A 115,343-nucleotide genomic window follows, 5' to 3' on the forward strand; every position below is an offset into this window, starting at 1 on the left:
TCAACCAAAACAATCAAATCAAACATAAAAAATAATTTATTTTTTTCTAAATAAATAGTATTTAACTTATACTTCCGCAAGGATTATGATTCAGAATATAAGGGCAAAGTTACCACTACCGTTGTGCCGGCGCCGACTGCGCTTGTTATTTTGATACTACCCTGGTGTAATTCGACGCATCTTTTCACGATTGCCAGTCCTAAACCAGTACCTTGAATCCCACGCACATTACTCGCACGGTAAAAATTTTCAAATAAATGATTTTGATCACTTTCAGGAATCCCAATTCCTTGGTCTTGTATCTGAAAGACTACGGTATCATTTTGACCATTTAGAGTAAAATAAATATTGCTATTTTTAGGTGAGTACTTAACCGCATTCGAGAGTAAGTTTGTCACAATACAGCTAAGTAGTTCTTCATCCATTTCAGCTTGAGAATAGTCTCCAGAGGCAGTAAAAACGATGTGATGTTCTTGGCTAACGCTTAATTGCATAACATCTATAATTTCTTGGCAAAATACATCTAAATTTATAGGTTGAGGACGAAACTTGACGCGACCAACTTCATTGCGCTGGATAAATAGTATTTCATCTAAAAGTTTTAGCATTTGCTCGATTGCATTTTCTATGCGCTTTAAATATCTACTATTTTGTTCTGAGGTAATTTCGTCAGAGTAAAGCTGTATTAGATCAACAGACGCACGAATTGTACTCATTGGAGTCCTAAATTCATGGGAAATCATTGAAATAAATTGTGATTTGACCTGATTCAATTCCTGTTCTTTAACCAGCGCTTCGCGCGTGTTTAACTCGCTTTGCTGTATTTGGTTTAGAATTAAACCTCGTTCTATTGCATAACGAACTGCACGCAATAGCTGTTTAGTAGAAATTTCATTTTTCACTAAATAATCTTGCGCTCCTTCAACCATTGCTTGCAGTCCTAATTGCTCATCGTTTGTTCCTGTTAAAACAATAATCGGAATGTTTGGAACCTTAAAGCGGAAGCCTTTAACAGTGTCAAGTCCTGTTGAATCTGGAAGACGCAGGTCTAGTATGACTATATCAAACTTATGTTGCGACTGTGACAACTTTAAAGTACAAAGCTCTATTGCCTCACTAAGTCGCTCGACATGACTTACATGCCATTTTGCTTGATGGGTGTACTCCAGAACTTCCTGTATCAATTCTGCATCGGTAGGGCTGTCTTCTACTAGTAAAACATGAATCATAGCAAATCTAAGTTTGAGTTAAACTTTGATTTTTTAGTTTTAAGTTATAAAACGAATTATAACCCTGGTATACCAGTTACATATTTACCATGAATTTTCAACTCTTAACTTTAAGATTTATGATGATTCTCTTCTTTTGAGTAGCAACTGGCGCCTCTTAAAGGTTACTTCAGATTGTTGTACGACTCGTAATAATATGCTTTTTACAACTAATGAAAAATATGAGTTAAATATAAAAATATCTAAAATTGTAGATAGCTATTTAGCGATTAATGGATGAATCTTGAATACTTTAGGCGAAAAATTATTTTCCTATGACTAAAAAATATCTTGATTTTTTACCTCCGTACACGAGTTAAATAAGTGATATAGAAACGCTTTTACGAAGTGTCTTACTCTTAATTTTTGCCTCTTTACAAAGATTTTAACAGTAATTAGATCTGTTGAAGACCCTTTTCTAGCTCAACGAGTAATTTTTTGCTTCCTTCTAATTCCAATTTTTGAGATGATCTTTCTAGTTTGTCCGCAGCAATGTACATTTTTATAGCTCCAACATTTGCGCTCGCTCCTTTAAGATTAGCTCACATCTTGCACCGTTCTCAACAAGCTCAAAGAAACCGGGCTTCTTTACGAAAAACTAGGGGTTTCTAGCAAAATCTTTCTCAAGAAGCCCGGTTTCTCGGACTGGTGCAAGATATAAGTTAGGAAATTTTCTTTAACATCTGTAATACTTCTTGCCCGTTAGCAGCAACATCAGCATTGTAAGCTAAGTTTTGCAACTGTTTTATAGCATTATTTTGGTTTACGATGTTATCTTCTCTAACTAAGATTCGGAATTTAGATTTATTGATTGAACAAGTATTAATAATGTATTCTCACGAAGACAAAGTTTTTGCTTTAGTTTTGTTTATGAAAACAAACAATTAGAGTTTAAAATAAACATAATAAACATTTTTGTATACACTGATTAAAAAGTGTATGTGATAGCATTAAAACACAAGGTTATCAAATAGCCAATCTTACACATTTGATATAAAATTTTCTCACCTTCTGCTTGCTGCCTCCCCTTTTCCTTACCAATAAGGAAAATGCTTATAGCAAAGGTGAGGTTTTTTATCTAAATCATTTATATTTATTAAGTAATTAGCTTAAAAATATGAGAGAGTCAACTTTTTATGTTCAAGATATTAGTTATTGATGATGACCCAATTGTTAGAACCGTACTGAAACGAACCTTAGACAATCAAGGTTATGATATAACGATAACTAACAATGGTGAAGAGGGGATTTATTACGCAAAGCAAATTCGCCCAACCTGGAGAAGCAGAAAATAGAGTTCGAGGTTTAGATGCTGGGGCGGATGAGTTTATTTATAAACCAATTGAAATGAATAAACTAAAAGCGCGCGTGCAGGATTAAGATTATATCAACTACCTGAAGATTTAAAGTGCCAGAAGCAGACACTTGACACACTCAAGCAAAATTTGCAAACTCCTGAAAGCTGCTGAATATGTACAGTCACTTTTGCCGTCTCCATTATTTGGGAAAGTAACAACAGAGTCGTTATTTCTTCCTTCCACACACTTAGAGGGTGATAGCTTTGACTATTATTGGATTGATGATGATAATTTAGCCATTTACCTTTTGGATGTATCAGGTCATGTTTCTTGATTCTTTACTTATACTTTGAAATATTGAAGTTTTTAGCTGGTATATTTAATTTTTTTAAATGAAAGGGGACGTGGCTTAAAAATTATGTATTCCATTGCAGATGAATTAAATTACAAAGTCCAACCAGATAATTGTTGCTGCTTGTTCATGAGTAAAAAGTTTTAATTATAAAAGGATATGTTTACACATACATCTGTTCTTACACAAGCTGAAGTGCAATCTGTAATCATCAATGATGCGTTGGTAGTTGTACCAAATGCAACGGTGATGGACGCAATCTCGCAAATGAGTGGTGTCCGTACCAGCTGTTTAGCAACCACAATAGCTGATAGCCCATTGGATGTATATATAGAGGCTCGATCTAGCTGTGTGTTAGTTGTTGAAGATAATCATGTATTAGGTATTTTCACAGAGCGGGATGTAGTGCGTCTCATGGCGCAGAAGCTACCACTTCAAGACTTGAAGATAAGTGAGGTGATGACTTATCCCGTAATTACCTTGCGCTCGTCAGCTTTCACGGATATATTTTTTGCACTTAATCTGCTCCAACAGTATCGTATTCGTCATTTACCCATTGTTGATGAGGACGATCTCCTTGTGGGATTGGTGACTCATGAGAGTTTGCGGCAAAACTTGGGACCTGCGGATGTATTGCGGTTGCGCCTTGTGGCAGAGGTGATGAGTTCTCTTGTAATTTGTGCTAATCCTGAAACTTCCATGATCGCAATTGCCCATTTAATGGCGAAGCATCGTGTCGGTTCTGTGGTTATTATTCAAAACCAGAAGCAAATGGAGACACAGCTAGAACCATTGCCTATTCCTGTAGGTATTATCACAGAACGTGATCTTGTGCAGTTTCAAGCATTGAATTTGGATTTAGAAACTTGTCCAGTAGACGCAGTGATGAGTACGCCAATTTTTACGGTAAAAGCAGAGGATTCCTTGTTGATGGCGCAGCAAATTATAGAGCAGCGCCGCATTCGCAGGGTAGTAGTGACGGGTTCTCAAGGGCAATTATTGGGCATTGTAACCCAAAGCAGTCTTTTACAAACACTTAACCCCTTAGAGTTATACAAGTTTACTGATATTTTAGAAAAGAAGATATTGCAATTAGAGGCAGAAAAAATTGAGCTTCTACAAAATCGTACAATTCAACTAGAGCAACAAGTAAATGATCGTAAGCAAGCAGAAGCCCGTCTGACCGAAACCAATCAGCAACTTGCTATTTCTAACGAGCAACTTGCCAGTGCCACTCGCCACAAAGACGAGTTTCTCGCCAACATGAGCCACGAACTCCGCACACCCCTAAATGCCATTTTAGGGATGACGGAAGGTTTACAAGAGGAAGTATTTGGCAACACCAACGAACAACAAAAAAAAGCATTGCAAACTATCGAACACAGTGCTACTCACCTACTCAAGTTGATCAACGACATCCTAGATTTGGCAAAAATTGAAGCCGGACAGGTTGAACTTGAATACGCCCCCACCTCTATTAGCACGCTTTGCCAAGCGAGTATATTATTTATCAAACAACAAGCCTATAAAAAACGCCTCAAACTTAACCTTGAATTGGCGCCTAATCTACCCGATTTGCTGATCGACGAACGTCGCATTCGACAGGTGTTGATTAATTTGCTTAATAATGCTGTAAAATTTACCCCAGAAGGCGGCAGCGTTACCTTAGAAGTAACCCTTGAATTATCCACTAGCACTACCACCCCCAACAATGCAATGCGTTTTGCCGTAATTGATACAGGCATTGGCATTGCCTCAGAGGAATTGAAAAAACTATTTCAGCCTTTTGTTCAAATTGATAGTGCCCTTAACCGTCAATATCAAGGAACGGGTTTAGGGTTATCCCTGGTTAAGCGGATTGTGGAACTACATGGAGGTAGCATTGGGGTAAGCAGTCAAGTTGGTATGGGCAGTCGATTTATGGTGTATCTTCCCTGTCCAGATGTGCCGCTTTCATTCCCGGAACCTTTGCCAAGATTGGTTCCTCAGTTAACTAGCACTACCTCCGAAGCGGTTACAACTTCGCCCTTAATTTTGATTACAGAAGATAATGAAGCCAATATTATCACCATTTTTAGTTACCTCAAAGCCAAAGGTTATCGCCTTATCTTGGCAAACAACGGTCAAGAAGCGATTGCATTAGCACATTCCCAGCAGCCTGATTTAATCTTAATGGATATTCAAATGCCAGGAATGGATGGATTAGAAGCGATGAAACACATCCGCAGTCATCCTAACCTGGTTAATATCCCAATTGTCGCCTTGACCGCTCTTGCGATGCCAGGTGATCGGGAAAAATGTCTAGAAGCTGGAGCCAATGACTATCTCACCAAGCCAGTCAAGCTCAAGCAACTAGCTGCCACAATTCAACATTTTTTAAGCTAAACCGTTGGCGCCATTTGTTACTTGTGAGAAATCCAGGTTGGGATGGTCTGTTTATTTCTGCCGTTGTATACTAGGTAGGTGAGGCTAATTTAGTACAAAAATATATATTTTCATCTGCGATCAAGCCGTATTTTTTAGATTTCTCAACTCCCAATTCTTGTGCGTAATTGTCAATTTTTACAGCAAACCCAGCTTTTTCTAATTTCTCTTTATAGTCAAGACCATACATTCTCACATGGTCATGATGCCCAAAGAGACGCTCTCTTTCCTCAGATGACAAGTCACTAGAGCCTTCAAGCGTTTGAGCCAAATTATTGTCAAGGGGTACATGCAAAATCGCCCATCCACCTGGTTTTAAGACTCGGCATAATTCTGACATTGCTTGCCAATCATTTGGAATATGTTCTAGAACATGACTGCACAGGATTACATCAAATACATTATCTGGATATTGAATATTTGTAACATCCATTTGTACCATTGCTTGTTTAAGTTGCAAGTCAGCACTCAAATAATCAATATTAGCCAGATTTGCAATAGCTTTCTCAAGTAAGTATTCTGGCGCCACATGAAGAACTTTTAAATTTTCTCTAAGTAAATTGGTTTTATTTTTTATATAAAGCCATAACAAACGATGTCTCTCTAAAGATAAACATCTTGGACATATAGCATTATCTCGCTTTTGCGCGCCAAATGGTAAAAACGTTTGGAAATCTTTTCCACAACAAGGACAAAAAACTTTATCACCTGCATACCATAGCGCCCGCAGTATAAGAAAAGGTGTTCCCATTTTAAATAATAAAGAACGTCTTTCTAAAAGATACTGATAGATTTTGAGAAAAAGAGACCGTTTCATAAAGAACTCTGGTGAAATGATATAATTTTTATTTGCTAGAATTATCTGCTTGTTTAATATGCTGTAATCCAGAAGAATCTAAGAGCAATATGATTCCGCCAGGTAGAGATAAAAACCAACTTAGCATTGTTATAGTTACAGATAACAATAATGCTTGCTCTACAGCTAAATCAATTCGGCTGAACAGGTAAACCCATAATCCTTCTTTTAGTCCAAGTCCACCTAAAGAAATCGGCAGTAAAGTAATAACTGAAATTATAGGAATAAAAACTAAAAGTTCCAAGTAAGAAATAGGGATTTTTAACTGAGTAGCTACCAAATAATGGTAGTAGACGACAGCGAGCATTAATAGGAATGATAGCAAAACTGATATAATTAAAGCTCTACGATCTTTTGCAAAATGCCTTAAAATAATTTGAATTTTACTGAAGCGCACGGCTACACTTCTCAAACCAAATTTATTTAGCGATGGCTCTACTATGATTAATAACTGAGGGCTAACAATTAAAATCACTCCTCCAACTAAGGCGCCGACACAACCGAAAAATATCAGAATTACATCCCAACGCCCCACTACTCTAATTGCAGCAGGTAAACCCAATACAGCTAAAGCAGACAAAGCAAAAAGTCCTGTCAATCTCTCTAAAAATACAGATACAAGTGCTGCTTCTGAGTCATGAGTTTCTTTGGTAATTCGATAAATACGATATATATCTCCACCAAAAGAACCAGGAAGAAATATATTTAAAAACATTCCAGCAAAATAACTACTGAGTAGACTGTTTATTGATATATACTTACCAGTAGAACGAATAATTACTTGCCAGCGTAAGCAACTTAACCATTGACAAATCGTATAGTAAATTAGGGCAAAAGTAACAAAGGGTAAAGAAAGAGACTGAAATTGTTGCCAAGTTTTAGAAATATCTATATTAGTGAAAAGAATGGCTAAAATTCCTATACTAATAAATATTTTTAAAACTACAATCGGCTTAATTTTCATCATTTAATAAGCTCCTAAATCTTTCCCATTATTGGGTATGCGATTTGGTAATCCATTTTCTGGTTGCCATAGTCGTAGACGAGTACCAAAACTGTCTATTACTGGCTGACCTAAGCTTTCCATATATTGCCAAGTATCAGGACTAAATCTACCTTCTCTAGTATCTTCTAAATGAATCCATACACGTTTTGATTTTTCAAATATACGATTAACTTGGTCTATATTAGTAACTACTACTGCCCCAGCCCAACGGTCAATCAACTTCCCTTGATGCCAATAAATTGCATCAAAATAACCAGTACCCATCAAAAAGTAGTCTAATTTACCTAAGCTAACTACTGCTAAAGACGGTAAAGGTGAAATAACTACATCCTCTGTTTGTTTATGATTAATAAGATATTCAAAAACCTGTATATTGCGCCTATTAATAGACTCCTGATAGGCAGCTAATACTCTGGATGGTTCTAAGTTTATAACTATTATTATAATAGCAAAACTCAAGGCTATGGCTCGTATATTTATCAAATTGTCAAGCAATTGTTGTATTTTATTGCCTTGGCTTTCTGCTATATCTATCGCACTATAAATCGCAATTAAAACAAACAATGGATAAACAGAGTAAACATAACGTTCTGCTAAATTATAACATAAAATAGTTACAATCATGACTTGAATAATTACAGTAATAGACCAAAACAATAATTTAGTATTTCTAGTTTTTAGAAAATAAATACAACCAATGAAAAAGAACAATGTATAAATTATTTGCATTCGGTCAGAACCAGATAAAAAATTTGCAAAAAGGTCGGTTATATCAGAAAAATGCAGTTTAAGGTAAGCAGATGTACTGTCAGATATTGCTGCTAAAGGAGTTAAAAGTCGGATATAAGAAAAGGCAAGGCAATATATAAAGACTGATAGAGTTATTACAGTACCGACTACAATTTGCCATTCTTTGAATAATTGAAATGGACGATAGAAGTATAAAAAGCCAATAATAAATGCTGGTAGTATAGTTAAACTAATTTCTTGAGTTAGTAAAGTTAAAGTGAGAGAAACAAAAAATATGTATTGATAAAGCTTGCCCGATTTTTCAATAAAACTTTTAAAGAATGACCACAAAGATAGAATAGTCAAGCATTGCAGAACTTGGTAAAAGCGAATATTACGCGAATACCAAAGCTCCCAAGGATTTATAGCTAAAATTAATGTTACAAATAGAGCAATCCATACTTTTCCGGTGAGTTTACGAGCAAAGATATAAACTACAATTAAGGTTGCTGTACCCCAGAGTACAGACAGAAACCTCGCATTTACCGCCGAATCTCCAACTAAACGTAACCATAAAGCTAACAGATATTGATAAAAAGGACCTCTTGTATACCAAATACCTGAAGTCGATATTGGGGCGCCTGTGCGAAGAATACCCCTAGCTGCATCTAGGGAAGTATTTTCATCAGCATCTAAGTCAACAGTGTCGAGATTATAAGCCCTTAGTGCGAAACCAATGCTAACAATAAAGGCTAATAAAACCCATTGCCCAGATGATTGTAATACCGTTGGAAGTACAGTAAATGTATCTTTAATTTGTTGCTGCCCTTTCACGCATAACCTAGTAGAACCGATAATTACAGTGGCAACAAGCAAAGTTAAAATAACATTTCCTCCTGCAACTAAAGCATTGCCAGTAACGACAACTACTCCAAAGAAAAACCATAAACTCCTACGAGGTAGTTTTCCTAATATGTTCCTAATTTGACTCAATAACAGAGTTAGCAGAAAAATAGTTGTAAACCCAATCAAGATTAGATAATTGCTTTGTGGTTGAGCAAATAGCAATCCGGATTCTGCTTCTGCATAGCGATGTTTGAGCAGAGCAATACCAATTAAAAATAAAGTTCCAGGTGTAAGTATTGCCGCCCCTACACTTAAAGTATCACACCAACTTGTTTCACGACCGAACCACAAGCCTAAATAGAAAGCATAAAGTAAAGCACAGACAACTCCTGCTAATTGCCAAAGACTGAGATGCCATAAGTACTTTGGGTAATTGAGTAAATAGGCATTGCCCTCAAAGTTACGACGAAACTGTTCTGTATCAGGTAGACCCATGAGAGTTACAGTTTGCCCTTCACCCACTCCTTTTTCCCAATTAGAAGTTAAGTGGTTAAAGCTTCTCCAAGTACTATCGCTTGCAATGCTAGTAACAATCTCTGCTTTATCCGTTTCTGCCCATCCATCTAACAGCCAATCAACCGAACCGTTTGAGTAAACTTGGTTGTTACCTGCTCTTGCCGCTTCTAAAGGACTAGCCAAACTTACGGCTAGTATATTATTGCCAGGTCGTAAAAGCTTTGTTACTTCTAATAAATGTAACTGCTGACCGCTTTCTGTCCTGTAATCATTTACTAAAGTACCATTTAGTAAAACTGAATACTGCCCTCTACCAGCAAATCGAATGTAAGCATGAGAAATTGGGGTTTGTGGGAGAAACCATATTCCTCTCAGCCATACTTGACCTTTTTGACTTGGAGTCCCTGTAATCCAGTTTCCTGCTAAAGGGCGGTCAAATAGATTCTTACTCAATCGGCTATAAGTAGCTTCTTGAATAGGACTAAGTATTTTAGCTTGTGCCCAACCAGCATCAGGAAAACCCACGTCATTCCATTGTACTGCTCGACGGGTTTCTGACAAATTTGAGACTCGCCAATCTGTTACTCCCGTTGTTAAATTAATCGGAGCTACATCAGCGACAGGGTAAACAACACCCTCAGCGACTACGCGCGGATTTTGCTTTCCCTTTTGAATTTCTAGCGCGATAACATTTTTACCTGGACGTAAGAACGAAGTCAGGTCTACATAAGCTGTTAATTTCCAATCGTTGGAACTAGCTAGTAAATAATTTACTGAAGTTTTGACACGATAACGATTACTATCATTAAAATCTTGAAATGGTATTCTAACACCACCAGCTAAACCAAGAGAATTATTCAGCACGCTATTTTCCCGCGCGATCTGGCGCCCATTTACATATAAAGTAAAATCATTATCAGCACTTATTCGCAGCCAACCTGCCGAGGCTTTATCAGGTAAATAAAACGTGTGACGCGCGTAAAAACGGTAAGTTGGTGATTGTGGAGCAATCCATTGAGCTTCAGGTGCCCAAGCAACACGTTCAACAGGGCTAGGTGTTTTTTCCCAAATCGAAAACCCCAACATTCCAAGTAAAAGTCCGAGAGTAACAATTAGCCCGAATGGCAACCAACTAGACCGTTTCATCTTTAATTAGTCCACTGAAGATTTTTTCCAAGTACTGCTATCTACCGATTGGCGGTATCTTTCCCAAGTTTTATCTGCATCGCCATTATCATATTCAGCCCAAGCGATATGTAAATAAGCTTGTCCAAGTAAACCAATTCTTGGTTCTTGAAAATATTTCTGTCCTTCGATGATTTTTTTAGCAATATCAGCTGATTTTTTAAATTCACCATTTATAACTCTAGCCAGCATCAAATCATAAAGCCCTTCGATATGTCCGGGAAAAACTATTAATGCCTTTTCAAACAAATCTACTGCGGCTCCAGGCTTTCTATTACCAGGGCTATTTAAATACTCTACACCTTGATTCAAAATTGAGGATGCTAAATACCCTCGAACTAAAAATCTACTTTTATCAATATCCAAAGCTTTTTTAAAGTAATTTTCTGCTTCTTGAAAACTACTATTTTTATAATTTTCTAAACCCTGAACAAAATTAATCAAAGCTGGTTCTACTTTATCGGCATAATACTCGGCTCTAGCCAAACGCTCTAGAAATGCTTCATCACCTTGTAAAGAAGGGTACAACGATGCCAAAATTTTACTATTGGCAACGACTTTTGAATACTTGCCTATACTATATTGAACGTCTATTTGATAGTTAAAGATATTTACGTAAATTAGAAAAAATATTATGAGACTAACTAAAAAGCCAGCGCACATTAAGAATATTTTTAAATCTGTAGTTGAACTATTAATGTTTTTATTATTGTTTGCTAAAAATATTCCAATTAAACTAATAGATATACCAATTAAAGTGTACATCCAGCCTTTACCAATGAAGGCAAAAAACCTATTATTATAGCCAAAACCGTCAAGTACAATTTTATCCCAAGATGGCAATTGAAAAAAACGGCTGTCTAAGATTGATATTTCAAAAGTTGATGGTGGTACTTCTGGTTTATCTAAATATATATTCTGTTTCCAACGCGCTTGTACCTCTGAAAAGTTATTATCCACGTGAGCCGATACATTTTCTACTTGTTTGTAGTAAGCAGATGCAATAAATTTAACTTGTGGATTCCAAGTATTAACAAAAAAAGGAAACAACATTACTATTATTAAAGACGCTAAAAATCTTTTTCTTGGAAGTGCACGTTCAACAGTCCAGAAAGTTAAACTAAAAACTTGAATTGCTAAGATTCCTGCAAGTAATTCTCCAATTTTATAAAAATTAATATTGGTTCCAAAAGTTTCTAAAGCCTTGTTTGGCAATTGATACCAAGCATTAGTCGCTCCTAATGTTAAAACTAAGGCGCCAATAAAAAGGACTATTCTCTCTCGAATGAACCAATCTTGCCAAGAGCGAAAGTTTTTTCCATTAAATAAAGCGTTAATTAAAAACATTATTTATCCTCAGCAATCGGTACTTGTACAGATTCAGGAGTAATACTATCGCCGGGATTCAAAGCTCTAGCATTAAGAACGACCCGTTCTCCTGGTTTTAAACCAACTAATACCTCACGTTTATTACCAAATGTTCTACCAAACTTAACTTTCCTGATAACTGCTTTACCATCAAGAGCAACCATTACCATACCTTCACCTGCAGACAAATGTGTAACGGCACTTTCTGGAATTGTTAAAGCAGTCTTACCTTTCTGAAACTGCACGTAACCTTGTAATCCTGGAGGCATTTTCAAATCATTAACAGCAATCCAAACTGAGTATGTGTATTGCCTATCAATTCCTGCTTTTCCTTTAATAGTCTGATTTTCGACAGTAGGATTAAGTTGGATAACCTGCCCTCTAAAACTCTGTCCTGGGTATGCTACTAAGCGAACTGTAGCCATATCGCCTATTTTCACGGCGCCAAGTCGTGCTTGGTCGATGTAAGCTTTAAATACTGTATTCTGAGTCAGAGTTAATAGAGGGTCACGACTGCGCGCGTCTGCAACTTCTCCACTGTGGATATTGACTCGACTTACTAAGCCATCTGTACTAGCATATACAACCGTGCGAGTCAAATCTCTTAACGCTTGTTGCAATTCTATTCTTCTATTTTCAAGCGTAAGGCGAGCATTCGCCAAATCTCGATCTAAATTGGCCTGAGCAAGTTCGAGTTGCTGTTGAGCGGAAATCAATTCGTTGCGGCGCTGAATATAGAAATCTTGGTTGCCAAATTGCTGACTCTGAGTGCCAATTATTCCTTGTTGAGCAGCCAGAAGCTCTCGTTTGCGAGTCGCATAAATATCTTCCATGTCATAGCGCTGAAATTTGGAAATAGCTCCTTGCTGTTCTAAAAACTGAATTTGTTTGAGCTTTTGCTGTGCTGTCTGTAACCTGACTTCTGCCGCTACAACATTGTTTTGAATTTCTTTTTCGGCTAAAGAGTCAATTTTTGCCAGTCTAGTTTCAGCAAAATTTAGCCTAGCCAGTGATGCGGTAAGGTTATTTCTTAAGTTCTTCAATCTATCTGGTACTGTACTTTGCAACGCTTTCAAATTTTTTTCAGCAGCAGCAAGGTTATTGCTAGCAGTATTAACTTGGTCTTGAAAAGGCGCCCGCTGCAACTCAAGCAAAGGTTGACCCCGACGCACAAGTTGCCCTTCTGCTGCATAAACTTTTTGTACAAGACCCGATACCAAAGAACGAACATCAACCTGTTGCATTGCAACAGATTCACCTGGCGCTCCAACATTACTTTCTAAACTTGTTGCTGCCACTGTCACAGTATCAACTTGAATTGCTTTACCTGCCATACGTTGCAAAGCAGGATAGCCAAACCCAGAAGAGTAAAACCTAGATTGGGGGTCGCTGAGAGTTGGTAAAAGTACCTTTACCGAAAGAATTCCTATTAAACCAATGGGAGCTATCACCAAACTAAGTAAAATACTGCGCGAGAGAAGTTTACGGGATTGAATCATAAAATTCCTGTAAAAGAAGTATTAAGAAGAATTCAAAAGGCTCTGTAGAGAACTCAGTAGATTCGCCACTCCCAAGGGCTACATTTATATATAGCATTCCTAAATAATTCCTAGAAATTTATAATAAAATCATAACAAGCGAAAAAGAATGCAACAAGTTTTTCAAATTATATAAGAGCGCTAGAAAAATTGATTCAAATACAAATTTAAATGTTCATCACTCAAAGTCCATCTGTGTAAATACTTAAATTTATTACAATTATATTAAGAAAATGTTTGATTTGTTTGACTTTAAATAAAAACATATAAAACAAACAATTGTTAAATTAAATTTTTAGATAAAAAAATAATTTACCTTAAATGCTTATTAAATAGCTCTTTCTGACCCTTTACCAGCCAAACCAGTATTCAAAGCTGTTGTAAAAACTTGCTGCCACAGGGGTACAATTCGTGCCCAGCTAAATCTAACTTGAACATCTGCCAAACCTGCTCGCCCAATTTCAAGAGCTTGATTTGGATTGACGAGCAAAGTCAAAATCGCTTCTGCCAAAGCTAATGGGTTCTTTTCTTGTACTAGCAAACCCGTCTTTCCTGATTGAATCACATCTACAATTCCGCCCACCGCACTAGCAATTACTGGCTTTTGATGAGCTAAAGCTTCTATCATCACAATTCCCAATCCTTCGGTATCACCCTTGCTATCAACAATCGCAGGTAATACAAAAATATTGCAAGATGCATATTCCGATGCTAATTCTTCCTTGCTGACAAAACCTAAGAATTTAACTACATTATTCAAATTCAATGCATCACACTGCGAGCGAATTTCTTGTTCAAGAAGTCCTTTACCAACAATCCGCAAATTTACTGTTTGTTTTGCTAAAACTAATGGTAGAGCCTCTAACAAATATCGTAGTCCTTTACGTTCATCGAGCCTTCCTACAAACAAAAGTACAGGTTCATGACCGAATGGTCTACTTAGTGGTGGTTTAGCTTCAATTGTCAAACCATATGGAATAATACTAACTTCACCATTATAAAGCTTGCTTAAGAGCGCACGAGTAAACGAAGAATTAGCTGTTACAACCTTAGCCATTGGCAACATCCACCGCAGAATATGCGCGACAAAACCGAATTTGTTTGCTAGCATCAACTCGGCGCCGTGGAAACTAAATATCATCGGAATACCGAGTAAAATACTTGCGGGTAAAGCCATCAACCCATGTGGAAAGGGCCAGTGAATCTGGAGTACATCAGGCTTTTGTTTACAGCACACCCAAAATAATTGAATTGTGCCTAGCAAAATATATAAAGCAGCAACTACTATATATAGAGGTTGCCTTTGCAATTTAGTCGGGGCACCATCGCGCGCTAGATTTTCAAATTTTTTTAAACAATAGCGAAAGCGATGAACTTGAACGCCATCTAATACATGACTTTTAGAAGCTTCATAAGCAGGAGCAAAGACTGTAAACTTAGTGATTGTTGGCTGTAAGCGCACAATTGCCTCACGTATAAAGGCGCCATGATTAGCGTCAGTCGTCTCTGGGTAGACTGATGTCACAACTAGAATATGTTTTCTTTCCAGATTCATAATTTTTTATCGAAACGTAAAGTTTGGCTACTTTGAAGGATATATGGTGTAAAAGTTGTCTTTACAAGGTAGAGATAGTAAAGCAATATTGGGGACTTACAAAGAAACCAGGTTTCTAGGTTTTCATGCGTAAGTCCTGGAAAAATGACAGATTACTTTTGTATTTCTACTCAATTACAGCTATGTTAACGTTTGTAAATTTACCTGTTGCATATTACGTTTATAAATTTTACGCTTTTCAGTCTGGAGCCACCACCATAACTTGACAAAATCGATAGCAGAAGAAAGGAGACGACGTTTACCAAATTTACTCTTTCCAGAATGCCGAGGATGCCAAGGAGTCGCAACCTCTGTCACATTATGTCCTTGAGATGCAAGTACAGCTAAAAGATAGCGATGGGTAATCTTTTCTATCGGTAAAGTAGATAACAAATCATGACGAACTAGTTTAATCCAGTTCATATCGTGGATTTTTAAACCAAAGAGTAAACGACAAGCTGAATTGGCAATCGTTGAAGCTATAATTTTGCCATCGCCACGCTTTTGGCGCCAGCCTGCAACTGCGTCTACACCTGGCTTACAAGCTTCTAATAGCAATGGTATATCAGTACGAGGGTCAGACTCTAAATCAGCTTGCCCCCAAAGTATCCAGTCAGTTTTAACGTGAACTAAAGCTGTTTTCCATACTTCTGTTACTCCGCGCTTTTGTGAATGATGTATCACCTTTAAAAAGTTATATTGTTGTGTCAGGCGATTCAGAATTTCAGGGCTATTGTCTGTACTACCATCATTAACTATTAGGACTGGTAAAGTCGAACCAAGATTTTGGAATACTTCTTTTATATACAACAGAAGTTTCTCTAAATTTCCTTCTTCATTTAAAGCAGGAATTACAATTGTAACCGAGATTTTTTTCTGTTGACTTGCCAAAGTAGTATATTTTTCTATTGTATTATTGTTATCAAGCATTTTCTTTCTCCCATCAAAATGTTGTTTTTTAGCAATTAGCTGTTCAAACTAATTCAACATATATTTGTTGAGTTAGATTTAAAATTATGCAAAGGTGATGTCAAAAATATTTTGCAAAGCAGAATTTTAGCTTTTTGACAATCAACAATAATTTTGTATCAATAGGAGCTTTTGATCAATCAATGCAGAGGTAAAGTAGTTTTTACAAATGCCCTCAGCCTCCTACCCTTTGCTTTCCTTTGGTAAAGGGAACTCATCTTAAAATCTAATATAGATACTAATGACTAAAAACATATCAGTGCTTATCGGTATTTTTGAAATTTTAAAAATTCAATTTAATAAGTAGATATATTTAAAACTAAATATATTTTATTAGTCTAAATAAAATAAATGTAAACTTTGTCATTTAAATGTAGATTTTATTAATAAAAATGTAGATTTTGTTTATTAAAAAGATACTGTTTTATATGGAATTTATATTTTATTAAGTCGATACTGAATTATTGCTAAAATTTAAAACAGTTTATTTTTTCAATTAAAACCTAAAAATTTAGGCACCTAGTGTGTTTACTATATAGGTGCCTAAATCCTTATACACAATTATTTATAGTCTGTTCCCAACCTGCACTAGCTATGTGGAGGCGCCTTTCAAAAAAGCATATTATGTTCTGAATCCCAACATTTTTCACCTTGCCATTCTCGACCTCGGTGTTCGCACTCAGATTTGTTGTTTATCCAAGGTAAGGAAGTAGGATAGCTATTTCCTGTTTGGTTATAATAATTAATCAAATAACCTATAAATTGAATGGTTAAGCAACCTGCTACTAATAGTTTTACTATGAGAAAGGTGCTTATTAAAATAATATTTATTTTTTTAAGTTTTAAGCTTGGATTTACAATTATTTGATTATGCTGTCTCTTGTAATATTGTAATTTCATGTTCTTTTTTTTGGCTCATCTATACTTTTCATAATAAAACCATGATGATATTTATGTAATTGTTAATATTACCGTTTTTTCAAATGTATATTATGTTTGATTATTTGTTTGATATCAACTAGTTTTTTGTTATATAATGATTAATTTATATGTTTTATTATTTTTTATTAAGATGAGATAAGTTAAGAAGCGCTACTACACAGTTAATATCATTTTTTATGAAGATCTGCTAAATTTTCAATCTACGTAAAATACACTTTATTGGAATACTTGCTGAAGAAGTAATTTCTTGGATTTTAAGCTGCAATACATATCAATTATATCTTCGGCTGTATGGGTATCTAGACAACAGCTACTCATTTGTCAAAATCGCGCGAGAGACGCATCAACCACAAGTTTTCCCGCAGGGTAGTTATTATATTCCTACCCTACGCGAAAACTACGTTTATATTCCTCAACCCAACCTAAGAATTTTCGGTTTAGATATTGATTTTGTATTTTCCGAATTTAAACTTTAATTTTTATGATGATTATCTTCTTTTGATTGCTTGTTAACATTTCATTTAGATTGTTTTATAAACTATAATTAATTATTTTAAATATTATCTTCTAAAAATAATAAATTGTCTAGCATCAGCACCATATGCTGTACTGAAGATTGAATGCGATTTAAATGAAACATAGCTTTTTCTTCAGTCCAATCTTTACCGTATTTTTCAAGTAGTTCGGTTGAACTTAAAATAGTAGTTAAAGGAGTTCTAAATTCGTGAGAAGTAATATTAATAAAATTGGATATCATTTCTCGAAGCTTTGCTTGTTCTTTACTACTTGAGTCATGTTTTTCTTCAAGTAACTTATCATCTGTCATATCAACACAGACGCATAAAGTATAATTTTTAAAATTTTTAAATTCTATTATATACCTAGTAATTTCAAAAGAACGTGTTCCTTTTGTAGGCAACACTAAAAATTCTTGCGTAATTAATACCGATTCTTTTTTGAGTTGTGATAAACTTGACATATCAAGCTCATTAAATCCTAAAATATCATTTTTTTGACCAAGAATTTTTTCAATAGATGTATTATAAATTTGAACAACAGCTTGATTGACTAAGACAAATCTATTGTCTGAATCGTGAATAAAAATTAGGTTAGGGCTAGTATCTATGATTTGACGTAATAATTTTTTTTCTTGCATTAACTGCTCTTTCAACGTTTTATATTTAATCTCTAATTTATTAAACTTATCTTTTTCTTCCATAAATCTATCATGCATTTGGTGTAATTCAGTTTGTAATTGCCTTATTAGTGTTTCTAATTGTTCTTGGTATAACATAATCTCATTTTTTAATTGTAAAGTATGAAATATGATGGTTATATTCGAGGAAGTTTGACAAAAAAAGTTGTACCCTTATTAATATGAGTAACAAAGTCAATTGTACCTTTGTGTAAATCTACACATTGTTTCACAATTGTAAGTCCCAAGCCAGTACCAGATATTTGACTGACATTAGTCCCACGTTGAAATGGCTCAAACAAGTGGTTATGCAATTCTTCTGGAATTCCCAGACCTTGGTCTTGAACTTGGAAACAAATAAAATCAGTTTCCCAAATTAGTACCAACGAAACCAAAGAAGAAGCACCCGAATATTTAATAGCATTAGATAGTAAATTATCAAGTAGATGCCATAGTAAGTGTTTATCTAGGTTAGCAAGGCGCCCTTCACCGTGAACAGTAAATTCTATAGTGTACTGTTGATTAATAGTCATTTGCAGTGATTCAAGGATTTCTTCACAAAAAGCGATTACATCAATCAAACAAGGGTTATATGTAAGTTTTCCAGATTGAGTTCTACCTAAAATTAAGATGTCTTCTAATAATCCAATTAAACTGTCAGTAGCTGTTTCAATGCGTTGAAGATGCTTGTGCTTTTTATCCTCATAACCATTATATGCTTTGAGGATTTCCGCACCAAGTTTAATTGTAGTTAAAGGATTGCGGAGCTCGTGTGCTGCCATACAAATATATTGAGATTGTTCCTGGATTCGCAATTCAGCAACCTTTTTATCGGCTTTAGCTAAAAATAATGCATTCTTGATATCTATTTCTGCTTGATGACGAGAAAGAGCAATGTCAATTGTGGTTGAAAGTGTTTTTTCGTCAAAAGGTTTTGATATATAACCAAAAGGTTGTGACGTTTTCACACGCTCAAGCGTCGCTTGGTCTGCGTTGGCAGTAAGGTAAACTACAGGAATGTCAAATAGCGATTTAATCTGCATCGATGCTTCAATCCCATCCATTTTGCCTTCGAGACGAATGTCCATTAGTACTAAATTTGGCTTTTTGACTTCAGCTTGGAGGATTGCTTCTTCTCCCGACGCAACTAAATTAGAGACTGAGTAACCTAAAAACTCTAGCGTTTCACGTAAGTCATCAGCAACTAGCTGTTCATCCTCTACTATTAATATATAGATAGAATTCATAGGTTTACTTAAATTTTTCTAGTGTAGGAAAGTTTATATGGAATACTGCACCGCAATCACGTTTGAGCGAGATTTTGCCCTTCAGTTGCCTCGTCAAGTTATGCACTATTCTCAACCCAAGCGAGTTTGTACTTTGCCAATCAAAATTTTCATCGATCCCAATGCCATTATCACCAACTGTAAGCTTAAAACCATTTTTGCTATCTTGCTGAAGATAAATAATAATTTTTCCGTGAATTTTATCGTACTGCTGATTTGAAAAAGCATACTTTAGGGAGTTAGAAACAAGCTCATTAATTATCAACCCACAAGGGATTGCTGTATCAAGGCAAAGCTTAAGAGCATTTGTTTCAATATCTAGTTGAATAAATCGCTGACTAACTCCGTAGCTGCGGAACAGATTATCTGTGAGACTGCGAATATAATCACCAAAATTGATTTGAGATAAATCTGAAGCTTGGTACAAATGTTCATGAATTAACGCCATAGACTGTACGCGGTTTTGAGATTCTTGAAATAAAATAAGAGTTGTTTCATCAAGAGGGCGCCGCGACTGCATACGCAGAAGACTAGAAATGATTTGCAGATTGTTTTTAACACGATGATGAATTTCTTTGAGTAAAGTTTCTTTTTCTTCGAGTGAACGCCGAATTTTAGCTTCGCTTTGCCGCAGTTCGTTTTCAACTCGCATTCTTTCTGTAATTTCACTCCGTAATAGGGCGTTTGCCTGTTCTAGGTCAATAGTTCGCTGTTGTACATTGTGTTGCTGTTGCTCAATTTGTCGCATTAACCGTACTCGTTCCATTACAGTATTGCAAGCTCGGTTTAATGCTTCGCAAGTTAATCGATTTTTAACCAAATAATCTTGCGCTCCATTCTTCATCACCTGAACTGCAATTGTCTCGTCTCCCAGCGCAGATAATACGACTACTGGCATGTAAGTTATACAACTTTTATGCTTGAGTTCTTCTAAAAAACTAATTACAGTCGCATCTGGTAATATAAAATCCACTAATATCAAATCTGGTGTTTGTGTTTGGCAGTAAATAAGTGTTTGAGTTGCTGTTTCCAATTCAATAATATTGTTAGTATATAAAGAATTTCTTTCAAGGTAATGACGATATAAGTTTCGTTCTTCTGCTGATTTATTTACTATCAGAATAGTGTATTGTGTTTGCATAAAACTTGCGATATCTTTAAGTATTTACAAGCTTTGAAAAAGTGCCAATGTTAGTTAGCTGCAAATAGGCTCTCTTATATTATTGCCTGTACTACTACTAAAATGAGTAGGGTATTATTACTAAAAGTAAAATAAATAATATGAGCGTAACAACGTAAATTTACGGGAATATAGATGGGTATATATAAATTGCCATGTTAATTCCCAAACACTCGTAGAGACGTTACATGTAACGTCTCTACATATCATGTGTTCTGAAATATTTAGATTTTATTGACATTAAAATTTTATAGTTCTATAGTAAATATTGTTCCTTGAGGTTGGTTATCTTGTATAAAAATTTGACCTTGATGAGCATTAATAGCAAGTTTACAAAATGCTAAACCCAAACCTGTTTGAGAAATTCCTTTAACAACTTGACCAATTTCAAATTTATCAAATATACGCTGTTTCAAGTTATCACTAACACCTTTCCCTTGGTCAATAACTTTTATTCTAGCTTGAATATTCTCAGGATACTCAACACAAAGCTTTACTAAGCTGTTTGCAGGAGAAAATTTAATTGCGTTTGAGACTAAATTGTCAAGTACTCTACGTATAACTTGTTTATCTATGTATACTTTTTTCGTTAAAGGTGCAACGTCATTAATTATTTGAATTTTTCTAGATTCAGCTAAAAAGTTAAAATCTTCTAACACAGATTCAATAATTTCTCCAAGTATTACCTCTTCAGGTTCAATAACCATTTTATCAGATTCTAACTTTGCCATTATTAATAAACTATCTGTTAACAATTGCAGTTGTTTAGCTGAATTTTCCATTAATTGTAAATGCTTCTCTTTTCGAGATTCATTCTTGCCAAAACGTAAAATTTCACAACCTAAAAGAATTGATACAAGATGATTAGAAAAATCATGGAAAATCATATTCCCCATATCTTCTCGCAATTGCAAGCTATTTTGCAGCGCATCATACTGATGTTTAATTCTTAACATGGAATTAACTCTAGCTCTAAGTTCAACACCACTGACAGGTTTGCTAATAAAATCATCTGCTCCTGCTTCTAAGCACTGAGCTAAATCTTCTTTTGTATTGAGTGCTGTCACCATCACAATTGGTATATAGCCCAGTTGCCGATTTGCTCGAATTCGACGGCAAACCTCAATTCCATTAACTTCTGGCATCATGACATCAAGCAGAACTGCATCAACTTTATTTTTTTCTATAAAATCAAGCGCAATATCACAATTTTGAGCAAAATGTAAAGTATAACCTTCTTTAAAAAGTAAAATTTCAATAACATCAAAATTTTGTTCCTCGTCATCAACAACCAAAATTATCGTATTACTTTTCATGGTTTTTGATTCCTAGTTAATAACTTTTGGATTACCGAGTTTAGGTATTTCAGGCTAACTGGTTTCAGAATAAACTCATCGGCGCCAGCTTCAATACATTTGTTTTTACCCTCAGACAATGCAGTTAAAGCAATTATTGGGGTTTGTGAAAGATCAGGTACTTCACGCATACGTCCAATTGCAGCCAAACCATCAAGTTTTGGCATTTGCACATCTATAACAATTAGCTGAGGATTCTGCTCTATGGCAAATTCAACAGCTTCTAATCCATCACGTGCAATAGTAAATTGATAACCACATACTGTTAAAAATTCGCAAATTAACTCAGCATTAGTAATATTATCATCTGCTACTAAAATTAAGGGTTTATTTATACTATTATAATTACTATTCTCTTCTGTTAATATAAATGATTTTATAGATTGGTAAGTAGATTGATGTGTAAAATCAGAATAATTTAACTGTGGAGCAGTAATCAGTGGTAGTGTACAAGTAAAGCAACTTCCCTTACCAACTTCACTAGAAACTGTAACATTACCTCCATGCATATCTATAATTTTTTTAACTAGAGCCAATCCCAACCCAGTACCTGAATAGCTGCGGGACAATGAAGCATCAATCTGTACAAATGGTTGAAACAATTTATTAAAATTTTTAGCATCAATCCCAATACCAGTATCAAAAACTCGAAAGTAAATTTTCTTTGCTTCTTTATCAACATTGACGACAAGTTCAACAGTTCCGCCATTTGCCGTAAATTTAATACCATTACTCAATAGGTTTATTAAAACCTGACGTATACGAAGTGCATCAATCCATACTTTATCTATAGTAGGAGCAATTGTAAACGTTAGTGTTATATTTTTTTTACATGCAAGTTGTTTAACAAAAGGACAAATAGAATTACACAGAGTATTGATATCTACTAAACTTTTATCTAGTTTCAAATCACCAGACTCAATTTTTGTCAAATCGAGAATATCGTTAATTAAATCTAAAAGGTTTTGTCCGCAATTTTGAATATTTGATATTGCTTTTTTTTGTTTTTCAACTAATGGTGCATAAACTTCATCAATTAAACCTTCTGATAAACCTAAAATGGCATTTAAAGGTGTGCGTAACTCGTGACCCATATTCGCCAAAAATTCATCTTTCATACGAGTCGCACAAGCTAGCTCCGAATTTATTTTGCCTAGTTTACTCAAAGCTGTCTCTAAACGTCTACGGTTACTTATGTCTCGTACAGCAATTATAGCAAATTTTCTATAGTTATAATTAACTACTGTCCCCCTAACTTCACCATCAAAAGCGCTACCATCTTTATGTAAACCAGTAGCTTCGATGAAAGATTCACAGCCAAGTTCCAGTGTCTTAAAAAAATTTTCGAGAACATAATGTGAGTTTTGATGTATGTACTTACTTATACAAGCTTTTAACAACTCTTCATATGTGAAACCGTGCATTTTGCAAGCAGAAGAATTTGCTTCAACTAAAAGTCCTGCCTCTAAATCATATATAAATACGCCATCGCTGACAGTTTCAATAATTCTTCGCATCATGCCAATGCTACTTTCTTGTTCGAGAAGAGTATTTTTCAAAGCTGGAATAATATTTGCCTTAGTTATTATCCCCTCTACATCACCATTCTGGGATAGTACGATTAAACTATCTAACTGGTTATCAAACTTATCTAATATATAGTCAATACTTTTAATTTGTGAGCGCATTAGCGTTACCAACGGTTGAGTTAACGCATCTGCAACTCTAACAAATTCTATCTTTTTCCCTGCTGCTATCTGTCTGACTATATCTCCACTTGTTAATACTCCTATGGGAATCGAATTTTCTACGACTACAGCATTTAAAATGTGGCTTTGTTCTGTCTTACCTTGACATACTAGGGTAATTGCTTCTGCAACAGATACATTAGGGGCTACTAGAGGGCAAACTTCAATTACCTCATCCAAAACTGACGACAGGTAATTAAATGATTTTGCCGACAAAAATTGAGAGCGCATTACAGTAAGGATAATTTTATGTAATTTGGTAATTATTGTAATCGCAATTTTATAGGATTTTCTGCCCCGCCAAACATATTTTTGTAACATTTCTCTTAATTATGCAAAAATTGCATTGATAACTTTCAAGTTTGTAATAATATAAATTAAATGTAGCAATTTTGAATAAATATTTACTTTCTTCAATTAATTTGATTGTTTTGTACACTTTGTTTAATATGTAAAATATACAAATTAATAATTTATCTTTTACTGAAAATATTTTAACCTTGCTACGGCGCCCTATTAACAAGTAAGCTTTCAGAAGGCGCCGTTAATGTAAAGTAAAAAGTAGTTCCGACTTCTGGCTCTGATTCTGCCCAAATATTACCATTGTGACGCTCAACAATTTTCTTACAAATCGCCAGACCAATACCAGTACCAGAAAATTCATTACGTGTATGCAAGCGACGGAAAATCTCAAAAATGCACTCGATGTATTGCGGTTTAATGCCAATTCCGTTGTCTTGTATCCAAAAAAGGTATTTATGAGTATACAAAGAACTCTCTATTTCTTTAACTCCAATATGAATCTGAGGTTGTTGCCGACAAAACTTAATGGCATTGGCAATTATATTTTGGAATACTTGTACTAGCTGAGTTCTGTCTGCAAGTACTCTCGGTAAAGTATCGTGGGTAATATTCGCTTGACTTTCGGTAATACTTACTTGTAAATTAATCATGGCTTGGTTAAGAACTGAGTTAGAGTCAATAACAGTAAATTCTTCGTCACGAATACTAACGCGAGAGTACTTTAACAAGTCATGTACTAATTGATGCATTCTTTTACCAGCATCAATAATAATTTTTATATATCTTTGCGCCGATTCATCTAGATGTTCTTGATATTTTGCTTCTAGAATTTGGGTAAAACCGATTATTGCTCGTAATGGTTCCTGTAAATCATGGGAAGCTATATAAGCGAATTGTTCTAAATCTTGATTAGAACGTAATAATTCTTGATTTAATTTTTGTAACTCTGCTTCGCTGATTTGTAAAGCTGCTGTACGCTGTTGAACTCTTGTTTCGAGTTCTTGGTTAAGTTGAAAAATCGCTGCTTCCGCTTGTTTACGTTCTGTAATGTCAGTAATTGAACCTACAGCTCTAATTGGAATTCCTGCTTCGTTCCACAGAGCTTGTCCGCGCGCTAAAAGCCATTTATAAGAACCATCTTTACAGTGCATACGATACTCACTACTATAATATGGAGTCTGGCGAGTAAGATGAGCTTCAAATGATTTTTTTAATATTTCTTGATCTGTTGGATAGATTAAATCAAACCATTCACTGAAAGTTGTAATCTCATTATCTTCATATCCTAGCATCTTGCGACAGCGTGGAGATAAAAAGTGGCGCCCGCTAATTAAGTCATGGTCCCAAATTCCATCTTTGTTACCTTTGATTGCCAATTGCCAGCGCTGTTCTTGTTGTAGTAGTTCTAATTCTGCTTGCTGACGTTGTAAAGCATTAGTAAATATTTCGCCAACAATTTTTAATAATCTCACGCTATTCTCTGACCATGCTTTTTCTTGCTCAAACGTTGCAAACCCTAATACCCCAAAACAGCTACCTTGATAGTTTAAAGGTATAGAAATCAGCGACTTAATATTATTTTGATGCCAGTTTTCACGGTCAATTGCCGCTTCTTCTGGTAGTTCTAACAAACTTGTAAAGTATACAACATCACCTTGCATTGCTCGCGTGTTTGCCCAAGAAAAAGAATTATACGGAAGATTCTGAATATTTTCAATGTGAGGTGTAAACCCTGGTGCCACCCACTCATAAATCATCTTAATAAAAGTTTTATCATCTGAAAATTCTATAATAAAACTAGTATCAACCTGGCTAAACTCACTAATTTCTTGTAGAGCTGAATTAATACTATCTGGAATTTCTGAACAAGACAAATTAATAAAACGTGTAGAAATTCTAGCAACAAGCTGGTCAAACTCAATTTGATACTGTAAAGCAATCTCTAACTGCTTACGTTGTGTAGTATCTTGAAAGAAAATAAATAAGCCATCTTGTGTAGGATAAATTCGATTTTCATACCAGCAATTCCAGGGTGGGTAATATTCCTCGATTTGCATCATCCGCTGTTCTGCAATAGCTTGATAATAAGTATGGTAAAATTTTTGTCCTATTCCATCAGGAAATTCTGTCCAAATATGCTTGCCAATTAACTCTTCTGGTGTGCGATTAAAAATTTTTCCTGCTCTTTGGTTAACATAAGTATAATTCCAGTTATTATCTAAAGCTACAAAAGCATCTGTTGTACTTTCTAAGAAACTCGCCAATTGCGATTTTGCAGCTTTTTTTTCTAAGCTAACAGCTTCTTGAGATAACACTGTGTTAACAAATATTTGCTTCCGCAGTAATAAATACACACTTATAAGTAAGATTAAACCAAAGCCATATCCCAAGCCTACTAATATATTAGTTCTACTAATACTCCTGCTTGTTTGTTGCATTCGCAATTTCAATAAGCTTTTTTCTTCATCTTCTATCTCTTGAAATATAGTCTCAATCGGTTCGTGCAACAGACTATTTTCTTCTGTAATGGCAGTTTGAGATGATAAATCTTTAGGATTTTGCCTGAATCGCTTGATTGACTTATCAAAAAAAATAAATCTTTTGTCAATTAATGGCTTGAGTTTATCTAGTCTACGTTGTTGCTTAGAGTTATCTTTTGTTAAGTCATATAACTTATTTAAAGATTTGTAAACTTTGTCTTGATCTTGTTGATAGTTCTTAATATAAGATGGCTTACCTATTAAAACAAAACCCCTGCGTTTACTTTCAGCACTGATAAGTCCAACATTTATATCCTTGATGGTTACCATTACACTGTAGGTATGAATGACCCATTGTTTATCTTGGTTTGACTGTCTTACACTCAAGTAAGAAGCAATTATCACACCAGACAGTAATGCTAATGCACAACTGAAGGCGCCTGAAATTACTTTACTTGAGACTTGGTTCATACTGATTATTTGACTTGATATCTAAATATAAATTAACTAATATAGGCGCTTATTTGGAGTATAGTAACAAAATTATTGTTACAGCTGTATCGGCGCCAATCTCGTTTAAATCATAACTCTATTTCACCCTACCTCGGAAACGGATAAAACCGTATGAACTAGCAGGTATACCGGGAGCAGTCGCATTTGGTAAATTTCCTAACTTAACGACTATAGCACCGTTGGTATTAGAACCATCGCACTTGATACCTGGATACTTAATCATGGGGTCAATACCTGGGGATAAATATTCTGCTGTATCCCCATCGCTGATATTAGTTAAGGATTCTGTGGCGCCGTTGTATTGCCAAATGATACCGCGATCACCACTAGGAAGACCACTTGTGTTTTTAGTTGGAAAATTATTGAATGCAGTCGGGATAAAGGTAGCATTATCGGGAACGCGATCACATATCAAAACATTATTTGCGGTTGTGTCACCTGTGGACAAGTAGTAGATAGTGTATTCGATTTCATCATTTGGTCGAACATTACCACCATTTGTACCACCAACTAGGAAAGTGTTTATGCTAGGCCATTTGTTAGTATCTTCGGAGGTTGTGGGCGTAGGGTTAATAATGCTAACATTGTTGTCATCGTATGGATTAGTATTTTCGTCTTTGTATTTAGCCAAGTCGTCACCGTCTTTAGTGGAAGTTAAACCGTTGACCGCAGTAATACGCTTGATTAGTAAGACATTTGGGTTGCTTGGAGCATCAAAACCAAAGTTTTGGTTAGTAACAGAACTGGCGGAAACATTAACTGATAGGCTGTTTGCTGTACCCAAAGTCAAGCCAGCAGGAATATCACTATCGTTTGTGTCTACTTGAATGATGTAATTACCGCTAGTCATTCCAGTAAAGCTGTATTGGCCGCTAGTATTAGTGTTCGTGATGGCAATAATTGTCCCAGTACCATCTAACAATTTCACAGTGATATTGGCAGGTAAGGTTGGTTCACCACCATCGAAATCATCACCGCGATCACTATCTTCGTAAACTGTTCCGGAAACAGTATAGGTTGGGTAAAAGCCAAAGTTCTGATTATTAACAGCACTACCAGAGACAGTTACCGGAAGATTATTGTTTGTACCCAATATTAATCTAGCAGCGATATCAGTATCTGTGGTATCGACTTGGATTTTGTAACTACCGTTAGTGATATTAGTGAAGGTGTAAGTTCCATTGCTCTGTGTCAGAGTTGTTGTGATGACATTATTGTTGATATCAAGTAGTTTTACTGTAATATTTGCTGGTAGTTTGGGTTCACCTGCATCTAAATCATCACCCATATCAGTATCTTCGTAGAGTGTACCGGAGATAGTAGTAGTGGCAGGAGTTATTGTTGTAATAGTAGGGTCTCCAGGTGTGAGCGTATTAGGGTCGTCAGTAGGCATACCACCCGTTGGATTTCCTAAGTAAAAAGTCGTTCCTTGGTTGTTAACGTTAGTTGGGGGGTTGACGGTATTCACCCTAATTCGATATTTGATTGTCACTTTATAGCTGCTACCCGTACCAATTACCCCTGGTTTCAGACCTGGTGATTGAATTGTCGCACCATTCGCAAATGGAAATGTTCCCCCAGTCGCATCTGTAACAGCTACACCATTCATTGTAGTACTTGCTGCTATGTAGGTAGTACCTACAGGAACTGGGTCTTTAAAAGAAGCTTTAGTAGCAGGTACACTACCTATATTTGTAGTTGTTATCGTGTACTCCATCACATCTCCAGGTAGAATATCACTTCCTGTGCTACCACTAACTTTGGTGTACGTTTTAGTCGATTGAAGATTAGGAGTTGGTGCAGCACAACTTGCGTAGTCTGTACCTACAACACCAGCAGTTGTTGCTGGGTTAAAAGTAATCGTTCCTATTGCAGTAGGGGTTCCTGTATTGGTATTGACTTCATACATAATACTGTTGCTTCCAGCAAAAGCATAAAGCTTACCATCTGGTTTGAATGCCAAACTATTAAATTGTGTGCCAGCTGGGGCTGTAGCAAGAAGATTGGCTGGAGAAGATACAGAGAGATTATCAATATCGATAGTGTACAAATTGGCATCCGCAGCAAGGAAGAGAACATTATTCCCATCAAATGCCATATCTCCATTTGCCCCAGAAACGCCAGATAGAGTTTTACTACTGATTTGGGCGCCAGTTATGGGGTTGATTTCAAATAATGTTGTGGAGGTTGCCACAAATAGTCGTCCGCTAGGAGAAAAAGCTGCGCGGACAGTTGTTGAATTAGCGTTAAATGTTATTGCTAGCTGCGTGTGAGTATTAGTTACAGGATCCCAGTAAGCAACTTTGGTGCTAGATATGTCACGGGATACATAAAATAATCTACCTGTGCTAGGTTCTAGAGCAGCAGCTGCGCTCAAGAATAAAGTATTGGTTGCTACTGTTCCAGTATTAGCAGTGGCAGCATTATAAGCAGCGTTAGCGACATTAACATTGTAGATTTTGCTGAAATTAGTACCCGTATTATCAATTCCATATAGTATTGAACAGTAAGGTGCTGTTTGTGCCTTAACTTTGGGCATGAGCGCAACCTGGCTAATTGCAAGCAACCCCATGATTCCTGTTGTCCCAAGTATTCCAATATGAATTTGAGATGCTTTTTGTGTATTTGAATAAGCAATAGCTTTTAAAGTTTTAAATAAACTTTTCATCGGTTCTACTCTATAACTAATTTTTTTGACTATCAAAAATTCGTATATTTTATGGTTTCACTGACGGTAAAATTTGCAAGACATGGCGCATATTATAAAAACAAGCACATGAATAAATAATGTATAAATCAAACTAATTGTTGTTCTTCCTTTTCATTTCCAAAATCTACTTTTTTATAGCTTCATAGGTTGTGTGGAGACGTAGCACTGCTACGTCTTTGTCAAATCGTGGTGTATTTACCTTTCTTCTCAAAATTTATTTGGTAAAGTTCTGCGTTGATTTTTGTATTTTAGTAGAGTTTGCACTACTGATTCTTGTTGCTGGCTAGCTGGACGTTTTTGCAGTCCAAATCCGTCAAATAGTTCATTTAGTTTGACTGTTAGTCCTAAATAAACGCCTCCAGCAGAGCGTGTACCTGAGAAGTCACGGTCATCAACTTTACCAAAGACGTAACCAGCAGAAAGTCGTAGGTCTGGGGTGAGGTAGTAACCTGTTTCAACGACGAACCCGGTTTCAGTATTGTCAGATTGACCAATCCACCTTGCCTCACCAACTAAATCTATGCTGTATCCTAAACGGTACGTAGCTCTAAATTGTGCCAAATTTACGCTAGCGCTACCGATTAAGTCGCTTGCTAAGTATGAGGCACTGTTGCGAAGAGCGTATTTACCATAAAATTCCCATTGCCAGTTGGGTGCGTAAATAGCTTCGGCGGCAAATGTATGGTCTTCAGAACCCGTGCCACTACCGAGAAGAATTGTATCTGGAATTACTGATGGATTTTTGCGATATTCATAGCGTAATAAGGCGTTAAATTTGTCGTTACTGGGGTCGCGGTATGCTACACCAAGTCGGAGGTTGGCAATATCGCCTATACCTGTTAATTTCTGGTTTGATGCATTTGCTTGTTGGTATCGAGCTAAGGCAGTGATAGAGGGCGAAATTTTACCTGTAATTCCTGCGGTAATTACGGTGTTTGCACCTACAGAAGAAGCGCGATGTTCAAATTTGGCGCCTGCTTGGAAATTGGGATTATCCGAATATTCTAAGCCAACGCTGTAACTATCACCACCATTAAATCCGATAGAAGACGCTGCTTGTCCAACGGTGAAGGGTTGGGCAAATTGCTGTCCGGTTGCGTTACGCGCTTGGAAGTCACCGAAAATATGTTCGTAAGCAAGGTTGAGACGTAAACCAGGTGCTATTGTCCATTTGTTGTTTAAGCCTACTGCACCTTGAGTAGTAATTTCATTGGCGCCTCCTAAAATTGAATAACGTCCAGTGATGGTAGTATCACTTCCTAGTTTATGTTCGCCATTAACGCTCAAAGAAGTGATAGAATTACCTTCAAACTGTCCACCATTATAAAACTGTTGTGCCAAGCTAACATTTACACCCGGAAGTACAGCCCAATTTAAACCGAAGATGGTTCTGTCAGGGTAAACAGTATCTTTTTCGGAAGATAATGTCAGTTCGTTTTGCGCTTGAAAGGTAAGATTCTTTGTGATGGGAACACTTAATCTAGAACGCAGTTGGTCAGATTTACTGGAAAGGGAATTTGTGGAAATTCTGTCTTCGCGATTACGATGAATCCAATCAAAATCTAAAATAGCATTACCAAAGCGTTGTTGAATCCCTGCCAGAACAGTTGTTAATGAATTATCGACTTTACTACCAGGAACTGCTTCAACACGAGGTGTAAATAAATCTTCAAAAGTATTTAGCGGTTGCGGTGCAATACCAAAGTTATCTTCGTGGTCGTATTGCAAGCGTAAATTCGTACTCTCCGACAGTTTACCCGTTAGTTGGGCGCCGTAACGAGTTTGTCCGGGAACAAAACTTATTGTGGCATTATTCGCAAACCCAGTATCGGCAAAGCGATAATATGCGCGTCCTTGAAGACCTTTGAATATTTGCCCTTCAGCTTCCAAACGGTACGCATCACCCTTAACATCCGTCATTAATTCCGAATTATTACGTGAGCGTGCAAATTCAGCGATAAATTTACCTTGAGAACCAAACGAAATTAAAGCATCTGCACCAAATAACTCAAAATCGCGTACACCTTGGTCTTCTTTTAAATAGGTTCCAGCTATCCAGCTTTCTTGGTTCAAACCGCGCGCAAGGTTATATTGCAGGCGCCCTGCAAAAATATTACTATTAGAATCCTGACTATCATATTGATAAGTAGTGACAATTCGGCGTACTAAAACTTCACCATCCTTACCAATATCAGTTCGCAGAATCGGTTCCCGAAATAAAATTGTCCCTCTGTCATAATCAATATCGTAGTCAGCACCGCGATTTAATTGTTTGCGTTCCAATACAGTCCCCGGACGGTTGAGTTCTTCCAACTCCAAGAAAATATTTTCACTTCCAGGAACTAAAATTCGTCGCGAAAGGAAGTAAAAACCACTCGTTCCATCAGGTGGAATGGTGTCGCGTTGAAATCCTTGAACATTATTACCATAAAAACCCGTAACTTGGAAGTTACCAATATTGTAATTTGCTTTAAAACCGTGCAACTGACGAGTCACAGCAGTAAACTGTTGCGATGAACGAGCAAATTCTTCAGTGTTGTAGTCACCCCACATCGCATAGTCAGGTGTAGCACCCGGAATACCTGTAGAACGTTCAAACCGCAAAAAGAGACTATCTGTTGAAGGTGCAACAACATCTGTTTTAGAACTATCTCCATAAACCGGATAATTCTGTTCGCTAAATTGATAAGTTCTAAATAAACGATTATCGCAGTTACAATCCTCATTCAAAGAACGTGAAGTATTTAAAGCACCAGTGAATAACCATTCACCAATCGCACCAGTGGCAAAAATTGATGAATTGAAATCTAACTGAGTGTTCTTATCTTTATCGGGACGGAGAAAATCGCGGAAACTACCAAAATAATCAGTTCCTCTGGCGCCCAAACGCAAATCAACAACACCTGTTACCAAACTAGGACGCAAAGCAGTTTCAAATTGCAATTGCGTATAAGCTTCCAAATCATTCGCAGTTCCCCGAATCCGAACAGTTTGCGCTTTCAAATCAGATTTTAACCTCGCAGTAAACTGTCCATTTTTGGCTTCAACCTGAAAACCAGGTTCATTACTGTTATAGTCAACCCCAACAAACTCCCCAGAAGTCGTATATAAAGTAACAATTGCATCTCGATTTGAACGATTACCATTAGCATCAACCAATTGACCTTTAACAGTTGCAACCGAACGACCATCCGCAGGTATACGAGCCTCAACCGTATCTAAAGTTAAGCTTGTTGGTGCCCCCCGAACTTCTACCTTCACAGTAGATACAGCTTCCGTCGTACCAATGAGTTGTGCTGTAATAGTATTTTCGCCTTCTAAAAGCGAAACACCATACCAAGTTTGTGTTATCAAATTGGAATTAGCGTCAGTTTCCGTTCGTCCAATTAAATCTCGGTTAACTAACTTACCATTGACACGCAACTCAATATTGGCGCCAATAGAAAATTGTAAAACAACTGTGGCAGCGGGAATATCAGCAATTGAGTCAGAGCTGGGAGAAAGGATTTTGACTGTAGGAGAAGTTGAGAGCGTGGAAGAAGACGAGGGGGAGGGGGGGCTTGTTTGTTTTTCTACTTCCAATTTCCTATTTTCGATTTGCCCTGACTGTGCTAACTTTTGCAAGCTTGTAGGTAACTTTATATCTTCTGCTGGTTGAAAAGGTTGAATTGCTTGTTTTGGTTCTTTTTGATTGAGTGCGTTTTGAAGTCTTTCTGCGGTTGATTCACTCCTATGATTATTATCAACAATGGGGGTAAACTCAGCTTCTAAAGGTAAATCAGGAGCTAGCAATTCGATATTTTGAATTTTTATTGGCTCATTTGTATTTGAGTTTGGTATTGATTGTAGATTAAATTGAGAATTAACTGGATTATCGAATTTTTGGGATGATTGTGCTTTCACAATGCTGGGAGCCAAAACTAAACTAAAAGCACCAGCTAACGCGCTCATAAATACCAAATGAGATCGCGTTACTTTTTGCTTAATCACAGGTTCCGGAACAACGCTAATAACCTGATAACGGAACAATGGTAAGCTAAAACTCTCGTCTTTTGTAGGTTTTTGCGACTCTTGAACTTTGCCAGAAAGAATACCTTCTTGGCAAGTTGCCTCTGTGTGAAAATTTTCTTTGTAAAGATTTTCTTTTGACTCTAAACCTGTTTGCAATAAAATATGCAGTCTATGTATCATTGCTTAACCTCCTCTTGAAAAGTGGGGGTGACTGCAAAATTCATGCGTACCGTTCCACCTGGTTCTAAGCGCACGAAACGCGATTGGCTATTACGTTCTTTAAATTTGGTATTAGGCGCCAGGGTATAACCTGGGAGACTACTCAAATCCAAAACCCCTGTATGACTTCCCGGTTTAACATTCGCGACAGAATATAAACCATTTGGGTCAGTAGTAACACGGTTGCCATCATGCATAAAAATTACTGCATTCGGTACACCTGGTTCCCCCGCTTGCTGCTCTCCATCAAAGTTCTTATCAACAAATACGCGACCGATAATAGTACCGCAATCCGATGTAATACCCGGTCTAATTTTTAATTGATGTGTCGCTGGTCCATCCTTGGCAGCAAAACCATTATCCGCGCGTCGCACATTTACAATTGCCGTATTCCGACCGTTACCGCGTACAGCATCACTGGTAAGCTGTGCAGCGTAGGCAATATTTAATACCAAACCGCGTGGAATTATAGCATCAGTACGGAATGTTACTATTGAACCTTGACGTTCAGCTATAACATTTACAGCTTGACCATTAATTTCACCCCGTACCGATTTCGGGACAAAATTGAATCCCAAGGGTAAATTATCAGTAGCAACAACACCATTTAAACCAACATCTGAGAGATTTTTGACAGAAAGACGATAAATTGCAGTATCACCAGGTTCTGCTGTTGCCCTGTCCCCAGATTTGATAATTTGTACTTGGTTAGGTTGACACATTCCTGTTGTAAATTGGAATGCCAATAAATCGAGTCCAACAGTTTCAGCATTGGGAACAAAAGCCACAGTATCGGTGAAATTAATACCACCCGTAGTCGTAATTGGTTGCCCATCAAGCGAAGTTGCTGTATAGCGAACGACATTATTTCCAATCCCACCGGTACTATCAATAATTTGCAGCTTGATACGTCGCTGAGTATAAATCGAATTTCGGGGTGGATTAACTACTAAAATATAAGTCCTACCAGTTGCAAGTTGATTTTTATTGGGGTCAAACAAAAAGTTATAAGTACCGCGTGGTTCTTGGTTTGTTAAAAAATACGGATTACTATTTTCGCCATTTGGTTTGAGTCCACCAGGAACACCATTATTTTGAATGTCGGGTACCTCAGTTCGCGTCAAACTAAGCAAATTACCTAACTCAGTTCCCGTTGGGTCACTTGGGTTTGGTTCGTATACTCCGACCGAAAACCCAGTGTAATCAGGTAAAAGTTCACCTCCACAACCTAAAATTCTCCCTAACGGGTCAACTAATGGTTTAGTAACAGCATTTAACTGGCTTGATATACCTCGAAAATTTAATTTACTGGCAGGGTCAGTGTAAGAGTAACTTGCTTGGTTATTAATTGCAGGGCGAGCATTACTTTGGCTTTCTTGGGCATTTGTTGTGCCTGTAGAGTTGTGCAAAACACATCCAATTAATACTATTACAGTTACTTTTTGCAGCCATTTTCTTTCGATATATCTTTCTAAATATCTTTGCTTTTGATGTCGCGGACGCTTCACTTTAATGTTCTCCTGTAAAATAGTACCTTTATGATTAGCAAATGCACTTCATAAATAAACTATTTTTGTTAAATAGCTTCTAATTTTGTTTGTTAGGATTTGAATTTTTCATTTTCAAAATATATTTTCGTAAAAACAGCCATTGCCATCAATCTACGACAATGGCTGATATAAGGTGAGGAGAGAGCAGCAACCCCTACTTGACTTTTACCTGATAGCTACCTTTAACAACACTCTTCGCTTCCACTGATGGAATTTGCATCCTAATGTGTGTGTAAGTACTTGCAGGCGCCGCTTTTGTTTCAACTTTACCGTTGGGGAGTGTGACTTTAACAGTTGGATTTTCTACAAAGCTACGTCCACCGTCAATGCTATAAGTAATTTTGGTATCACTTCTGATATCTCCAATTGCAGATTTCAACACAAATTCCATACGTTGAGGAATAGGTTGATTGATAGTTAAATTCTTAACTGGTTTGTTGCTCAGATTTTCACCACTAACTGTATAACGTAATACATCTCCGGGCTGTACGCTTGCTTGACCTTTCAATGCTTGCCAAGATTTCATTTGCTTACCTTGCTGGTTTTGAAAAATCACTTGTTTTTCCGCATCAAGTTGCAACTTAACTTTTTGTTGTTTTTGAACATTTTGCGCGTTTGCACTAGATTGAAAGAAATTCTTAGCTGCGGGGATTTGAGCAACTACAGGAACACTAGCGATTAATGTAACGGCTGCTAATCCTAATAAATAACTGTGTTTCATAGAAAAAACCTTTTGAAGTTGGAAAAGACTTAATTGATTAAAAATTTGATTTTTCGGGCGGCTGAGGACAGCCACCCCACAAGATGGTTAATTCACTTTGCGTTGGAACATAAATTCGCGCTTCTCACCAGGTTGAACAATACCTGTCACAGTATTTATGTACTTGGAGACATCAGTATCTGCTGTTGTACCAGTTTGGTCGATTGCAGAGTTTGTACCAGTTGCACCGCTGTAGAATTGGATTGTTGAGGCGCCTGTATCTTTTGCTGTACCAACTATGTTGCTAGTATCGATTTGACCATTAACATCGTTGTCTTTAGCCCAGTTATTCTTACCATCACCAGGGACAGTGCTTAGAGTTCCATCTTCCACAATTACAACTTTGTCAGCTTTCAATATGACATTACCAGTACCGGATTGAGCTTCGGAAATATTTGTGTAGGTAATGCGATACTCAATAATATTTCCAGGTGCAGGTTTCTTAGGATCAGAACTGAATGTACCTTCATTCCCTTGAACAGCAGGCCCAGTTCCTGGAAGTACACGAGATTCTTTCAGCAACTTCAAGAAGCCAGTGTATACACGATCAATTGTGGTGTTCTTTGCAGTTTCACTACCCAGACCAGGTGTTGCATCATCTACAAATGCCGTCACGGGTACAGGGAAGCCTTTTCCTGTATCGGTAGATAATGGGGTATCTGGAGGTAAATTAATTTCCACACCGTAGTTCACGCTGGCGCCTGGTGTAACATTCGGAATCGTGATGTATTCAGTAGTTTGGTCGATTGGGGATTGGTCGTTAGTTGTTGCTGGGTTCTTATCAGTATCAAATTTGAAAGCTGTACCATCCCAAACATAAGACCTAGATTCGGAACCGTTGGTAATTGTGACTACACTATTGACGGGTAAATCGGCAGCATTTGCTGGAAGTGTGGGAATTAATGAAATACTACTAGGGTCAGTACCACTATTTTTAACTGTGTTGGTAAATGCTACAGGTGATGGGTCAATTGTATCCCCTGGTTTTTTATCAGTAGGTACAAACGAAGATTTGTTCGTGAAGTCGTCGTTGTTGCTTGTAGGACCAATTGCATCGGGCGCCCGATCTGGACCATTCAATACCGCAGATGGAACGGGTACTGTGGGTTCAAAGCTGTTAGCTTCACCTCCAAGTCCTGTACCACTGTTATTATTACCTGTATCTGTACCCGTATTTGTTAGCTCGGCAGGGGTGTCAACAAAGCCATCGGTAATTGTCGAAGGTGTGTCGGGAATACCATCGTTGTTTGTATCAGTTGAACCGGGTGGAATTGTCTTACCATCGTAGTTACTAGGGTTTTGGTCACCGGATTCATCGTAAATCAGGTTATCAGGGATACCATCAGTATTCGTATCGATGGGTGGTACTCCGGAAGTTTGACCAAATAACTGAGCGATGTTGTTCACTGTTAATGGCGCCGCAGTTCCAGCCTTGACTTTGACTTGAATGTTAAAGCCATTCACAGTTTGTCCAGGTGAAACTGAGGTGATAACATTCGGGTCGTTCACAAAACCAATACGTGTAACGCTGCTAAGGTTAGCTGGTGGTGTCAAACTCCAAGTTGCAGCATTAGCGTTCATTGTAACTGGGTCAGTTGTATATACAGCTTGCCAGCCAGGAGGAGGGGTAGGAGCTACGGCAAGTTCTGTACCTGCAGGAATCGCATCGGATACTAAGATACGCGAACCTGTTAATCCTCTGATTGTTGTACCTGCTAGTGGTGCCGGAGTAATACCGTTTCCAGTTGGGTCATTTAATTCAACTCGCATTCCCAAGCTATAGGTTAATTTATCATCGTCAATAGCAGGGGTTCCAGCATTGTTGTAGTCACTACGGGTTTTAAGAACTGTTGCTAATGCATAGGTTTTCAGCGACTGGTTAACTGTTGCCTTCTGGGTTGCACTTGCTTCGCGAACTCCATTTACAGGGGCGCCTACAACATCACCTGGAGTTCCATCGGGGTTATCAACAGTGTAAACATCACCACCATCAGGACTGCGGAGTTGGTTTTGGGCATCACCAGGCGTGTCACCTAGTGTAACGTTGATAATATCGTTAGCTTGGGCGCCAGGTTGAACAGTGACAGGAACACGAACTTGAATCGAACCACCAGCAGGAATTGAATTAGTGATTAATTCACTTCCTGAAATTGGTATCCAGTTTGCACCACCATCTATGCTGTATTCCAAATTACCCGCAGTACCTGGACCAGTGACTCGTGCCAAGTTGGGAACACGCAATTTGGTAGCATCATTACCGACGTTTGTAATTGTGTAGGTATAATTAACTGTATCGCCAACTGAAACTGGAGTTGCTGGAGTGAAATCTGTAACGCCCGATGCAGTAACGGTGATACCTGCTACCTCTGCCACCGTCACCACAACAGTGTTAGAGGTAGTATTTATTTTTGTACCTGGGTCTAGGGGGTCTTCGTAGGTTGCAGTCGCAGTGTTACTAATAGATTCTCCCGCTTTTGTACCTTCGGCTAACGCAGGTAAAACAAACTGAAATATTCCATTCGCAATTAATACTGTTGTTACCAACGAACGATAAAACTTCGATGGCTGTTTGAAAAAGTTTTTTGTTTGTGACATGAAGGAAACTGAAATCAATAAAACAATTTACATCCTGCGGTAAAAGCACAGGATTACTATTAAATCTTGATAATTCAAAAACAATATCCAACAAATATTATGGATAATATTTTTGATTTATGCATCCCAATTATTTACCTGAATAAATTAAAAAAGCTTGAGTTTTACCGTCAAACTTTATATCTCTTATTCTTTTGGAACTTGAGTCAAATACAAATGTAAGTTCCTAATAACTCAAACTCCATCTGTGTAAATACTTAAAATTTAGTATGATTTATATTTTTTTGTTTGACTTGTTTGATTTAAAATCAAAACATCAAAAGCAAACAATTTAAACATTCAATAAATATTAATAAATAATAAATCAACAATATCACAAATATTAAAAAATCTTTAAAAATTTCTTGTGGGATGGGCATCCTTGCCCGTCCCAATACCGCAAGGGAAATCTCTTAGACCATTAAACTAACTTGAGTGACACCAACGCGCATCTCATGTTGACGTTTGACCCACTTATGACGAATTCTTTGACGTAATAAGCGGGCGCCAAAAAACATAATTGGACGAAAAAGATTGTATCTACGCAAAATTTCTGCTTGCTCTGCTTCTTCAGATTGAAGTTGCTGTGCGCGGATAATTTCTGGTTCACGTTCAGCTTGAATTTTTGCCAGCGCTATATCAAGTTCGGCGCCTGTAGCTTTGGCTTGTAATAATGGTACAAGATAATTAGCTGTCACAATTACATCGCGTAATGCAACATTAATACCCTGTGCGCGAATAGGTGACATTGGGTGTGCAGCATCACCAAGAAGTATTACACCAGGTGCATACCAAGAAGGACAACGACCGACTACCACCGATAATTTAATTGGTCTCTCGATAGTTTCTGCGTGGTTTATAATATGTCCTGCCATCCAAGCTGGCGCCACTGAAGCGATTAGAGGCGCCCATTGTGCAGGTTTTTGATCGATTTCATCTTGCGGAAACAATATCCAAGACAAATGTAACTTACCTTCTTCTGCTCCATGAAAAAGACCAAAGCTTCTATCTCCGTTAGAAACAGCGTAAAATATATTTTCGGATATAAACTTGGGACTATCGGCAAGTTTAAACCAAAGAATATCTATATCTTTGGGTTGCTTTTCTAAATGTAAACCCGCACGTTGACGTATAACCGAGTTACGACCATCTGCTCCAATTGTAATCGAGGCAAAAATCTCTCTACCATCTGCAAGTTTGACACCTGCTACCCGGTCATCAACTCGTAATAAATCTTTAACTGGAACTCCTTGAATAAACTCAAACTCAGGATATGCTTGAGCTTGTTCAATTAAAGCTGTTAGTAAAGGTGGTTGTGATACTAATGTACATGGTGGAAAGTTCGGCTCCATCGGTTCAGCAACACGAAAGAGTGTTTTTTTGCCTAAAATAACTTCCCAAGCGCTAAATTCTCGGTGCGGTATTTGCTGTAGTATCTCAGATAAACCCATCTGTTTGAGGGCATCTAGTCCACTAGGCATTAACCCCTCACCACGAAACACTCGATGAAAATCTGTAGTGGCTTCGACTAATGATACAGTAATGCCACGTTTGGCTAAAAGTAAAGCCAGTGAGGTGCCAGTTGGACCTGCCCCTACAATTACGACTTGCGGCATTACTGCATCTCCTTATAGAAACCTAGAAACCTGGTTTCTTTATTTAATCATACTAAGAGTCACGCCTTTGGTGAATATTTATCCCTAGTATTTCAAGTGCCAAGTAAAAAAGGAACTGTGAATTGGTGACTAAATAGCGTTTCCACAATCTACCAGGTTCTTGGAGTAATCGATAAAACCATTCCAATCCAACTTGCTGCATCCACAAAGGCGCCCTTCTTTTCGTACCAGCAATCACTTGAAAAGTCCCACCAACACCAATTGCTAGATTGACTCCCAATTGTGAAAAATTCTCTTGAATGAAATTTTCTTGTCGAGGAACACCCATTCCAACAATTAGAATTTGGGCTTGACTCTGCTTGATAGCTTCGACAATTTTTGGTGTTTCGCTATTAGAAAAATATCCATGATGAAAGCCACAAATATTTAATCTGTTGTACTTTTGCTGTAGTTTTTTGACTACAGTCTCAATAACTTCTGGCTCTGCTCCAAGCAAGAAGACATGAAAATCCTCTTTACTGGCAACTACTGCTAATCCCTCTACCAAATCGACTCCTGTGACTCGTTCGGGTATGGGCAGAGCAAACAATCTTGATGCCCAGACTATTGGTTGACCGTCAGCCACCACTAATGATGCATTATTAATAAAATTTCGCAAGTAATGATTTGAACGCATCATGATTGATATAGCCACATTGACAGTGGCAATATATCCTTGCTTCTCGTTCTTAATCCATTCACTTGCCCAGTCCAAAGTTTCATCAAAAGTAACAGTATCGTAAAAACAGTTCAATAACTTAATTCGATTCATACATTTGTTTTTATTAACATTAGTAAACCATCAATAAAAAACTTGGTTGCCCAATTTGGATAAGATAAACGTGTGTATTTACCCCAAATTGGTTGCGAACCCTTGATTCCACCCCGAATATTTAAATCTGATGTTTGAATGTCTTGACAAGACATAACATATTGCAAACTGGTCAAAGCTGCTTGGTAATAACGTCTATCTCCTTTAAGCTCAAATAGTTTTAGCCACAAAACTGCCATCTGACAGTTGCCTGTTAAGCAGCAATAGCTTTCGTCTGATTTACCACTACTGTCAATTTGACCTGGAATGAAACCATTCGAGTGCATTTTTGCCAACATCGCTTCTGAACCAAGAATTGCCGCGTCAATATATTTCTGTTCTTTCTGAATTATTCCTGATTCAAATAAACCTCTAAGAGCGTAAACAATATTATGAGTAAATGGAGCTGCATCTGCGGTAAAAGCACATTGGTCAAACCATCCATTTTTTTGTTGGCTAAGTCCCCAGTCTAAATTTGCATAAGCGACTTGCAAATATTCTGGCTTTGATTTTAAAGCATTTAACTCCAAAAGCGCCCATGCTACGCGCGTATTATAAACATGGGGTATACCTAAATGAGTATTACGAGTCCAGCGTCCACTACTGTCTGCAACCCTAACCAGCCAGTCAGAAGCGCGTTCTGCTGCTTGTAAAAAGCATAGTTCTTGCGTTTCTTGATAAGCTCGTACATATCCTAATAAAACTTGACCTGTATCAAAGACTATTCCTTCAGAACTATACCGTGTATTAGATACAGAACCGTCGGAATTTTGTATGTCACACAACCACCTAGCTATTTTGACTGCTCTGTCCCATGAGTCATTATCGTTTAACTGCTGTGCAAGATTAAAAAACGTCACAGCTATATAACCAGATGTTTCACGATAAGATGTTCGCCAACCACCTTTAAGCGAATAACCCCAACTAACTCCATCATCAAGCGATATGTCGTGCGCGCGTTTTAGCCAACTGACCGCAGCACTCAAATGTTTTTGCGGTTCGTCAATAACTGGCAAAGTCGCAAACATATCTTGCGTTGCCTTAGTTGCAAAACATTGTATAAGAGCTAATTGTTGATTAATTGCGGGTTCAGACTTTTTTAAAACCATAAACGTTACCAAATTAATGAATGTAAATCTTAGAAACCAGGTTTCTTTGTTGAAATCTTGTAAAAAAATAACTATTTCGCGTAGAAACCTGGTTTCTTAGCGTAAGTCCTGTTTAATTTAAAAAATCATGTTTTTATTCATCTATAATTATTTATACTTATGATTATTGACAACAATAGTCTTAATAGAATATATGTCGGATAAAACGATTTAGGTAAGTATTTTATAATAGTTATCCACTAAATCAGCTTTTTGTCTCCGCATTTAAGACCTGTAACTATATATATATTTAATCTTTGACAAATTTCATAAAGATACTATGAACTTATGTATAAATCTTTACATAGTTTTCTCTAGACAGATTTAATTTTTGGTGTAGTGTTTTGTGTTATATTTGTTACACATTCAACAATTCCGTAAATTGGATAAAACGAAATAGAATTGAAACTCAACTTACTTTTTGGTAAGCACAGAATTGCGAAGCACGGTAAACTTGATTTCTTAAGGTGTTTTAGCTATTTAACATGGCAACGATTAACGATAATTATCTCAAGCTCAAAGCTGGCTACCTGTTTCCAGAGATTGCACGTCGGGTGAATGCATTTGCAGAAACCAATGCTAATGCTAAAGTTATTCGATTAGGAATAGGTGACGTTACCGAACCATTGCCCGAAGCTTGTCGAACTGCGATGATTAAAGCAGTTGAGGACATGGGAAATCGAGACGATTTTAAAGGATACGGGCCTGAACAAGGTTATGCTTGGTTACGCGAGAAAATTGCCAAGCACGATTTTCAATCTCGTGGGTGTGATGTTGATGCTTCGGAGATTTTTATTTCGGATGGTTCTAAATGTGACTGCGGTAATATCTTAGATATTTTTGGCAATAATAATACCATTGCAGTTACAGACCCAGTATATCCTGTATACGTAGATACTAATGTAATGGCGGGTCATACGGGGGATGTGAACGAAAAAGGTGAGTATGGCGGTTTAGTTTATCTACCTATTTCTGCCGACAATAACTTTACTGCTGAAATTCCCTCACAGAAAGTTGATTTGATTTATCTTTGCTTCCCTAATAATCCGACAGGCGCCACAGCAAGTAAAGAGCATCTCAAAGCTTGGGTTGACTACGCACGTAGTAACGGTTCGATAATATTCTTCGATGCAGCTTACGAAGCATTTATTAGTGATCCAGATATTCCTCATTCTATTTATGAAATAGAAGGCGCCCGTGATTGTGCGATAGAATTTCGGTCATTCTCCAAAAATGCAGGTTTCACAGGAACGCGATGTGCCTTAACCGTTGTACCCAAAACATTAACAGGTTCTTCTGCCGACGGTTCCAGTGTAGAAATATGGAAACTTTGGAACAGGCGCCAGTCTACCAAATTTAATGGCGTATCTTATATAGTACAGCGAGGCGCCGAAGCAGTATATTCAGAAGAAGGCAAAGCCCAAACCAAAGCATTGATAGATTTCTACATGGAGAACGCAAAAATCATCCGTGAGAAACTCACAGAAGCTGGTATTTCTGTATACGGAGGTGTAAATGCACCTTACGTTTGGGTAAAAACACCCAATAGCCTATCAAGCTGGGACTTTTTCGACAAATTGCTGCACACGTGCAACGTTGTAGGAACACCAGGTTCCGGTTTTGGCGCCGCAGGTGAAGGATACTTCCGCATTTCTGCATTCAACAGCCGTGCTAACGTTGAAGAAGCAATGAAACGCATCACCGAAAAATTCCCAATCACATAATAAAAAATGTAGAGACGCGATTTATCGCGTCTCTACATTAAGATATATGACAAAATTCTTCCCATACGAAGATTACAATAAAAACTAATTCAAACAAAATATTACTACACCAACAATAGACATCAACCAGTATCATGTCTACACATCACACACAAGTAGTCAGTACCACTCCTGGTAGAACAAGATTAAGGGTATCAAATAAACGTCGTAACCAGGAAGAAATGGAACGCATTAGTACAAGTTTACAAGCGCCACGCTTTATTAACAGCGTCGAATACAACCATAAAACGGGCAGCATCCTTGTTCATCACGATACCCACGAACATGCCCTTGAGGCTATTAAGGATATTATGAAAAACCTGGGCATTGTTTTTGCTGATGTTACAGGCGCTAGTGAGTTAGTACAAGTGAACGATGAGAAAGAAGGTTCAGATTTACCCAGCGCTATTTATAATTTGAATCAAGAAATTCGCCAATTAACCAACGGTCTTGTGGACTTACGATTCGTATTACCGCTTGGATTATTTGCACTAGGCCTTATGCAACTGCAAGTTTACGGACTCCAATTAGAGTTAATGCCTTGGTACCTTTTGATTTACTTCGCATTTGAAACTTTCGTTAAACTTAATTTTAACCAGCAAGTTATATAAATGCTTGTCATGCTGAGTTCAGCATGACAATAATTCAAATGTCCTATACATACTAGAAACAGGCGCCATATTTAAATAAATTTATATTATTTAATAGTTGGATATTAGGTACATGTTGTTTGGTAGAGTAATGCTAACCTTTAAAGCGTGATAATCCTGAGCGTTAGCTATGAAAGTTATTCACGGCACTTGGATACCTGATGCTTCTACGGAATTTATTCAAGCAGGTTCGTTTTACCTGTGGGTTGAAACTCCTATTAAAACCCAAGCTAAAACGAATAAGAATATCCATCCAGGTCATTTATCAAAAGATGAATTAGTAAATTTTTTGATACAAGATGTAGGTATAAAAGAGACAGTCACAACTCTTAGTCAACGTATCTCTCCTAAATATTTTGCGTTACCAACTGCTCAAAATACGCCGCTTCCTTCTCCAGAAATGACAAGATATTTGGAAGAAGCTGATATTTTAGAATATGATAGTTTTAAATATTGGCAGGTTGATTGTTATAAGACTGTAGTTTCTGTTAAAGTCGGCGCCAAGTACTCGGATACTGTTAACATTGGTCAACTTCTTAATGAGATTCACTTTTTAGCACTATATAATACAAGTGATATTCAGCTTGGTTCAGATTTACTATTTTGGTACCACTATACCCAAGCTTTTAAGCAGGTTATTTTAAAAGACCATTATATTCCTGCTTTGAAATATCGACAGCGAGCGAAAAGCACTTTTGAAATTTACGCTACTTGGGAGATTATTTCTGAGGAGTATGAGAGTAATTTGAAAAGGTATGTTGAGTACATGCCATTGATTTGTGTTAGTGGTACTGAGGTACCACATTACGAGGATGTGCATTTTTTTGAGAGAGAAAGCTTATTGCGGCACTTTAGTGAGTATTTGCTTCATGATATCGTTACTCACACCCCTTCTACGGTTGCATTTGATAAGCAAATTGATGATTCTTTCGTTAATTACTGTTTTTATGCTCATAAATATAACCCGTTAAAAAGCGATGCGAGTTTGGAGGAGTTTAAGCAGTGGTCGGTATGGAGGCAAAAAATAACTCGTACTTCTCATGATGCTTCGTTCAATATAAGCTTCCAGTTACATTCTGCCCATCCTGATACAATTGATGATTGGTATATTCAGTTTTTAGTCGCTGATAAAAAAGACCCTTCGTTAAAATTAGCGCTTTCTGAATATTGGTCGATGAGTCCGAAAGACAAAACAAACGTTAGTAAAAAGTTTGGCGAAAATTTTGAAACTAATGTACTGCTGAACTTAGGATATGCTGCACGTATGTATCCTAAATTATGGCAGGGTATGGAAACAGAATATCCATGTCAACTACGAGTAAGTTTAGAAGAAGCGTTTGATTTTCTCAAAGAAAGTGCGTGGGTGTTGGAAGATGCTGGTTTTAAGGTGATTGTACCTGCTTGGTATACTCCCGCTGGGCGCCGACGTGCTAAAATTCGCCTTAAAGCATCAAATAAAGGAAAGTCTGCGAGTAAAGTTGATAATAAAGGATATTTTAGCTTTGACTCACTAGTGCAATATGAGTATCAACTGGCAATAGGGGAGCAGCAAGTTACACCCCAAGAATGGGAGCAATTAGTTAACGCTAAAACACCTTTGGTGCATTTCCGTGGTCAGTGGATGGAACTCGATAGAGATAAAATGCAGCAATTTTTGGAGTTTTGGCAATCTCATGGTGATGAGAAACCAGAAATGACGATGCTGGAGTTTTTACAGCGTACAGCACAAGAAGATGATTGGGAAGTTGAACACGACGAGTTTTTATCGTCGATGATGTCTAAATTACATGATAAAAGTAAGTTTGAACCAATTTCTGATTTAGCGCAACTCCAAGGAACTTTACGCGAATATCAAAAGCGGGGTGTATCGTGGTTAAGTTATTTAGAAAATTTAGGATTAAATGGTTGTCTTGCCGATGATATGGGACTTGGCAAGTCTTTGCAAGTAATTGCACGACTTATTCAAGAACGGGAAAATAGTAATGGTAGTAAGAGCTTGTTACCCACATTATTAATTGCTCCAACTTCAGTTGTAGGAAATTGGCAGCGAGAAATTGCAAAGTTTGCTCCACATCTTAAAGTTATGGTACATCACGGCGCCAGTCGTAATCAACATGAGGTATTCAAAACTCTGTGTTTACAGTACGATGTTGTAATTACTTCGTTTACCCTCGCGCGTAAAGATGAAAAGTTATTAAGTGGGTTTGAATGGCAGCGAGTTGTACTGGATGAAGCACAAAATATCAAAAATCCCAAAGCTGCACAAACTAAAGCCATTTTAAAACTTCATGCCAAACATCGTTTAGCTTTAACAGGAACACCTGTAGAAAATAGATTATTAGACTTATGGTCAATTTTTAACTTTTTGAACCCAGGATATTTAGGTAAAGAAGCACAGTTTCGGAAATCGTTCGAGATTCCAATTCAAAAAGACAATAGCAAAGTAAAATCTACTACTTTAAAAAAGCTAGTAGAACCCTTAATATTACGGAGAGTGAAGACAGATACATCAATTATCAACGATTTACCCGATAAAGTCGAACAAAAGCTTTATACGAATTTAACCAAAGAACAAGCTTCATTATATGAGGCAGTTGTTAAAGATGTAGAAGATAAAATCGAGAATATAGAAGGTATTGAACGTAAAGGTTTGATACTAGCAACATTAATGAAGTTGAAGCAAATTTGTAATCACCCAGCACAATTTTTACAAGATGGCAGTGAATTTTTACCAGAACGTTCGCATAAACTAAGTCGTTTAGCAGAAATGGTAGAAGAAGCTATCGCAGAAGGTGAAAGCTTGCTAATATTCAGCCAATTTACAGATATATGTGAAGCCTTAGAAAAACGCATTAAACAGGCAATTCATTGTAACACGTACTATTTACATGGGGGAACAGGGCGCCAGCGTCGAGAAAAAATGATAGCAGAATTTCAAGACCCAGAGACAGAACCATCAGTATTTATACTTTCGCTCAAAGCAGGAGGAGTTGGAATTACACTAACCAAAGCAAACCATGTTTTTCATTATGACCGTTGGTGGAACCCAGCAGTAGAAGACCAAGCAACCGACAGAGCATTTCGGATAGGTCAAAAAAAGAATGTTTTTGTGCATAAGTTTGTAGCAATAGGCACATTAGAAGAAAAAATAGATTCGATGATAGAAGATAAAAAGAAACTATCTTCTGCGGTAGTGGGTAGTGATGAGTCTTGGTTGACTGAATTAGATAACGAAGCATTTAAACAACTAATTGCATTAAATAAAAGCGCGCTATTGGAGTAGAATATGAGTAAATTTTCGCGAACTTGGTGGGGTACACGTTTTATTGATGCGCTAGAATCATTTACCGATTCAGGTAGATTGCAACGTGGTCGCTCTTATGCGAGTGGAGGCAAGGTTAAGAGCTTCGAGATAGATAGTAATAAAATCACAGCAAAAGTGAGAGGTTCAGTAAATCCTTATTTTGGTGTTTATAAAGAACCAACGTACAACATTACTATCGAAATTACACCCATTGCAAAAGCTCGTTGGAACGAAGTTATCAAACAAATATCATCCAAAGCAAGCATTGTTTCTAGATTGATGCTAAATGAAGTCCCAGAAAACATCGAAGATACTTTTTCTAATTTAGGGTTGCATTTATTGCCATATAGCGATAGAGACTTTAAAACCAGATGTTCCTGTCCAGATTCTGCTAATCCCTGTAAACACATAGCTGGAGTATATTATTTAGTTGCTTCTCAACTAGACGAAAACCCATTTCTCTTATTTGAACTGCGAGGATTGTCAAAAACTGAACTGCAAGAAAAGCTAGCGAAAACACCTTTAGGAAAAGTCTTGTCCGAAGAATTAAATGTGAAAGAGTTCGTAATCGAAGCTTCAGCTTCGCTCTACACCAAACTAGAAAAGCAAGTAATTAATGAAAAACCAAGCATTCGGGAATTTTGGCTAGGTACTAAGCGATTACCGCAAACTATTGACATTAAAGCAAGCAGCAGTGTTTCTGCAATTGTCATTAAAAAGCAAGGTGATTTTCCTCCTTTTTGGCACAAAGATAACTCATTTATCGAAACGATGGAGGAATTATATAAACGGGTAAAGAATAAACAAAATTTGATTTAAAACCACCTGGCAACGGATTATAAACGGATGTAACGGATAGGTTATTTTATTAATTGTCATGCTGAGGAACGTTAACGCAGTTTTCCCGCAGGGTAGCATCTTCAACTGTCATGCTGATAAACGTTAACGCAGTTTTCCCGCAGGGTAACATCTTCAACTGTCATGCTGATAAACGTTAACGCAGTTTTCCCGCAGGGTAGCATCTTCAACTATCATGCTGATAAACGTTAACGCAGTTTTCCCGCAGGGTAACATCTTCAACTGTCATGCTGAGGAACGTTAACGCAGTTTTCCCGCAGGGTAGCATCTTCAACTGTCATGCTGAGGAACGAAGCATCTTAAAGATTTTTACTCTATTTTGCATTGAATTATCATTTGATACTTAAAGCGATTGACCCAATGATGGTTTAGGTAGCGTAGTTGCCTGTTCCTAGGTTTATTAATACTCATAATCATTAAAATAGCCTCAAATATTAAGCTATTCAAATCAAAAACCTCTTAACCATTTTGGTATTGAAGTATCAAACCTAGAGCATTCGGTTGAGTTCTACCGCACCGTAACTGGTGAAAATCCAGTAGATAGCGGCACTTGGGAAAGCTTGGGACTAGGTATGGCTACTGGCGCCGGACAATCTGCTAAAATTACATTGGGCTGCTGCTCGTCTTACCAACGTTAATATCGATTAGTGCTTTTCTAAGCGGGCTTCCAAAAATTAAATTTTCTCAAAATCAAAGGACGTGCATTCTCTTCCCGTTTTATATCAACGGGTGAAGATGCTTCCTTCGTCAGCATGACATAGAAGTTAAATAAAAGTGGAGCCAAGCGGGATCGAACCGCTGACCTCTACAATGCCATTGTAGCGCTCTACCAACTGAGCTATGACCCCGTAATTTTTTCATTATACCTTAAATATTTGCTCTGATGTCAATAAAATGCGACTTAAAATCTCAGTTATGTTGATGCCTTATGTGTTGGATGAGAATAATTAATCGCACTGACAATAAATATTTATATAAGAATATTTAGATATGATTACGCATTTACAGTTGTAGCAGATAGGTCATGCAGTGACCCATTAAGAAGTAAACAACGAGCATTCCTGCGGCAGCCATTGCTACCAGCCCTCCAGCTAGCATTAGGGAAAATTCCTTGTGTTCTACTGCTTTTTCCATAAGGTGTAGCGACCAGGCAACCAGCGCTACATCAAAAATTAATATAGGTATTAACATTTTTCTTAATAAAAGTTATTTCTTCTTCATCAAGCTTAACACTAATTTCGATAAGTGTGTCTAACCACGCTGTGGTGGTTAGATTTTAAGCAAGATACCAGGACTACATTCGGATGGGAACTTTATTGTCGTTGAGATAATTTTTGATTTGGCTTACAGTTAGTTGTCCGTAATGTAAAAGTGATGCTAGTAAGGCAGCTTCGGCTTTACCCTCGGTTAGTGCTTGGTGGATGTGTTCGCAAGTTCCGGCGCCACCAGAGGCAACAACAGGAATTTGGACTCTAGTCGCGATAGCACGGGTAAGCTCTAAGTCGTAACCTGCTTGGGTGCCATCAGCGTCCATACTTGTAATTAATAATTCCCCGGCGCCACGTTTTTCAAGTTCTTGTGCCCAAGTGAGAGCATCAATACCTGTATTTTCTCTGCCACCCCTCACATAAACATCCCAACCTGGGTTTTCTGAGCTTTGCCTCCTTCGGGCATCGATTGCAACTACTATGCACTGATTACCGAAACGGTCACTAGCACGATTGATAAAATCAGGGTCGCGTACTGCCGCAGAATTAATACTAACCTTATCCGCCCCCGCTCGTAACAAATTTTTAACATTTTCTAAGGATTGAATACCACCACCTACAGTTAGAGGAATAAATACCTGCTCTGCGGTTCGGTAAACAACATCAATAATTGTGCCTCTATCTTCATGAGTCGCTGTAATATCAAGAAACACTAACTCATCGGCGCCTGCCTCGTTGTAGACCTTCGCTAGTTCCACGGGGTCACCCGCATCTTTGAGGTTGACAAAGTTAACTCCTTTCACAACTCGTCCCGCTTTGACATCCAGACACGGTAGAATCCTTTTAGCTAGCATGAGAATTTTTTACACTCCGAACGTATTTGCCCGACTTAAAATTGTAAATAAATTTTAAAGTGACGAGCTACCACAAAAAAAAATTATTTTAAATTCTCATTCCCAACCATCAAGTTACTGACCACCAACCGTACTATGGCTATCATCTCCTCAAGACAACAGTCACAGAACCCTGACGAGCCACAACCAAAACGCCAAAAACGTCCAAGGGAGTCCAAAAAAGCATCAGAGCAAACACCATCGTTGGCGCCATCCGAGGTGTCAACAGAAAATGCTCTATTGCAACCCGAAGCAAAAGTAGACGAACAAGGCAAACAAGAAGATAGTATTCGTCCACATCGCTTTAGTGACTATATCGGTCAAAAAGATTTAAAAGATGTATTAGAAATAGCAATTAAAGCAGCAAAATCACGTAACGAAGTTCTCGACCATTTATTACTATATGGGCCACCTGGACTTGGTAAAACTACGATGGCGATGATACTGGCATCAGAAATGGGCGTTGGCTGTAAAATTACCAGCGCACCTGCTTTAGAGCGTCCCCGTGATATTGCAGGATTGCTAATTGGCTTAAAACCTGGCGATGTATTATTTATCGATGAAATTCACCGTTTATCGCGAATGGCTGAAGAAATTTTATACCCAGCGATGGAAGATTATCGCCTTGATATCACTGTTGGTAAAGGTACAACCGCTAAAACTCGCAGTATACCCCTAGTAAAATTTACTTTAGTCGGCGCCACAACAAGAGTCGGAGCATTAACCTCACCACTTCGCGATAGATTTGGTTTAGTGCAAAAACTGCGCTTCTATGAACCAGAAGAACTTAGCAAAATAGTTATCCGTAGCGCTCAACTACTTAACACTCCCATAAACTCTGAAGGCGCACAAGAAGTCGCTCGTCGTGCGCGTGGAACACCACGTATAGCCAATAGATTACTAAGACGTGTACGTGATTATGCGGAAGTAAAAGAATGTGGTGAAATAACAAAAGTTGTCGCAGCCGAAGCACTCGAACTATTTCAAGTAGACCCATGTGGCTTAGACTGGACAGACCGTAAAATGTTGAGTGTAATAATTGAACAATTTAACGGAGGCCCAGTTGGAATAGAAACAATAGCAGCTGCAACAGGCGAAGATACACAAACAATAGAAGAAGTATACGAACCATACCTCATGCAAATAGGTTACTTAAGCCGAACACCACGCGGCAGAACAGCCACACAAGCAGCATACAAACACATGGGCTTTAAACAAGGTTCATCCTCAGAACAGCTATCCCTTCTGTAGGTTGGGTGGAGGAACGGAACCCAACACCTATTACAAGCTCGGATGTTGGGTTACGCAAAGCCTCCACCCAACCTACAATCGCGTCTCTACTGCATAATAATTAAAGTTGAAAGATAATTAAAACAAATGGTCAAGTTAATCGCTGTTATCTTAAGCATATTTTTATTATTCGGATGGAGTACACCTGCTATAGCGCAATCCCAAGCAAACCTAACCCCCGAACAAATACAACTGCGCGATGAACTCGGAAACAAAGCTTTTGCCGCAACAGACAAAGGAGACTTCGCGACCGCAGAAAACTACTGGACGCAGATGCTCGAACAAGACCCCACAAATGCAGCAGTTTGGAGTAATCGCGGAAACTCGCGCGTCAGTCAAAATAAATTACAAGAAGCTCTTGTAGATTATAATAATGCAGTTAAACTGGCGCCGAACGTAACAGACCCATATTTAAATCGTGGTACAGCATTAGAAGGCTTAGGACGTTGGGAAGAAGCCATCGCTGACTATAATCATTTACTAGAAATCGATCCCAACGATGCAATGGGATACAACAACCGAGGTAATGCTGAAGCAGGTTTAGGAAAATGGCAAGAAGCTATCGCTGACTACAAAAAATCAGCAGATATTGCACCTAACTTCGCTTTCGCCCGTGCCAACTATGCTCTAGCATTATACGAATCAGGCCAAAAAGACGAAGCAATCCACCAAATGAAAAATATTCTTCGTAAATATCCCAAATTCGCCGACGTGCGTGCTTCAATTACAGCAGCACTATGGGAAAAAGGTCAACAAGGAGAAGCAGAAAGTAACTGGGTTGCCGCAGTCGGTCTTGATCCCCGTTACAGAGATATAAACTGGGTTAAAAACGTCCGTCGTTGGTCTCCCAGCATGGTCAGCGCATTAGAAAAATTTCTAAAATTACAATAGTACATATTTACCAGCAAGCAAAAATCTTGTGAGAATCTTGTGGGGTGGGCATCCTTGCCCGCCCTTTATATTGCTCAGTGTTTATCCCGTAAATTTTTGACCATAATTTAAGATTATTATCTCTAGCATTGCATAAATTTCTTAATGCTACTCCTATTAATAAGAACGTAGACAATTATCTTAGCTAGGAAAATAGTGTTTATGCTTAATTTGGAATAAAAGAGCAAATAGGAAGCGGTAATAACTTAACACTGCTTATTGTTTAGCTTTCTTTTAAGATTCCCGAATTTTTTAAGAAGTCGGGAATCTACTTACCCCCAAAATGACAGTTTATACATTGCAGTTAATAGGTTAATTATCTTCCAGCTGCTTTAATATTGGGTTTAAGATGGCTAGGTGAAGTTGGTTTCGTGTGTCTAACTGCGTATACCGTCTTTGGATAGGCGCCCATTGCTGCCATAATTGATGACGTTTGTCAACTAGCAAACTTGTGAAAGTTGGGAGTTTTTCTGTAAAGTTTTCACCGAACACATCGACTAACCAGTCTTCTAAGACATCACTATCATGAATTTCTCCTAATATATCTTGGATATTTTTAACTTCGATAAGATGCTCTGCGTAGGTTTCACCGTAAAATTCGGTGAATAATTCCATTTGATAACGTAGACGTTTAGCTTGTTTGCGTAGACTATGCAAAACCTCGTGGTTAGAATTCAAACTTTGCTCTACGTCTGTACTCGTCATTCCCTTCGGATAACTTCTCAATAAAGAGGTTGACGTGGAAACACCATTATTACTTCCTAATGGTGTTCCAAATTGCCAACCTGGATGTAAAAAGAAGTAACTTACCTCTGGTAGAAGCAAGTCGGGTAACACTAAATCTATTGATAGCGGCGCCGATTCTTGGTATCTTGGTTCTTCGAGCCAATGGTCAAGTGAAGTTTTGAGCGATTTGTAGCGTCCATCTTTAAGTGTTGCTTTTACATCAGTCAATGCTTGCTCACGTTGCTTGTCGATAGCATTGAATGCTTTTTCTAAATGCTTGAGTTCTTCAGGTGGTAAATGAGGCTGGAAATTCTTGACTACAGATTCTTTTAGTACATCTAAGTCTCTTAGATTACCCAGGCGGCGTGCTATTTTACCAATGTTACGGTCTGTAACAGCTTTTGGTAAATTCACGACGAATCCAAACCGACTAACTACAGTGCGTAGGCGCCGCATTCCTACCCGCATTTGATGCAACGCTTCTGGGTCTTCATCCTTTTTGACTGTTTTTTCCCACTTTAAGGTTTTTTTGAAGTGCTTTTGAATTGCCTGGTAAGCATAGTCTCCAAGGGTTTTGACAACAGTTTGAGTTGCTAGTGTCATAAAATCACGCCTGATTAGGTTTTCGTAGAAGTTCTAAAATGAAATAAGCCCAAATAAAACCTTCTATTCTCTTTGGATAAGTTATTTGTGCTTATTAATACAAATAATTTATTCCATAACAAATAATACTATTTAATTTACAGAATATTTTAAATCTACCTTAAGTCGTATATTTACTTTACTATATTTATTAGTGGTACAAATTTGTTTAAATATAATTTATGTCTCTTAATATTCATTGTTTATAAAATAAAGTAAAATAAATTACACGCTTTTTATTCTTATAATTTTAAATTCATGCGCGATGCTTAAGAACCAATCAATCCAGACAATTCTACTGAGCTTTAACGAGAGTTTTAAAGAACACCGAGAAGACACTTCGGCAGTTTTACTACAAGCCGGAAAACATTTGTGGCTAGGTTCTGATGAAACATCTACTATTGAGCGTTTAAGCAAAATTGATACCAGTAATTTTGGTGAACACAAGCAGTATCAAGTTACAGATTTTATCGATTTACCAGCAGCATCTGATAAAGAAATTGACATCGAAGGGCTAGCATATAGTGATTATTATCTGTGGTTCGTTGGTTCTCATAGCTACAAGCGCAAAAAACCAAAACCCGACAAATCTGATATTAAAAATGTAGACAGATTAGCAACTATCGAAACAGAACCAAACCGTTACATCCTTGGACGTATACCTCTCGTAAATGGAGAGTTATTTGCTTCATGCTCACATCCTGAAGATTCAACTCAACAATTAAGTGCAGCTAAATTAGAATTAACACCAACAGGCAATGTGTTAATTGATGCTTTAACTCAAGACTCTCATCTCGGCGCCTTTATCAAAGCACAAATTCCGGGCAAAGACAACGGTTTTGATATTGAAGGTATCGAAGTTGAACGTAATCGAGTTTTTCTTGGTTTGCGTGGGCCAGTTTTACGCGGTTGGGCAGTCATGTTAGAACTAGAATTAGAAGTATTGAGTACAGAAGTATTCAAATTAGTACAAGTAGGAGATAGTTTCTATAAGAAGCATTTTTTATATTTAAACGGTTTAGGAATTCGTGATATATGTCGTGATGGCAGCGATTTATTAATTTTAGCTGGGCCGACAATGGATTTAGATGGGCCAGTACAAGTTTATAGATTGTGCGATGGTTTTAATTTACAACAAAATGTTTTACACCGTCCTGAAGTTGTACTTGATATTCCTTATGGAAAGCGAGATGACCATGCGGAAGGAATGACATTATTTCAACAAGTACTAGGAAAGCCTTCATTATTAGTCGTATATGACTCACCATCGAAAACGAAGAGAGTTGTTGGAGATGCAGGTATGTTAGCAGATGTGTTTGAATTATGAGGGGCGGGTTTAGGATATTTTTAATTATAACTAGGATATCGGTTAACCCGCCCGTACAGGAGTTATAATTAAGTCTTTAATAGCTTTTAGTAGATTTATGGGTTCGATTGGTTTGGCGATATGTCCTTGGAATCCTGCTAAAGAAGCTTGCTGTTTATTATAATCTCCTGCGTATGCTGTTAAAGCTATTGCTGGTATTTGTCCTCCTTGTTGCGGCGCCAATGTTCTGACTTGTTGTAGTAACATATAACCATTCATTTCTGGCATTCCAATATCACTAATTAGTATATTTGGCAACCACTGCGTTAATGTTGCTAATGCTTGTTTTGCTCCATCTGCTGCAATGACTTCGGCACCTGCTTGTTCTACTATAAATTTTACTAGTTCTCGTGAATCGGTTTCATCATCGACTACTAAAATTTTAATACCGTTTAAATTGAGCGATGACTCGGATGTTTTTGATACTACTTCTTCAGTTGACTCTGTTTTTACTAACGGTAATTTAATCGCAAAAGTTGCACCCATTCCTTCACCTGGACTATCTGCACAAACCGTACCACCGTGTAATTCCACAAGGTGACGCACAATAGCAAGTCCTAATCCTAATCCCCCAAACATGCGTGTTGTTGAACTATCTGCTTGCCGAAAGTAGTGTTGTTTTCAATATTTAATTCAGTACTCAGCACTTTATACTCAGTACTTTCTACTCTTTGAGGTATCCAACTTGATGCTTCTTCTATGTATGCTGTTGCTTTTGTTGCAGTGGAACTAAACGCGCGTTTGGTACCTATATGTTCTGGTGCCAAATGTTTACATCCGAGTGGAATTGATATAGTAAAACTTGTGCCTTGGTCAACAACGCTAGTTACATTAATTGTTCCACCATGTAAAAGTACTAACTCATTAACTAATGATAGACCAATTCCTGAACCTTCAAACGAACGACCTCTGGCGGCACTGACTCGATGAAACCGTTCAAATATATGTGTTAACTCCGATTTTTGTATACCTGTTCCTGTATCTCGTACTTCTAACTCAATGTGGTCATTTAATTGACGTAATACAACAGCTATTTCTCCTTCAAAAGTGAATTTAAAGGCATTGGAAAGCAGGTTAAGGACAATTTTTTCCCACATTTCCCGGTCTACATACACGGGTTCTGTTAATTTTTGACAATCTATAATTAAACGCATACCAACCCGTTCAACCGTAGACCGAAACATGCTTGCTAAATCTGCGGTGAAGGTTGCCAGGTCGGTTGGTTCGTATACTACCTGAATACGTCCTGCTTCTATACGAGAAAAATCAAGTAAAGTGTTTACTAATTTCAACAAGCGTAAACTATTACGCTGCACCACTTCAATTCGTTCTTGTTGTCGTGGTGGTAAAGGTACATCAGTATCTGTTAATGCATCTTCCACAGGACTCAACATTAAAGTGAGTGGAGTTCTAAATTCATGACTAACGTTGCTAAAGAAAACGGTTTTAGCACGGTCAATTTCTGCTAACGCTTCTGCACGCTTACGTTCTTCTTCATATGCTTGTGCGCTAGCAATACTGGCAGCAATAGTATTTGAAACAAGCTCGAAAAATCTTTTATAATTACTATCTAAGAGTCTAAATGGATTTAAGCCAGCAATTAATATTCCGGCTTTACCTGTTTTTCCAGATGGTAATATTGGTACAACAACGGCTTGTGATGGTTCTTTATTCCAGGCGCCGTGCGGTAAATTATTATAATGTGCTTCTAAATTAGAGATTAAACTGATTTGCTGCGATTCGATTACTTCAGCAAACGACCATATAGAGTTTTCATCGATATCTATTGTCTGTAAAGCTATTGGATGTGCATTAATATTACTAGTAGTTCCAGCTAAAATCAGGCGCCTGGTATCTGCGTCAATAAGATAAATTAGCGCGAAGGGAATATCATAAGGATTGCTATCTAAAGATTTTATACTCAGCGTACAGGCTGTATCGAACGTGCGCGCATTTGCTGTACTAGCCGCTAACGAACGCAATAATGCTAACTGACGCTCACCAATCATGCTCTGCGTATTGTCTGTGTTAGCACAAAAAATACCACCCGTGCCACCTTGGTCATTAGGAACAGGACTATAAGAAAATGTATAATAAGTTTCCTCTGGATAACCGTTGCGCTCCATAATCAGCAGCAACGATTCATCATAAGTCCCCTCATTATTAAGCATCGCTGATGCTGCTCTTGGAGCAATTTGTTCCCAAATTTCGCGCCACACATGCGAGGCAGGTTGTCCGAGTGCTTCTAGGTGTTTTCCACCTACAATGCTTTTGTAGGCATCATTATAAAGATTGATAAGTTCATCACCCCACCAAATAAACATTGGTTGACGCGAAGTCAACACTATCCGTACCGAGGTTTTAAGACTTTGCGGCCAACTCTCAACGGCGCCTAACGGTGTTTGTGACCAATCATACGCGCGCATGAGTTGACACATCTCACCATTGCCAGCAAATAAGCTTTCAGAATCACTCGGTGCGGACATTTCAACTCTTTACTGATAAAGTCAATTATATGTATAACATAAAATTATATAATTCAAATCCTTCCAACCCACATCTATCGTTGGATATGTGACACTTCCAAATCAAAAAGTCTCCACTCACTTCTTGTGGAATGGGCTTCTTGTGGAATGGTCTTTTTGTGGAATGGGCGTCCTCGCCCGTTCCAATATAAAGTACTTGATATAGAGGCGGGCAAGCAGCCTTGATACAAGGGCAAGGATGCCCACCCCACAAGATAGTTAATTTAATTTTTAAAAATTTCTTGCAAATTGTTAATAGCTTTCTCCGCAACTTCTGTAACATAAGTACAGTTATCTTCTAAAGCTTGTTTCCAAACTGATTGTAATCCAGAACGATTCAGTACAAAAAGAGAGTCTGCTGCAAAAATACGTACATATACATCTTCGTCTTCCAGCAATAAAAAAGTTAATGTATCTAATGATTTACTATTATTGTAGTTTTGAAGCTGTTTTGCAACAATTTGTCTAGGTCCACGTGATTTCTTTTCTCGATATACTTCATTTAATAAACATCTTAAAACTTCATCACTTTTATAGTTTCCTAAAGCAGATAACGCTCCTGAGCGCACTTTTTCTTCAGAATCTGTTTCTGCTAATTTAATTAAATATGGTATACTTTTACTATCGTTGATATATCCTAAGTTACAAGCTGCTGTACCACGGACTTCTGGGTCTACATCATTAAGGAAAGGTAATATTATATCAAAAGCATTATCTGGTTTAAGAGTTCCTATTTTGTCCAGAGCTAACTCTTTAATCTCTGTATTGGGGTTTTGTAAATCTGTTAATGCTATTTGTAGCTCATCCATATAAATTTGAACACTTGGTTTATCAACTTGGTTTTGGGCACCCACGCATTTAAAGCTATGCTTCTACTAGTATTAATTTATTGGCACTAATCCAAATTAATCAAATTATACACTAAAATGATGCATGATAAAATCAATTATGATTAAATTTTGCAATAATGCAGTTTCCTGTTGTAAGTCTGGGAAAATTTCCTACTAAATCATTTAGACTATATACGTGTATGGCTTACAAAAAAGAACAGTATGAGCAGTAACCTTTTACAACGCATTACCTATAATCCTGACATTTGCCACGGCAAACCTTGTATCAGGGGACTTCGTTATCCTGTAGAATTAATACTTGAATTACTTAGCGCTGGCATGACAGCTGATGAAATTTTAGCAGATTATGACGATTTAGAGCGGGAAGATATTTTTGCTGCTCTGCAATTTGCTGTACGCCTTAGCCAAGTTAAAAGTATACATAAAATTGCCTCATGAAATTTCTGGTTGATGCTCAATTGCCTGTTCAACTCGCTCGATTCCTTGAATCTACAGGTTATGATACAATCCACACAAAAGATTTACCTAATAAAAATGCTACATCAGATATAGAAATCAATGCGGTATCAATACGGCATGAACGTATAGTAATTACAAAGGATTCTGATTTTTTAAATTCTTTTTTAACAATTAAAGAACCATTTAAATTACTACTTGTGACAACAGGAAATATTAATAACTTAGAATTACAAGCATTATTTGCAGCTAACTTACAATCCTTAGTGGAATTATTTAACAGTCACTCCTATATTGAAATGAGTAGCGATTCAATTATTGTTCACTTGTAATTAAAGATTGATGGTTATTGGATGGTGCGTCACTGTACTTTATTTTCGTGCTTAGTAAGCGATTGCTAATGCAGTGACGCACCCTACCTTTGATTAATAACCCTAAATCAATCTTCTTCCTTTGTGCCCTTTGTGCATCACTTTTAAAAAAATTAACCAAAAGCAAAATTGTAGAGGATGACAAAGTTGACAATAGGTATAAGCATCAACAAAAGCATCCAAGGATTTTTTCCTAGCTTCTTAAGAATATTGACAAATGCAATAATTAAGAATATGAGAGCGACAAAATTTACAATTGGAATAAAAAGACCAATAATCCACCAGGGGGACTGGTCTCCTGCTTTGTACATTATCCAATTATTTAAGATTGGTACCCAGGCAAACCAAGCATTCGGCTCTCCCAATTTCTGGTATATATTATAGAAACAGTAACTACCGAATACATACCCAGCTATACCAATAATAAATCCTATGAAACTGCCTGCTGTACTCTCGCTGCCTGAACTGCTTTGAGCTAACAAGCTAATTGAACTCGCATCAAATATCTGTAGTAGCATTCTTATTTATCCTTCAATAAAGAGATGTCATTATTTTTTACGTGTATTACAATACACTTGTTTTATCTAATAAGTTTAGATACTGTTGAATATATGACATATTTTTTGCGACAACCTCAGTATTAATACTGCTAAAGCAAAATTTGGATTGGTGTTTTATTGATAAGGAATATAGAAGATGCTTGCAGCTTTATATTTGTTACATTTTATTTAGATACATTAAGTAGCTGCAATCAGTTGAATCGTAGATAAACGTGCTTTTAAAACTGACATATTAGTTTCATCAATGTTAAAATTAAAAATCATTATCTTATCCGGTTGAGGGGTATGCTGATATACATAATCTTTAACTTTTTTAGAAACGCAAATTAGACTAGCTTGTTCTAAAAGTTGGGGATTTTTCTTTATGTCCTTTAATCCTAGAGTTTGATATTTTACATGAGAAACACTAGCTTGCTGTAGCATCTTTTTCATTTTATCGCTTTCAGCTACTTCATAAAGATGTGTGTACACGGTAGCCTTAATACGAGAAATTTTTACTAATACCAGGCGCCGCCAACCTTATATAAACATATTTAGATGCTTCGTACCTCAGCATGACATAAGATGCGTGCGAAAGCGGGAAAACTGTGTTAACTTTCACGACTCATGACATAAGATGCTACCCTGCGGGAAAACTGCGCCCTTCGTACCTCAGCATGACAATAATATGGGCAGGCAAGGATGCCCACCCCACACTCATAACTCATCCGTTACATCCGTTATATCCGTTGCCAGTTAGCTCCCCAACATTTGTAAGTTGTGCAGAGTCGCATATAACCCTCCTTGCTCTATTAGTTGTTCATGACTTCCTTGCTCTATAAGCTCACCTCGTTTTAATACAAATATCCTATCTACATTACGTATGGTAGATAAACGGTGGGCGATAATTATGGCAGTACGGTCAATTAGTAGTTCGTCTAACGCTTTCTGAACTAATGCTTCTGTACCTACATCTAAACTTGCTGTAGCTTCGTCTAATACTAAAACTTGGGGGTCACGTATAGCAGCACGTGCAAATGCTAAAAGTTGTTTCTGTCCACTTGAAAGGTTTGTTCCTCTTTCTCGTAGTTGTGTATGATAATTTTGCGGTAGTTGTTCGATAAATTCTGCGACGTTGGTTTTTTCTGCTGCTCGTTGCACTTCTTCTATTGTGTACCCATCTCCCAAAGATATATTTCCTTTTACGTCTCCTGCAAATATAAACCCGTCTTGCAATATTACTGCCATGTATCGCCGCAGTTCGGCTTGCGGTACGTCACGGATGTCGATACCATCTATTAATATTTGCCCTTGTGTTGGTTCGTAAAGACGACACAATAATCTTATTATCGTACTTTTCCCGGCGCCTGTGGGTCCAACTAATGCTATTTTTTCACCTGGCTGAATCACAAAGTCCAGGTCTTTAATTACATAATCATTATCTTTGTATGCAAACCATACATGCTCAAATCTTATTTCTCCACGCTTGGCTGTAACCTCATGTTCATCCAGATTATTAACAATTTCGTCAATATAGCCAAATTCAAACCCTGATAAGTGCCGTGACGCTTGATCACGTATTTCTATTGGTTCGTCTAAAATATCACTGACTCGCTCTATTGCTGTAAACCCTGCCTGAATAACTGTAAACTTTTCGGCAAATTGCTGCAATGGGTCAAATAGTCTTTGTGCGTACAAAATAAACGTCGAGAGAATAGCAAACGTTAACTGCTGTTTGAGTAGTAACCATCCTCCTAGCCATAGTACACCAGAAATAGCTATCAATGAAATCCATTCGAGCGTCGCTGATACTGATGAATCAAAAAATATTGTTCGGTCTACTTCTTTTACATAACTATTATTTGACTGTCTATATAGTTTCGCATTAAATTTCTCACGTCTAAATAGCTGGACAACATTTATACCTGTGATATTTTCTTGTAGCTGCGAGTTTAGTACCGAAAGTTCTTCCCTTGCTTTATAATTGGCTTTCCGGTACTGCTGCTGAAAGTAAATGATTAATGCTCCTATTGGTATTAGTGTCAAAATTAACATCAATGCTAGCTGCCACTGAACCGTAAACATAAAGCTAGCTATTACTAGCATTGATAGTACATCTGCTAGTATACCTATGGCGCCTGTTGAAAATACATCTCCTAATGCTTCAACATCGCTTGTCAACCGAGTAATCAATTTCCCTACAGGTGTACGGTCAAAGTACCTTACAGCTAAAGATGTGACGTGATGAAATAAGTCTTGACGTATTTCTGCTGTAATATTCTGTCCAACTTTCTGAACCAGATATCCCTGAAACCCTCTTAATAACAACTGAATAAGTACTGTTACTAAAAATGCACCTTCGATGATTTGTAACCCTTCCATTAACGTACCCCGTTTAAAAAACGCATACGTACTCGGTTCGTTACGAATTAATGAAATTGCTTGCCCTATTAATAAGGGTTGTGCTGCATTGCCTATTGCTATTGGCACTAGCAATAACATCGATACTGTTAATAACTTGTAATGCCGACGCGCGTATGGCGCCAACCGTAAAAACAGTCGCCAGTCTGTTTCACTACGGCGACGTTGAGTAGATTTGGGTAGTGTATTGGTGATGCTCATATGAGCATTATATTAATTTTACTTGACAAAAATACTGGCGCCTTAAAGTTTTACCTAAAATTACTTAAAAAGTAATATCGGTCAAAAATGCCCAAATTTCTAGGTTTCTTTACATTCTCTTACATTAAATTTATATAAGACATATTATTTTCCCCCTAATATGTAAATTACACATACTGTTTTTTATAAATACACGGAATTTACTGAGAAAAGCTATGGTAAGAAAAAGTATTGCATGGCTAATTCCTACAGTCGCTATAGCGGTTTTTGGCACCAATTTACGCGCGCAAGCACAAACAACTAAAAATTTTGAGATTCAATATAACACCTTAACTCAAATTGTTCCTTTTCAACCAGGATTTGTTAGAGCAACTATTAGAGGTACAAGTTCGGATGGTGCCTTTGGGTTAAATTCTTTCCTTAGCGAGACTTATGGTCGGCTTGACAATCCAGACGAATTTCCCGTAGTTAGTCCCATAGCTAGGTATACTTTTAACTCCGAACCTACTGCAATCGGCCTACCAAGTACTCTTCCAGCTTTCTTTGATACATACTCTGGTGGTGCCAATCAATTGTTTGGCAAAGCTGACGATAGGGCTGAAGTTAATTTCGCCACAGGCAATATTCAAGGTGGTGGTACTATTACCATCTTCGGTGGAACTGGTGTATTTGAAAATGCTACTGGTAAAATCACTTTTACTCAGCAAGACGCATTTGACCCATCTAATATTCCTCCTGAAGGTGTGCCAGGTGTGGCTATACTCAAATTTGACATACAGACACCCACACGGCAAGTTCCAGAATATACGCCTACTTACACTTTAGTTTCCGCCGGCTTGGTAGGCGCTGTTTTATTAAAAAGGGGAAAAAGACAGAAGGAAAATAACTTCCTTTAACTTTTCCCTGCCAAAACTTTTTACACTAATCTTCGTGGTCGTCGAATGGGTCAGCGAGCTGCTTCGATGGAGGACCGAAAGAAGTGTAAATTGAGGCTCCGGTAATGACAACGACTATAGCGCTGACCGCTATTATCATTACCGTTGCCGGTTCTAAATTGCTAAGAGATGTTGCAAAATCCATATATTTGGGGTGAATTATGAGTGCCATTATTATAAAATATTACAAAAAGATAAGCTAAAAGCATACCCGCTTTGGACTTATCTTGCAAAAAAATGCTTAGTATGGTTTTTCTACCGTCAAAACATAACCTAATTATTTTGGTTAAAGTATTTGCGATTTGTGGCATACTAAGCATTTGAAGTTCCTCCAAAACTTAAAGTAGAAGCAATGTAATATTTGTTTGTATTTTATGGAACAATAAAACTAAGTCTGAAAAGGCGAGTTTAACCCAGATTATTCTGCGGGGTTTTCCGTAGGAGTCTCAAAAAAAGATAAATATTGGGTTTAGCAAATAATATTAACGGTGAATTATGGCACAACGGACACGATTAGGAGATATCCTCAGACCTTTAAATTCTGAATACGGTAAAGTTGCTCCTGGTTGGGGAACCACTCCCCTTATGGCTGTTTTTATGGGACTCTTTTTCGTTTTCTTGCTGATTATCCTGCAACTTTACAACAGATCCATCGTTATTCAAGATGTGATGGTTGATTGGCGTACTGTCGGCAAGTAATTCTTTTGTATTACTTTAATTAATTGAAGCCCGGTATTTGCCGGGTTTTTTTATGCTATCGTAACTTTGCTTGCAAGGCGCCTACGTTTAAGTCAAATTATCCTATATATATAATGCTCAGGTAGACGGGAGAAGGAATATGAATTTTTTTGGTATTGGTTTGCCGGAAATGGCTGTAATTATGGTAGTAGCGCTTTTAGTGTTTGGTCCTAAGAAGTTGCCTGAAATTGGACGCAGCATGGGTAAAGCTATTCGTGGTTTTCAAGATGCGTCACGTGATTTCCAAGACGAGTTCCAAAAGGAAGCATCACAGCTACAAGAAGCTGTACAGACTAAAGCGGAAATTGAACCCAAGCAACTTGAAGCAACACAGAAAGAAGAAGTTTAAATTATTCTGGGGAAGAATTTACAATGTAGTACAGGTAATATAACTTCCCCTTATTTGATTCTTCGATTATTTTGACTTTTTATGGACAAAACTATAGTAATTCCTCAATTAATTGTTGGTTTGGGTAATCCAGAACCAAAGTATGAACAGACGCGGCATAATATAGGCTTTGCTGCGATTGATGCGCTGACGCGAACTCTCAAAATATCTGTATCAGAAAATAAAAAATTTCAGGGAGAATACGGTGAAGGCTCAATTGGTGGCGATAAAATTCGTTTACTAAAGCCGCTTACGTACATGAATCGTTCAGGTCAGTCTATCCAAGCTGTTTTGAACTGGTATAAACTGAGTCCAGAATCTGTACTGATTATTTATGATGATATGGATTTGCCATTGGGCAAAACTCGATTACGGTTATCAGGGTCTGCTGGTGGGCATAATGGCATGAAAAGTGCTATCGCGCATTTGGGTACAGATAATTTTCCTCGCTTGCGTATTGGTATTGGTAGACCAAAAAATGAACAAGTTGAGGATACTAAAACGATTTCTCATGTTTTAGGTAAGTTTAACGCTTCTGAAAACCAGTTAATGACAGATGTTCTTGATTTTGTTGTTGAAATTGTAGAACTTTCTGTAAAACAAGGTGTGGAGAAAGCAATGAACCGATGTAATAGTAAAACTTTTGCGGCGCCTTCTTTGGATAAACCTGATTGAATGTAGGGGCGGGCAAGGATGCCCGCTCCACAAGAGAACCCACCCAGAATATATTTATTCCCAAGCTCCGCTATCTATCAACGCGCGAAACTCTTTACTATACATAGCTTTATTCCAATTCTTTGCTGCTCGCACTTGAATTGGGGTCATATATTTGGCATCTCGCATATCAGTTCCTTGGAGGTCTGCACCCGAAAGGTCTGCACCACTTAAATTGGCGCCACTGAGGTTTGCAAACTGAAGTTTTGTTCCAACAAGATTGGCGCCTTGGAGGTCAGCATTCTGTAAATTGGCACTTTGAAAATTTGCACGTTGGAGATTTGCATTTTGTAAATTGGCTCCCTTCAAATTCGCAAATTGTAATTTGGTTTGATAAAGGTCAGCACTCTGTAAATCTGCTCCTCTTAAATCAGCACTTACTAATGTCGCTTGCTGTAAGTTCGCCATTTGTAGGTTAGCTTCTACAAGTTTGCTACTTTGCAGGTCTGCTTGTAAAAGATTCACCTGCTGTAAGTTAGCTTTCTCGAAATTAGCTTGCTGTAAATTAGCTTGCTGTAAATTAGCTTGCTGCAAGTTGGCTTTGTAGAACAATGCTTCTTGAAGACTCGCTTGTTGTAAATTAGCTTGCTGAAGATTTGCTTCAATAAGCTTGGCTTTTTGAAGATTGGCTTGACTTAAGTCCGCACGCTGTAATTTTGCCTCTTGAAGATTTACTTGCTGTAAGTCCGCACGTTGAAGTGATGCTTCTTGAAGTGTTGCGTAACTCATGTTAGAAAACGAAAGCTTTGCTCTGTAGAGGTCTGCTTTTTGTAGGTCTGCTTTTTGCAGGTCTGCACTTTGAAGCAAAGCTTCCCGAAGTACTGCCTCTTGGAGATTCGCTTGCTGAAAATTAGCAAACTGGAGTTTTGCTTGTTCTAAGTTTGCCATTTGCAGGTCAGCAAACTGAAGGTCTGCTTGTTCTAGTGTCGCTCCTTGAAAATTAGCATCTTTTAATACAGCGCTGCGAAAGTCAGCCATCCGAATCACAGCGTTGCTAAAGTCAGCGTTCCGAAGGTTTTGACCGCGAAATAGTTGACCGAGAACATTTTGACCGGAGAAGTCCTGTGCAGCCATAACAACATAAAAAAATTACATACCTTGAGATTGTCTGGTATATTCCAGATAAAGTCTTGCAAGCACTATACATTTCATATTCATTTTGGAGATACTAGTGATTGGAAAGATACAGAAAATCAAGAAAAAAGCGAACTTCCGCAAAAGAAGCTCGCCTATACGCTGAGGGAAAACTGTAATTTCATGCTCTATAGCAGAAGTTAAACTTTAACAAAATAGCCTATGTATATTTTTTTATTAAAGTTTTAAAATATACGTTATTTGCCTTGACTGAGACGAAAATTACGCTCGGACTTTTAACCTTTTTCTTTTTTCCACTTAATTAAAATATCAAACGCCCTAATACTTACATCTCGGTTTAGACTATGCAAGCTTTTATACTTAAGCTTCATTAAAAAAATACAATTTTACAATCTTTATACTTTCGTCAAAAAAAAATTTGTGTTACAAATAATACAAGTACGTAGATTTTGAGAAAGTGCTAATGAAGCTCAAATCGTAAATATTTACGTGCAAACCATTATTTCTCATTAATGGTTCATGATTTCTTTATAAAACTTCTAGGCATATTTATGTATAACTTCGTTTAAGGAATTGTAAAGCTTGCTTTAATCAGTATTGTAAAATGTAACTATATAGGTTTTTATTGAAATGATTACAATTGTAGTAACCATAAATATTCTGATTTCCGTAATATTGCTGTATGTAGCTTGGAGAGTTTGGTTGTTAAAGCGGTCGTTTATGAATTTGAAGAATGCTTTCAATACAGCTTCACGTAATTCTCACGCAGTTCTTTCGACTCTTCCTAACTTTCTCTACGCTCGACAGAAAGTCATTAAAAATTTACGTCAACGGAACCAAGGTTTAGAATCACAGTTTCAAAAATCTACTCAGGCATTGAGTATACTGCTTATAGTCTCAAGACTTTGGCGCCGTCGTGGTCAATAATTTAACTTTTAGTTAAATTTTTTGATGATTATTTGTTTTTAATGCCAGATGAGGTTCTTTGGCGCATAGAATGGTTAAAAGGGGAGAGGAAGCATAAAATGTCTAATAAAGGTTCTGGAAAGTTTTTTGGTGGTTTAATGCTAGGAGCTACAATTGGTGCCTTAACTGGTTTACTCGTGGCGCCACGTACTGGTAAACAAACTCGTCAACTATTGAAAAAATCTGCTGATGCTTTACCAGAATTAGCAGAAGACTTATCCACCAGCGTTCAAATTCAAGCTGATCGCATATCGAGTAGCGCTTTGCGAAACTGGGATGATACATTAGTACGGCTGAAAGAAGCTTTAGCAGCAGGTATTGATGCCAGTTTTAGAGAAGCCAATGCCATTAGACAGAGAGATCAAGATTTTGACTCAGATACAATGAACCAGCAGTTAGATAACTAGATAATTATATTATTGTGACAGAACCTTTGTTTTGGCTAGGTTTATCTCTTCTTTTAGTCGCTGCTAGTTTAGCTGCCGTATTAGTTGCTGCTATTCCAGCATTGCAGGAATTAGCACGTGCAGCTCGTAGTGCGGAAAAATTATTTGATACACTGTCGCGAGAACTACCCCCTACTCTCGATGCTATTCGCACCACAGGTTTAGAAATTACCGACTTAACCGACGACGTTAGCGAAGGAGTTAAAAGTGCCGGTCAAGTCGTCAAGCAAGTTGACCAAAGTCTTGAAGGCGCCCGAAAACAAGCGCAAAATGTACAAGTAGGCACTCGTAGTCTTTTGACTGGCATCAAAACAGCTTGGAAAACCTTCACACGTCCAAAAGCTTCGCGTAGAACTCCAGAGCGACAACCATTGCGCGACTGGGAGTATCAACAAGAAAATCGGCGCCAGAAAGAGGAAATTTACCCAGGTGACGATATATACGAAGAATCAGTAGGTTGGGTAAATGGCTACGACAAGAAAAAAATAAATAATGACATATATCCAAAAACCGTAAAACCCGCTGACACAGAAGATTGATCTGGCAACGGATGTAACAAATGTAACGGATATAATTGCGAATCATCCGTTACAGGAGCGTTACCGTTGCCAAAATTTCTACTTTTAGTGAGAAAATAATCAGTTAAATCAACCAGAGTATAAATTATTCAATGTAGGATTTTTCATGATTACTCAAGATTGTGTAGATGTAAACTCAGTGGAGACAGACGAAAGCTTGCGGCGCCAAATTCAAATCAAAACAACACAACTTGAAATAGCGCGTCACTCTAACATGCATCTTGTTGCTGAGACTCTACAGCAGCAATTAGACGAATTAGATAAAAACCGTAACTTCAACGCATTAATGACCTTATTCGATGATTAACTCATGTAGCACAGGCATCCTGCCTGTGTATTAAATTATTCAAGGCACCATAAAGCTATATTACAAAATAAAAGTTGTCATTAGTTCATACTCGTCTATGGTTGAAAACCATAAACTAATAGTTTAAGTCCATTTTAAATGGACTATTAATAAAAGTATCTGTAATTAGAGCTTGCTGAATAGAGCTATAACCTTTACCATGTAACGGTTTCAAGCATTTTGATTCCAATTATATCCAAGAAAAAGGCGCCTACAGGCTCAAAATCCGTGCATTTGCGTAGAAAAATTAGGGCTTGATTTGTAAGCCAACTTCCGAAACAACCATTTTTTATACCGTGAGCGCGTCTAGATTCATTTTGTGGAGTTTTTCAGCAAACCCTAATTATAATGTTATGAGGTGGCACGGTTATGTGACCTTGTAACACTGCCAATAGTAAAGCGTGCCGTAATTATTGATAAGTGGTATAGAATTGTCAGAGTTAAAATTACCGATAAAATAATAGATGGTATTAATGGTGCCAATTTGGTAACAGCTATTTTAGGTACAGCAGGTTTAAGAACCAATGTACTTTGATCTTTTTTGTTAAAATGGACAAATTTCCTGACGCCAACCAGATCGAATGGTGAGATAATCTTTAAGATACTCGCAACCGCGCGATAGTAAATCGTCTAAACTTAAGTTCCACAGAATTATAGTTCCGTCATTACTAGCAGAAGCTATAGTTTGTTCATCCAGGCTAAAACTTACACTTGATACATAATCTATATGTCCTTTAAACGTAGTAATTAAAGTACAGAAACATGGTTATATATTTCTCGCAAAATCGAAAATTATAAGCCTGAACAAGGCAAAGTTCTTGCTTGGGCTAATTTCATCTTGGATAAACGTTTTAAAGATGCTATCAGGCGCCATAACAAAAACAAACTAAAATCTTTAGATGAGCCAATATACTTAGAAGGTGGCTCAGAAACCACACTGCTAACACTTCTAGATACTATTCCACATACTCAAAATCAAGTTGATGATTGGGAGGAGTTACAAGATTATTTAGAAGAAGACCCAAAAGGTGTATTCGCACGAGAACATATTAAAAATCATCTAGAGGTAAATTTTCGAGCCATTGCATTACGTAGGTTGGCAAGACAATCTTGGAAAGATATGTCTATTGAATGGGGTATTACTATATCAACATTAAGTAGTTTTTATCGACGTTACGTAGATAAGCAGAAATAGATTATAAAGTTATTCGTAGCTAGTTAGTTGGGTTCCGTTCCTCCACCCAACCTACGCTTTGTATTGTTATTATTTGTTCGTTCGGCAAGGGTAATTATAATGTTAACGTTTCGGCGCCGCCTCCCCGAATTTTATCAGCAATGCGATAGCGATACTTACTATCATTATTAGTGCCATACTTAAGGCTGACCCAAAGCCCCAGTTTTGTGTTGCTCCTAAGAATTGATTGTATATCAAACGGGCGCCTGTCATGCTAGAAGTGCCACCTAGTAGTTCTGGGTTGACGAAATCTCCTAGTGTGGTGATAAATACTAAAAATGAACTTGCTGCTACTCCGGTTATCACTTGTGGTAATGTTGCTTTATAGAACACTTGTACATGATTGGCGCCGAGGTCTGCTGCTGCTTCGAGTTGACGTTTATCTAATTTTTCAAGTGAGGCATATAAAATTAACACCATATAAGGTAAAGCACTATAAGTCATGCCAATATAGACGGCAGCGTTTTGGTTAAGGATATTTAGTGTAGGTAAGCCGAAGCTGTTTAGTATAGTGTTAAGTAAACCTGTAGGACGCAAAATTGTTATCCAGGCATAACTACGAAGTAACGAAGAAGTCCATAATGGTAGTACAAATCCGATTAAAATAAAATTTCGCCATCGTTGCGGTACTAGTTGAGCTATCCAGTAAGCGACAGGGAAGGCTAAAATTAAGCAAATTGCTGTTGTGCCAAGAGCAAATGAGAATGAACGTCTAATTACCTGTAGATAAATAGGGTCAAGTATACGATTATAGTTTGTAACTAATGCTTTCCAGATTTTGTGCCAGTTTTGAAAGTCTATAAACTGGTTGTAGTCTGTGATGCCACCTGGGTTGACTATATCTCCTGGTCGTATACCTGGTACTAAACTTAACTGAAATATGATTAATGTTGGTAGTACTAATAGTAGTATGAGCCAAACACCTGCTGGCGCCAGTAGTAAAAATGGTTCTAACCATTTTATTTTTGGTTTCGTGCGCTGTATTTTTTCGACTTCGACAGTTTGAGGTAATGGATATTGCGTTGACATAATTTTATTCTTAACTCCTAACTCCTAACTCCTAATTCCTAACTTTCTTACGCGCTTGTTAGTTGAGTCCAATAGCGTTCGTACATTTCTTCTGCTTCACCTATGGGAGAAAGACGTTCGCATTTTGCAAGTACTTCTTCTTTGGGGAATAGGGTGGGTTTGGTTTGTATTTGTTTTGGTAGTTGTTCAAATGCTGCACGGTTGGGAGTTGCAAGACTTTGACGTAGGGAAAGTTGTGCTGATACTTCTGGTTGTAATAAGTAGTTTATCCATGCATAGGCGCCTGTTGGGTTTGGTGCGCTTTTTAATATGGCAAGTGTGTCTGTCCACAAGGAGGTTCCGCTTTTGGGTATTGCGTATTGCAATTTGGGATTTTCTTTGGTGAGTTTTATGGCGTCGCTAGAGTAACACATTGCCACAAGTAAGTCTCCAGCTAAGATTTTGTTTCGCCAAGCATCTGTATCAAAGCCAGCAAGTGATGGTTTTAGTTCTTTAAGTTTTTCGTATGCTTGTTTCAATTCGCTTTCGTTCTTTGAGTTATAGGAATAACCCAACATTTTTAACGTTCCTCCAAAGACTTCGCGGGTATCGTTGAGTAAAGTCATTTTTTGATTGAGTTTTTCACGATTTTTCCACAAATAATCCCAGTCATCTGGAGGTGTTGTGATGACTTCTGAGTTATAAATAAAACCTGTTGTTCCCCATGTGAAGGGTATGCTGTAACGGTTGTTGGGGTCGTAAGGAGGATTTTGAAATTGTGGAAATAAATTATCGACACCTATTAGTAAATTATGTTTGATTTCGTTTATTAATCCTTTTTCTACCATCTTCTGCACTACGTAGTCAGATGGATAGATTACACTATAGGCGCCTCCTCCTCCTGCTTGGATTTTTGCCTGCATGATATCGTTAGATTCGTACAGGTCTGCAAATAATTTAATCCCTGTTTGAGCAGTAAAAGTTTTGAGTAATTCTTTATCGTCGGCGTATTGTGTCCATGTATATAAATATAGTTGGTCGCGCTGTTCGGATGTAGTCGCATTGGCTCGAACATTGCCAAGTTTCCAACCACAACCAGCTAACGATAAACCCGATAAGCTTAATAAGGCTTTTATTAAATTTCTTCTATTCATTTTTTTATTCCCCAATAGCTATACAATCGGTTTCTGACCACCATGCGTATATGGGGGTGTTTGGGTCGGGTATTATGCCTGCTGTATTTGGTTGCATGACGGTAATGTGAATTGTTGGTGCAATTTCAACTACGTAGTTAACTCTAGTTCCCAAATACATAACATTGATGAGTCGTCCTTCAAAGCAATTCTTTTGTACGCTGGGTTTATATAGCGATAGCTGAATTTTCTCTGGACGCACGCTTACTGTTACTGACTGCATCTCTTGGGGTGAGTGTTCTGTACGACTAACAATTATCTTTAGCTGTTGTTTTGTTAAAACTTGTAAATTATTAGCGTCGATGTCAACAATTTGACCAGCGAATAGGTTAGTATCACCGATAAAATTAGCGACAAATGCTGTTCGGGGTTGTTCGTAAATTTCTGCTGGGGTGCCTATCTGCTCGACTTTGCCTTTATTCATTACGGCAATACGATTACTGAGCGAGAGTGCTTCTTCTTGGTCATGTGTCACCATAATGAAGGTTAACCCTAGCTCTCGGTGCAGGTTAGATAATTCTAGTTGCATTTCTTTACGTAACTTTAAATCGAGGGCGCCGAGTGGTTCATCGAGTAATATAACAGCTGGACGATTCACTAATGCACGTGCTAAAGCAACTCGTTGTTGCTGTCCACCCGATAGTTGGGCAGGATGACGAGCTTGAAACCCCTCCATTTTGACTTGCGCTAATGCGTCTTTGACACGAGTTTGGATTTCTGCTTTTGATAGTTTTTTCAAACGTAAACCAAACGCGATGTTATCCCAAACGTTTAAATGATTAAACAAAGCATAACTTTGAAAAACAGTATTAACAGGTCTTTTGTAAGGTGGAACGTTTGTCATAGACTCTCCACGAATAAACAACTTACCTGCGTCAACAGTTTCAAATCCTGCTATCATTCGCAATGTCGTTGTTTTTCCACAACCAGAGGGACCTAAAATACTAAAAAACTCACCCTGTTTTACGTCTAAATCTATGCCGTGTACTGCTGGTTCTTGGTTAAAAAATTTGAAAGCTCCTTGCAGTGAGACATCTATCGACCTAGTTTTTGTCATATTACCCTGATTATCCCTGACAGCTTGCCACATAATCCCTAATTCAGTATTAATACGTAATTGCAAGCTACCTTATGTAGCCTATTAGGCAGACAAAAAATAGCTCTTTGATTTATTGTACCCATCAATAATAAAAACACCCATTCCGATATTACTAATTAAATCCCCGATAAAAATGACCGCAGTCGGATATAAATAACAATATTATTAAAATTACAGTTACTTTTATGGCTTTACTCGAAAACAACCAGCTAGGTAAGAAAAAAGAAGGACGGACGGTCGGACGCGGCACCCAGTCCATAGCCCTAATTATATTTACATTGGTTGCTTCAGTAGCAATTGAGGCACGTTTGGCATATTTACAGGTTATACAAGGACATTCCTTTAGCGACCGAGCTAAAGCCAACCGAGTTCGCGTTATATCCAAACAGCCGGAACGCGGTAACGTTTTTGACAGGAATGGAAAATTATTAGCGACAACACGTTATCCACGTTCGGTGTATTTGTGGCCAATGGCACATGAAAAGGCTGGATGGGATGAAAAAATTGGCCCCCGTTTGTCAAAGATTCTTGGTATCCCACAGGAAGAAATTGAACAGAAGCTTGAAGAAGCTGGTTCAAACTCAACTTCTTTGGTACGTGTAGCGCGCGACCTCAACGAAGCACAGGTAACAGCACTTAAGGAATACGAAACTGAACTTAAAGGTGTAGAAATTCATACTGAGGCTGTACGTTATTATCCACATGGTTCATTAATGGCTCATGTGATAGGTTATACTCGTGAGTTAACTCCCGAACAGTTGAAAAAGCGCAAAGACGAAGGTTATCGTTTGGGCGATGTTATTGGTCAAATGGGAGTAGAAAAGTCTTATGAGAAGATGTTGCGCGGTGAGTGGGGTGGTCAAGAAGTTGAAGTAGACGGCGCCGGAAGACCACAGAAAGTGTTAGGTGAGAAACAAGCTAAAGCTGGTAACGATTTACACCTAACTATTGATTTAGATGTACAAATGGCAGCAGCAAAGGTGTTAGCTGCAACAGGAAAAAGAGGCGCCATCGTAGCACTTGACCCAAATAACGGGGCAGTATTAGCAATGGTATCCAATCCCAGTTTTGACCCAAATATATTCTCTAAGCAAAAAGTAAGTCAAAAAGACTGGGAAGTATTACAAGGTAAAGAGCATCCACTTGTAAACCGTGCGTTAAGTGCGTTTCCACCAGCGAGTACATTTAAAATTATCACAACCACAGCCGGGTTAGAGTCGGGTAAATTTAGCCCAAATACAGTACTACAAACCTTTGGTTCATTGACTGTGGGTGGAGTAACATTTGGAGAATGGAACCATGCTGGGTTTGGTCCATTAGGATTTCCTGGTGCGATGGCAATGAGTAGCGACACATTCTTTTATCAGGTAGGACGTGGGGTTGGTGGACCAAAGCTAATTGAATGGACGCGGAAATATGGGTTTGGGGAGAGAACAGGGTTTGAATTTACCTCAGAAGAGTCTAAAGGTTTAGTGCCTGATGAAACTTGGAAGCAAAAAGTATTTAGAATACCCTGGACTGTTGGAGACACCATTAACATGTCGATTGGTCAAGGCGCCTTACAAGTAACACCCTTACAAGCGGCTATTATGTTCGCGATACCAGCCAACGGTGGTTATCGTATAAAACCGCATTTACTCAAAGACCACGAAGAAGCCAAAAATTGGCGAACTTCAATAGGCATGAAAGATTCTACCGTCAAAGTGCTACGCGATGGTTTACGCAAAGTTATTACCGAAGGAACAGGTAAGCGCTTAAACCTACCAACTATTGCACCCGCAGCAGGAAAAAGTGGTACCGCTGAAGCAGGTGTTGGGCGCCCTAACCACACATGGTTTGGTGCATATGCACCATTCGATAAACCAGAAATAGTCGTAGTTGCCTTCGGTGAAAACTCAGGTCAACACGGGGGAGACTTCTGTGGACCAATGGCGTTAAGAGTACTTGAAGAATACTTCCAGAAAAAATACCCAGGTAAATACACAAAACCTGAAGTAGAAGGCGCCGACAAATAGCAACAGGAGAACTCCAGCAAATAACCCACAAAAATTAAATATTGAATTTTGCTAATCTTGTGGAACAGGCATTATTGCCTGTTCTATTCTTCAAACAGTTCTTGAAAAATCTGTAATTCTTTCATCGAAAAAGAACACAAAGGACACAAAGAAAAAAAGAAAAGAAGTTATATATCTACTGCGCTAAAGCGCGAATTTTTTATTTACAAAATTCGTAAACCGCTTCCAATTCGCGCGCAACACTTTCCAGTATACGAGCATGTGTACGACAACAAAAGCCAAAAAAGTATAAGATAGCCAGAAATGCATACTACGTCCCACATCAACCATCGCTCTATTTTGAGGAAAAATGTCGGGTAAAACAATTCCAAAGAACTTAACGTTATTGCTTTTAAATGAATTTGATAATAAAAATCCTGTAACAGGTACAGCCCACATAAACAAATATAAACTTGTGTGCAGTACAAAAATTCTCCACCATTCCAGCGTCAACTTCGGCGCCTTTTTAGTATATTTGCGAAACCAGACGCGCAGCAAAGTTAAAATGCGCCAAGTCAATAAAGCCATTGTTAGCACACCAATGGACTTGTGAAAATCATAAAGTGGTGAGCGTATTGGTACCTCACGCGCTAACCTTGCCATAAAAGAACCAGTGGCAAACAGCACTAAATAGCAAGTTGCCATCCACCAATGCACAGACATTAAATCTTTAAAGGCAGAATTTAACCTTGGTTTTATGTTTTTTTTAACCGACTGTACCGCACTCATACGTTATTCACACTATTTACGCAACATCCTCTACACTTCCCAGTATAGGTATGTTACATAAAATCTCGGTGAAAATAACATGAAAGATTTTTAATATAACTTAATTTAAGTTAATTTAGTTTAATATAGAAATAAATAAGTGGATATTAACGCTTCTGTACGCAATATCCACTTCGCTAAAATGTGAGTTGAATTCAGATTACGGAAAAAACTAACGAGACTCGGTACCTTGGTTAGGGCTACCAACAACAGTATCGTTCTCTGGCGCCTCTGGCATTGCACTAGGTTTAGCATCGCTCTTGGAAGCTACACCTGTTCTGCGGGTTTCTTCATCAATAGTTGACTGATATCCACCACCTGCTTCGGTGTTACTTTCGCTTGCTTTCTTGTTTTTATCTTCTTCGCTCATAGCTCTCTTCCTGGGTGTACTTTGTTTAGTTCTTGAGCTTATACTACGAACTCACAACGCCTATCCACATCTATCAAAAATCTAGTCATGAATGATTTTTTATCTATCTAAAGGTTAGTTCTATCCATCAAAAAGCATAACGAATATTGCAATAAGGCAGTTTCTCTTGCAATAAGTCACAAAACGGTTTGACTAACTTACCCTTAAACCCCCGTGCGTAGCGAACATTATTGCCACCTGTTTGCGAAAGTTTATCTTCTTGTAACTTCGGTTGCCACAAAATTTCTTCAGCTTGGGGGTTCCAAACTAAATTGACTTCGTGTAATTCTTCGTTATGAGTCAGAAAAATTACCTCACATTGTAATTGCGCTTTGGCTTTTTCTGAGAGTGTATCATCAATTTGCTCAAACAACTCAGTATAATTCGCTAGCCAATCTTCACTATAAATAACAGGAGCAAAATTGAGGTGAACTTCATACCCCGCTTCGACGAAATCATTGACGGCGCCAATACGTTCTGCAATACTCGAAGTTCTAACATCAACAACCTGCGCCATTTTATGTGGCATCAAGCTATAACGAATCCGCGTTTTACCTTGCGGGTCATACGCTAACAAATCTCGATTAACACGCTTAGTTGCAAATGTAGCCTTTGCATTAGGTAAAGTGCGAAATGTAGTAATCAAGTCTTTAACATTATCGCAAATTGCCGCATCAACAGAGCAATCGCTATTTTCACCAATCTCATAAACCCAGTCCTTTGGGTCAACTTGGTTTGGTTCAAGCTTCATTCCCTGTTTAGCTGCGTGTCGCGTTAAATAAGCAATAACTCGCTCAATATTAACAAAAGTGGTAATGGGATTGGCATAACCTTTTCGGCGAGCAGTGTAACAATACACACACGCCATTGCACACCCATTTGCGTGAGAAGGAGAAACAAAATCAGAACTGCGACAATTAGGACGACACTGTAAAGATTTTTTGACACCTAACACTAAAACTGTGCGCTTAATACGGTTCCAGTCTTCGGCAGATTCTGAGTTACCATGCAGTTCGGGGATATTCCAATGCGATGGAACCTCAATTAATCGCGCGTCTGAATGCTGCGCTAAAATTTGTTGACCTCGGTCGTAGTCTAAAATCGCTTTCTCGTAATAAATCTCTTTAATGTTAAGCAATTTTGCAATCGCTTCGGGTTTAGTATTAGGCAACTGTAGAATAGTCAAAGCACTAATCCTTACTGAACACACTTTAGTATACCCACCCCACATTTACAAGGTTGTTAGGATAACCGATAACAATAGAGGGGATATCTAAACCGTAACCAATCAAGACTTTGCAGTATAATTTGGGAGCTTTGTTACCTCGAATACGCGCTTTAATTAATAGAATAAATTGGTGATGGGTATCGTTTTTAAGTCGAGTTAATGAGACGACTGCACAGTTCGTGATGCCTGTGCTACAATTAGTTAAATGTCTACAAGGTTTGAAGTTTTAGAAATTTTCTTGTAGTTCTTCAATGGTGCTTGTCATTGCGATGGTACAAATTATTTCTTGCAAACGCTCTAAATCACTAATTTCACTAACTCGTGACATTAGTTCTAAACCCTCAGTTCCGAATTTTGCTTCTAAAACCCTTTCAATAGCCAATAGCATTTGTTCCTTGCGTCCACGTTGATCGATTTCTGTATACCAAGGTGATTCTCTTAAAACAGCCATATCCCACCTCATAATGTCTTGAACTAGTGCAGTATCTAACACAAATGTAGCAAAGAACGCAAGAATTGTTTCAAGTTTGCCTAACTCTTCATCGGCTCTTAGGATTTGTAAGGCTTCCCTGATTATAGGCTCATTCTCTCCTCCTTTAAGCATTGGCACAAATGGAAGCAGTGATGGTATCCGTATTTGAAGTGCAATGTTCACGTCAACTTCCCATAAGTTAATCACCCGATACTCCTGAATTGACTTTAAACCAGCGACGCTTGATTTATACCTGCTGGGTATTTTGCTATCGCTGATTTTTAAAATATTTATCAGCACAGGATAAACTGGTAAGTCATACTTTTCTGCTGCTAGTCCAACGTATGAATTCATTCGACGTGGCTGTTTTGATGAATAGCGCAGTTGCAATTCATTTAAAAGCAGAAATCTCCCATGCGTTTTACTTTCCGCACGAATTAAAACGTCGCTTTGTCTACCCACCCATTGAAATTCTGGATTGAGAATTTCTCCTGTGACAACATCATCTATTCCGGTTGCCCATCTTGCCCAATTATTAGGCGCCAAACTAATTATTTTTTTGGCGCCAATATCTGCTGGTTTTGCCATTGTTAGTAAATGCAATAATTACGGCATTTATAGTAACTTAATACTTGCAGCTAAATATACTTGTTATTAATAAGTTTTTTGTCAATTTGAGAGTAATAAATATTGTCATCTAAAATTCATATTTCTACTTATTTCCCCTTAAATAGCAAATTCTTACAATCAAAATAAATGTCAGTATAGTGACATTTTTTGTTACCATCCCACAAACTGTCACAAACGAACCCGAAAACTAATCTTAAGCCAGCGAAGATTTTAAGTAATAGATGCGAAAATTTGCTTAGAGGGTTTTGACCTGTCTGTGTAAGTTTTATGTATCTTATTATATCTTTATTGTGGCAGCATTTATATGGCTTTGTCCGACCGTTCGTTCTTACTTCACGTTAGACTTGCATCTGACCACCCGGAGTTGTTGAAAGGGTTAGATGTTTGGTTACAATTAGGTTTAATTTCTGACTCTCAAGTGAGGTTAATATGCCGAGAGTATTGTGCTTGTACTTTGCCATTACAGACAGCACACGAACCTGTAGAGGTAACTAATAATATACAGCAAAGGTTAGTTAAAGTAACTCCGGCGCCTTCAACGTCTCCGCAACCAGAACCGTTGCCTGAAAAAGAACCGGGTTTTGTCACTAGTATGGTTCAGTCTTTAATGGCTGAACTTAGTGTGCGCTGGTTATTGTTTTTGGGGATGTTTTTGGTTGTTGTTTCATCTGGGTTACTTGCTGGTAGTCAGTGGGATAGGTTTCCTGCTGCTGGACAATATGGAGTTTTGTTTGCTTATACACTTAGCTTTTTCGGCGCCAGTTTTTGGGCAGGCAAGCAGTCTAGTTTAAGCTTAACTGCAACTGCGTTGTTAGTTGTCACACAATTATTAATACCCGTTAATTTTTGGGCAATAGATGGGTTTAAACTGTGGCAATCTGGAACTGATGTTATTTTTGCTGTGATTGCGTCAGTTATTTTGACGATGATTACTATATTAATTGGTAACAGCCGTTTATTTGTTGCCAATTTGCCAAATGTTAATTTAAGGCGCCTTCAAATATTAGGATTGTCATATTTACATTCAGGGTGGAGTATACCAGGGTTTCCTTTGGTAGCAGTTTATATCGGAATGATTGGGACTAGTCTTTTAACTGTATATCAAATGCGATATAAACCACACGAGAATAGTAAACAAACTACTGCACAAATTAATTTACCTGTATCTGTAATTATTTACTCATTATTATTACTGTTATTTAGAGCTATATTTGTCGTCGGTATTGATATTACCTTATTAGGGTTGGCAATTGGAATTTGCGGATGGTTAGCTGGTTGGTTATCGATGCGAGACTCAGATAATATTCAAAGTACTGGCTGGCAATTCGCTGGCGCCACGTTATTATTTATAGGTTGGGGAGTTTCGGTAATAACACATCCTGTACAAGCACTCGCTGTAAGTGGTTTAAGTTTATGGTATTTTTGGCGCCGTTTAGAGTTATATAGTTATAATCTTGATTACGCTGCTGTTTTTACAATTGGATTACAAGCTAATTGGTTGTTGTGGAGAATTATTCCAGCAAGCGTGAGAAGCAACATACTCGTAATAGTAACTTCAGTTACTAACAACCATGAATGGGTACTATTAAGCTTAGGATTATTTCCTTATTTAATAGGAATGATAGCAGTAACTGAGTATTTACGTACCAGTAATAAGTTAGGAGTTGCGAAGTTTGGAGAAGCTATTAATTTGTGCTTTGGAGTCATCCTCGCTTCTATTAGCTTTCATTATCCAGTAATACGTTCTTTAAACCTGTTGTTAAACACCCTTACTCTTGCAATTCTCACAAAACGACGTTCTGTTGCTGCTCTCTTAGTATATTTGACCCATATTAGCGCCATATTAACACTATGCTCGTTCATCAACTGGCGCCTGCCAACGTTACAGACAGAATACTGGGCAGTAATATTATTAGTTTTGATGGTGGCAGAATGGCTGTATAGTGTAGGTGAGGGAATATGGCGCCGTAGTGCATTACATATTGGATATGCATTAGCTATCGTTAGCTTTGCTCTACTATGGTCAGATACATCATATATATATAGTAGTTATCCACAACAAGATAAATGGGGACTAACATGGCTGAGTGTACCTATAACTTTAACAGCAATTAGCAGTCGCACAGAAGCAACACGGCGCCCAATAATAACCGTATCTAGTGTATTAGCTGTTGGACTTTCCCAGTTTCTAACTTTAGTTGTACCTCAAGTTCGCGTCATTAGTTTGGCTGTTGCAACAGTTTTAATGATTATTAATACAAATTTCTTATTAAAACAAGTAGAGTTTGCGATAGTCACCGTCGGTTTTGCGCTGATGTTTGAAAGTGCTTTATTATGGGATGTTGCAAGATTTAATTTACACGGGTTAGATGCTTGGCTTTTAGTTGGAGCAATTAATGTTTTTAGTTTATGGTTAATACGTGCGTTATTATTGCGTAGAGACGCGATTAATCGCGTCTCTACATTATACGCTGCTGCGTTTCAAAAATGGGCATTATTACTGTGCGGCGCCGAATTATTAATGCTAACGGTTCACTCGGTGTTAGTATACTCTGGTGTTGCTCAAGCTGGAATTTTGTATTTAGTTGCGACTGCTATTACAACTGGTGCGATATTATTTCGGACTTGGCGCCAACATACTAATCGAGGGTTCTACGGTATTGGTTTAGGGTTAGAATTAATAGTGGCGGAGGCTTTAGCTTTTAGCGGTAAAACCACAATAAAGATAGCTGTGGCAAATATTGCCCTTGGTTTAACTGCTCAATTATTCGGTGAATGGTGGAAACGGCGCCATCGTTTAGAACAACTTCCTCATAGTTTCCACGTTTTACCTATTATATACGCTGCGTTCAGCGTTATATTACGGTTCAACACATTTAGTAGTTGGACAGGTTTATTTACGTTTGGAGTGGCAGTAATTGTAATTGGTGTTGGTAGAAGGTACAACAGCTTAAAACCATTATTGTACGTAGGTTTGATTGGAGTTGCAATTTCTCTCTACGAAATGTTATTTTACCAAATGCTGCAACAAAAGGGAGGATATTATGGAGATGGGTTGATAGCGATGTCAGCATTGGGTGCGATAATACTATATATATATCGTATTCTCTCGCCTTGGTTGACTGAATTTTTACACTTAACGCAGTTAGAAGTGACGGCAATAGCACATTTTCATTGGGTGTGGAGTAGCAGCTTATTATTAATGGCAATTGCAACTCCAATAAATATAAACCGCTTTATTGGGTTAGCAACGGGTACATTTTTAGCTAGGTATGCTATTTTCCAAGGTCGGGGTGCTACTTCCACACGCGAGGAAGAAGTAGCAAAAGAAATTTGGGTTTACCTGGGTTTAATACAAGCAATCACATTAGTAATATTACTACGAGACTTACCAATCGCGCGCTTATTCACTCAAGAGTTATTAGCTTGGGACGCTGCTATCTGTTGTATTGGCGCCTATTTTATCTATATATTACCGTGGAAGAGTTTGGGTTGGTCACGAAAACCTTGGAGAAATGCTGCTTATGTCTTGCCCTTATTAGTACTATCACTCACTTGGTCACAAGTTTACCCAGTAACTATATTAATTACAGCATGTTTTTATATATTCCTAGCCAAGTTAGGAAATACTTTCCGGTTAACTTATCTTAGTCTCATTCTGGTAAACTGGGCATTAATGCGCTGGTTTTATGATTGGCACCTAACTGATGGACTATGGTATGTAACAGTATTTGGTTTATCGTTATTATATATAGCCCAATTCGACCCAGAGATAAAATTACCTCAATCAAAAACTGGGCGCCATACCTTAAGAATGATAGGTAGCGGTATAATATCTGGGTATGCCTTAATATTCCATCAAGACACTACAATTATTCCAGCTACATTAAGCTTAGTAGCAATTTTTGCTGGGTTAGCGTTACGAATACGGGCATTTCTTTACGTTGGTACAGCTACATTCTTGATAACAGGAATTTATCAGCTTGTAATTCTTAGCTTACGATACGCATTTGTGAAATGGATAATAGGGTTATGCGTAGGTATTATTTTAATATCTATTGCCGCCAACTTTGAAACGCGACGCGAACAGTTAAATGCAGTAGTGCGTTCCACAAGCGATGCATTTGAAAATTGGGATTAATAAATCTGAATTATTCTTCATAAATCATCTTTTTTGTCATTCCACCATCGATTATAAAATTCTGTCCTGTAATAAACGATGCTGCATTACTAATTAAATATTCAATCATCAAAGCAATGTCCTCTGGTTTTCCGACTCTACCAGCAGGATGTTGCAAATTATCAATTTCTCGAATGTTAGATTCTTGTTTTCGACTAGCTTTACTCCACTGACTAACATCTATCCAACCTGGACTAATGCAATTAACTCTAACATCTGAACCAAGACTTATAGCCAAAGCATGAGTAAGTGCGACTATTGCTCCTTTGGAAGCAGCGTAAGCTTCTGTATTTGGCTCAGACTGTAACGCACGAGTTGATGCTATATTAACGATGGCGCCTTTTGATTGACGTAAATGAGGAATAGCATACTTTGACATTAAAAAGTAGCCAGTCAAATTAGTTTCGATAACTTTGTGCCAATCTTCTAATGCTAAATCTTCGACTGGTGCATTATTTGGATTAGAAATACCAGCATTATTAACGAGTGCATGAATGTGTTTAAATTTATTTATTGTATTCTCAACACATTCTTTTACAGATTCTTCTTGAGAAGTATCAGTTTTAATAACTAGCAAATGTTCTTGAAACTGATTAAACTCATGTGAACATTCTTTAATCGCTTCAACATCAACGTCGGCAATTACAACATTATAACCCTGATTCAATAAATATTGACTAGCGCATTTGCCAATACCTTGGGCGCCACCCGTAACAATAATTGTTTGGCTCATATTAATTAATTAAAATTCGTTTTGTTTTATACATCGCGCGCTTTAAAAAAGTTATAAACAGCAATAGTAATAGCTAAAACTAACGCTATGTGAATTAGATTTCCTACAATATTAAGCGCTAAACCTATAGCCCAAAAAGCCAATAAAACTACAACAACGCCCCAAAGAATACCTATCATACTTATTGCTCCTTGTAATATAATTTTGTTACTTAAACATTTTAAAGTTTGTCCCTACTTATTGATATAAGTCAAAATACGTATATTTCAACTTAAATCATCTACCTTTAGTTAGAGTAGGTAAGTTATAGTAGAAACGTTACATGTAATCAGAACTTACGCATGAAAGAAGTTGTATTAAAAATATTTTTAATTAAAACAAGGCTTATGACAGGATTAACCCAAATAGCTTAGTGGTCTGTGTCATTAATTTTGGGGTGTTGGTTTGCAGCGGATGAGAGCGGATGTAACGGATAATTTATTTGTTACAAACAAGATTTTCAAACTTTCGGCGCCTTCAAATAATGAATCAACTATCCGTTACATCCGTTTAACATCCGTTGCACTCCCTACCAACCAAAATTAATGACATTTGTGGTTTTTCTTCCTCTGTGTAGAGACGCGATTATTCCCTACGGGACACTGCGTGAACGCGTCTCTACCGTGTCCTTGTAAAAAAAATAGCCAAGTTATAGTGATTTTCGCTTAGTTATCGGGAATACTAAATAGACACAATAAAATCTCGGTAGAGCGTGAAGTATGAACATTCGATATTTACCATTTACAAGATGGTGGCATTGGATATTAGGTATCCTCCTAGCAACAGGAGGTCTAGGAGCAGGCGCCGTTGTTTTTCTCGCAAAGTCCCCACAAGAAAACAACTGTGTCTCCGAAACCCCCTTAGACACCGCATCCGCAGTTATATATTGTGCAACAACAACAGTTGACGAGCAAGACTCCGCTAAATTATCTTCATCAATTCGATTACTAAACACAATACCCCAAGACAACCCCTTACGTTCCAACGCAGATAACTTGATAGAACGCTGGTCACAGTCAATAATGCATCTGAGTCAAAAAGCATTTAACGAAGGAGATATAAACAGAGCCGTAGAACTAGCGCTCATAATACCCGATAATCATTCTGCTTCTCAAACAGCTAGTGAACAAATAAAAACTTGGCGGTCGATATGGTCGCAAGCGGAAAGTATACATGCTGCTGCCTTAGCAGAAATTGACGATGACTCAAAAAACTGGTATGCAGCTCTTAACAAAGCGAAACAGTTGCAGACATTAGAGAATGAATACTGGGCGAGTACAAAATATTATGAATTAGTACGTCACATTCAAGGCGCCCGTGAAAACCGTGAGAAAGGGGACATCGAGAAAAAATCAGCATCAGAGAAATTGCAGACAGACAATAGTGATAATATTGTGTATGATGATAAAAGTGACGAATCAACTCAACTAAATATAGCGCGCAAGCTTGCCAACTCAGGAAAACTAGACGATATGCGTTCTGCGTTAGTAGAAGCAAGTATGGTAATTTCTGAGCCATATGTCAAAGACGCACGTAAATTAATGACGGAGACAGAAAATAAAATTGCTGTTTTAGAAGATAGTACATATTTGGAGGAAGCGAAAAAGTTAGCTTCTAAGAATGATGAGATATCTCTAAAAATGGCAGTCAATGAAGCAAAATTAATAGGTAAAGAGCGTCCTTTATACAAAGAAGCAAATCAGCAAATTGCTACTTGGGAGAAAAAAATTTTACAGTTAGATAATCAAGCAATTCAGACAAATAACGTCAGTTTTAAAAAGGCGCCAATTATATCAAACGCCAAGAAAACAAGTACTAGTAAAGCACCAACGAGTGCTAACGCTAAATTTGAGGTTCAAAATGAGTTAAAACCGATATTAGATAATTATAACATAAAAGAGAGCCTTTATCCATCGATTGAGAAATTAGAAGAGATGCAAATGAATTATTCTGGGGAATAAATTTAAGCTTAGTCCCAGAAAGTGGGTGTATTTACCATTCTTCCATTCACGTTTATTATCTAGTAATTAAATTATATCTTTTCGTGAAATGTTTAAATATAAAGTCTGTAAGTAGAATAGACTTATAGAGAACAAAAGCGAAAACACCCAATGACCTCCTCAACCTTAGCGAGATTACCCCGCCTCAATGCCCCCGAAGTACATCACCTACCTAACGGTCTGACTGTTATCGCGGAGCAAATGCCTATTGACGCTATAAACTTAAACTTATGGTTGAATGTCGGTAGTTATTTAGAACCTGATGCAATCAACGGGATGGCTCATTTCCTTGAGCATATGATATTTAAAGGAACCAAGCGATTGCAGAGTGGTGAATTTGAACGAAGAATAGAGCAACGAGGCGCCGTTACCAATGCTGCCACAAGTCAAGACTATACGCATTATTACCTAACTTGCGCTCCTAAAGATTTTGCCGAACTGGCGCCACTACAAATGGATGTGGTATTAAATCCATTAATACCCGATGATGCATTCGAACGTGAACGGTTAGTAGTTTTAGAAGAAATACGTCGCAGTGAAGATAATCCTCGGCGCCGGATGTTTGGACGAATGATGGAAATGTCATTTGAAAAATCACCATATCGTCGTCAGGTATTGGGGCCACAAACGGTAATATCTCAACTACAACCGCAGCAAATGCGAGATTTTCACACACACTGGTATCAACCAAAGTCAATGACGGCAGTAGTTGTAGGAAATTTACCCGTTGAAGAGTTAATTGATACTGTAGTATTAGGATTTGGTAATAGTAAACAGCTAGTTGATAATCAACAACATACAGTAAGTTATTCCGAAGCACCATTTAAAAAAATAGTTCGCAGTACATATATAGATGAAACTTTACAGCAAGCGCGTATAGCATTAATGTGGCGAGTGCCTGGATTAAAAGATTTGAACGACACATACGCATTAGATGTACTAGCAGCGATTTTAGGACATGGACGTACATCTAGGTTGGTGCGCGACCTACGAGAAGATAAAGGGTTAGTATCGCACATCGGCACGAGCAATATGAACTTTCAGCATCAGGGGATATTTTATATATCGGCGCAATGTCCAGTAGAAAATATAGAAGCAGTAGAAAATGCCATAGTTGAACATATTCAAGCAGTTTCTACCAGCAAAGTAAGTGTTTCAGAACTTGAGCGTATTAGTTCTCAGGTTGCCAAGCGATTTGTTTTTGCTAACGAATCTCCTAGCGACAGAGCAGGTTTATACGGCTATTATCAATCACTTGTAGGCGCCTTAGAACCAGCTTTCGAGTATCCATCTCGTATCCAAGCACAAACTTCTACGCATTTAATGCAGGCAGCTGAACAATATTTACCCAGCGATGCTTATGGTGTGGTCATTGCTAAACCATGTTAATAGTAGGGTGGGTTGAAGCCCACCTTACTATTTAATCAATCGAACTGGGAATACCCAAAATAGTACACTGTAAATCAGCACCAAAAGATTTAATAATGGGGTGCTTTACAGAATTACAACCTAAAAATAAAACATCGGCGCCTTCTAATTCAACAATTTGCTTAAGTTCTGAAGCTGCACAGCCAAACCGTAAAAGGCAATCAAAATCGACTTGCCACTCTTCTGCTAAACTTCGTGCTTGACAAAGAATAGCATCAGTTTGTTCCATTATCATTAGACATTCGCTTTTAAGCCTTGCTTCTGTTAATACAGATGTTGAAACAATATCCGCATATACAGGTTGATGTATACTTAAATATGTTTCTTGTATATAACAGCTTTGATTATCTTCAACCACATAAACTGCTTGAACAATTATTTGCATGTTAGACGCTAACCGAGCTTGATGTGCCATGCATAAAGCTATATCCAACGCCGTATGACTCTGGCGAGAACTGTTATACCCAACAATAAACTTACCTGAATTAGATTTATTCTCAATAGATATGGGTGGTTCAGGCGCCAGTACCATTTGCTCAATCAAATCATCTCGACCGATAGTATTTTGCAGTCGAGTCAACATCGGCTTGATTTTCACAGCTTTCACTTCTCTCCAATATAAAGAAACAAACAAAGAAAAGTGGAAATATCGACTTGAGATTAGATATAATATAGCTCAATCTAAAATCATCGATAAGAACGCCCTTATCAAACTGTTGCCACAGCCAAACATGAGGGAGTTCCTTCCACGGCTTACGGAGTTAGCTGACGGGCGAAGGCTGGAAGGTGCCTCTATAAATATTAGCCCCAAACGATGGTTCCTCCGTTCCTGACATCTCCTCGACAAATCAGGATTAAGCTACCCACTTAAACTAGATAGGCGATGCACTTGCAATAACAATCAAATTATAATCGCTTATTGAAACAAATCATCTATGTAAAGATATATTTCATCAAATTTTGTGGCACAGGTGTCCTCGCCTGTGCAGTACTCCCAAATTAAAATCACATATTCGCGCCATAACCAATTTAAATCACCTCAACCACAAAAAATAATTTAATATTTCAAACCAAGTCAAATATTTTACAAAAATATTGATTTTAAAGTATTATAAAATACAACAAAAAAATTAACATTTTATATTAGTAGTATATGAATTTTTAATAGTATGTTTAATATATTCCGTGCGTCTAGTACAATAGCTCATGTTTGATAACGTCTGTAAATTTTTAGCAGAACACTACTCAACTAACTTCGCCAACTGGCTAATAGGGAAAGATATAAATTTCACGAGGCTTGAGCCATCCGAACTTTCGCTTGAACCAATTAGAGCAGATGCAATTATATTGCTACAAAGCGAGAAAGAAATAATGCACATAGAATTTCAAACTGAACCTAAAAAAAAGATTCCATTTCGGATGACAGATTATCGTTTACGGGGTCATCGTAGCTTTCCAGAAAAGGAAATGTATCAGTTTGTAATTTATTTGCAAGAAACCTCATCTGAGTTAGTCAAGCAGAACAGTTTTAGCTTGGCTCGAACCTATCACGAGTTCGATGTAATTCGGCTATGGGAGCAAAAAACAAGCTCATTTCTGCAGTATCCTGGTTTATTGCCCTTTGCAGCATTAAGTAAAACTAACGACCGCACTCAAGTTCTACGACAGGTTGCCCAACAAATAAACCAGATAACAGATGCAACTGCACAAAGCAACGTTACAGCATCAGCAGCTATTTTAAGTGGGCTAGTATTAGATAAAGAGTTAATTAGTCGTATCTTGCGGAGTGACATTATGAAAGAGTCTGTAATTTACCAAGAAATCGAAGCCCAAGGAATGGAAAAAGGTATAGCCCAAGGTATAACCCAAGGTATAACCCAAGGTATAACCCAAGGTATAACCCAAGGTATTGAACAGGTTGCTTCAAATATGCTTAGACAAGGAATGAGTATTGATTTAATTGTAAGTGCTACAGGCTTAACTATTGAAAAAGTACAGCAATTGCAGCGAAATCAATAGTCTAACTTCTAAAACAGTAATAAGCGCCCTCCCAAATCGAGAGCGCTTTATATTATCTCCCATGTGGGTCACTATAGGCAGGGTTTTTGGTAAATGATTCGTCGGTTAGGGTTTTTAGAAACTCTACTAAGTCTTGTTTTTCTTGTGGAGTAATTTGGAAACCAGAGACGAAGTTACTTTTTAGGGGGTTTTTACTTCCTACTCCTGCATACTCACCTGTTTTTATCGTTCGACCTCCTGCTGCATAATGGTCTATGACTTCTTCAAGTGTGGCTATACTACCGTCGTGCATGTACGGTGCTGTTAACTCAATATTTCTTAATGTCGGCGCCTTGAAGCGTCCCATATCTGATGGTTTACGTGTAATTTCATGGACTCCTGTATTATTGGGTGGATATGCTCCTTTGCCGTCAATATTATAAAGTCCTGTATTATGAAAAGCTATTTCTTCAAATGCAAGACGCTCGTGTTTAACAGAGTCACTAAAATTAAAGCCTGAATGACAATGAAAACATTCCATACGTTCACTATTGAATAATGCTTCGCCACGTTTTGCTGCGGTTGATATGGCGCCTTTCTCTCTACCATAGCGATAACGGTCGTAGGGTGAATTTGCTGATATTAAACTGCGTTCAAACGATGCTATAGCTTTAGTAATATTTTTAAGATTTACGTTATCTTTTTCATTGAATGCAGCAGCAAATAACTTTTGGTAATTAGGGTCTTCGCGCAATTTATTTAATACTTGTTTGTCTTTACCCGATAAACCTAATTCTACAGGACGTTCACCAAACATAGGTACTAATGCTTGTACTTCGAGCTTTTTCATGCCGGGATGTGCCCAAGTCAGTACAGAACTATAAGCGATATTGGCTAAACTCATGGAACTACGGGGATGTTTTTCTCCGGTTGCTCCTACTGAAACAGGTTTGGGGTCTGAAAATGCCACTCCTTGAATATGGCACGAAGCACAGGAAAATTCGCCAGTTACAGAAAGGCGCCCTTCATAGAAAAGGTGTCTACCCAGTTCTACTTTTTCTTTTGTCATAGGGTTATCAGCAGGCACAATTGGTTTTGGCATCCAAGCAGGAATATCCCAGACGTAATCATTATTCGGGATAGGCGCCGATAATGCTTGACTCAAACCAATTGATAAACAGCAGGTCAGTGCGAAAACCACTGTTAAACCGAAGCAGCGTTTCCACTTATAAAGCATGTGTATTACTTTAGGCTAAAAAATGTTTGTTTAGGAGTTTTATCACCAAAAGGTATCCCAAAATTTTTCATTACGCCAGTACAGTCTTTGTCATTGGGTTCTGACATACACCCAGGCGCCGTTCCAGGTTGGTTATAACTCAAATCTACATTCGCCAAGAGTTTTGCAATATCAGCAACAATTACATTTTTATTTGGGTCAAAGTTATTCAATGTGATAGTTGCTTTATTAGGATTGCTACATGCCGTTGTGGGTTTTTGACTAGTTGTTTCAGCTTGACAACCTGTACTGCCTAAATGAATGAGAAAACCCTGAGATTTTGCCATTTCATCATGAACGTGTTGCTTTTGACCCGTGGAAGGTAGTCTATAAGTAAAATCAATGCGAGCAAACTTGTAACCAAACTGCCAATTCCACCATAATGATGTCAGGTTTAAAGGAGAAGGCGCCAGCGTCGAGTCTTCATGGTTAAGATTTTGTGGAACACCAAGAGAGAATCTTACAGCTTTGTATTTTCCTTTGGGAACCGTGCCAATAACATCAGTGCGCGTCTCAACTGTACCATTCACACAGGCGCCTGTCTTATTCTCAAAGTCGATTAATGCCACATTTTGATATTGCCATTTACCATCTTGGGCAAGAGTTAGGGGAACAACTTTACCCTGTGCATCAATTAAAGAAACATCAGAAACGTAAAAACGAAAGTCTAAAGGAGTCACAGTAGTCGCAGCTTTGCCCAGTTTGTAATTACGACCGCAAGCAAAAGGTTGATTATTTACTCTACCAGCAAATTTAATTGTTATCTGTTGAGTAGTATTTGTTTGTTGAGAGTAAGCTGTACCTGAAAACACAATACTTCCTAAAGTCAAAGCAACCGCTAAATATTTTAATGGTAATTTCATAATTCAAGTGTCATGAGTCACCGTAGTTAAGCATCTCTCGACTATTCTTAAGCTTCACATTATACCCTAATATAATCGTAAATACTCTATATTAAGCGTTGCAATAAAAGCTACTAGTAGTCTATGTGATTAATTTTGATATGTTGGGTAGGGTGTGTGACACCAAGGGGAAAATTCCACTTTTCACGAAAAATCTTGTAGCGTGACGCACCTTAAGTCACGCACCCTACCTCTAAATCTTGAACTCGCAAATCCTAATGGTTGACATATCCAACTAATTGAGTATAGATTGAAATAGTACTCAATTAATTGAGTACAATTAACCATTTCAAAAGAGAAATCATCATGTCGAAATCTTCGCTCTATCAAATCCAACTACCTGAAAATCCAAGCGCAGTTGTTTTTGTAAATGGCATGATTGCTCGCGATAGGTCTGGCTTTCTGTGGTTGTGGCGCCATCTTAACAGCATTCGTCAATCAACTGTTAAAGCACCAGGTTGTATCCAAGTCAAAGCGGGAATTTGTGGCGCCAAAGAAATTATTATGGTGAGCTACTGGGAATCAGACCAGCATTTAATGGACTTTTTCCGGGGTGCTGCCCATCGTCAGATGATGCAATTTAACACCCGTCATCCCGACAGTCTTTGTCTTTATAATGAGATGTACTATCCTGCCAAAAGTGGGAAATATAGTCATGAACCACAGGGAATGGCAATGGTCTATGGACTTTAAACGATGACGAATAGTTCATAACAAATAACTCATCCGTTACATCCGTTGTATCCGTTGCCATTTGTCAACTCTCAATCGAATTAAAAATAAAAGTTTACGAGCGATTATAAGTCTCTCGCAGTACTAATGTTTTCGTAAATCAAAAGCTTTACTCTAAAATATGGAGTTTTCTATAAACAATTGATGCTGTGAACGAAGACGAATTTATCGAGCAGATTCAAGATGTCCAAAGGCGTGTGGCAGAACTGAGACGTGATGCTAAAGATTTGCCTTTACCGCAAAAGAGTAGGTTGACTGAATCTTTGGAACGGTTGACTAATGCTTTGCGAGATTTACAAGTTGCCGAGGAAGCTATACGTTTATTGCTTTCTGCTGTTCAGCAATCTAGAGATTCTATAGTTATTACTACCGCATTATTAGACCATCCGGGGCCAGAAATTGTTTATGTGAATCCGGCATTTACTGAGATGACAGGTTACGGTACAGAAGAAGTACTTGGTAAAACTCCACGCTTACTCCAAGGCGCCAATACAGATAAAAAATTACTCAACGATTTGCGTTGGCATTTACGTGAGGGTCAACCTTTTCACGGTGAAGCAATTAATTATCACAAAGACGGTACAGAATTTTTTGTAGAGTGGAACATTACGCCAATTCGGAATGTGAATCAAACAATAACACATTATGTAGCCATACAGCGTAATATTACCGAGCGTAAGGTTTCAGAGCAAGAACGAGAAAAATCACTTAGTCAAGAGCAAAAAAATCGTAATGCAGCAGAAACAGCAAATAGGGCTAAAGATGAATTTTTAGCGACGCTTTCCCATGAACTTAGAACTCCTTTGACTCCTATTCTTGGTTGGTCGAAGGTGCTGCAAATGAAACAACTTCCTGAAGCTAAAGTAAAAGAAGCTTTAGCACAAATTGAAGAAAATGCTAGACGACAAGCACAATTAGTTGATGATTTACTTGATGTATCGCGTATTACTCAGGGTAAATTAACATTGAGTTTAAGTTCGGTTCCACTTGTGGCGCCAATTAATGCAGCATTAGAAACGGTACGTCTCGCAGCGCAAGCAAAATCAATTCACATCGAAACAATTTTAGACACAAGCATTCCAGTAGTAATAGGAGATATCGGTAGACTTCAACAAATTATGTGGAATATCCTCTCTAATGCAATTAAATTTACCCCTGAAAACGGTAATATTATGGTTAAGTTAGAACGAGTTGACCATCATGCACAAATTACTGTTAGCGATACAGGTAGAGGTATTAATCCAAAATTTATAAGATATATATTTGATAGATTTCGTCAAGAGGATAATTCCATAACGCGAGAATTTGGCGGTTTAGGGTTAGGATTATCGTTATCGCGGCAATTAGTCGAAGCGCATGGTGGTAGAATTACAGCTAGTAGTCCCGGTGTTGGTCAGGGTGCAGTTTTTACAATCACACTGCCTTTGATGATTGAAGCAGTTCATAATAATTCATTAGATACAACGACGACAAATCAGGCACAAGAACAATTTAATTTAAAAAATACGCGCGTGTTAGTCGTCGAAGATGAACCAGCAGCTTTAGAGTTTATTTCTTTTATTATCGAAGAAGAAGGCGCCGTTGTCACTCCTGCCGCTTCAGCAAAAGCAGCACTCGCAGCATTGAAAAAATCTCAGTTTGATATATTAGTCTGTGATATTGGACTACAAGAAACAGATGGATATACATTAATACGTCGTATCCGGGCACTATCAGAAAAACAAAATCGTAATATTAAAGCGATTGCCCTGACTGCTTACGCAAGTGAAGCGAACAAAGAACAAGCAATAAATGCAGGTTTTCAGCTACATATAGCCAAACCTTTTGAACCAAGCGACTTAATTGCTGCAATTGCCCAATTATTCAAAATGTAAGTTCGTCATTGACGACCATACCATACATATATATATAAACAATTAAGCCCAATCAAAGGTGACTGGGCTTAATGTCGATAAAATGATTCAAACTAGTTTACTTTGAGATTACTTGAACAGTTAACAAATAAGGGTTTACATCGCGAACAAACTCAGCACTTTACTGTTTTTCCGCTTTGGGATTTGGCTTGCTGTCTAACGCTGATAGCATTACCACATTTAAATTATGCTGAACATTTGTTTTAGGCTATCGACCGGAGACACCTTGTCTTGAAGCCCTTTGATTTGGTTTGTCCTTGTTTGGTGTCTTGATAATTAATTTAGCACCAATAAAACAAGTGGCGCCAGTTTTTAACGTTTATTTACAACTGTTAAAGTTTCGCAACAGATGATGTTGGCAAAGGATGATGAACGGATGTAGCGGATGATTTATTGTATCCGTTACATCCGTTGTATCCGTTGCCCTATATCAACATTCCAGCAATTGCGGCAGTAATAAAACTAGCCAACAACCCGCCGATCATAGATTTAACACCCATACGCGCTAAATCATGCTGACGGTGCGGCGCCATTCCGGTAATGCCACCAATTGTGATACCAATCGAACCGATATTCGCAAAGTTACATAAAGCATAAGTGGCGATAATAATGCCACGTTCGGATATTTGCTTGTTTTCAATAACTGTTTTTAAGTCTAAAAAAGCGATAAACTCGTTTAAAATCGTCTTTTTGCCTAATAACGCTCCAACTTGCATACAATCAGATAACGGTACTCCCATTAAAAACGCGATAGGCGCCATTACAAACGATAAAATCCATTCGAGTGATAGCTGTGGTAAAAAAACGCGCGCTCCTATCCATCCGAGTAAGGCATTAACAACGGCGAGTAAACCTAAAAAGGCGATAATCATTACACCAACATTTACAGCTAGCTTGACTCCATCTATTGCACCAGTCGTTGCCGCATCTATTGCATTAACATAATTAGTTTTTACATCCATCTTTACATTACCTGCGGTTTCGGCAATTTCCGTTTCTGGATACAGCAGCTTTGCTACTACTAGAGCAGTTGGTGCTGTCATAAAAAATGCTGCGATGAGATGTTCTGCTGGTACACCAAACGATAAATAGGCGCCTAAAACACCCCCAGCAACCGTTGCAAACCCTCCTGTCATTACCGCAAATAATTCCGATTGTGTCATTTTTGCGACAAATGGCTTAACTATAAGCGGTGATTCAGTTGGTCCTAGAAAGATATTGCCAGCAGTAGACAAAGACTCGGCGCCGGAGGTCTGCATCGTTTTCATCATCACCCACGCTAAACCACTAACTACCCGTTGTAAAATACCGTAGTGATATAAAATACTAATGAATGCTGAAAAGAAGATGATAGTGGGAAGTATCTGAAACGCAAATAAATGGTCTTTATAACTGTCACCGAATACAAATTTGGCGCCGACATCAGAATATGACAGAAAATTTGAGACAATATCACCAAGAGACTTAAAAACCCGTAAACCCCAAGGAGTCTTGAGTATTAACAGTGCAAACCCAAACTCCAACCCCAAACCCCAAGCAATAGTACGCCATCGTATCGCCTTACGATTGACCGACAAAGCATAAGATATACCAATAAATACGATGATACCAAATAACGAAATCGCGCGCTCCATAATGACCCTGTATATGTAACCCCTAAGACTCTAAGCTATAAAGGATACATCAATTGCGCTCAATGTTACGAAATTAGCGGGAAACCCGTCTGCAGGGCTGGACGCACTACACTGCGTTTCGTTCAGCATGACAAAAGTCTATATTTTCACCTAAAAATAATGAACTATCACTTCTCTTAAATGCCTCCGCGAGGTACATAATCAAAGTCGTATACGTGCAGATGGCAGTAGTACCTACGAGTAAATTTGGCATAATTTATTAGCAATCCGCAACAGTTGCTTGCCAGTTTCTATTGTGTTACGCATACACTTTAGTCCAGAGACTCTGCAACTACTCGACCCACTGATTAAGGATATTAAAAAAGAATTTACTCACGACCCTAGATTTTCTATCTTCTTCAAGGCAATTGAACGGTTAGGTAGTCCTAACGATGCATCGATAAAAATATTTTCTGAAACAGAGAAAGAGGAAGCTCTTAAATTACTCCAAAGCAAGTTATTTGGCGAGAATGGCTCATCACAAAATTATTCTTTTCCAGATAATCCTATCTGTTATGCATCCCGCCCCAACTCTTTAATAATTCGTGCCAACGGCAATGTGGGAAAGTGTACGGTCGCGCTCTACGACGAACGTAATCACATCGCCTCTTTACAACCTGATGGGACTCTCAAGTTAGTACCAGGTCGTCTTGCTCCCTGGTTGCGTGGGATTGAAAACCTGGATTTAGCTTCATTAGCTTGTCCCCTTGTTAATTTACCATCAAGTTGACAAGAGCGTCTTTATCGCTACAGATTCCGCAAATCATTGTGATGAGGAAACCAGTCTCAATAAATTGCAAGAATAGCTGTTTTTATCATAGCTATTAATAAAGCAGAAGATTACTTAAAAAATCATCTTTTGCTTTAATATATTAATGTTAACTTGTTTAATTCGGCGCCGCAATATCAAATTTTTTTTGTATTAAGTAAATTATTCATTACACACTACTATACTGCATGTAGAAGTGATACTGCAAAAGATAGAAAATTTCTCGAAATTGACCCCCCGTGAATTCGGGAGGAAAATAGTGCTTTTAGCTCACCAAATCATCGGGGGGTTGGGGGATTATACTGTTCGGTTAAGAAAATTAGACAAAGAAGAAAACCCTGTAGAGACCGTATGAATTCGGTCTCTACATGCCCGGAATTATCGCAAAAAATTCTTAACCGAGCAGTATTGAATTACGAGTACCCCAACAAAGTTTTTTCAATGGCTATAGAGCCTGTGTACTACTTTAATTTTATATTGAATCAGCAAATTCAACTTCAAATAGCTTCTTTTTTTGGAAGGATTGGGTAATTGTTGCTCCTGATCCTAACGCTCCAATCTTTTGTAGTAAACCTTCTGCTAGTTTAAATTGACCTGAGATTGAGTAAGAATCGTCTGTCGTCAATTCAATCGTTGTTGATAAAGCACCAGCTAGTCTTGTATGAACTAAACGCTCCCAGCTAGGTTCATAAGAAAGCCAGCTATATTTTTCTTTATCAATAGTCATGTTTGGAGTCCAAGGCTTTCCACGAAGCTTAATAAGCTGTGAATTATTTTGTGATTGATTTTTTTGATGTTCACCATTTCCTTCTATACCGCCTGCTCCAGTTATCTTAACTTCGGCATTTGCACCGTACTTATTACTCTGATTACTTACGTCTTGAAAAGTTATTTTTGTAGCACCTAAGTCTGCTAAGAGATTAATCAATTCTGCTTCTCGTTCATCATAAAGCAAATCGTCAAATGCTTCTATAGGAATATATTTGTTTATCTTCGTCTTCAAAGGATGTACTCGATAAAGATGTTCTGGCAAGGGATGTCCTGGTGGAAATTCAAGGTCATCAGGAATAGATGATAAAGAAATCGATTCCACTAAAGATTTCCATTTTTCAAGATTAAATTGTTTAAGAGTTTTAATAGCTTTGTCTAAAGATTGACCATCATTATTCAAGGTTTTTGGAGTTACCGACTCGGACTCAGACAACTGGCTTTGTTTCCATGTACTAATGACGCTCGTGGAAGCAATTTGAGCGAGTGTTCCAGTACCGTCAACCATTGCTGCAAAGCCGACAAAGAGTTTCTGCCAATTCTCCACTGGTTTTAAGTTATCAATTTCTTTGATTATTGAAGAAAGTTTTTCAAAAAAAACGGGATGATTATCTGTTGCTATATAGATTATTTGCTTATAAGAATTCATGAACTACTCCAAAATATTCACTGTTAGGCGCCGCATTAATTGTTCTGACGGGGACGGGAAAGCGCAAACCATCAGCTTTTATCGACTTCCCCACCACCCCATATTTGCGCCATGATTAATCTTCTTTTTGATTGGGCTAAATCGGACAAAGTATCTGATATGTAGCGCTGTTCTCATCAGATTTGGTTGCAGTTAAGCTAAGAGCTTAACACGCGCTAGCTAAATCTAAGTTTTTTTGCAAGACTATAAACCCATTGGCAGGAATTACCACACGGATAATATTGTTAACAACAGGAATGACTGTTTCTAAGTTACTGACATTATTGCCACCATAACTCGTATCATCACTGTTAAATATTTCTTGCCAAAATCCTCCATTTAATTTTGAGTTCTCTATTTCGTACCCAAACGCAAAAGGTTGGTTGTTTAGACTTGCGATAACTAGCAATTTATCCTGATCGTCCCAACGTTGAAAGGCAATTACTCGGTTAGTATTGTGGATATGGATGATGTCTATGTTACGGGATTTGAGCGCAAGATTCCCTAACCGTAAGCGAATGATGTCTTGGTAAAACTTGAATAAATACTGACCTGTATTTTGACGCTGATTCTCTAAGTCTTCTCTGTTATCGAGAAAATCTTCGTATCTATAAGGCTTTTGGGCACCAACTTCTTCACCCATAAAAAACATTGGTGTACCAGCACTCAAGATTGTCATACCGCAAGCAAAACGAGTGCGTGCTTCAGCATAACGTCGAGTTTCTCCAATTAGCAGTGCTGAATTAACGGCTGCAACGATAGTTCGTTTAGATTTTTTATCAGCAGAATTTCCTGCTTCGTCGTGGGATTCATTATATACCACTTTTTTATCAGCAGAAGCTGATAAAACTCTTGCAAAATAATCCATTGCTAAAGGTATATTTGTATCAAGTCCAGCAGTTAAAATTAATTTAGCGTAGTTTGTCCCATCTTTCGCATCCCCTATTAGATTGTGGTAGAAATCAGCATACCAAGCTGCATCAAATCCCAATCCTCCTTGCTCATGAGATTGAGTGACTTTATCCCAGTCAGAATGGTCTTCGGCAATGAGGATAACATCATTGTTGATGAGTTTAAGAGTTTTAGTTAGTTCTCTTAAAAACTTGGCACCAAAAATATTCACGTTAGCTAACTGCTTATCATCAGCTTCAAGCTTATTATATTTATGCATCGAGGTTGTTTGGTCTACTCGAAACCCATCAACATGAAACTCCTCTACAAGCGCAGCAGCACTGCTAATGAACAATTTTCGTACCATTTCTTCATGGAAACGTGGTGCAGCACCTGTAGACTCATTTTTAACATAACCTTTTGTGGGGTCAACATAGTCGGATGCTTTGCCCTCGTACCAATAATAAATATTATCTTCGTGACTATTAGAATCATAGAACCACTGCGAGCGTTCGGCATCAGGGGTATAATGGTTGTAAACAACATCTAAAATTACGGCTATACCGCGACGGTGACATTCTCTAACGAAGTGCTTAAATTGGTCGCGACCTCCTGCACTAGACTCTAATGCAAAATAATGAGATGTTTCGTAACCCCAATTTACAGAATCGTCAAATTCTGACATTGGTAACAATTCAATTGCATTGACTCCTAAATCAACTAGATAGTCAAGCAGGTTGATGGCATCTTCAAAATTACCCGGTCTATTTTTCCCAAACCCAAGCGCACCGACATGAAGTTCGTAGATAATCAAATCTTCGACTCGACGCGCGATAAGTTTACCATCTCGAAATTCATCTTGCCAAAACTCTTGTTGGGGTAAAAATTCAATTTCTGGAAATACTTTTTTTTGAAAGTTTTTAGCTATTTTTTCTGGGTCAATAACTACAGAACAGCTTTTAGCTCCATCTACATCAAGGTAACTGCTGGGTATTTTTCCTTTTTCCTTGGCGTCCTTATCACCACCTTTACCTATCTGACAGCGAGAGTATAAATCTGTACGGTAGTAGGCACATTTTTCATCTTGCTTAACAATTTTAAACATGTATGGTTTTTGGTCAAATTTAGAAAAATCTGCAAGTTCGGGAGATATACTTGTATCTGTTTTCCAAATACCATTTTCTTGACAACACAACGGGATAGGCGCCTGTGTCGTATCAATTCCTGAACCATCATCCGCAATATAACCAGTAGTGCGCGTTCCAAATACAACTTCAACTCTTTTGGCATTAGGCGCCCAAACAGAAAATTGAATACCAGGTTCAGCTATACCTTGAAGATAATATTTTTGCGCTCCTAGGCGCCGACAATGAGTAAGGTAATATTCTTCTTGTTGGGGTTTGGTGCTTTTTGGTTGTAATTTAAACGAACGATGACATTCTTGCGTGTGTATATCATTAACTTCGGTAGGGATACCCCAAATATCTTGACATGAAGGACTATCTAATTTCACACCCCAGTGAAATTGCCAGCCAATTTGATTTTCATCTAATTCTACTGTTGCGGTGTAACAAGGACAACCATCTGCACCTGTTTCTAGTTGCATTTGTTTTAATGTCCATTGGTCAGAGTATTGACCACTTTCATTCCAACTACCTGTAAGACGAACGTTGGTAAAAACTTCTCTTTTAACACCAGTAAAGTAAATAAAATTAACTAGGATTTTCGACATAACTTTGGGTGATAAAAAATAAGGGATTCAGAAGAGCTTTTAGTCTATTTGCTTGCACTACTCGCTCATTTTTTCGCGAATTAGTTCGGCAATTTCGCTATATCCATAGGTAATAGCCATTTCTAGAGGTGTTTTGCCATTGTGTCCTCGTAAATCTAAGGCTACATTGGCATCTAATAATACTTGTACAGTTTCTTTACTTCTGTGCCAAACGGCATCATGAAGCACTGTGTAACCGTTATATGCTCCTTGAGCATCAAGTTCTGCTTGACCGTGTTCAACCAACAATTTTATAACTTCTGCATGTCTGGAAAAAGCAGCTTTGTGAGCAGGGTTTGCTTTCATGAGGTAGTCACCGATGCGTGGGTTTGCTCCAGCATTTAAAAGTTCACGCACAATCAGAGTGTAACCTTTGAAGGAAGCAACCAGTAAAGGTGTTTGACCGTCGTCTCCAGAACCTACTACTGGCGATTTTTCGTCAACATCCACACCTTCAGCAATTAAGGTTTTTACTGTTGCTAAGTCGTTATTGAGTACTGCTAGCATCAGTCGTTGTTCTTTAACTGCTGCCTTGTCTCGCTTTTCTCGTTCTTCCAAATAGGTGCGAATTAATTTACCCCAATTTTCTTTTTCTGGTATTGTTCCACCCGCAGTCCAGTTTGGTTTATCGCCTATAAAATCCCAAACTGTGGCTTTTACACGATTTTGGATATCAATAATGGCGCCTTGGTCGAGTAAAAATTTAACCATTGCTGGTTTTTTTGCCCAAACTGCATCAATTAGAGGTGTATTACCAATCATTGCTGATTGCAAATTGATAAGAGCGCCGTGTTGTAACAGCAAGCGTGCGATATCGACGACTCCACCTTGAGCAGCTTTATGTAGCGCTGATGCCCCTAAGCTGCTATCAACTACATGTACATCGGCTCCTGCTTTCAGCAGATTTTCGGTCATTTGTACATAACCATATCCTGCTGCAATCATTAATGGCGTTAGATGTAGGGGACCTCGCTTGTTAACATTTACACCTGATTTAATTAAATCACTGACTGTTACCAGGTCATTTGCTTCTACTGCTGCTAGTAAGGCTAATTCTGGTTGTTGGCATTCTTTTTTCATTGTAAGTTGCTTGATTGGGTTTACAACCACCGAGGGTTGTCTTTTTGTCTCTATTATTTGTTGGGTAATAGTATCTACAAATAGTGCTACATCTTTCCCAGAACGACCTGTAACTAAATCATCATCGACAACTACACCTGTTGATGAAGGTGTATAAACGGCGCCAGCGTTTATAATATCTGCAAGTACTACTTCATGACATATAACTTTGCGTCCTTTTAGCGTCTCTGGTCGGGGGGTTAATATCCACAATCCATGACAAAGTGCCCCTTTGATGATGCTGCGGTCTGCCATCGCTTTGGCAAAAAACTCAACTGCTGGTGCATGACGCGCTTGTTCAGGGTTGATTGGTTTTCCTTTTGGTGTTTCAAAATGCCGTAAGCGGACGCTTGTATAATTTGCTGCCATAATCACGGCTGCATAATCTTTAAGATTGACGTTTTTAAAGTCAATACTTACCTCTAATTGATGGATACGTTTTCCTATCTCGTCTACATCACTAATAAATTGTAGAGTTTTTTTATCCCAAAGTCGGGACATTAGATGTACGGTAGCACCGAGTTCTGTAAAACGTTGTTGATAATGTTGAATTTCTTCAGGAATAAACTCGTTTTCTACCAAAATACCTATCTTTTTACCTTTGAGAGGCATGTCTCCCATGATTTTTTCTCCTATATTAAGTTAAGTTATGTTATTGGGACAAATTCAACTACAATTTCTGCACCGATTTCTTCTTTACTAAGCTCGATTTGGAAGTTGTCGGGGTCGATGTTCGTGCGCTCAATTCCATCTATTGTGATTCTCTTAATTTCAAGAGTTCCCGGTTTAAAGAAATCAGGTAACACGTTTATTGAAAGTCTTCGAGATTTAGCATCGGGTTTGAAGTAAAGGCAAAAAGGCTCTTTTTTCACATAAGTGCTAATGTAGATGTGAGCTAAGAAGTTCAGTTCAAAAGCGTGATAGCCAGAGATTGCATGACCTGCTTTTTTACCATGATCGCCCAATATATACGGCAAACCATCATCAGTAACACGGAAGTAAATACCACCATAGTCATGGTTGAGGAAAAATAAATTCCAAAACGCCATCATCTCTCTTGCTAGACAGAGGTATTCTTCGTTGTTGGTGTAACCGTAAAGAATTAGGTAAGCCAAAATAGCTTGTTCTTGTTGCCAAAAATCTTTAGTGTTGCCCCAAACGAAATCAACTGGCATTCCGTTTTTAGGTTGTCGTTCTACACAATCAAAAATACCACCTCGGAACTGGTCTACTCCGTAAACCGCCATGTCACGTCCTAATTTTTCCGCAAACTTCATGATTTTTTCTGCTTGTTTCAAATCTGAGGTTGCATTGGCAACGCGCGTTAAATTCCAAGCAATTTTATGGTTGTGTCCAATTATTGCACGGTTTTGCTGCCATCCCCAAGTCTGGTCTGGCGTCCAATCGTGAAAGAATCTTTCATTAATATACGGAATTTCGGGATTAGCATCAGGAAACTTTTCAACTATGAGTTTCGTCTGCTCGTCGAGCATTTTTTTGCAAATATCAACGAATTCAATCAAAAATTGCGTATCTGCTGATTTGGGAATTGGATTTAAAGCCAAAATCAAGTTAATTAGATAAGCTGGTATATGATCGCCGATGGAATTCCAATTCTTTTTAGATTTATTGCGATATCCATCATCATCGCGATTGAGAGCATCGCTATCGGTTGTGAGAGTTGCGTAATCTAGGTGCGAAAAGTGACCACCATATTCAGATGTATCAAGATAGAACTTGTTAAAGGTGTGAACTGTACGCTTGATATCTTCGAGTACTTCCCATTCCTGGGTAATACGGTAGTATTGAGCCAATCCTGCCAAAGCATAAATTTGCTCGTAAAGTGGAATTGTGTTCTTGTCTTCCTGGTTTGTAGAAGGAACAATCAACTTAGAACCGCGTTTGCCATGTGCCCAAAAACAGTACTTGCCATCATGGCTCAAACTGCGGAATGTCTCTCTTTGATACTCAACACCAGCACGTGCAGCATGTAAATATCTTTCGCATCCTGTAAGTAAATATGCAGAGGAAAACCCGTAAGTTAATCTTGAAAGGGTAGCGCACTCCTGGATAGTGTCGTCTGTTGGTTCGCCAGCAATACCTAAGTTAGTTCGATAAAGAGTATAGTCATTGATATTAAGTTGATAATTTGGCTTATCACCAAACATATCTTGCAACCAAGTATCAGCCAAACGACTAATTTGGTTTAACCACCAATGCGTTGCTTCAAATAAGTACTCACCATCTTCAGAGTTGAGGATATGAACAGTACGTGCATCAAATTGAGCTTTTTCTTTGTCTTCAAGATAAACCCCATACAATGCTACCAAGCGACCGAGGCGAATATACTTTTTCACCGTCTGTGCTGGGTCTTTGGAATTAAAATCGGAAGGGGTTGGAACGCGGTCCCGCTCCAGTCCATCTAAGTTCTTTAAGACTCTAAAATTTGTTTCTGTACCTATCGAAACAGTAAATTCGTCACCGCTACGGCATTTAATATCAAACGTACCTTTTTCCGATTGAATAGCGGTAATAGTTCCCATTAATGCAACACTTGCAGAAAATCTTGTTTTCATGACTTAAACCTTCTTAAAGTAAATGTAGGCATGTTGATATCCTTTTCTCATTATTGATTTAACTTAGACATTCAAAAAAAATGATTATATAAATCAAACTTATTTACTTTCATTTTTTATATAAATTTCCGTGAAATCATTCTCTATAAAGAAAACTAATTTATGCTGTTATTTTTATTTAAAAATATACGCCAGCATCTATCAAAAAGTAGGGGTTAAAAAATCTTCTGGCTTAACATCGTAACCACCAAAATCATCTACATACCGCAGAATAGAAGTGCCAAATTCATCACTAGTTACTTCGTTTTTAAGCAAAAGATTTGCTAGTCCATAGGCGCCTCTAAGATGTGCCCCTGCTAAAATGCCAGAGATGGTGATTGTGATGGTTTTTGACCGTCCATTATCAATAAATGTTTTTTGTTGACCCAGATAATTATCGATTGACTTTCCCTGCTGTCTGAGGGTATCGTTAATACGCTGCCAATTCAGAGCAAAAGCCTCACGAATACAGGCTTCTTGAACATTAGGCGAATTCATAAATTTTGATTTGCTATCAACACCCCTCTTTAGAGTCCATGTACCGCGCCAATAATTTTTATCAACTCCATTTCCTCCACCAGTATAAGGATTAGAAGTGTTATAGTAACCGAGGTCAATCAGTAGTGCTTCTCCAAATTGGTATTTACCAATAAAACCAAGTGTATTTTCTACTTGATATTGCCCTGGATTTCCTGCTGGTAGTCCTGATTCAAATGCGCCTAATGCTTCTAGCATATCCCTGAAATTACCTTTGCTCGCACCAGGATTGGGTTGAGGTTGATTAACTCCAGGTATAATAAGTGTCATCCCAACTGTGATTTGGTTGGGGTCATTGCCAATGCGAGCGCGATTTGCTTCGTAAATTTTACGCCATGATGCTTCACTTCCATCACCATAAAATTTATCAGCAATTTTGGATAGGGTATCACCAGTTTGTACGGTATATTCGCTCATGATTGTATCCTTTAGTAAATTAAGTGTAATTAGAATCTAACGAAATAAAAGAAATGGTTTGGAATTGATAACTTATTTGTCAATATAAATTTATTGACAAGTTTTGATTACAGAATGTCAGCTTAATTGGCGAACATAGCGATATTATTAATAATTGCTAAACAAGCTCATTGCTATTTATATAGGGAGCATCCAGTGAAGGGCAGAGCGACTTTTTTAGACCTACCGTATATCTTGCACCATTCTCAACAAGCTCAAAGAAACCGGGCTTCTTTACGAGATACTAAGGGTTTCTAGCAAAATTTTTCTCAAGAAGCCCGGTTTCTCGGACTGGTGCAAGATGTGAGCTACCGTATAGTCACGTTTCTGGCGCAAAGTACTTATGTTTCTTCCACTCATTGGATGCTCCCTGTATATAAATAGGTAAAAGCCTTACTCCAGGCGGGAAGAGTGAATTTAAACGTGTAAATTATCAACCCGACTATTACTCATGCTCAAATGAGTAAATTCTTTTCATTTTGTTAGAAGGGTCGTTGTCCCGTAACATTTCCCGGAGCAACATAACGGCAGACAAGTGTTGTTTGTCCATCAGGCCCTTCAGCAACAGCGCATCCTACTTCAGTTGTATTTCGCCAAACCATCTGAGTATAATGACCGACATCACCAAAATTGCCAGTTGTACTAAAGTTTGGACTTGGACCCATCACAAAATGCTGTTTTTCATTTCCCCAGCTCTCAACCATTTGAGTATAGCTAAAATGACCTGATGTACCCTTCCAAAGATTTTCTCCTTCCCCATCTCGTTGACTATGTTCAAATGAGCGATTAGCAGCAAGATGATTTGCCCAGTCTTGAGCATGACTTGCCAAAGTATCAGACCAAGCCAGAGGTGGAACACCGACTTCTGCACGATAACGATTGTGAGCATTGAGGATTTCTCCTGCCATACCTCCAACCGATGGGCTAGGCAATGGACTAGGCGATGGACCAGGTGCAGGTGATGAACCAGACCCATCAGGAATACAGAGTTCCTGCCCTGCCTGTAACGTTGCCGCATCTGCGTCTGTAACAAGCGCACCATCTGCTTTTCGGATTTCACCCCAACGCTTACCATCCCCTAAATGTTGTTGAGCAATCGCATACAGCGTATCTCCTGCTTTAACAGTGTATGACTTACCGGATGTACAAAGCATAAATTCAACTCCCAAAAATAAATTACAAAATTGCTGTGACTGACTTTGCACCTAGCTCAATCGCCAGGGCGAACGGTATCAACAAAGATGTCAATCTTGTTGCCGATAATTGCAGTTAACTATAACGAATTGCATGAATCTTGTACTCTAGTGGTTAGAAACCGCAGCTATACAGATATGCCTTGGCTCACAAGTAAAGCTAAATTTCTAATTTAGTCCACGCGCGTGAACTCAACGTCGTATAGCTGCGAATTCGATTCGCTAGATATTTGTGCAGTAGAGCTACTGCCTATGTCACCTTGGATAGTGCAATCCAAAGTTATCTAGCAACGTGTTCCGCCAAGCTGTACTAGGGAATTTGCAAAACTTGTCCAGGACGCAGAAAATTCTTATCGCTTCCAATTACCGCTTTGTTTGCTTCATATATCTTTTGACCATTGGCATCGGAACCATCACCATAGACAGCTAGTGCAATTTTCGATAGGTCATCACCGGGCTTGACTGTGTAAGTTGACATGATTAATCTCCTTTTTGATTGGGCTAATGTGGACAAAGTATCTAATGATGTAGCCTTGTTCTCATCAGATTTGGTTGCAGTTAAGCTCTTGGCTTAACTATGTTTTAACTCTTTCCTCTCTGATAGTATCTTTTTGACTCGAATATATAATTCATTATTTTTCGCTCTTTTGAGAAGATGAGAGTTAATTATTTTTCGGTCTGATAATATCTCGTCGTGATATGGATGATGTTTAATGCTGCTGAGATTGTAGAATTATACCAGCAGCATACGGAAGATACAGGACAGTACACAGAACAAAAAACTTCTACAAGCTTAACAACTGAAGACCCACAATTAAAGCTAGAAATTACCGAAGACCTTTTACGTGACCATTTGTCAAAATGGCGCCTTTTTCACCAAGATGTAGAATTTGATACTTCTAAATACAAAAACTTGGTTGTAATTGCCAGCAATATCAAATTTTGTTTGTGTTAAGTAAATTATCCGTTACAAACTTCTATACTGCATGTATAAGTGATACACAAGTTCTGATTTGGGTAGAATTAGTTGTAAAAAAATTTATTCAAACCTGCATAAGTTGAAGTGAAAAAAACCCATATATATTAATTACCAAAAAAATTATATTTCTAACCTTTTACGAATCTATCTAAAGATATATATTTAATTTAATATGTATTAATTTTCACATAGTTATGCTAGTAAGTATAAATACAATTAAACTTGAAATTTTGCGTAATCTTGCCCAAGCGCAGTGTTAATTTAATGTAAATACTCAATTTTGATACTAGCAATGAAAAAATTAGTTGTTCTAAACCCAGATGGTAATCTACCACCATCTGCTACTTTGCAAACAATAATTGAGCAGTGGCAGTCAAATTATCGTAGTTTGGCAAATTCTAATCGCGCTTAATAAAATTAAAATGTTTTTGTCTAAACGATGTCTAATAACTTTTTGAACTTTTGACAACAAGTTGACTTATCACTTAATCACACTTATTTAACCATAATCCTTTAATTTAAAGGGTTTTGAGGTAATAATATCTTATCAAGCGATAACTCTATTAAAGATTAGGAGAGAAAATGACCAATATTTTAGTAAGTGATACTAACCCTGAAACCACAGAGCTATTAGTAAAATGTTTGGAAACAGCAGGGTTTGAGGTAATTAGTACAGAGAACGGTGCTGTTCGTGTTCATCGAACACATAATAAATTCTTTACTACCACAGAGTATCAACAATCAAATATTATATCGACATCTATATTTCCACCCATTCCTAGGCTGCGTGACGTGTTTGAGTTCATTGAATTGAATTATCGTCAAAATATTAAGCTAAAAGAAGTAGCTCAAGCAGTCGGTTATTCTTCAGCTTACTTAACCGACTTAGTGCGGCGCCTGACTGGAAAAACAGTAAATAATTGGATTATCGAGCGTCGTATAGAGGAAGCAAAGCGCTTGCTGTTAGAAACTAACTATTCTGTTGAAAAGATTGCTTTGGATGTAGGCTATCAAAATATGAATCATTTTTACTGTCAGTTTCGCAATTATTATAAAAATACTCCCCGTGCTTGGAGAGCGCAGCAACAATCTTACAGTACTAATTAACTATTTTAATCGATGACTAAATACGAATAAATGAATTTTAATTGATGCGTGACGCTACAAAATTTTCCAATTCAGTGATAGACAGTCGTGGCCTGATCGCACCCTACAATAGGAGAGGCGCTCGATAGGGACAGGGTAAATGGTACGGTTAGAACTTTGGCAATGGCTGGTTTTGGGACTTCCCATAGCATCTATTATTGGTTTTCTGTTAGTTGCTGCGGGAATGCAAATCCATGAATGGCGCCTAAACTGGATATGGGCAGTTTTTACTGTTACGCTGGTTGTATGGCGCCAGTTGCTAGTAAAGTGGACGAAACCAGTTTTAACGCAAGTTGAGGAAGTAGTCGCAGAAATAAGTCGCGATTTAGAGTCACAAGATGATACGGTAGCGGTAGGAACTAAAGCGAGTCAGGTTGAAAGTGCTTTAAAAGAAGTTTTGGAAGCATCGCAAAATGACGTGGCGATATGGGAAGATATACAAACTTTTTGGCAACGGTGTCTTGATTTAGTCGCAGCGATTGCGCGAATATATTATCCTGACGTTAAATATCCTCAGCTAAATATATATGTTCCGCAAGCTTACGGGTTAATTCGGGGAACCGTCAATGATATGGATAGCTGGATGCAAAAGCTATCACCCGCATTAAACCAGGTAAGTATTGCCCAAGCATTTGAAGCATACGAAGTATATCAAAAGCTCGAACCTTCTGCACGTAAGTTATTAAGAGTTTGGAATGCGGCACAATGGATATTTAACCCCGCTGCTGCAGTAGCTAAACGCGCTTCGCAAAGCTACAATAACAAAGCAAATCAGCAATTACTGGGAAATTTAAACCAGTTGATGCGCGAAGCTGCTTTAAGAAACTTGTGTAAGCAAGCTGTGACTCTCTACAGTGGTAAAGCTGATACATCTACTTTTATACCAACACCGACATTACCACAGCAGCCCAAAACCGAAACTTTACGTGATATCCTTATTCAAGCTCAACCTGTAGAACAAGTCGAAATTAAACCCGTTAATATTCTTATTGTCGGTCGTACAGGCGCCGGAAAAAGCAGTTTAATAAATACACTATTTCAATCTGAGTTAGCCGAAGTAGACGTATTACCAAGCACCGATAAAATACAAAGCTATCATTGGCAAACTGATAATAAAGAAACATTAACACTTTTAGATACACCAGGTTACGAACAAGTGAATCGAGGCGCCTTACGTGATACAGTTTTAGAATATACACACAAAGCAGATTTACTATTATTAGTAACTCCAGTCCTCGACCCTTCATTACAGATAGATGCAGACTTTTTGCGTGATATAAAAGCCGAAGTTAATGACTTACCTACAATATCAATTGTTACCCAAGTTGATAAATTACGCCCCATTCGAGAATGGGAACCACCTTATGACTGGCAATATGGAGAGAAACCAAAAGAAGTTGCAATTCGTGAAGCTGTGCAATATCGTGCAGAATTACTTAGCAACTATTGCGATATCATATTACCTGTTGTAACAAGTGATATTAAAACAAATCGTCAAGGATGGGGAATAGATACATTATCATTGGCGTTAATCGAATCAATTAACCCAGCTAAACAACAGCGACTAGCTAGATTTTTGCGTGATGTTGATGCGAAAAGTCTAGCAGCAGCAAAGATTATTGATAGCTATACGTTCCAAATGACAACTGCACAAGGAGTGACTGCGTTATTGAAAAGTCCTGTGCTGCAATTTATTTCTACTGTGTCTACAGGTTCACCTGCACTTGCTAACTTATTAGCACAGAAAATACCCGCAGAGCAGTTACCTATTGTTATAGGTAAGTTACAAATAGCATATGAATTATTTTCATTGTTAAATCCAGATAGCGCAAACCCTCTTAGTTTTGACTTGCGGTCATTATGGACGCTGCTTCTAGATAATACATCGGCGCCTGACCGTAATGCATGGGCATTTGGAAGGGCTTTAGTTGAGTATTGGACACAAAACTTAACAGTTGAACAACTAAGACAAAGGTTTGAGTTTTATTTGCAATCCTAGTGTGAGGGTAGCTGACAACGGATGTAACGGATGGGTTATGGAGTGGGGAAAGTTGCATCTTTGTAATAAAAATGTTAAGTTTAGTTTATAGAAAATCGCAAAACCAAAAAGAAAACTTATAAAATTGGTTTAGTGATTGAGAAATTCAGTTGGCTGAACGACTATGCCATCGAAGCTTTGTAAGGAAATGATAGATAAATCTCAGTTTAGCTTTACTGAGTGTCCATAAAAGAGTGGCGCCTTTTTGATAAGTGGTTCTAGCGAGTCTGAGCTTAAAGTAACCTCAATTGGAGCATTATTATTATGTCGAAAGAGAAAAAGGGCAATAGAGAAGCCAAAAAGCCCAAAAAAGAATCTGATGGTAGCAAGAAGGAAAAAAAAGACCCTAATAGACACGATGGCCCAGTAGTGCGTGTAGCAAAAAAATCAAATGAACCACGAAACCCTTAAGGTTTTCTAATTAACGTATGTAGAGACGTGATGTTCCTCGCGTCTCTACTAAAGCGATTGCAAAAGGTAGTAATCTAAAAAACTATATGCTTTCAAACGCATTTCTTCTGAAAATCCATGTTTACCAGGATAGATGTGTCGCTCAAGCTTGCCAAAAGAAAATGCATCCGAAGCGTACTCATAAATAGCTTCGATGTTTTGACTAAACTTACAACAATCCTTTCAAGACTCGATATAAAATATTACTTGTATTACTTTGGATTCAGTTTTGTACGTATTTATGTTAGTTTTGTTCCAGTTGCGTAGATAAAATAATTATCTGTTACTTTGATATCAGGTTGAAATCCAGCTTGTGTTAGCTTATCGTGAAGTTGTTCTGGCTGATAAAAGAGTTTAACAATTTGGTATTCTTGACCATTATTTAATTTTCTACTTACATATATATCCTTATCATCTTTCAAAGTATGATTTTTAGCTGTAGATGTAGGCTCGTAACGAGAGTCAATAGTAAATATCTTTCCACTGGGTCGCACTGAATTATATACTTTTTCTAAAAAGGCATCGATTAATTCTGGTGGTACATGCGATAACCAAAATGAAAAAAACACTAAATCATATTCTCTATCGGGTTCCCATGCGAATAAATTCAATTGGTGATAATCAACTTTAGGTGAGTTTAGTTTGTAACGATTAATTTCAATTACTTCCTGAAAGGCATCTATTGCAGTAATATTATTGCCAATATTCAAAATTTCTTGTGTCCAGATACCTGTTCCTGACGCTAGTTCTAAAATATCATTGAATTTACCAAGTTGACGTAATGCACTTTTTAATATATTAACCTCATTAAACCAACGCTTGTTGAGCTTCTCTCCACGGTCATAACGTCCCTGTCTATAAAACCATTCATCATATTCACTTGCGCGCGCACGGTAATATTCAATTTGTTGTTGAATGATATTACTTATCATAGTTCGTTTTTTATTTAAAGCTTATGTACTACTTTACATAAACACCTGTAATATTTTACTTTAATTATAATAAATCTAGCAAAGCTTGTTTTAAATACTTAGGCGCCGATAGAATTCGTTAAACAATTACACTATCTTACCTCTGTGCCCTAGAAGTCTCCGTGGTAAGATAAACAATTTTTACTACATAGGCACAGTAGAGACGCGATAGAGACGCGATAGAGACGCGATTAATCGCGTCTCTACAGAGAAATATTCTTAATTCACAAGCTTTGAGAAGGGGTAATTAATGTGTTAGAACTTTATAGCTATTATCGTTCTACAGCATCTTATCGGGTCAGGATTGTATTAGAACTAAAAAAAATACCTTATATTTATAGGAGCGTCTATAAATTACGAAAAAATGACCCAGAGTTTACGGCATTTTATAGCAACATTAATCCTCAAGAGATGGTTCCAACTCTTATTGATAATGAAGCTGCTATTAGTCAGTCTTTAGCTATTATTGAATATCTTGAAGAGCGCTATCCTGAACCAGCACTTTTGCCAAATGACCCTTTAGCACGAGCTTATGTACGCCAAATTTCTCAGTTAATAGCTTGCGATATACATCTTTTAAGTATTATGAGGGTTCGTAAGTTTTTTACTTCGACAATGGATTTTAGCTTTTCGCAAAAAAGGAATTGGTATCATCACTGGGTAAATGAAGGTTTAAAAGCTTTAGAAGAACTTCTGAAGTTAAATAAATTTCGTGGTAGCTTTTGCTATGGAAATGAACCAACTATAGCAGATGCATTCCTAGCGCCTCAAGTTTATAATGCTGAACGGTTTGAATGTTCTTTATCTCCATATCCAATTATTCGACAAATTAATGAAGTATGCATGAACCATCCTGCATTTATTGCTGCACAACCGCATTTACAACCTGATGCCTCAGAATATAATCCTAACGATGAATATTAAAAAAATGGCTATTTATGATTCAATTGGTAAACAATATAAAAAAACACGCATACCTGATTTCCGTATTGTAAACAAAATAATAGAATTACTCGATTTACAACAGGGTAGTATAATTGCTGATATTGGCGCCGGAACTGGGGGTTATGCTCAAGCTATTGCAAATCTAGGATTTTCTGTTTACGCTGTAGAACCATCATCAGTGATGCGTACACAAGCATGTTCAACATCTCAAGTAAAATGGTTTACTGGATATGCAGAAGCTTTGCCTTTACCAGATAAATCTGTTGATGCAGTAATAAGTATTTTGACAATTCATCATTTTTCTAATTTGGAAAAATCTTTTCAAGAAATGTACCGCATTACTAAATCAGGAAAGATTGTCTTGTTAACTTTTGATATAAGACTTGCACAGAAAATATGGCTTTATGATTATTTTCCTTGGCTTAGAGAAAATGCGCTAAAATTTATACCACTGAATGAAATTATTAACCTAATTGAAAAGAACACTCAAACACATGTAGAATCTTCTCCTTTGACGCTACCACATGATTTATCTGATTTATTCGCTGCTGCCGCATGGAGGCGCCCAGAATTATATCTTCAACCTGAAGTGCGTGCTGGAATATCATCCTTTGCTTTGGCTGATTCAAATTTAGTTGAGGCTGGAGTAAAGTCCCTAACAACAGACTTAAGTAACGGTCAATGGGAAGCAAAATATGGTGAAATACGTACTTATACAGAGATAGATGTAGGTTATCGTTTTTTGCAAGCGACAAATAGATAAGTTATGAACAATTTGGCGCCTTTACGATAATTTATAAAGACTATCGGTTTTAGTGTTTAAGTAGTAGGTTTTTAACTAAAAAAGTGTTTTGCTAAAAATTGAAGCATTACTGTTACCACTGCATCTGCCGACTCAATTAAAAAACCATGACCAGAATTTTCTATAACGAAAAGTTCGGAATTAAAAATACCATCAGCAAGTTGCTTAGAAAATGCTACGGGAGTTAGAATATCTTCTTTTCCTACTACAACTAATGTTGGACAAGCAATATTGCTGATACGGTCACTTGTATCATTGTGAAGAATAGCTCGACTTTGATGATAAATTGCGTGCGGTGGTGGTAAAAATGGGTAGTAATCAATAATAGTAGCAATATCGTTAATACGTCCATCTATGTAAAAATTTTTAGTATACATCCAAGGTAATAAGCTTTTTTGAAAAATTCTTGCTTCTAATTGATTAGATAAGTCACCAAACATTTCAATAATCGAATTAAACTTAGCATCTCCTTTTGCCCAAGATGAAAGTAATATTAAACTTTTGACTTTTTCAGGATTGAAGACAGTTAATTCTTGAGCAATTTGTCCACCCATTGAATGACCTGCTACGTGTGCTTGGGTAATTCC

Annotated in this window: 90 protein-coding genes, 1 tRNA gene, 2 pseudogenes and 1 riboswitch (1 of these 94 only partly in view); of the genes and pseudogenes, 35 read left to right on the forward strand and 58 right to left on the reverse strand. The window is 37.8% G+C overall.

Going from position 1 to position 115,343, the window contains the following annotated elements; all coding sequences use genetic code 11:
• Positions 1-83: 83 nt before the first annotated feature.
• Positions 84-1,229, reverse strand: a complete 1,146-nt coding sequence (locus DSM106972_RS32560) for a hybrid sensor histidine kinase/response regulator (protein WP_127084590.1) — start codon at positions 1,227-1,229, stop codon at positions 84-86.
• A 1,175-nt stretch (positions 1,230-2,404) separates the two neighbouring features.
• Between DSM106972_RS32560 and DSM106972_RS32565 the strand changes: the two are divergent.
• Positions 2,405-2,891: pseudogene (locus DSM106972_RS32565) on the forward strand (response regulator); the annotation flags it as partial.
• Positions 2,892-3,077: 186 nt separating this feature from the next.
• Positions 3,078-5,303, forward strand: coding sequence for a CBS domain-containing protein (locus DSM106972_RS32575; protein ID WP_127084591.1), 2,226 nt, complete (start codon positions 3,078-3,080; stop codon positions 5,301-5,303).
• Between the two features lie 70 nt (positions 5,304-5,373).
• Here the strand turns inward: DSM106972_RS32575 and DSM106972_RS32580 are convergent, their stop codons facing one another.
• The 22 genes from DSM106972_RS32580 to DSM106972_RS32685 form a co-directional block, all read right to left on the reverse strand.
• Positions 5,374-6,159 carry a class I SAM-dependent methyltransferase gene (locus DSM106972_RS32580; protein ID WP_233787406.1) on the reverse strand — a complete coding sequence of 262 codons (786 nt, stop codon included), beginning with the start codon at positions 6,157-6,159 and terminating at the stop codon, positions 5,374-5,376.
• A 28-nt stretch (positions 6,160-6,187) separates the two neighbouring features.
• Positions 6,188-7,165 carry a lysylphosphatidylglycerol synthase transmembrane domain-containing protein gene (locus DSM106972_RS32585; protein ID WP_233787407.1) on the reverse strand — a complete coding sequence of 326 codons (978 nt, stop codon included), beginning with the start codon at positions 7,163-7,165 and terminating at the stop codon, positions 6,188-6,190.
• On the reverse strand, positions 7,166-10,441 hold the full coding sequence (locus DSM106972_RS32590; protein ID WP_127084592.1) for a glycosyltransferase family 39 protein: 3,276 nt from the start codon (positions 10,439-10,441) through the stop codon (positions 7,166-7,168). It abuts the gene before it with no gap.
• Between the two features lie 6 nt (positions 10,442-10,447).
• Positions 10,448-11,827, reverse strand: coding sequence for a tetratricopeptide repeat protein (locus DSM106972_RS32595; RefSeq protein WP_127084593.1), 1,380 nt, complete (start codon positions 11,825-11,827; stop codon positions 10,448-10,450).
• Positions 11,827-13,347 carry a permuted SH3 domain-containing protein gene (locus DSM106972_RS32600; RefSeq protein ID WP_233787408.1) on the reverse strand — a complete coding sequence of 507 codons (1,521 nt, stop codon included), beginning with the start codon at positions 13,345-13,347 and terminating at the stop codon, positions 11,827-11,829. The genes DSM106972_RS32595 and DSM106972_RS32600 overlap by 1 nt, the downstream gene beginning before the upstream one ends.
• A gap of 367 nt (positions 13,348-13,714) precedes the next feature.
• Positions 13,715-14,941: a glycosyltransferase family 4 protein gene (locus DSM106972_RS32605; RefSeq protein ID WP_127084594.1), complete on the reverse strand. Its 1,227-nt coding sequence runs from the start codon at positions 14,939-14,941 to the stop codon at positions 13,715-13,717.
• 180 nt (positions 14,942-15,121) lie between these two features.
• Entirely contained in the window at positions 15,122-15,910 is a 789-nt protein-coding gene (locus tag DSM106972_RS32610) for a glycosyltransferase family 2 protein (protein WP_127084595.1), read from the reverse strand.
• A 648-nt stretch (positions 15,911-16,558) separates the two neighbouring features.
• Positions 16,559-16,849, reverse strand: coding sequence for a hypothetical protein (locus DSM106972_RS54040; RefSeq protein ID WP_233787927.1), 291 nt, complete (start codon positions 16,847-16,849; stop codon positions 16,559-16,561).
• 595 nt (positions 16,850-17,444) lie between these two features.
• A complete protein-coding gene (locus DSM106972_RS32620; RefSeq protein ID WP_127084596.1) occupies positions 17,445-18,185 on the reverse strand; it encodes a histidine kinase dimerization/phospho-acceptor domain-containing protein in 741 nt (246 codons plus the stop codon).
• A 38-nt stretch (positions 18,186-18,223) separates the two neighbouring features.
• Positions 18,224-19,333, reverse strand: a complete 1,110-nt coding sequence (locus DSM106972_RS32625; RefSeq protein ID WP_127084597.1) for a hybrid sensor histidine kinase/response regulator — start codon at positions 19,331-19,333, stop codon at positions 18,224-18,226.
• A 4-nt stretch (positions 19,334-19,337) separates the two neighbouring features.
• Positions 19,338-20,513: a histidine kinase dimerization/phosphoacceptor domain -containing protein gene (locus DSM106972_RS32630; RefSeq protein WP_233787410.1), complete on the reverse strand. Its 1,176-nt coding sequence runs from the start codon at positions 20,511-20,513 to the stop codon at positions 19,338-19,340.
• Positions 20,514-20,800: 287 nt separating this feature from the next.
• Positions 20,801-21,868: a hybrid sensor histidine kinase/response regulator gene (locus DSM106972_RS32635; protein WP_127084598.1), complete on the reverse strand. Its 1,068-nt coding sequence runs from the start codon at positions 21,866-21,868 to the stop codon at positions 20,801-20,803.
• Entirely contained in the window at positions 21,865-23,886 is a 2,022-nt protein-coding gene (locus tag DSM106972_RS32640) for an ATP-binding protein (protein ID WP_186538703.1), read from the reverse strand. The genes DSM106972_RS32635 and DSM106972_RS32640 overlap by 4 nt, the downstream gene beginning before the upstream one ends.
• Before the next feature lie 272 nt (positions 23,887-24,158).
• Entirely contained in the window at positions 24,159-26,909 is a 2,751-nt protein-coding gene (locus tag DSM106972_RS32645; protein ID WP_127084600.1) for an ATP-binding protein, read from the reverse strand.
• A 118-nt stretch (positions 26,910-27,027) separates the two neighbouring features.
• A complete protein-coding gene (locus DSM106972_RS32650) occupies positions 27,028-29,619 on the reverse strand; it encodes an SdrD B-like domain-containing protein (RefSeq protein ID WP_127084601.1) in 2,592 nt (863 codons plus the stop codon).
• Positions 29,620-29,868: 249 nt separating this feature from the next.
• On the reverse strand, positions 29,869-33,852 hold the full coding sequence (locus tag DSM106972_RS32655) for an Ig-like domain-containing protein (protein WP_411675353.1): 3,984 nt from the start codon (positions 33,850-33,852) through the stop codon (positions 29,869-29,871).
• Entirely contained in the window at positions 33,849-35,399 is a 1,551-nt protein-coding gene (locus DSM106972_RS32660) for a DUF11 domain-containing protein (RefSeq protein ID WP_186538705.1), read from the reverse strand. Before DSM106972_RS32660 ends, DSM106972_RS32655 begins: the two co-directional genes overlap by 4 nt.
• A gap of 196 nt (positions 35,400-35,595) precedes the next feature.
• Positions 35,596-36,162, reverse strand: coding sequence for a DUF11 domain-containing protein (locus DSM106972_RS32665; protein ID WP_127084602.1), 567 nt, complete (start codon positions 36,160-36,162; stop codon positions 35,596-35,598).
• A gap of 87 nt (positions 36,163-36,249) precedes the next feature.
• Positions 36,250-38,796 (reverse strand): DUF7925 domain-containing protein, encoded by a 2,547-nt coding sequence (locus tag DSM106972_RS51055; protein WP_145837664.1) that lies wholly within the window; start codon positions 38,794-38,796, stop codon positions 36,250-36,252.
• A 452-nt stretch (positions 38,797-39,248) separates the two neighbouring features.
• Positions 39,249-40,451, reverse strand: a complete 1,203-nt coding sequence (locus DSM106972_RS32675) for an FAD-dependent monooxygenase (RefSeq protein WP_127084603.1) — start codon at positions 40,449-40,451, stop codon at positions 39,249-39,251.
• A gap of 52 nt (positions 40,452-40,503) precedes the next feature.
• Positions 40,504-41,262, reverse strand: a complete 759-nt coding sequence (locus DSM106972_RS32680; protein WP_127084604.1) for a WecB/TagA/CpsF family glycosyltransferase — start codon at positions 41,260-41,262, stop codon at positions 40,504-40,506.
• Positions 41,259-42,410: a prenyltransferase/squalene oxidase repeat-containing protein gene (locus DSM106972_RS32685; RefSeq protein ID WP_127084605.1), complete on the reverse strand. Its 1,152-nt coding sequence runs from the start codon at positions 42,408-42,410 to the stop codon at positions 41,259-41,261. The genes DSM106972_RS32680 and DSM106972_RS32685 overlap by 4 nt, the downstream gene beginning before the upstream one ends.
• A gap of 524 nt (positions 42,411-42,934) precedes the next feature.
• On the opposite strand from DSM106972_RS32685, the gene DSM106972_RS32690 reads away from it, so the two are divergent.
• From DSM106972_RS32690 to DSM106972_RS32705, 4 genes are all read left to right on the forward strand, one after another.
• A complete protein-coding gene (locus tag DSM106972_RS32690) occupies positions 42,935-44,173 on the forward strand; it encodes an LL-diaminopimelate aminotransferase (protein WP_127084606.1) in 1,239 nt (412 codons plus the stop codon).
• 134 nt (positions 44,174-44,307) lie between these two features.
• Entirely contained in the window at positions 44,308-44,823 is a 516-nt protein-coding gene (locus tag DSM106972_RS32695) for an HMA2 domain-containing protein (RefSeq protein ID WP_127084607.1), read from the forward strand.
• 169 nt (positions 44,824-44,992) lie between these two features.
• Positions 44,993-48,145, forward strand: coding sequence for a DEAD/DEAH box helicase (locus tag DSM106972_RS32700; protein ID WP_127084608.1), 3,153 nt, complete (start codon positions 44,993-44,995; stop codon positions 48,143-48,145).
• Positions 48,146-48,148: 3 nt separating this feature from the next.
• The gene (locus DSM106972_RS32705) at positions 48,149-48,985 is read left to right on the forward strand and encodes an SWIM zinc finger family protein (RefSeq protein ID WP_127084609.1); all 837 of its coding nucleotides are present in this window, start codon (positions 48,149-48,151) and stop codon (positions 48,983-48,985) included.
• 814 nt (positions 48,986-49,799) lie between these two features.
• Here the strand turns inward: DSM106972_RS32705 and DSM106972_RS32710 are convergent.
• The 3 genes from DSM106972_RS32710 to hisF all read right to left on the reverse strand — a co-directional run bounded on the left by DSM106972_RS32710 (position 49,800) and on the right by hisF (position 51,086).
• Positions 49,800-49,872 (reverse strand) — tRNA-Ala (locus DSM106972_RS32710).
• A 154-nt stretch (positions 49,873-50,026) separates the two neighbouring features.
• On the reverse strand, positions 50,027-50,215 hold the full coding sequence (locus tag DSM106972_RS32715) for a hypothetical protein (protein WP_073622738.1): 189 nt from the start codon (positions 50,213-50,215) through the stop codon (positions 50,027-50,029).
• A gap of 103 nt (positions 50,216-50,318) precedes the next feature.
• Positions 50,319-51,086 carry an imidazole glycerol phosphate synthase subunit HisF gene (hisF, locus tag DSM106972_RS32720; protein ID WP_127084610.1) on the reverse strand — a complete coding sequence of 256 codons (768 nt, stop codon included), beginning with the start codon at positions 51,084-51,086 and terminating at the stop codon, positions 50,319-50,321.
• Positions 51,087-51,221: 135 nt separating this feature from the next.
• Between hisF and ruvB the strand changes: the two genes are divergently transcribed.
• Both ruvB and DSM106972_RS32730 read left to right on the forward strand, forming a co-directional pair.
• Positions 51,222-52,376 carry a Holliday junction branch migration DNA helicase RuvB gene (gene ruvB, locus DSM106972_RS32725; protein ID WP_127084611.1) on the forward strand — a complete coding sequence of 385 codons (1,155 nt, stop codon included), beginning with the start codon at positions 51,222-51,224 and terminating at the stop codon, positions 52,374-52,376.
• Positions 52,377-52,502: 126 nt separating this feature from the next.
• Positions 52,503-53,306 (forward strand): tetratricopeptide repeat protein, encoded by an 804-nt coding sequence (locus DSM106972_RS32730; RefSeq protein ID WP_127084612.1) that lies wholly within the window; start codon positions 52,503-52,505, stop codon positions 53,304-53,306.
• 351 nt (positions 53,307-53,657) lie between these two features.
• On the opposite strand, the gene DSM106972_RS32735 is transcribed toward DSM106972_RS32730, so the two are convergent.
• Entirely contained in the window at positions 53,658-54,674 is a 1,017-nt protein-coding gene (locus DSM106972_RS32735) for a CHAD domain-containing protein (protein WP_127084613.1), read from the reverse strand.
• 304 nt (positions 54,675-54,978) lie between these two features.
• Here DSM106972_RS32735 and DSM106972_RS32740 point away from each other — a divergent pair, with 304 nt between their 5' ends.
• Entirely contained in the window at positions 54,979-56,040 is a 1,062-nt protein-coding gene (locus DSM106972_RS32740) for a DUF3616 domain-containing protein (RefSeq protein WP_127084614.1), read from the forward strand.
• 42 nt (positions 56,041-56,082) lie between these two features.
• Here DSM106972_RS32740 and DSM106972_RS55930 read toward each other — a convergent pair.
• The 3 genes and pseudogenes from DSM106972_RS55930 to DSM106972_RS32750 all read right to left on the reverse strand — a co-directional run.
• Positions 56,083-56,691, reverse strand: a pseudogene (locus DSM106972_RS55930) (ATP-binding response regulator); the annotation flags it as partial.
• Positions 56,643-58,565 (reverse strand): sensor histidine kinase, encoded by a 1,923-nt coding sequence (locus DSM106972_RS32745; protein WP_459178366.1) that lies wholly within the window; start codon positions 58,563-58,565, stop codon positions 56,643-56,645. The pseudogene DSM106972_RS55930 and the gene DSM106972_RS32745, both read right to left, overlap by 49 nt.
• 263 nt (positions 58,566-58,828) lie before the next feature.
• The gene (locus tag DSM106972_RS32750) at positions 58,829-59,413 is read right to left on the reverse strand and encodes a HEAT repeat domain-containing protein (RefSeq protein ID WP_127084615.1); all 585 of its coding nucleotides are present in this window, start codon (positions 59,411-59,413) and stop codon (positions 58,829-58,831) included.
• A 243-nt stretch (positions 59,414-59,656) separates the two neighbouring features.
• Here DSM106972_RS32750 and DSM106972_RS32755 point away from each other — a divergent pair, with 243 nt between their 5' ends.
• Positions 59,657-59,893 (forward strand): DUF433 domain-containing protein, encoded by a 237-nt coding sequence (locus DSM106972_RS32755; protein WP_127084616.1) that lies wholly within the window; start codon positions 59,657-59,659, stop codon positions 59,891-59,893.
• Entirely contained in the window at positions 59,890-60,243 is a 354-nt protein-coding gene (locus DSM106972_RS32760) for a DUF5615 family PIN-like protein (RefSeq protein ID WP_127084617.1), read from the forward strand. The genes DSM106972_RS32755 and DSM106972_RS32760 overlap by 4 nt, the downstream gene beginning before the upstream one ends.
• A 152-nt stretch (positions 60,244-60,395) precedes the next feature.
• Here DSM106972_RS32760 and DSM106972_RS32765 read toward each other — a convergent pair whose 3' ends face one another.
• The 3 genes from DSM106972_RS32765 to DSM106972_RS32775 form a co-directional block, all read right to left on the reverse strand.
• Positions 60,396-60,800 (reverse strand): DUF5684 domain-containing protein, encoded by a 405-nt coding sequence (locus DSM106972_RS32765; RefSeq protein ID WP_127084618.1) that lies wholly within the window; start codon positions 60,798-60,800, stop codon positions 60,396-60,398.
• A 219-nt stretch (positions 60,801-61,019) separates the two neighbouring features.
• Positions 61,020-61,313 carry a hypothetical protein gene (locus DSM106972_RS32770; RefSeq protein WP_127084619.1) on the reverse strand — a complete coding sequence of 98 codons (294 nt, stop codon included), beginning with the start codon at positions 61,311-61,313 and terminating at the stop codon, positions 61,020-61,022.
• A gap of 264 nt (positions 61,314-61,577) precedes the next feature.
• Entirely contained in the window at positions 61,578-63,443 is a 1,866-nt protein-coding gene (locus DSM106972_RS32775) for an ABC transporter ATP-binding protein (protein WP_127084620.1), read from the reverse strand.
• 215 nt (positions 63,444-63,658) lie between these two features.
• Here DSM106972_RS32775 and DSM106972_RS32780 point away from each other — a divergent pair, with 215 nt between their 5' ends.
• On the forward strand, positions 63,659-64,339 hold the full coding sequence (locus DSM106972_RS32780; protein WP_127084621.1) for a hypothetical protein: 681 nt from the start codon (positions 63,659-63,661) through the stop codon (positions 64,337-64,339).
• Between the two features lie 25 nt (positions 64,340-64,364).
• On the opposite strand, the gene psbN is transcribed toward DSM106972_RS32780, so the two are convergent.
• Complete coding sequence (gene psbN / locus DSM106972_RS32785) at positions 64,365-64,523, reverse strand: photosystem II reaction center protein PsbN (RefSeq protein ID WP_073623058.1); 159 nt, start codon at positions 64,521-64,523, stop codon at positions 64,365-64,367.
• A 350-nt stretch (positions 64,524-64,873) separates the two neighbouring features.
• On the opposite strand from psbN, the gene psbH reads away from it, so the two are divergent.
• The 3 genes from psbH (at position 64,874) to pth (ending at position 66,179) form a co-directional block, all read left to right on the forward strand.
• Positions 64,874-65,077: a photosystem II reaction center phosphoprotein PsbH gene (gene psbH, locus DSM106972_RS32790; RefSeq protein WP_127084622.1), complete on the forward strand. Its 204-nt coding sequence runs from the start codon at positions 64,874-64,876 to the stop codon at positions 65,075-65,077.
• A gap of 139 nt (positions 65,078-65,216) precedes the next feature.
• Positions 65,217-65,465, forward strand: a complete 249-nt coding sequence (locus DSM106972_RS32795) for a TatA/E family twin arginine-targeting protein translocase (RefSeq protein ID WP_127084623.1) — start codon at positions 65,217-65,219, stop codon at positions 65,463-65,465.
• Positions 65,466-65,546: 81 nt separating this feature from the next.
• On the forward strand, positions 65,547-66,179 hold the full coding sequence (pth, locus tag DSM106972_RS32800) for an aminoacyl-tRNA hydrolase (protein ID WP_127084624.1): 633 nt from the start codon (positions 65,547-65,549) through the stop codon (positions 66,177-66,179).
• A gap of 54 nt (positions 66,180-66,233) precedes the next feature.
• On the opposite strand, the gene DSM106972_RS32805 is transcribed toward pth, so the two are convergent.
• The gene (locus tag DSM106972_RS32805; protein ID WP_127084625.1) at positions 66,234-67,292 is read right to left on the reverse strand and encodes a pentapeptide repeat-containing protein; all 1,059 of its coding nucleotides are present in this window, start codon (positions 67,290-67,292) and stop codon (positions 66,234-66,236) included.
• Between the two features lie 651 nt (positions 67,293-67,943).
• Here DSM106972_RS32805 and DSM106972_RS32810 point away from each other — a divergent pair.
• From DSM106972_RS32810 to DSM106972_RS51665, 5 genes are all read left to right on the forward strand, one after another.
• Positions 67,944-68,240 (forward strand): hypothetical protein, encoded by a 297-nt coding sequence (locus DSM106972_RS32810; RefSeq protein ID WP_127084626.1) that lies wholly within the window; start codon positions 67,944-67,946, stop codon positions 68,238-68,240.
• A gap of 98 nt (positions 68,241-68,338) precedes the next feature.
• The gene (locus tag DSM106972_RS32815; RefSeq protein ID WP_127084627.1) at positions 68,339-68,686 is read left to right on the forward strand and encodes a YtxH domain-containing protein; all 348 of its coding nucleotides are present in this window, start codon (positions 68,339-68,341) and stop codon (positions 68,684-68,686) included.
• Between the two features lie 14 nt (positions 68,687-68,700).
• Positions 68,701-69,264: a DUF948 domain-containing protein gene (locus DSM106972_RS32820; RefSeq protein WP_127084628.1), complete on the forward strand. Its 564-nt coding sequence runs from the start codon at positions 68,701-68,703 to the stop codon at positions 69,262-69,264.
• Between the two features lie 145 nt (positions 69,265-69,409).
• Positions 69,410-69,610, forward strand: a complete 201-nt coding sequence (locus tag DSM106972_RS32825; RefSeq protein ID WP_019488573.1) for a hypothetical protein — start codon at positions 69,410-69,412, stop codon at positions 69,608-69,610.
• A 397-nt stretch (positions 69,611-70,007) separates the two neighbouring features.
• A complete protein-coding gene (locus DSM106972_RS51665) occupies positions 70,008-70,184 on the forward strand; it encodes a hypothetical protein (RefSeq protein WP_158632916.1) in 177 nt (58 codons plus the stop codon).
• 9 nt (positions 70,185-70,193) lie between these two features.
• On the opposite strand, the gene DSM106972_RS32830 is transcribed toward DSM106972_RS51665, so the two are convergent.
• Entirely contained in the window at positions 70,194-70,397 is a 204-nt protein-coding gene (locus DSM106972_RS32830) for a WD40 repeat domain-containing protein (protein ID WP_127084731.1), read from the reverse strand.
• Positions 70,398-70,487: 90 nt separating this feature from the next.
• Here DSM106972_RS32830 and DSM106972_RS32835 point away from each other — a divergent pair, with 90 nt between their 5' ends.
• Complete coding sequence (locus tag DSM106972_RS32835) at positions 70,488-70,844, forward strand: hypothetical protein (protein ID WP_233787411.1); 357 nt, start codon at positions 70,488-70,490, stop codon at positions 70,842-70,844.
• A 102-nt stretch (positions 70,845-70,946) separates the two neighbouring features.
• Here DSM106972_RS32835 and DSM106972_RS32840 read toward each other — a convergent pair whose 3' ends face one another.
• Genes DSM106972_RS32840 through DSM106972_RS32850 form a run of 3 tightly spaced genes read right to left on the reverse strand, consistent with a single transcriptional unit; the run spans position 70,947 to position 74,174 of the window.
• Entirely contained in the window at positions 70,947-71,912 is a 966-nt protein-coding gene (locus DSM106972_RS32840) for an ABC transporter permease (protein WP_127084630.1), read from the reverse strand.
• Positions 71,913-71,959: 47 nt separating this feature from the next.
• Positions 71,960-73,045 (reverse strand): polyamine ABC transporter substrate-binding protein, encoded by a 1,086-nt coding sequence (locus DSM106972_RS32845; protein ID WP_127084631.1) that lies wholly within the window; start codon positions 73,043-73,045, stop codon positions 71,960-71,962.
• A 4-nt stretch (positions 73,046-73,049) separates the two neighbouring features.
• On the reverse strand, positions 73,050-74,174 hold the full coding sequence (locus DSM106972_RS32850; protein ID WP_127084732.1) for an ABC transporter ATP-binding protein: 1,125 nt from the start codon (positions 74,172-74,174) through the stop codon (positions 73,050-73,052).
• A 194-nt stretch (positions 74,175-74,368) separates the two neighbouring features.
• Here DSM106972_RS32850 and mrdA point away from each other — a divergent pair, with 194 nt between their 5' ends.
• Positions 74,369-76,198: a penicillin-binding protein 2 gene (mrdA, locus tag DSM106972_RS32855; protein ID WP_127084632.1), complete on the forward strand. Its 1,830-nt coding sequence runs from the start codon at positions 74,369-74,371 to the stop codon at positions 76,196-76,198.
• Between the two features lie 183 nt (positions 76,199-76,381).
• On the opposite strand, the gene DSM106972_RS32860 is transcribed toward mrdA, so the two are convergent.
• From DSM106972_RS32860 to DSM106972_RS32875, 4 genes are all read right to left on the reverse strand, one after another.
• Positions 76,382-76,966, reverse strand: a complete 585-nt coding sequence (locus DSM106972_RS32860) for a cytochrome b (RefSeq protein WP_127084633.1) — start codon at positions 76,964-76,966, stop codon at positions 76,382-76,384.
• Positions 76,967-77,177: 211 nt separating this feature from the next.
• A complete protein-coding gene (locus DSM106972_RS32865; protein WP_127084634.1) occupies positions 77,178-77,375 on the reverse strand; it encodes a hypothetical protein in 198 nt (65 codons plus the stop codon).
• Between the two features lie 127 nt (positions 77,376-77,502).
• Positions 77,503-78,600, reverse strand: a complete 1,098-nt coding sequence (locus DSM106972_RS32870; protein WP_201800817.1) for a spore photoproduct lyase family protein — start codon at positions 78,598-78,600, stop codon at positions 77,503-77,505.
• Positions 78,601-78,868: 268 nt separating this feature from the next.
• Complete coding sequence (locus DSM106972_RS32875) at positions 78,869-79,702, reverse strand: RpnC/YadD family protein (protein ID WP_127084636.1); 834 nt, start codon at positions 79,700-79,702, stop codon at positions 78,869-78,871.
• A gap of 346 nt (positions 79,703-80,048) precedes the next feature.
• Between DSM106972_RS32875 and DSM106972_RS32880 the strand changes: the two genes are divergently transcribed.
• On the forward strand, positions 80,049-83,885 hold the full coding sequence (locus DSM106972_RS32880; RefSeq protein WP_127084637.1) for a DUF2157 domain-containing protein: 3,837 nt from the start codon (positions 80,049-80,051) through the stop codon (positions 83,883-83,885).
• 10 nt (positions 83,886-83,895) lie between these two features.
• Here DSM106972_RS32880 and DSM106972_RS32885 read toward each other — a convergent pair whose 3' ends face one another.
• Both DSM106972_RS32885 and DSM106972_RS32890 read right to left on the reverse strand, forming a co-directional pair.
• The gene (locus DSM106972_RS32885; RefSeq protein ID WP_127084638.1) at positions 83,896-84,657 is read right to left on the reverse strand and encodes a glucose 1-dehydrogenase; all 762 of its coding nucleotides are present in this window, start codon (positions 84,655-84,657) and stop codon (positions 83,896-83,898) included.
• Positions 84,658-84,683: 26 nt separating this feature from the next.
• Positions 84,684-84,836 (reverse strand): lmo0937 family membrane protein, encoded by a 153-nt coding sequence (locus DSM106972_RS32890; protein ID WP_127084639.1) that lies wholly within the window; start codon positions 84,834-84,836, stop codon positions 84,684-84,686.
• A gap of 579 nt (positions 84,837-85,415) precedes the next feature.
• On the opposite strand from DSM106972_RS32890, the gene DSM106972_RS32895 reads away from it, so the two are divergent.
• Complete coding sequence (locus DSM106972_RS32895) at positions 85,416-86,657, forward strand: hypothetical protein (protein ID WP_127084640.1); 1,242 nt, start codon at positions 85,416-85,418, stop codon at positions 86,655-86,657.
• Between the two features lie 150 nt (positions 86,658-86,807).
• Complete coding sequence (locus DSM106972_RS32900) at positions 86,808-88,085, forward strand: M16 family metallopeptidase (RefSeq protein ID WP_127084641.1); 1,278 nt, start codon at positions 86,808-86,810, stop codon at positions 88,083-88,085.
• Between the two features lie 31 nt (positions 88,086-88,116).
• On the opposite strand, the gene DSM106972_RS32905 is transcribed toward DSM106972_RS32900, so the two are convergent.
• A complete protein-coding gene (locus DSM106972_RS32905; RefSeq protein WP_233787413.1) occupies positions 88,117-88,722 on the reverse strand; it encodes a putative universal stress family protein in 606 nt (201 codons plus the stop codon).
• 140 nt (positions 88,723-88,862) lie between these two features.
• Positions 88,863-88,995, reverse strand: a riboswitch (cyclic di-AMP (ydaO/yuaA leader).
• Between the two features lie 335 nt (positions 88,996-89,330).
• Between DSM106972_RS32905 and DSM106972_RS32910 the strand changes: the two genes are divergently transcribed.
• The gene (locus tag DSM106972_RS32910) at positions 89,331-90,143 is read left to right on the forward strand and encodes an Rpn family recombination-promoting nuclease/putative transposase (protein ID WP_127084642.1); all 813 of its coding nucleotides are present in this window, start codon (positions 89,331-89,333) and stop codon (positions 90,141-90,143) included.
• A 52-nt stretch (positions 90,144-90,195) separates the two neighbouring features.
• On the opposite strand, the gene DSM106972_RS32915 is transcribed toward DSM106972_RS32910, so the two are convergent.
• Both DSM106972_RS32915 and DSM106972_RS32920 read right to left on the reverse strand, forming a co-directional pair.
• Positions 90,196-91,359, reverse strand: a complete 1,164-nt coding sequence (locus DSM106972_RS32915) for a methanobactin export MATE transporter MbnM (RefSeq protein WP_127084643.1) — start codon at positions 91,357-91,359, stop codon at positions 90,196-90,198.
• Positions 91,360-91,364: 5 nt separating this feature from the next.
• On the reverse strand, positions 91,365-92,261 hold the full coding sequence (locus DSM106972_RS32920; protein ID WP_127084644.1) for an MbnP family copper-binding protein: 897 nt from the start codon (positions 92,259-92,261) through the stop codon (positions 91,365-91,367).
• Positions 92,262-92,606: 345 nt separating this feature from the next.
• Between DSM106972_RS32920 and DSM106972_RS32925 the strand changes: the two genes are divergently transcribed.
• Together DSM106972_RS32925 and DSM106972_RS32930 are read left to right on the forward strand one after the other, a co-directional pair.
• Positions 92,607-92,993: an antibiotic biosynthesis monooxygenase family protein gene (locus DSM106972_RS32925; protein ID WP_127084645.1), complete on the forward strand. Its 387-nt coding sequence runs from the start codon at positions 92,607-92,609 to the stop codon at positions 92,991-92,993.
• Positions 92,994-93,181: 188 nt separating this feature from the next.
• Positions 93,182-94,906, forward strand: a complete 1,725-nt coding sequence (locus DSM106972_RS32930) for a hybrid sensor histidine kinase/response regulator (RefSeq protein ID WP_127084646.1) — start codon at positions 93,182-93,184, stop codon at positions 94,904-94,906.
• Positions 94,907-95,370: 464 nt separating this feature from the next.
• Here the strand turns inward: DSM106972_RS32930 and DSM106972_RS32935 are convergent, their stop codons facing one another.
• Positions 95,371-96,579, reverse strand: coding sequence for a NupC/NupG family nucleoside CNT transporter (locus tag DSM106972_RS32935; protein ID WP_127084647.1), 1,209 nt, complete (start codon positions 96,577-96,579; stop codon positions 95,371-95,373).
• A 295-nt stretch (positions 96,580-96,874) separates the two neighbouring features.
• On the opposite strand from DSM106972_RS32935, the gene DSM106972_RS32940 reads away from it, so the two are divergent.
• A complete protein-coding gene (locus DSM106972_RS32940) occupies positions 96,875-97,348 on the forward strand; it encodes a hypothetical protein (RefSeq protein WP_127084648.1) in 474 nt (157 codons plus the stop codon).
• 511 nt (positions 97,349-97,859) lie between these two features.
• Here DSM106972_RS32940 and DSM106972_RS32945 read toward each other — a convergent pair.
• From DSM106972_RS32945 to DSM106972_RS32975, 7 genes are all read right to left on the reverse strand, one after another.
• Complete coding sequence (locus DSM106972_RS32945) at positions 97,860-98,804, reverse strand: hypothetical protein (RefSeq protein ID WP_127084649.1); 945 nt, start codon at positions 98,802-98,804, stop codon at positions 97,860-97,862.
• 205 nt (positions 98,805-99,009) lie between these two features.
• On the reverse strand, positions 99,010-101,466 hold the full coding sequence (locus DSM106972_RS32950) for an alpha-amylase family glycosyl hydrolase (protein WP_127084650.1): 2,457 nt from the start codon (positions 101,464-101,466) through the stop codon (positions 99,010-99,012).
• 57 nt (positions 101,467-101,523) lie between these two features.
• Positions 101,524-103,245: an ankyrin repeat domain-containing protein gene (locus DSM106972_RS32955; protein ID WP_127084651.1), complete on the reverse strand. Its 1,722-nt coding sequence runs from the start codon at positions 103,243-103,245 to the stop codon at positions 101,524-101,526.
• Positions 103,246-103,271: 26 nt separating this feature from the next.
• Complete coding sequence (locus DSM106972_RS32960; protein WP_127084652.1) at positions 103,272-105,200, reverse strand: AGE family epimerase/isomerase; 1,929 nt, start codon at positions 105,198-105,200, stop codon at positions 103,272-103,274.
• A gap of 201 nt (positions 105,201-105,401) precedes the next feature.
• Positions 105,402-106,193, reverse strand: coding sequence for a LysM peptidoglycan-binding domain-containing protein (locus DSM106972_RS32965; RefSeq protein ID WP_127084653.1), 792 nt, complete (start codon positions 106,191-106,193; stop codon positions 105,402-105,404).
• 521 nt (positions 106,194-106,714) lie between these two features.
• Positions 106,715-107,386, reverse strand: coding sequence for a CAP domain-containing protein (locus tag DSM106972_RS32970; RefSeq protein ID WP_127084654.1), 672 nt, complete (start codon positions 107,384-107,386; stop codon positions 106,715-106,717).
• 349 nt (positions 107,387-107,735) lie between these two features.
• Positions 107,736-107,903, reverse strand: coding sequence for a LysM peptidoglycan-binding domain-containing protein (locus DSM106972_RS32975; protein WP_083605030.1), 168 nt, complete (start codon positions 107,901-107,903; stop codon positions 107,736-107,738).
• A 225-nt stretch (positions 107,904-108,128) separates the two neighbouring features.
• Here DSM106972_RS32975 and DSM106972_RS54045 point away from each other — a divergent pair, with 225 nt between their 5' ends.
• From DSM106972_RS54045 to DSM106972_RS52295, 4 genes are all read left to right on the forward strand, one after another.
• Complete coding sequence (locus tag DSM106972_RS54045) at positions 108,129-108,380, forward strand: hypothetical protein (protein ID WP_233787414.1); 252 nt, start codon at positions 108,129-108,131, stop codon at positions 108,378-108,380.
• Positions 108,381-108,986: 606 nt separating this feature from the next.
• Positions 108,987-109,511, forward strand: coding sequence for a helix-turn-helix domain-containing protein (locus tag DSM106972_RS32985; RefSeq protein ID WP_127084655.1), 525 nt, complete (start codon positions 108,987-108,989; stop codon positions 109,509-109,511).
• A gap of 139 nt (positions 109,512-109,650) precedes the next feature.
• Positions 109,651-111,549 carry a GTPase family protein gene (locus DSM106972_RS32990; protein WP_127084656.1) on the forward strand — a complete coding sequence of 633 codons (1,899 nt, stop codon included), beginning with the start codon at positions 109,651-109,653 and terminating at the stop codon, positions 111,547-111,549.
• 303 nt (positions 111,550-111,852) lie between these two features.
• Entirely contained in the window at positions 111,853-111,999 is a 147-nt protein-coding gene (locus DSM106972_RS52295) for a hypothetical protein (RefSeq protein WP_170213616.1), read from the forward strand.
• 278 nt (positions 112,000-112,277) lie between these two features.
• Here DSM106972_RS52295 and DSM106972_RS32995 read toward each other — a convergent pair whose 3' ends face one another.
• Positions 112,278-112,970: a class I SAM-dependent methyltransferase gene (locus tag DSM106972_RS32995; protein ID WP_127084657.1), complete on the reverse strand. Its 693-nt coding sequence runs from the start codon at positions 112,968-112,970 to the stop codon at positions 112,278-112,280.
• Positions 112,971-113,261: 291 nt separating this feature from the next.
• Here DSM106972_RS32995 and maiA point away from each other — a divergent pair, with 291 nt between their 5' ends.
• A complete protein-coding gene (gene maiA / locus DSM106972_RS33000; protein ID WP_127084658.1) occupies positions 113,262-113,933 on the forward strand; it encodes a maleylacetoacetate isomerase in 672 nt (223 codons plus the stop codon).
• On the forward strand, positions 113,923-114,717 hold the full coding sequence (locus DSM106972_RS33005; protein ID WP_233787415.1) for a class I SAM-dependent methyltransferase: 795 nt from the start codon (positions 113,923-113,925) through the stop codon (positions 114,715-114,717). Before maiA ends, DSM106972_RS33005 begins: the two co-directional genes overlap by 11 nt.
• 71 nt (positions 114,718-114,788) lie before the next feature.
• Here DSM106972_RS33005 and DSM106972_RS33010 read toward each other — a convergent pair whose 3' ends face one another.
• Positions 114,789-115,343, reverse strand: partial view of an alpha/beta fold hydrolase gene (locus DSM106972_RS33010; RefSeq protein WP_127084659.1) — the 3' portion only. It continues 246 nt past the right edge of the window; only the last 555 of its 801 coding nucleotides appear in the window; the start codon falls outside the window, past its right edge — the gene reads right to left on this strand; its stop codon occupies positions 114,789-114,791.

The organism is Dulcicalothrix desertica PCC 7102 (assembly GCF_003991905.1).
Lineage (GTDB): Bacteria > Cyanobacteriota > Cyanobacteriia > Cyanobacteriales > Nostocaceae > Dulcicalothrix > Dulcicalothrix desertica.

What these genes read in the sequence shown, in the direction of transcription:
- DSM106972_RS32890 (WP_127084639.1), bottom strand. Translation starts at nt 84,836, where the DNA reads ATGATAGGTATTCTTTGGGGCGTTGTTGTAGTTTTATTGGCTTTTTGG.
- DSM106972_RS32605 (WP_127084594.1), bottom strand. Translation starts at nt 14,941, where the DNA reads ATGAATCTGGAAAGAAAACATATTCTAGTTGTGACATCAGTCTACCCA.
- DSM106972_RS32635 (WP_127084598.1), bottom strand. Translation starts at nt 21,868, where the DNA reads ATGAAAAGTAATACGATAATTTTGGTTGTTGATGACGAGGAACAAAAT.
- DSM106972_RS32955 (WP_127084651.1), bottom strand. Translation starts at nt 103,245, where the DNA reads ATGGGAGACATGCCTCTCAAAGGTAAAAAGATAGGTATTTTGGTAGAA.
- DSM106972_RS32675 (WP_127084603.1), bottom strand. Translation starts at nt 40,451, where the DNA reads ATGCCGCAAGTCGTAATTGTAGGGGCAGGTCCAACTGGCACCTCACTG.
- DSM106972_RS32590 (WP_127084592.1), bottom strand. Translation starts at nt 10,441, where the DNA reads ATGAAACGGTCTAGTTGGTTGCCATTCGGGCTAATTGTTACTCTCGGA.
- DSM106972_RS32840 (WP_127084630.1), bottom strand. Translation starts at nt 71,912, where the DNA reads ATGTCAACGCAATATCCATTACCTCAAACTGTCGAAGTCGAAAAAATA.
- DSM106972_RS32885 (WP_127084638.1), bottom strand. Translation starts at nt 84,657, where the DNA reads ATGAGCCAAACAATTATTGTTACGGGTGGCGCCCAAGGTATTGGCAAA.
- DSM106972_RS32865 (WP_127084634.1), bottom strand. Translation starts at nt 77,375, where the DNA reads ATGAGCGAAGAAGATAAAAACAAGAAAGCAAGCGAAAGTAACACCGAA.
- DSM106972_RS32775 (WP_127084620.1), bottom strand. Translation starts at nt 63,443, where the DNA reads ATGAGCATCACCAATACACTACCCAAATCTACTCAACGTCGCCGTAGT.
- DSM106972_RS32700 (WP_127084608.1), top strand. Translation starts at nt 44,993, where the DNA reads ATGAAAGTTATTCACGGCACTTGGATACCTGATGCTTCTACGGAATTT.
- DSM106972_RS54045 (WP_233787414.1), top strand. Translation starts at nt 108,129, where the DNA reads ATGATGTTTAATGCTGCTGAGATTGTAGAATTATACCAGCAGCATACG.
- DSM106972_RS32850 (WP_127084732.1), bottom strand. Translation starts at nt 74,174, where the DNA reads ATGTGGCAAGCTGTCAGGGATAATCAGGGTAATATGACAAAAACTAGG.
- DSM106972_RS32765 (WP_127084618.1), bottom strand. Translation starts at nt 60,800, where the DNA reads ATGCTACTACAGATATTTGATGCGAGTTCAATTAGCTTGTTAGCTCAA.
- psbN (WP_073623058.1), bottom strand. Translation starts at nt 64,523, where the DNA reads ATGGATTTTGCAACATCTCTTAGCAATTTAGAACCGGCAACGGTAATG.
- DSM106972_RS32610 (WP_127084595.1), bottom strand. Translation starts at nt 15,910, where the DNA reads ATGCTTGATAACAATAATACAATAGAAAAATATACTACTTTGGCAAGT.
- DSM106972_RS32975 (WP_083605030.1), bottom strand. Translation starts at nt 107,903, where the DNA reads ATGTCAACTTACACAGTCAAGCCCGGTGATGACCTATCGAAAATTGCA.
- DSM106972_RS32630 (WP_233787410.1), bottom strand. Translation starts at nt 20,513, where the DNA reads ATGCAAACACAATACACTATTCTGATAGTAAATAAATCAGCAGAAGAA.
- DSM106972_RS32965 (WP_127084653.1), bottom strand. Translation starts at nt 106,193, where the DNA reads ATGAGCGAATATACCGTACAAACTGGTGATACCCTATCCAAAATTGCT.
- DSM106972_RS32575 (WP_127084591.1), top strand. Translation starts at nt 3,078, where the DNA reads ATGTTTACACATACATCTGTTCTTACACAAGCTGAAGTGCAATCTGTA.
- DSM106972_RS32805 (WP_127084625.1), bottom strand. Translation starts at nt 67,292, where the DNA reads ATGGCTGCACAGGACTTCTCCGGTCAAAATGTTCTCGGTCAACTATTT.
- DSM106972_RS32665 (WP_127084602.1), bottom strand. Translation starts at nt 36,162, where the DNA reads ATGAAACACAGTTATTTATTAGGATTAGCAGCCGTTACATTAATCGCT.
- DSM106972_RS32755 (WP_127084616.1), top strand. Translation starts at nt 59,657, where the DNA reads ATGAGCAGTAACCTTTTACAACGCATTACCTATAATCCTGACATTTGC.
- DSM106972_RS32625 (WP_127084597.1), bottom strand. Translation starts at nt 19,333, where the DNA reads ATGAATTCTATCTATATATTAATAGTAGAGGATGAACAGCTAGTTGCT.
- DSM106972_RS32560 (WP_127084590.1), bottom strand. Translation starts at nt 1,229, where the DNA reads ATGATTCATGTTTTACTAGTAGAAGACAGCCCTACCGATGCAGAATTG.
- DSM106972_RS32600 (WP_233787408.1), bottom strand. Translation starts at nt 13,347, where the DNA reads ATGATTCAATCCCGTAAACTTCTCTCGCGCAGTATTTTACTTAGTTTG.
- DSM106972_RS51055 (WP_145837664.1), bottom strand. Translation starts at nt 38,796, where the DNA reads ATGTCACAAACAAAAAACTTTTTCAAACAGCCATCGAAGTTTTATCGT.
- DSM106972_RS32740 (WP_127084614.1), top strand. Translation starts at nt 54,979, where the DNA reads ATGCTTAAGAACCAATCAATCCAGACAATTCTACTGAGCTTTAACGAG.
- DSM106972_RS32795 (WP_127084623.1), top strand. Translation starts at nt 65,217, where the DNA reads ATGAATTTTTTTGGTATTGGTTTGCCGGAAATGGCTGTAATTATGGTA.
- mrdA (WP_127084632.1), top strand. Translation starts at nt 74,369, where the DNA reads ATGGCTTTACTCGAAAACAACCAGCTAGGTAAGAAAAAAGAAGGACGG.
- DSM106972_RS32580 (WP_233787406.1), bottom strand. Translation starts at nt 6,159, where the DNA reads ATGAAACGGTCTCTTTTTCTCAAAATCTATCAGTATCTTTTAGAAAGA.
- DSM106972_RS32655 (WP_411675353.1), bottom strand. Translation starts at nt 33,852, where the DNA reads ATGATACATAGACTGCATATTTTATTGCAAACAGGTTTAGAGTCAAAA.
- DSM106972_RS32935 (WP_127084647.1), bottom strand. Translation starts at nt 96,579, where the DNA reads ATGGAGCGCGCGATTTCGTTATTTGGTATCATCGTATTTATTGGTATA.
- DSM106972_RS32995 (WP_127084657.1), bottom strand. Translation starts at nt 112,970, where the DNA reads ATGATAAGTAATATCATTCAACAACAAATTGAATATTACCGTGCGCGC.
- DSM106972_RS32650 (WP_127084601.1), bottom strand. Translation starts at nt 29,619, where the DNA reads ATGAAAAGTTTATTTAAAACTTTAAAAGCTATTGCTTATTCAAATACA.
- DSM106972_RS32690 (WP_127084606.1), top strand. Translation starts at nt 42,935, where the DNA reads ATGGCAACGATTAACGATAATTATCTCAAGCTCAAAGCTGGCTACCTG.
- DSM106972_RS32880 (WP_127084637.1), top strand. Translation starts at nt 80,049, where the DNA reads ATGGCTTTGTCCGACCGTTCGTTCTTACTTCACGTTAGACTTGCATCT.
- DSM106972_RS52295 (WP_170213616.1), top strand. Translation starts at nt 111,853, where the DNA reads ATGTCGAAAGAGAAAAAGGGCAATAGAGAAGCCAAAAAGCCCAAAAAA.
- pth (WP_127084624.1), top strand. Translation starts at nt 65,547, where the DNA reads ATGGACAAAACTATAGTAATTCCTCAATTAATTGTTGGTTTGGGTAAT.
- DSM106972_RS32985 (WP_127084655.1), top strand. Translation starts at nt 108,987, where the DNA reads ATGACCAATATTTTAGTAAGTGATACTAACCCTGAAACCACAGAGCTA.
- DSM106972_RS32895 (WP_127084640.1), top strand. Translation starts at nt 85,416, where the DNA reads ATGAACATTCGATATTTACCATTTACAAGATGGTGGCATTGGATATTA.
- DSM106972_RS32640 (WP_186538703.1), bottom strand. Translation starts at nt 23,886, where the DNA reads ATGCGCTCTCAATTTTTGTCGGCAAAATCATTTAATTACCTGTCGTCA.
- DSM106972_RS32685 (WP_127084605.1), bottom strand. Translation starts at nt 42,410, where the DNA reads ATGGTTTTAAAAAAGTCTGAACCCGCAATTAATCAACAATTAGCTCTT.
- DSM106972_RS32910 (WP_127084642.1), top strand. Translation starts at nt 89,331, where the DNA reads ATGTTTGATAACGTCTGTAAATTTTTAGCAGAACACTACTCAACTAAC.
- DSM106972_RS32875 (WP_127084636.1), bottom strand. Translation starts at nt 79,702, where the DNA reads ATGGCAAAACCAGCAGATATTGGCGCCAAAAAAATAATTAGTTTGGCG.
- DSM106972_RS32620 (WP_127084596.1), bottom strand. Translation starts at nt 18,185, where the DNA reads ATGTTATACCAAGAACAATTAGAAACACTAATAAGGCAATTACAAACT.
- DSM106972_RS32585 (WP_233787407.1), bottom strand. Translation starts at nt 7,165, where the DNA reads ATGATGAAAATTAAGCCGATTGTAGTTTTAAAAATATTTATTAGTATA.
- DSM106972_RS32780 (WP_127084621.1), top strand. Translation starts at nt 63,659, where the DNA reads ATGGTAAGAAAAAGTATTGCATGGCTAATTCCTACAGTCGCTATAGCG.
- DSM106972_RS32925 (WP_127084645.1), top strand. Translation starts at nt 92,607, where the DNA reads ATGTCGAAATCTTCGCTCTATCAAATCCAACTACCTGAAAATCCAAGC.
- DSM106972_RS32815 (WP_127084627.1), top strand. Translation starts at nt 68,339, where the DNA reads ATGTCTAATAAAGGTTCTGGAAAGTTTTTTGGTGGTTTAATGCTAGGA.
- DSM106972_RS32845 (WP_127084631.1), bottom strand. Translation starts at nt 73,045, where the DNA reads ATGAATAGAAGAAATTTAATAAAAGCCTTATTAAGCTTATCGGGTTTA.
- DSM106972_RS32825 (WP_019488573.1), top strand. Translation starts at nt 69,410, where the DNA reads ATGATTACTCAAGATTGTGTAGATGTAAACTCAGTGGAGACAGACGAA.
- DSM106972_RS54040 (WP_233787927.1), bottom strand. Translation starts at nt 16,849, where the DNA reads ATGAAATTACAATATTACAAGAGACAGCATAATCAAATAATTGTAAAT.
- DSM106972_RS32730 (WP_127084612.1), top strand. Translation starts at nt 52,503, where the DNA reads ATGGTCAAGTTAATCGCTGTTATCTTAAGCATATTTTTATTATTCGGA.
- DSM106972_RS32760 (WP_127084617.1), top strand. Translation starts at nt 59,890, where the DNA reads ATGAAATTTCTGGTTGATGCTCAATTGCCTGTTCAACTCGCTCGATTC.
- psbH (WP_127084622.1), top strand. Translation starts at nt 64,874, where the DNA reads ATGGCACAACGGACACGATTAGGAGATATCCTCAGACCTTTAAATTCT.
- DSM106972_RS32920 (WP_127084644.1), bottom strand. Translation starts at nt 92,261, where the DNA reads ATGAAATTACCATTAAAATATTTAGCGGTTGCTTTGACTTTAGGAAGT.
- DSM106972_RS32960 (WP_127084652.1), bottom strand. Translation starts at nt 105,200, where the DNA reads ATGAAAACAAGATTTTCTGCAAGTGTTGCATTAATGGGAACTATTACC.
- DSM106972_RS32970 (WP_127084654.1), bottom strand. Translation starts at nt 107,386, where the DNA reads ATGCTTTGTACATCCGGTAAGTCATACACTGTTAAAGCAGGAGATACG.
- DSM106972_RS32695 (WP_127084607.1), top strand. Translation starts at nt 44,308, where the DNA reads ATGTCTACACATCACACACAAGTAGTCAGTACCACTCCTGGTAGAACA.
- DSM106972_RS32990 (WP_127084656.1), top strand. Translation starts at nt 109,651, where the DNA reads ATGGTACGGTTAGAACTTTGGCAATGGCTGGTTTTGGGACTTCCCATA.
- DSM106972_RS32950 (WP_127084650.1), bottom strand. Translation starts at nt 101,466, where the DNA reads ATGTCGAAAATCCTAGTTAATTTTATTTACTTTACTGGTGTTAAAAGA.
- DSM106972_RS33005 (WP_233787415.1), top strand. Translation starts at nt 113,923, where the DNA reads ATGAATATTAAAAAAATGGCTATTTATGATTCAATTGGTAAACAATAT.
- DSM106972_RS32945 (WP_127084649.1), bottom strand. Translation starts at nt 98,804, where the DNA reads ATGAATTCTTATAAGCAAATAATCTATATAGCAACAGATAATCATCCC.
- DSM106972_RS32645 (WP_127084600.1), bottom strand. Translation starts at nt 26,909, where the DNA reads ATGAACCAAGTCTCAAGTAAAGTAATTTCAGGCGCCTTCAGTTGTGCA.
- ruvB (WP_127084611.1), top strand. Translation starts at nt 51,222, where the DNA reads ATGGCTATCATCTCCTCAAGACAACAGTCACAGAACCCTGACGAGCCA.
- DSM106972_RS32745 (WP_459178366.1), bottom strand. Translation starts at nt 58,565, where the DNA reads ATGTCCGCACCGAGTGATTCTGAAAGCTTATTTGCTGGCAATGGTGAG.
- DSM106972_RS32715 (WP_073622738.1), bottom strand. Translation starts at nt 50,215, where the DNA reads ATGTTAATACCTATATTAATTTTTGATGTAGCGCTGGTTGCCTGGTCG.
- DSM106972_RS32900 (WP_127084641.1), top strand. Translation starts at nt 86,808, where the DNA reads ATGACCTCCTCAACCTTAGCGAGATTACCCCGCCTCAATGCCCCCGAA.
- DSM106972_RS32860 (WP_127084633.1), bottom strand. Translation starts at nt 76,966, where the DNA reads ATGAGTGCGGTACAGTCGGTTAAAAAAAACATAAAACCAAGGTTAAAT.
- DSM106972_RS32595 (WP_127084593.1), bottom strand. Translation starts at nt 11,827, where the DNA reads ATGTTTTTAATTAACGCTTTATTTAATGGAAAAAACTTTCGCTCTTGG.
- DSM106972_RS32680 (WP_127084604.1), bottom strand. Translation starts at nt 41,262, where the DNA reads ATGAATCGAATTAAGTTATTGAACTGTTTTTACGATACTGTTACTTTT.
- DSM106972_RS32735 (WP_127084613.1), bottom strand. Translation starts at nt 54,674, where the DNA reads ATGACACTAGCAACTCAAACTGTTGTCAAAACCCTTGGAGACTATGCT.
- DSM106972_RS32705 (WP_127084609.1), top strand. Translation starts at nt 48,149, where the DNA reads ATGAGTAAATTTTCGCGAACTTGGTGGGGTACACGTTTTATTGATGCG.
- hisF (WP_127084610.1), bottom strand. Translation starts at nt 51,086, where the DNA reads ATGCTAGCTAAAAGGATTCTACCGTGTCTGGATGTCAAAGCGGGACGA.
- DSM106972_RS32915 (WP_127084643.1), bottom strand. Translation starts at nt 91,359, where the DNA reads ATGCTTTATAAGTGGAAACGCTGCTTCGGTTTAACAGTGGTTTTCGCA.
- DSM106972_RS32750 (WP_127084615.1), bottom strand. Translation starts at nt 59,413, where the DNA reads ATGGATGAGCTACAAATAGCATTAACAGATTTACAAAACCCCAATACA.
- DSM106972_RS32810 (WP_127084626.1), top strand. Translation starts at nt 67,944, where the DNA reads ATGATTACAATTGTAGTAACCATAAATATTCTGATTTCCGTAATATTG.